Source organism: Sphingobium sp. B7D2B (genome assembly GCF_025961895.1).
In the GTDB taxonomy this organism is placed as follows: domain Bacteria; phylum Pseudomonadota; class Alphaproteobacteria; order Sphingomonadales; family Sphingomonadaceae; genus Sphingobium.
The window spans coordinates 689,989-804,940 of the sequence record NZ_JAOQOM010000001.1; the positions used below are offsets into that span (position 1 = coordinate 689,989).

98 protein-coding genes, 1 tRNA gene, 2 pseudogenes and 1 riboswitch (2 of these 102 running past the window's edge) are annotated in these 114,952 nt (G+C 65.0%); of the genes and pseudogenes, 69 read left to right on the top strand and 32 right to left on the bottom strand.

Features of this window, described 5'->3' with window-relative positions:
* The 4 genes in view from M2341_RS03025 to uxaC are tightly spaced (at most 54 nt apart) and all read right to left on the bottom strand, a layout consistent with a single transcriptional unit that may run on beyond the window.
* Positions 1-1,032, bottom strand: the 5' portion of a protein-coding gene (locus M2341_RS03025) for a sulfatase-like hydrolase/transferase (protein WP_264584178.1). 840 nt of this gene lie to the left of the window's left edge; only the first 1,032 of its 1,872 coding nucleotides appear in the window; its start codon is at positions 1,030-1,032; its stop codon lies off the left edge, out of view.
* A 17-nt stretch (positions 1,033-1,049) separates the two neighbouring features.
* Positions 1,050-2,309, bottom strand: coding sequence for an MFS transporter (locus M2341_RS03030; RefSeq protein WP_264585975.1), 1,260 nt, complete (start codon positions 2,307-2,309; stop codon positions 1,050-1,052).
* Positions 2,310-2,363: 54 nt separating this feature from the next.
* Positions 2,364-3,770, bottom strand: coding sequence for a mannitol dehydrogenase family protein (locus M2341_RS03035; RefSeq protein WP_264584179.1), 1,407 nt, complete (start codon positions 3,768-3,770; stop codon positions 2,364-2,366).
* A complete protein-coding gene (gene uxaC / locus M2341_RS03040) occupies positions 3,767-5,176 on the bottom strand; it encodes a glucuronate isomerase (RefSeq protein ID WP_264584180.1) in 1,410 nt (469 codons plus the stop codon). Before uxaC ends, M2341_RS03035 begins: the two co-directional genes overlap by 4 nt.
* Positions 5,177-5,286: 110 nt before the next feature.
* Between uxaC and manD the strand changes: the two genes are divergently transcribed.
* From manD to M2341_RS03055, 3 genes are read left to right on the top strand one after another with little or no spacing between them, the layout of a single operon-like run.
* The gene (gene manD, locus M2341_RS03045) at positions 5,287-6,495 is read left to right on the top strand and encodes a D-mannonate dehydratase ManD (RefSeq protein WP_181558590.1); all 1,209 of its coding nucleotides are present in this window, start codon (positions 5,287-5,289) and stop codon (positions 6,493-6,495) included.
* Positions 6,495-7,424, top strand: coding sequence for a sugar kinase (locus tag M2341_RS03050; RefSeq protein ID WP_264584181.1), 930 nt, complete (start codon positions 6,495-6,497; stop codon positions 7,422-7,424). The genes manD and M2341_RS03050 overlap by 1 nt, the downstream gene beginning before the upstream one ends.
* A gap of 22 nt (positions 7,425-7,446) precedes the next feature.
* Positions 7,447-9,825: a glycoside hydrolase family 3 protein gene (locus M2341_RS03055; RefSeq protein WP_264584182.1), complete on the top strand. Its 2,379-nt coding sequence runs from the start codon at positions 7,447-7,449 to the stop codon at positions 9,823-9,825.
* A gap of 31 nt (positions 9,826-9,856) precedes the next feature.
* Here M2341_RS03055 and M2341_RS03060 read toward each other — a convergent pair whose 3' ends face one another.
* A complete protein-coding gene (locus M2341_RS03060; RefSeq protein ID WP_181558593.1) occupies positions 9,857-10,615 on the bottom strand; it encodes a FadR/GntR family transcriptional regulator in 759 nt (252 codons plus the stop codon).
* Positions 10,616-10,880: 265 nt separating this feature from the next.
* Between M2341_RS03060 and M2341_RS03065 the strand changes: the two genes are divergently transcribed.
* The 20 genes and pseudogenes from M2341_RS03065 (at position 10,881) to M2341_RS03160 (ending at position 37,177) form a co-directional block, all read left to right on the top strand.
* Complete coding sequence (locus tag M2341_RS03065) at positions 10,881-13,145, top strand: TonB-dependent receptor (RefSeq protein WP_264584183.1); 2,265 nt, start codon at positions 10,881-10,883, stop codon at positions 13,143-13,145.
* Between the two features lie 50 nt (positions 13,146-13,195).
* A complete protein-coding gene (locus tag M2341_RS03070) occupies positions 13,196-14,845 on the top strand; it encodes a carboxylesterase/lipase family protein (protein WP_264584184.1) in 1,650 nt (549 codons plus the stop codon).
* 55 nt (positions 14,846-14,900) lie between these two features.
* The gene (locus M2341_RS03075) at positions 14,901-17,606 is read left to right on the top strand and encodes a glycoside hydrolase family 2 TIM barrel-domain containing protein (RefSeq protein ID WP_264584185.1); all 2,706 of its coding nucleotides are present in this window, start codon (positions 14,901-14,903) and stop codon (positions 17,604-17,606) included.
* Positions 17,607-17,649: 43 nt separating this feature from the next.
* Entirely contained in the window at positions 17,650-18,510 is an 861-nt protein-coding gene (locus M2341_RS03080; RefSeq protein WP_264584186.1) for a sugar phosphate isomerase/epimerase family protein, read from the top strand.
* 176 nt (positions 18,511-18,686) lie between these two features.
* Positions 18,687-19,952: a neutral/alkaline non-lysosomal ceramidase N-terminal domain-containing protein gene (locus tag M2341_RS03085; protein ID WP_264585976.1), complete on the top strand. Its 1,266-nt coding sequence runs from the start codon at positions 18,687-18,689 to the stop codon at positions 19,950-19,952.
* A gap of 259 nt (positions 19,953-20,211) precedes the next feature.
* Positions 20,212-23,139: a TonB-dependent receptor plug domain-containing protein gene (locus M2341_RS03090; protein WP_264584187.1), complete on the top strand. Its 2,928-nt coding sequence runs from the start codon at positions 20,212-20,214 to the stop codon at positions 23,137-23,139.
* Positions 23,140-23,174: 35 nt separating this feature from the next.
* Positions 23,175-24,737: a carboxylesterase/lipase family protein gene (locus M2341_RS03095; RefSeq protein WP_264584188.1), complete on the top strand. Its 1,563-nt coding sequence runs from the start codon at positions 23,175-23,177 to the stop codon at positions 24,735-24,737.
* A 27-nt stretch (positions 24,738-24,764) separates the two neighbouring features.
* Entirely contained in the window at positions 24,765-25,748 is a 984-nt protein-coding gene (locus tag M2341_RS03100; protein WP_264574348.1) for a creatininase family protein, read from the top strand.
* A gap of 121 nt (positions 25,749-25,869) precedes the next feature.
* Positions 25,870-26,775 carry a LysR family transcriptional regulator gene (locus tag M2341_RS03105; protein ID WP_264584189.1) on the top strand — a complete coding sequence of 302 codons (906 nt, stop codon included), beginning with the start codon at positions 25,870-25,872 and terminating at the stop codon, positions 26,773-26,775.
* A 191-nt stretch (positions 26,776-26,966) separates the two neighbouring features.
* Positions 26,967-28,082, top strand: coding sequence for an FAD-dependent oxidoreductase (locus M2341_RS03110; RefSeq protein WP_264584190.1), 1,116 nt, complete (start codon positions 26,967-26,969; stop codon positions 28,080-28,082).
* Between the two features lie 12 nt (positions 28,083-28,094).
* Complete coding sequence (locus M2341_RS03115; protein ID WP_264584191.1) at positions 28,095-28,997, top strand: VOC family protein; 903 nt, start codon at positions 28,095-28,097, stop codon at positions 28,995-28,997.
* 3 nt (positions 28,998-29,000) lie between these two features.
* Positions 29,001-30,161, top strand: coding sequence for an alpha/beta hydrolase family protein (locus M2341_RS03120; protein WP_264584192.1), 1,161 nt, complete (start codon positions 29,001-29,003; stop codon positions 30,159-30,161).
* Between the two features lie 286 nt (positions 30,162-30,447).
* Positions 30,448-30,585, top strand: a complete 138-nt coding sequence (locus tag M2341_RS03125) for a hypothetical protein (protein ID WP_264584193.1) — start codon at positions 30,448-30,450, stop codon at positions 30,583-30,585.
* A gap of 178 nt (positions 30,586-30,763) precedes the next feature.
* Positions 30,764-31,027: pseudogene (locus M2341_RS03130) on the top strand (DksA/TraR family C4-type zinc finger protein).
* A gap of 312 nt (positions 31,028-31,339) precedes the next feature.
* Positions 31,340-32,458, top strand: a complete 1,119-nt coding sequence (locus M2341_RS03135; RefSeq protein WP_264584194.1) for a helix-turn-helix transcriptional regulator — start codon at positions 31,340-31,342, stop codon at positions 32,456-32,458.
* Positions 32,459-32,698: 240 nt separating this feature from the next.
* On the top strand, positions 32,699-33,967 hold the full coding sequence (locus M2341_RS03140) for a hypothetical protein (protein WP_264576803.1): 1,269 nt from the start codon (positions 32,699-32,701) through the stop codon (positions 33,965-33,967).
* Positions 33,968-34,034: 67 nt separating this feature from the next.
* Positions 34,035-34,382, top strand: coding sequence for a hypothetical protein (locus M2341_RS03145; protein WP_264584195.1), 348 nt, complete (start codon positions 34,035-34,037; stop codon positions 34,380-34,382).
* A gap of 8 nt (positions 34,383-34,390) precedes the next feature.
* Positions 34,391-35,077: a C39 family peptidase gene (locus M2341_RS03150; RefSeq protein WP_264584196.1), complete on the top strand. Its 687-nt coding sequence runs from the start codon at positions 34,391-34,393 to the stop codon at positions 35,075-35,077.
* 2 nt (positions 35,078-35,079) lie between these two features.
* Positions 35,080-35,820, top strand: a complete 741-nt coding sequence (locus tag M2341_RS03155; RefSeq protein ID WP_264584197.1) for a hypothetical protein — start codon at positions 35,080-35,082, stop codon at positions 35,818-35,820.
* A gap of 49 nt (positions 35,821-35,869) precedes the next feature.
* Positions 35,870-37,177 carry a transporter gene (locus M2341_RS03160; protein WP_264584198.1) on the top strand — a complete coding sequence of 436 codons (1,308 nt, stop codon included), beginning with the start codon at positions 35,870-35,872 and terminating at the stop codon, positions 37,175-37,177.
* Positions 37,178-37,206: 29 nt separating this feature from the next.
* On the opposite strand, the pseudogene M2341_RS03165 reads toward M2341_RS03160, so the two are convergent.
* Positions 37,207-37,482, bottom strand: a pseudogene (locus M2341_RS03165) (integrase); the annotation flags it as partial.
* A gap of 342 nt (positions 37,483-37,824) precedes the next feature.
* Here M2341_RS03165 and M2341_RS03170 point away from each other — a divergent pair.
* Positions 37,825-38,475 (top strand): recombinase family protein, encoded by a 651-nt coding sequence (locus tag M2341_RS03170; protein WP_264584199.1) that lies wholly within the window; start codon positions 37,825-37,827, stop codon positions 38,473-38,475.
* A gap of 23 nt (positions 38,476-38,498) precedes the next feature.
* Positions 38,499-39,209: a hypothetical protein gene (locus tag M2341_RS03175; protein WP_264584200.1), complete on the top strand. Its 711-nt coding sequence runs from the start codon at positions 38,499-38,501 to the stop codon at positions 39,207-39,209.
* Between the two features lie 284 nt (positions 39,210-39,493).
* On the opposite strand, the gene M2341_RS03180 is transcribed toward M2341_RS03175, so the two are convergent.
* Positions 39,494-39,580: transfer RNA gene (locus tag M2341_RS03180), tRNA-Leu, on the bottom strand.
* A gap of 154 nt (positions 39,581-39,734) precedes the next feature.
* Positions 39,735-41,489, bottom strand: a complete 1,755-nt coding sequence (locus tag M2341_RS03185) for a PAS domain-containing protein (protein WP_264584201.1) — start codon at positions 41,487-41,489, stop codon at positions 39,735-39,737.
* A 213-nt stretch (positions 41,490-41,702) separates the two neighbouring features.
* Between M2341_RS03185 and M2341_RS03190 the strand changes: the two genes are divergently transcribed.
* On the top strand, positions 41,703-43,268 hold the full coding sequence (locus M2341_RS03190) for a carbon-nitrogen hydrolase family protein (RefSeq protein ID WP_264574361.1): 1,566 nt from the start codon (positions 41,703-41,705) through the stop codon (positions 43,266-43,268).
* Positions 43,269-43,292: 24 nt separating this feature from the next.
* Here the strand turns inward: M2341_RS03190 and M2341_RS03195 are convergent, their stop codons facing one another.
* From M2341_RS03195 to M2341_RS03215, 5 genes are all read right to left on the bottom strand, one after another.
* A complete protein-coding gene (locus M2341_RS03195; RefSeq protein WP_264584202.1) occupies positions 43,293-44,894 on the bottom strand; it encodes a GMC family oxidoreductase in 1,602 nt (533 codons plus the stop codon).
* Between the two features lie 28 nt (positions 44,895-44,922).
* Entirely contained in the window at positions 44,923-45,435 is a 513-nt protein-coding gene (locus M2341_RS03200; protein ID WP_181558620.1) for a nuclear transport factor 2 family protein, read from the bottom strand.
* Between the two features lie 3 nt (positions 45,436-45,438).
* Complete coding sequence (locus M2341_RS03205) at positions 45,439-45,909, bottom strand: DUF3237 family protein (protein ID WP_264584203.1); 471 nt, start codon at positions 45,907-45,909, stop codon at positions 45,439-45,441.
* A gap of 114 nt (positions 45,910-46,023) precedes the next feature.
* Entirely contained in the window at positions 46,024-47,628 is a 1,605-nt protein-coding gene (locus tag M2341_RS03210) for a ShlB/FhaC/HecB family hemolysin secretion/activation protein (protein ID WP_264584204.1), read from the bottom strand.
* A gap of 110 nt (positions 47,629-47,738) precedes the next feature.
* Complete coding sequence (locus M2341_RS03215; RefSeq protein ID WP_264584205.1) at positions 47,739-48,938, bottom strand: hypothetical protein; 1,200 nt, start codon at positions 48,936-48,938, stop codon at positions 47,739-47,741.
* 140 nt (positions 48,939-49,078) lie between these two features.
* Positions 49,079-49,156, bottom strand: a riboswitch (cyclic di-GMP riboswitch).
* Between the two features lie 171 nt (positions 49,157-49,327).
* Between M2341_RS03215 and M2341_RS03220 the strand changes: the two genes are divergently transcribed.
* The 6 genes from M2341_RS03220 (at position 49,328) to M2341_RS03245 (ending at position 57,999) form a co-directional block, all read left to right on the top strand.
* Positions 49,328-49,930 carry a TetR/AcrR family transcriptional regulator gene (locus M2341_RS03220; protein WP_264574370.1) on the top strand — a complete coding sequence of 201 codons (603 nt, stop codon included), beginning with the start codon at positions 49,328-49,330 and terminating at the stop codon, positions 49,928-49,930.
* Between the two features lie 325 nt (positions 49,931-50,255).
* Positions 50,256-50,660, top strand: a complete 405-nt coding sequence (locus M2341_RS03225) for a hypothetical protein (protein ID WP_181558624.1) — start codon at positions 50,256-50,258, stop codon at positions 50,658-50,660.
* Positions 50,657-51,916, top strand: a complete 1,260-nt coding sequence (locus M2341_RS03230; protein WP_413715194.1) for an efflux RND transporter periplasmic adaptor subunit — start codon at positions 50,657-50,659, stop codon at positions 51,914-51,916. The genes M2341_RS03225 and M2341_RS03230 overlap by 4 nt, the downstream gene beginning before the upstream one ends.
* A gap of 126 nt (positions 51,917-52,042) precedes the next feature.
* On the top strand, positions 52,043-55,219 hold the full coding sequence (locus M2341_RS03235; RefSeq protein ID WP_264576631.1) for an efflux RND transporter permease subunit: 3,177 nt from the start codon (positions 52,043-52,045) through the stop codon (positions 55,217-55,219).
* A gap of 17 nt (positions 55,220-55,236) precedes the next feature.
* Positions 55,237-56,643, top strand: coding sequence for an efflux transporter outer membrane subunit (locus M2341_RS03240; RefSeq protein WP_264584206.1), 1,407 nt, complete (start codon positions 55,237-55,239; stop codon positions 56,641-56,643).
* A 117-nt stretch (positions 56,644-56,760) separates the two neighbouring features.
* A complete protein-coding gene (locus M2341_RS03245) occupies positions 56,761-57,999 on the top strand; it encodes a GGDEF domain-containing protein (RefSeq protein WP_264584207.1) in 1,239 nt (412 codons plus the stop codon).
* 58 nt (positions 58,000-58,057) lie between these two features.
* Here the strand turns inward: M2341_RS03245 and M2341_RS03250 are convergent, their stop codons facing one another.
* A complete protein-coding gene (locus tag M2341_RS03250) occupies positions 58,058-60,295 on the bottom strand; it encodes a TonB-dependent receptor (protein ID WP_264584208.1) in 2,238 nt (745 codons plus the stop codon).
* Positions 60,296-60,714: 419 nt separating this feature from the next.
* Here M2341_RS03250 and M2341_RS03255 point away from each other — a divergent pair, with 419 nt between their 5' ends.
* Positions 60,715-62,493 (top strand): tannase/feruloyl esterase family alpha/beta hydrolase, encoded by a 1,779-nt coding sequence (locus M2341_RS03255; protein WP_264584209.1) that lies wholly within the window; start codon positions 60,715-60,717, stop codon positions 62,491-62,493.
* A 561-nt stretch (positions 62,494-63,054) separates the two neighbouring features.
* Entirely contained in the window at positions 63,055-63,435 is a 381-nt protein-coding gene (locus M2341_RS03260; RefSeq protein WP_264571954.1) for a hypothetical protein, read from the top strand.
* A gap of 125 nt (positions 63,436-63,560) precedes the next feature.
* Here M2341_RS03260 and M2341_RS03265 read toward each other — a convergent pair whose 3' ends face one another.
* From M2341_RS03265 to M2341_RS03280, 4 genes are all read right to left on the bottom strand, one after another.
* Complete coding sequence (locus M2341_RS03265) at positions 63,561-64,031, bottom strand: DUF4126 domain-containing protein (protein ID WP_264584210.1); 471 nt, start codon at positions 64,029-64,031, stop codon at positions 63,561-63,563.
* Positions 64,032-64,139: 108 nt separating this feature from the next.
* Positions 64,140-64,958, bottom strand: coding sequence for a hypothetical protein (locus tag M2341_RS03270; RefSeq protein WP_264584211.1), 819 nt, complete (start codon positions 64,956-64,958; stop codon positions 64,140-64,142).
* Entirely contained in the window at positions 64,958-67,573 is a 2,616-nt protein-coding gene (locus tag M2341_RS03275) for a TonB-dependent receptor (protein WP_264584212.1), read from the bottom strand. Before M2341_RS03275 ends, M2341_RS03270 begins: the two co-directional genes overlap by 1 nt.
* Positions 67,574-67,728: 155 nt before the next feature.
* The gene (locus tag M2341_RS03280; RefSeq protein ID WP_264584213.1) at positions 67,729-68,196 is read right to left on the bottom strand and encodes an SRPBCC family protein; all 468 of its coding nucleotides are present in this window, start codon (positions 68,194-68,196) and stop codon (positions 67,729-67,731) included.
* 70 nt (positions 68,197-68,266) lie between these two features.
* Between M2341_RS03280 and M2341_RS03285 the strand changes: the two genes are divergently transcribed.
* From M2341_RS03285 to M2341_RS03335, 11 genes are all read left to right on the top strand, one after another.
* Positions 68,267-68,608, top strand: coding sequence for an ArsR/SmtB family transcription factor (locus M2341_RS03285; protein WP_264584214.1), 342 nt, complete (start codon positions 68,267-68,269; stop codon positions 68,606-68,608).
* A 281-nt stretch (positions 68,609-68,889) separates the two neighbouring features.
* The gene (thrS, locus tag M2341_RS03290) at positions 68,890-70,896 is read left to right on the top strand and encodes a threonine--tRNA ligase (protein WP_264584215.1); all 2,007 of its coding nucleotides are present in this window, start codon (positions 68,890-68,892) and stop codon (positions 70,894-70,896) included.
* Positions 70,897-70,936: 40 nt separating this feature from the next.
* Positions 70,937-71,380, top strand: a complete 444-nt coding sequence (locus M2341_RS03295) for an acetyltransferase (protein ID WP_264584216.1) — start codon at positions 70,937-70,939, stop codon at positions 71,378-71,380.
* Positions 71,381-71,603: 223 nt separating this feature from the next.
* Entirely contained in the window at positions 71,604-72,140 is a 537-nt protein-coding gene (gene infC, locus M2341_RS03300) for a translation initiation factor IF-3 (protein ID WP_181558636.1), read from the top strand.
* A gap of 124 nt (positions 72,141-72,264) precedes the next feature.
* Positions 72,265-73,740 (top strand): cysteine--tRNA ligase, encoded by a 1,476-nt coding sequence (cysS, locus tag M2341_RS03305; protein ID WP_264584217.1) that lies wholly within the window; start codon positions 72,265-72,267, stop codon positions 73,738-73,740.
* Entirely contained in the window at positions 73,730-74,695 is a 966-nt protein-coding gene (locus M2341_RS03310; RefSeq protein ID WP_264584218.1) for a D-2-hydroxyacid dehydrogenase, read from the top strand. The genes cysS and M2341_RS03310 overlap by 11 nt, the downstream gene beginning before the upstream one ends.
* 9 nt (positions 74,696-74,704) lie before the next feature.
* Positions 74,705-75,343, top strand: coding sequence for a YoaK family protein (locus M2341_RS03315; RefSeq protein WP_264584219.1), 639 nt, complete (start codon positions 74,705-74,707; stop codon positions 75,341-75,343).
* Between the two features lie 110 nt (positions 75,344-75,453).
* A complete protein-coding gene (locus M2341_RS03320; protein ID WP_181558640.1) occupies positions 75,454-76,827 on the top strand; it encodes a class II 3-deoxy-7-phosphoheptulonate synthase in 1,374 nt (457 codons plus the stop codon).
* Between the two features lie 120 nt (positions 76,828-76,947).
* Complete coding sequence (locus M2341_RS03325) at positions 76,948-77,382, top strand: RrF2 family transcriptional regulator (protein WP_181558641.1); 435 nt, start codon at positions 76,948-76,950, stop codon at positions 77,380-77,382.
* 32 nt (positions 77,383-77,414) lie between these two features.
* Positions 77,415-77,765: an arsenate reductase gene (locus tag M2341_RS03330; protein WP_264584220.1), complete on the top strand. Its 351-nt coding sequence runs from the start codon at positions 77,415-77,417 to the stop codon at positions 77,763-77,765.
* Positions 77,766-77,845: 80 nt separating this feature from the next.
* A complete protein-coding gene (locus tag M2341_RS03335; RefSeq protein WP_181558643.1) occupies positions 77,846-78,034 on the top strand; it encodes a YMGG-like glycine zipper-containing protein in 189 nt (62 codons plus the stop codon).
* Positions 78,035-78,052: 18 nt separating this feature from the next.
* On the opposite strand, the gene M2341_RS03340 is transcribed toward M2341_RS03335, so the two are convergent.
* Positions 78,053-78,850: an inositol monophosphatase family protein gene (locus M2341_RS03340; RefSeq protein ID WP_264584221.1), complete on the bottom strand. Its 798-nt coding sequence runs from the start codon at positions 78,848-78,850 to the stop codon at positions 78,053-78,055.
* 114 nt (positions 78,851-78,964) lie between these two features.
* Here M2341_RS03340 and M2341_RS03345 point away from each other — a divergent pair, with 114 nt between their 5' ends.
* The 4 genes from M2341_RS03345 (at position 78,965) to M2341_RS03360 (ending at position 82,409) form a co-directional block, all read left to right on the top strand.
* The gene (locus M2341_RS03345) at positions 78,965-79,225 is read left to right on the top strand and encodes a hypothetical protein (protein WP_264584222.1); all 261 of its coding nucleotides are present in this window, start codon (positions 78,965-78,967) and stop codon (positions 79,223-79,225) included.
* A gap of 42 nt (positions 79,226-79,267) precedes the next feature.
* Positions 79,268-80,077 carry a bifunctional DNA-formamidopyrimidine glycosylase/DNA-(apurinic or apyrimidinic site) lyase gene (mutM, locus tag M2341_RS03350; protein ID WP_264584223.1) on the top strand — a complete coding sequence of 270 codons (810 nt, stop codon included), beginning with the start codon at positions 79,268-79,270 and terminating at the stop codon, positions 80,075-80,077.
* Between the two features lie 35 nt (positions 80,078-80,112).
* On the top strand, positions 80,113-80,706 hold the full coding sequence (locus tag M2341_RS03355; RefSeq protein ID WP_264584224.1) for a Pr6Pr family membrane protein: 594 nt from the start codon (positions 80,113-80,115) through the stop codon (positions 80,704-80,706).
* 197 nt (positions 80,707-80,903) lie between these two features.
* A complete protein-coding gene (locus M2341_RS03360; RefSeq protein ID WP_264584225.1) occupies positions 80,904-82,409 on the top strand; it encodes a PAS domain-containing protein in 1,506 nt (501 codons plus the stop codon).
* An 8-nt stretch (positions 82,410-82,417) separates the two neighbouring features.
* On the opposite strand, the gene M2341_RS03365 is transcribed toward M2341_RS03360, so the two are convergent.
* Entirely contained in the window at positions 82,418-84,208 is a 1,791-nt protein-coding gene (locus M2341_RS03365; protein ID WP_264584226.1) for an aminopeptidase P family protein, read from the bottom strand.
* Positions 84,209-84,376: 168 nt separating this feature from the next.
* On the opposite strand from M2341_RS03365, the gene M2341_RS03370 reads away from it, so the two are divergent.
* The 4 genes from M2341_RS03370 (at position 84,377) to M2341_RS03385 (ending at position 89,214) form a co-directional block, all read left to right on the top strand.
* Positions 84,377-84,823, top strand: coding sequence for a PAS domain-containing protein (locus M2341_RS03370; RefSeq protein ID WP_181558649.1), 447 nt, complete (start codon positions 84,377-84,379; stop codon positions 84,821-84,823).
* Between the two features lie 90 nt (positions 84,824-84,913).
* Positions 84,914-86,686, top strand: coding sequence for an SLC13 family permease (locus tag M2341_RS03375; protein ID WP_264584227.1), 1,773 nt, complete (start codon positions 84,914-84,916; stop codon positions 86,684-86,686).
* Positions 86,687-86,726: 40 nt separating this feature from the next.
* Positions 86,727-88,826: a S9 family peptidase gene (locus tag M2341_RS03380; RefSeq protein WP_264584228.1), complete on the top strand. Its 2,100-nt coding sequence runs from the start codon at positions 86,727-86,729 to the stop codon at positions 88,824-88,826.
* Complete coding sequence (locus tag M2341_RS03385; RefSeq protein ID WP_264584229.1) at positions 88,819-89,214, top strand: acyl-CoA thioesterase; 396 nt, start codon at positions 88,819-88,821, stop codon at positions 89,212-89,214. Before M2341_RS03380 ends, M2341_RS03385 begins: the two co-directional genes overlap by 8 nt.
* Positions 89,215-89,229: 15 nt before the next feature.
* Here the strand turns inward: M2341_RS03385 and M2341_RS03390 are convergent, their stop codons facing one another.
* The 3 genes from M2341_RS03390 to hemC are packed head-to-tail and all read right to left on the bottom strand — an operon-like array spanning position 89,230 to position 91,786.
* The gene (locus M2341_RS03390; RefSeq protein ID WP_264584230.1) at positions 89,230-90,150 is read right to left on the bottom strand and encodes a hypothetical protein; all 921 of its coding nucleotides are present in this window, start codon (positions 90,148-90,150) and stop codon (positions 89,230-89,232) included.
* 17 nt (positions 90,151-90,167) lie between these two features.
* Entirely contained in the window at positions 90,168-90,851 is a 684-nt protein-coding gene (locus tag M2341_RS03395) for a uroporphyrinogen-III synthase (RefSeq protein ID WP_264584231.1), read from the bottom strand.
* Positions 90,848-91,786, bottom strand: coding sequence for a hydroxymethylbilane synthase (hemC, locus tag M2341_RS03400; RefSeq protein ID WP_264585978.1), 939 nt, complete (start codon positions 91,784-91,786; stop codon positions 90,848-90,850). The genes M2341_RS03395 and hemC overlap by 4 nt, the downstream gene beginning before the upstream one ends.
* A gap of 52 nt (positions 91,787-91,838) precedes the next feature.
* Here hemC and tsaD point away from each other — a divergent pair, with 52 nt between their 5' ends.
* The 3 genes from tsaD (at position 91,839) to M2341_RS03415 (ending at position 95,471) form a co-directional block, all read left to right on the top strand.
* Complete coding sequence (gene tsaD, locus M2341_RS03405; RefSeq protein WP_264584232.1) at positions 91,839-92,876, top strand: tRNA (adenosine(37)-N6)-threonylcarbamoyltransferase complex transferase subunit TsaD; 1,038 nt, start codon at positions 91,839-91,841, stop codon at positions 92,874-92,876.
* Complete coding sequence (locus M2341_RS03410; RefSeq protein ID WP_264584233.1) at positions 92,873-93,859, top strand: NAD(P)H-dependent glycerol-3-phosphate dehydrogenase; 987 nt, start codon at positions 92,873-92,875, stop codon at positions 93,857-93,859. Before tsaD ends, M2341_RS03410 begins: the two co-directional genes overlap by 4 nt.
* Before the next feature lie 85 nt (positions 93,860-93,944).
* Complete coding sequence (locus M2341_RS03415; protein ID WP_264584234.1) at positions 93,945-95,471, top strand: lipopolysaccharide biosynthesis protein; 1,527 nt, start codon at positions 93,945-93,947, stop codon at positions 95,469-95,471.
* A 67-nt stretch (positions 95,472-95,538) separates the two neighbouring features.
* Here the strand turns inward: M2341_RS03415 and M2341_RS03420 are convergent, their stop codons facing one another.
* The 4 genes from M2341_RS03420 to secB all read right to left on the bottom strand — a co-directional run bounded on the left by M2341_RS03420 (position 95,539) and on the right by secB (position 99,646).
* Positions 95,539-96,183: a DUF4136 domain-containing protein gene (locus M2341_RS03420; protein ID WP_181558658.1), complete on the bottom strand. Its 645-nt coding sequence runs from the start codon at positions 96,181-96,183 to the stop codon at positions 95,539-95,541.
* A 139-nt stretch (positions 96,184-96,322) separates the two neighbouring features.
* Positions 96,323-97,327, bottom strand: a complete 1,005-nt coding sequence (trpS, locus tag M2341_RS03425; RefSeq protein ID WP_264584235.1) for a tryptophan--tRNA ligase — start codon at positions 97,325-97,327, stop codon at positions 96,323-96,325.
* Positions 97,328-97,415: 88 nt separating this feature from the next.
* Positions 97,416-98,996, bottom strand: a complete 1,581-nt coding sequence (gene murJ, locus M2341_RS03430) for a murein biosynthesis integral membrane protein MurJ (RefSeq protein WP_264584236.1) — start codon at positions 98,994-98,996, stop codon at positions 97,416-97,418.
* 158 nt (positions 98,997-99,154) lie between these two features.
* Positions 99,155-99,646 (bottom strand): protein-export chaperone SecB, encoded by a 492-nt coding sequence (secB, locus tag M2341_RS03435; protein WP_181558661.1) that lies wholly within the window; start codon positions 99,644-99,646, stop codon positions 99,155-99,157.
* A gap of 354 nt (positions 99,647-100,000) precedes the next feature.
* Here secB and M2341_RS03440 point away from each other — a divergent pair, with 354 nt between their 5' ends.
* The 4 genes from M2341_RS03440 (at position 100,001) to M2341_RS03455 (ending at position 103,363) form a co-directional block, all read left to right on the top strand.
* Positions 100,001-100,651 carry a Tim44/TimA family putative adaptor protein gene (locus M2341_RS03440; protein ID WP_264584237.1) on the top strand — a complete coding sequence of 217 codons (651 nt, stop codon included), beginning with the start codon at positions 100,001-100,003 and terminating at the stop codon, positions 100,649-100,651.
* Positions 100,652-100,750: 99 nt separating this feature from the next.
* On the top strand, positions 100,751-101,953 hold the full coding sequence (locus M2341_RS03445; protein WP_264585979.1) for a murein transglycosylase A: 1,203 nt from the start codon (positions 100,751-100,753) through the stop codon (positions 101,951-101,953).
* A gap of 2 nt (positions 101,954-101,955) precedes the next feature.
* Positions 101,956-102,519 (top strand): Smr/MutS family protein, encoded by a 564-nt coding sequence (locus M2341_RS03450; protein WP_264584238.1) that lies wholly within the window; start codon positions 101,956-101,958, stop codon positions 102,517-102,519.
* Positions 102,520-102,724: 205 nt separating this feature from the next.
* A complete protein-coding gene (locus M2341_RS03455) occupies positions 102,725-103,363 on the top strand; it encodes a PEPxxWA-CTERM sorting domain-containing protein (RefSeq protein WP_264571982.1) in 639 nt (212 codons plus the stop codon).
* A gap of 133 nt (positions 103,364-103,496) precedes the next feature.
* On the opposite strand, the gene dapE is transcribed toward M2341_RS03455, so the two are convergent.
* Positions 103,497-104,651, bottom strand: a complete 1,155-nt coding sequence (gene dapE / locus M2341_RS03460; RefSeq protein ID WP_264584239.1) for a succinyl-diaminopimelate desuccinylase — start codon at positions 104,649-104,651, stop codon at positions 103,497-103,499.
* 119 nt (positions 104,652-104,770) lie between these two features.
* Here dapE and M2341_RS03465 point away from each other — a divergent pair, with 119 nt between their 5' ends.
* Positions 104,771-105,235, top strand: coding sequence for a cupin domain-containing protein (locus M2341_RS03465; RefSeq protein ID WP_264571984.1), 465 nt, complete (start codon positions 104,771-104,773; stop codon positions 105,233-105,235).
* A gap of 188 nt (positions 105,236-105,423) precedes the next feature.
* Here the strand turns inward: M2341_RS03465 and M2341_RS03470 are convergent, their stop codons facing one another.
* Both M2341_RS03470 and M2341_RS03475 read right to left on the bottom strand, forming a co-directional pair.
* Positions 105,424-106,092 (bottom strand): glutathione S-transferase family protein, encoded by a 669-nt coding sequence (locus M2341_RS03470; protein WP_264584240.1) that lies wholly within the window; start codon positions 106,090-106,092, stop codon positions 105,424-105,426.
* A 22-nt stretch (positions 106,093-106,114) separates the two neighbouring features.
* Positions 106,115-107,347, bottom strand: coding sequence for a NupC/NupG family nucleoside CNT transporter (locus tag M2341_RS03475; RefSeq protein WP_181558667.1), 1,233 nt, complete (start codon positions 107,345-107,347; stop codon positions 106,115-106,117).
* A gap of 182 nt (positions 107,348-107,529) precedes the next feature.
* Here M2341_RS03475 and M2341_RS03480 point away from each other — a divergent pair, with 182 nt between their 5' ends.
* The 7 genes from M2341_RS03480 to M2341_RS03510 all read left to right on the top strand — a co-directional run bounded on the left by M2341_RS03480 (position 107,530) and on the right by M2341_RS03510 (position 112,233).
* A complete protein-coding gene (locus tag M2341_RS03480) occupies positions 107,530-108,213 on the top strand; it encodes a queuosine precursor transporter (RefSeq protein WP_264578132.1) in 684 nt (227 codons plus the stop codon).
* Positions 108,214-108,363: 150 nt separating this feature from the next.
* Positions 108,364-109,278 carry an acetylglutamate kinase gene (argB, locus tag M2341_RS03485; RefSeq protein ID WP_181558669.1) on the top strand — a complete coding sequence of 305 codons (915 nt, stop codon included), beginning with the start codon at positions 108,364-108,366 and terminating at the stop codon, positions 109,276-109,278.
* 110 nt (positions 109,279-109,388) lie between these two features.
* Positions 109,389-109,682: a YggT family protein gene (locus M2341_RS03490; RefSeq protein ID WP_181558670.1), complete on the top strand. Its 294-nt coding sequence runs from the start codon at positions 109,389-109,391 to the stop codon at positions 109,680-109,682.
* Between the two features lie 13 nt (positions 109,683-109,695).
* Positions 109,696-110,019 carry a DUF167 domain-containing protein gene (locus tag M2341_RS03495; RefSeq protein WP_264584241.1) on the top strand — a complete coding sequence of 108 codons (324 nt, stop codon included), beginning with the start codon at positions 109,696-109,698 and terminating at the stop codon, positions 110,017-110,019.
* Positions 110,016-110,912, top strand: coding sequence for a bifunctional methylenetetrahydrofolate dehydrogenase/methenyltetrahydrofolate cyclohydrolase FolD (gene folD / locus M2341_RS03500; RefSeq protein ID WP_264584242.1), 897 nt, complete (start codon positions 110,016-110,018; stop codon positions 110,910-110,912). The genes M2341_RS03495 and folD overlap by 4 nt, the downstream gene beginning before the upstream one ends.
* Positions 110,909-111,616, top strand: a complete 708-nt coding sequence (locus tag M2341_RS03505) for a hypothetical protein (RefSeq protein ID WP_264584243.1) — start codon at positions 110,909-110,911, stop codon at positions 111,614-111,616. The genes folD and M2341_RS03505 overlap by 4 nt, the downstream gene beginning before the upstream one ends.
* Complete coding sequence (locus tag M2341_RS03510) at positions 111,613-112,233, top strand: MarC family protein (RefSeq protein ID WP_264574413.1); 621 nt, start codon at positions 111,613-111,615, stop codon at positions 112,231-112,233. Before M2341_RS03505 ends, M2341_RS03510 begins: the two co-directional genes overlap by 4 nt.
* A gap of 54 nt (positions 112,234-112,287) precedes the next feature.
* Here the strand turns inward: M2341_RS03510 and M2341_RS03515 are convergent, their stop codons facing one another.
* Complete coding sequence (locus tag M2341_RS03515; protein ID WP_264584244.1) at positions 112,288-112,962, bottom strand: OmpA family protein; 675 nt, start codon at positions 112,960-112,962, stop codon at positions 112,288-112,290.
* A gap of 203 nt (positions 112,963-113,165) precedes the next feature.
* Here M2341_RS03515 and M2341_RS03520 point away from each other — a divergent pair, with 203 nt between their 5' ends.
* Positions 113,166-114,461, top strand: a complete 1,296-nt coding sequence (locus M2341_RS03520; protein WP_264584245.1) for a hemolysin family protein — start codon at positions 113,166-113,168, stop codon at positions 114,459-114,461.
* 29 nt (positions 114,462-114,490) lie between these two features.
* On the opposite strand, the gene M2341_RS03525 is transcribed toward M2341_RS03520, so the two are convergent.
* Positions 114,491-114,952, bottom strand: the 3' portion of a protein-coding gene (locus tag M2341_RS03525) for a glutathione S-transferase family protein (protein ID WP_264584246.1). Its footprint extends 156 nt past the window's final position; the window shows 462 of its 618 coding nt (coding positions 157-618); its start codon lies beyond the right edge, outside the window — the gene reads right to left on this strand; the stop codon is at positions 114,491-114,493.

Consider the following 114,952-nt stretch of genomic DNA (forward strand, 5'->3'; position numbering starts at 1 on the left):
GGTGCGGACGAAGTCGTAACGCTCATCCATGCGATTGCGCATGCCAAAGGCATAGGATTTGGGTTTTGCGATCTTCCGGCCAAGGAAGGCCGTGCCCGGCATGGTCGGAGGCTGGGGAATGCCGGCGATGGACAGCAGCGTGGGCGCGAAATCGATGAAGCTGACCGGCGCCGCGATCTCGCCGCCCATCGCGGCCGGCGCATAGTCCGCCCATTTGTCGGGCACATGGACCACCAGCGCGCAACGCAGCCCTTCCTCATGGCAATGCCGTTTGGAGCGGGGCATGCAGCCGCCATTGTCCGAAAAGTAGAAGATAATTGTGTCCTCGGCCAGCCCGGCATCTTCCAACTCGGCCAGCTTTTCGCCGACCTGTGCGTCCATCCGCTCCATGAGGTTATAATAGCTGGCGAAATCCTGCCGTACGGCGGGGCTGTCGGGGAGATAGGGCGGGACGCGGACCTGTTCGGGCTTCACCTTGCCTTCGGTGATGCCGAACAGCCGCGATTCATGCGTGGTTTCAAAGTTGAAGACAGCCATGAATGGCGTGTTCTCAGGCCGGTTGCGGTAATGCGCCTTGGCGCTCGATTCATCCCAGATCGACGCTGGATTGACGGCGGCATTGTAATCGGTTTTCTCATTGTTCGTGCAGTAATAGCCCGCCGCGCGCAGGAGTTGCGGATAGGTCTTGAGGAAATCAGGCAGGCTTGCGTCGGCGCGCATGTGGTTCGCCGGCGCATTCGATTCTGGATAGATGCCGGTCAGAAGGCAGAAGCGCGCCGGGGCGCAGACCGGCGCGTTCGCGTAGATCTTCCGGTAGAGCAGCCCCCGGCGCGCCAGCGTGTCGATATGTGGCGTATGGGCAATCGGGTCGCCATAGGCGCCAATGAAGGGATTATTGTCTTCGCTCACCAGCCACAGAATATTGGGCCTGCCTCTCGGGTCGGGCCGGCTTGTCTGCGCAGTTGTCGTGCAGCCGGTCGCGACGCTGGCCGCAGCCAGGCTCCCGAGCATATCCCTGCGACTGATCGCCATGTTCGCGCATCCTTATCTTAATTGAGGGCGGCCTTTGCCTTCCCGGACCGAAGCAATCCCCACAGCACCAGCGCGCCGATCAGGTCGAAGGCGGCGAGCATGACGAACAGCGGATTGTACCCCACAATCTCCGCGAGCCCGCCGACGATCAGCGTGAAGATGGCGCCGCCGATCCATCCGATCGATCCAGCCATGCCGGTCGCTGTGCCGACTGCCCGCTTGTCGAACAGATCGGCCGAGAGGGTCAGCAGGGCGCCGGAAAGCATCTGGTGTGCGAAACCACCGACACAGAAAAGCGCGATGGCCATAGCCGGTGAGGTGGCGAGGCCGATGCAGGCCGGGCCGATCATCAGCGTTGCGCCCAGTGTGACGGTCAGCTTGCGCGAGGTGAGCAGGTCAACGCCGAACCAGCGGATGAGCGCCGGAGCGGTGAGGCCGCCCAGCATGGAGCCCGCGTCCGCTGCCAGAAATGGCAGCCAGGCCCACAGAGCGAGATCTTTCAGATTAAAGTCCCACACCGTGACCAGATAGAGCGGGATGAAGAAATTGAAGGTCTGCCACGCCGGCTCCGCGAAGAAGCGCGGGATGGCGATGGACCAGAAGCCCTTGGTGCGGATCACCTCGCGCCAGTGCGCCGGGCGCGCGATGACCCCGGCATCGTCACCGGCGGTCTGGATATGGGCGAGTTCCGCTTGCGTCAGTCGCTTGCTCTGCTCGGGGCTGCGATAAACGAAATACCACAGCAGGGCGAAGAGCAGGCTCAGGCCGCCGGTGATGAGGAAGGCCGACTGCCAGCCGAAATACAGGATGCAGAACGCGACGAGCGCGGGGGCGATCATGTTTCCGATGGAGGCGCCCATGTTGAACACGCCGGTTGCAACGGTGCGCTCGCGCGGCGGAAACCATTCGGAAACGACCTTGAGGCCGCCGGGAATGGCGGCGGCTTCAAAGCTGCCCAGCAGCCCGCGCCAGAAGGCGAGGCTGAACCAGCCGGTGGCAAAGGCGTGGCACATATTGGCAAAGCCCCAACCCACCACGAAGATGGCGAAGCCCAGGCGGGTGCCGAGCCAGTCCAGAATGGCGCCGCTGAACGTCTGCATCACCGTGTAGGTGGCCTGGAAGGAGAAGACCACCCAGCTATATTGCTGGGTGCTCATGCCAAAGACCTCCATGAGCGTGGGCGCCGCGACGGAGAGCGATGAGCGCGCCAGATAGTTGAGGATGGTGCCGAGCGTGACAAGGCTGATGATCCACCATCTCAGGCCCATCAGGGGCATGCGCCGCTTGTCATCCACCGTCATTCTCTCCCGAAACCCGTTTTAATAGGCAAGTCAGCCCGCCATCGTCTCCAGATGACGGGACAGGACGGCCAGTTCGTCCCTCGCCGGCTTCCACACAGAGGCGATCAATCCGCCGTCTCCGAAAAGCGCGGCGGCGATCCCGTTCCGCCCGGCCTGTTTCCAAGCCAGCGCCAGCGTTTCCGCACGAGGATCGCTGACATGGGGATTGTCCCCCCGAACATGGGCGATCCATGCCGCGAGGGCCTGCAAAATCGCCGGCGAGGCCTTCCCCTGCGCCTGCCGGTCGGCGAGCGTCGCCAGCCAGCGTTGCGGAATCTTCTGCGATCCATCCATGGCGATCTGCGCGAGCCGGTGTGGCAAAGCGGGGTTGGCGAAGCGCGCTTCGAGCGAGGCCGCATAAGCCTGCAGGTCTTGCCCTGCCGCCGGCTGGAAACTGTCGGCGGCTTCGTCGCGCATCAGGCTGCGGACCAACCCGCCAATGTCTGGGTCGGCCATGGCCTGGCTGACCAGCTCATGCCCCTTGGCAAGGCCGAGATAGGCGAGCGCCGAGTGCGCGCCGTTGAGCATCCGCAGCTTGGCCGTTTCATAGGGGCGCACGTCCGCCACGATCTCGGCGCCAGCAGCTTCCCATGGGGGGCGGGGGCCGGCGAACCGATCCTCGATCACCCATTGGCGGAAAGGCTCGGTGAACACTGCAGCCTCGTCCCGCAGACCGATCATGCTTTCCAGCCGGTCGGTGTCATCGGGCTGCGTCGCCGGGACGATCCGATCGACCATGGAACAGGGGAAGGTGCAGTTATCCGCGCACCATTGCGCCAATTGCGGGTCGGTGCCGGTCAGCACCTTGAGGAGCATGGCGCGCAAGCGGGTGCCATTGTCCGCGAGATTGTCGCAGCTCAGGATCGTGAGGCCGGGCAGGCCCTGGTCTCGGCGCTGCTTCAGGCCTTGTGCGAGATAGCCGTAGATGGTGCGCGGCGCCGGGCTTGCGGGGTCATCCTGCAGCAGCGGGTCGAGCGCTTCGTCCTGCCTGCCGGAAAGGTGATAGCCTTTCTCGGTCACGGTCAGCGTCACGATATGGGTTTTGGGATCGGCGATGGCGGACACCACACGGGCCGGGTCTTCCGGGGCGACGATGATATCGCTCAGGCAGCGCACCAGCCGCGTCGCAGGCGCGCCTTCGCCCTTGGTGGTCACGGTGAACAGGCAATCCTGCGGCGCAAGCTGATCGCGCACCGTGGCGCTGCGCATCGACACGCCGAGGATGCGCCAGACCTCGCCCGACGCCGCAATGGCATCTTCGGTAAACACCGCCTGATGCGCCCGCGTGAAGGCGCCCAGGCCGAGATGGACGATCTGTTTGCTGCCGGCGGCGCGATCGTAAGGCACCTGAATAACGCGCGCATCGAGCGACGCGAGGGTCTGCTCGGAGAGCCTCATAGTTTGTAAGCTGCCTTGGCGAAATTATAGGCGAGATCCTGCGCGAGTTCGGCAGCTTCCCAGTCCTCCAGCCGATGCTCGGCGACCAGCCGCGCGAGAAAGGCGCAATCGACCCGGCGCGCGACATCGTGGCGCGCGGGAATGGACATGAAGGCGCGCGTATCGTCGTTGAAGCCAACCGTATTGTAGAAGCCCGCTGTCTCCGTAACATTCTCCCGGAAGCGCCACATGCCTTCCGGGCTATCGTGGAACCACCAGGCCGGGCCGAGCTTGAGTGCCGGATAGTGGCCGGCAAGCGGAGCCAGTTCCCGGCTGTAGGTCGTTTCATCCAGCGTGAAGACGATGAGGGACAGGCGCGGATCGCGGCCATATTTGGCGAGCAGTGGCCGCAGCGCGTGGACATATTCGGTGCGCACAGGAATGTCCGCGCCCTTGTCCCGCCCGAAATGCTTAAACAGCCAGGGATTGTGATTGCGGAAACAGCCAGGGTGGATTTGCATGACCAATCCATCCTCGATGCTCATGCCGGCCATGACCGTCAGCATGTGCGCGCGGAACAGTTCGGCATCCGCGGCGCTCACGTCCGGGGCAATGACGCGCGCGAAAAGAGCGCGGGCCTGCGCGTCGTCAAGGTCCGCCGTCGCAGCGGTTGGGTGGCCGTGATCGGTTGAAGTTGCGCCCATCCGGGCGAAAAACGCTCGGCGGTTGCGGTGCGCGGCGAGATAGCCCCCATAGGTGAAGCAATCTTCGCCGGCCAACTCGCCAAAGCGCACCAGATTGTCGCGAAATCCCTCGAATTCGGGATCGACCACCGGGTCCGGGCGATAAGCCGTAATCACCCGGCCGGACCATCCGCTGGCGGCAATCGTGCGGTGATGGTCGAGACTGTCGAGGGGAGACTCGGTGGTGGCAATCACCTCGATATTGAAGCGCTCGAACAGCGCGCGAGGGCGGAAAGCCTCCCGCGCGAGCTGCTCCGCGATGGCATCGTAATATGCGTCGGCGCTGTCCGCATCCAGCCGCTCCGTGAGGCCGAACACTTCGGCGAACACCCAATCCAGCCAGAGCCGGGAAGGGGTGCCACGGAAAAGATGATAATGGGCTGCGAAGATGCGCCATGCCTCTCGCGGCGCCGTCTCCGCCGCTTCGCCGCGCCGCCGCACGCCCAGCTTCTCCATGGGAATGCCCTGGCTGTAGAGCATCCGCAGGAGATAATGGTCGGGGATCAGCAGCAGGTCTGCGGCATTGGTGAATGCCTGATTGTCCGCAAACCAGCGCGGGTCGGTATGGCCATGGGGGCTGACGATCGGCAGTTGCGCAACCTGCGCATAAAGGTCGCGAGCGATTGCGCGCGTGGTGGAGTCCGCAGGAAACAGCCGATCAGGATGCAGTTTCAGTGGACTCATGACCTTCTCCCTGGCGACCGGAAATGACCCCTTGCCATACAATGCCTGACCAATCTAGTATTGATTGTCAGGCGAAAATGCTTGGACACTCATCGGGAGCTTTGCCTGCAATGAAGATAACTGCCGCTCGGGTCATCGTCACCTGTCCCGGACGCAATTTCGTGACGCTCAAGATCGAGACCGATCAGGGCGTTTATGGAATCGGCGATGCCACGCTCAACGGGCGGGAGCTTTCGGTCGTGTCCTATTTGCAGGACCATGTGGCGCCCTGCCTCATAGGCATGGACCCACGGCGGATCGAGGATATTTGGCAATATCTCTATCGCGGGGCCTATTGGCGGCGCGGGCCGGTGACCATGCGGGCCATCGCGGCGGTCGATGTCGCGCTGTGGGATATCAAGGCCAAGATGGCCAATATGCCCCTGTACCAGCTTCTGGGTGGCCGCAGCCGCGATGGCGTGATGGTCTACGGCCATGCCAATGGCTCGGATATCGAAGAAACCGTCGATGCCGTGGGCGAATATATCGACATGGGCTATCAGGCGATCCGCGCGCAGACGGGTATTCCCAATGTGAAGGACGCCTATGGCGTCGGGCGCGGCAAGCTCTATTATGAGCCGGCCGATGCCGCGCTGCCCTCTGTCACCGGCTGGGATACGCGCAAGGCGCTCAACCATGTGCCCAAGCTGTTCGACAAGCTGCGCCTGACCTACGGGTTCGACCATCATCTGCTGCATGATGGCCACCATCGCTACACGCCGCAGGAAGCCGCCAATCTCGGCAAGATGCTCGAGCCCTATCAGCTTTTCTGGCTGGAAGACGTCACGCCTGCGGAGAATCAGGAAGCCTTCAAGCTGGTCCGCCAGCACACGGTCACCCCGCTGGCCGTCGGCGAGATCTTCAACACCATCTGGGATGCCAAGGATCTCATCCAGAACCAGCTGATCGACTATATCCGCACGACCATTGTGGGCGCGGGCGGCGTTTCGCATCTGCGGCGCATCGCCGATCTGGCCTCGCTCTATCAGGTCCGCACGGGCTGCCACGGCGCGACCGATCTCTCGCCGGTGACGATGGGCACGGCCCTGCATTTCGATACCTGGGTGCCGAATTTCGGCATTCAGGAATATATGCGCCACACCGAGGAGACGGACGCCGTCTTCCCCCATGATTACCATTTCGAGCGCGGCTTTCTCTACTGCGGCGAAACGCCTGGTCATGGCGTCGACATCGATGAAACTCTGGCCGCCAAATATCCCTACAAGCCGGCCTATCTGCCGGTCGCGCGGCTGTCCGACGGCAGCATGTGGAACTGGTGATGCGCGTTCTCGCGATCGGCGAGGGCATGGTCGAGTTCCGGCGGGAGGATGCGTGCTGGCGGCAGGCCCATGGCGGCGATGTGGTCAACACGGCCATTCATCTGGCGCGCTTCGGTATCGCGACCGGCCTTGCGACGGCCATCGGGCGCGATGGGTTCAGCGATTTTCTCGCGGCACAGTGGCAGGGCGAGGGGCTGGACCTTTCATGCGTGGCGCGCAGTCCGGCGCATGAGTGCGGCATCTATTTCATCGCGACCGACGAACGGGGCGAGCGCTCCTTCACCTATCGGCGCAGCGACAGCGCCGCTCGGCGGCTGGTGCCGCTCATTGGCAAGGATCGGCTCGCGGCGGCGGCACAGGCTGCGCAACTCATTTACACCTCGCTGGTGACGCTCGCGATCCTCCCGGATCAGGACCGGTCGAGCCTGCTGGACATTTTGCAGAACTGTCGCGAGGCGGGGGGGCAGGTCGCCTTCGACAGCAATTATCGGCCTGCGCTATGGGAATCCCCAGAGACTGCAAGGCGCTGGCATGAGGCGGCACTGGGCGTCGCAACGATTGGTCTGCCGACGCTGGAGGACGAAGCTGCGCTGACCGGCGTCGATCGTTGCGAGGATGTCGCGGCGCATTGGCGCGTGCGGGGCGTGGCGGAAGTCGCCGTCAAGATGGGGGCGGCTGGGGCGATGATCGCCGGCGCTATGGTGCCGCCGCAGGTCGTCGTCAGCCGCCCGCTCGATACCTCGGGCGCCGGGGACGCCTTCAACGGCGCCTATCTCGCGCATCGGCTAGCAGGAGCATCGGCAGCAGAAGCCGCAGCAGCGGGCAATCGCCTCGCCGGATGGGTGGTCCAGCGGCGGGGCGCTATTCCCGCAGCGGAAGCGGAACCCTATGGTCGGACACAGCCGGACCGGGCTGGTTCGATCCTCTAAGAAACGATGTGGGAGTAAGGCGATGGGCGGGTCCGGAATCATGCTGCGTTCGGCATCTTTATGTGCACTCGCTGTCATGATGAGCGGCTGTACCGGTTTGCAAGCGGCGGTCGGTTCATCGTCGGCAAGCACGACGGCGCAACCGGATATCGCAGCGCGAACCAAGCCGATCCTGACCCTCAACGGCCTGCGGTTCAAGGATCTGAACGGGTCCGGCACGCTGGAGCCCTATGAGGACTGGCGCCTGCCCGCCAACATGCGTGCCAACGATCTGGTCAAGCGCATGACGCTGGCCGAGAAGGCCGGCACCATGCTCATCGCGACCCAGAATCCGGATTGCGACGGGTCGATCACGGCGGATGGCCGCGCGCTCATCCAGCAGGAGCATATGAGCCGGTTCATCCTGCGCGCCACGGTGGCGACAGAGCCGGCCGATTGCTCCGTCCGCCTGACCGGTTTTCGCCTGCGGGGCGGCTATCGGCAGACGCCGCTGCAGATGGCGCGGTTCACCAATGCGGTGCAGGAAATGCGTGAGGCAAGCCGGCTCGGCATCCCCGCGCTGTTCAAGGATAATGCGCGGAATCATGTCGAGGTCAGCCCGACGTTCGGCATTGGTCAGGGCGCCGGCGCTTTCACAGAGTTTCCGAAAGAGGCGGGGCTGGCGGCCGCAGCGCTCGGTGCCGCGGCGCCGCTCAGTGCGGCCGATGGCGCTCCGCCCGCCAATCTGCGGGGCGACATGTCCGTCATCGCCGGATTTACGCGTTTCATGGGCCAGGAGTGGCGGGCCATCGGCTTGCGCGGCATGTATGGCTATATGGCGGATCTCGGCACGGAGCCGCGCTGGTCACGCTTCCATGAGACGTTCAGCGAGGATGCCGATCTGGTCGGCGATATCGTGACGGCGCTCGTCAAAGGGCTGCAGGGCGAGAAAGGGCAGGGCGGCCTTGCGCTCTCACCAGCCACCGCAGTCAGCATGACGCTCAAGCACTTCCCCGGCGGTGGGCCGCAGCAGCTCGGGCTGGATGCGCATTACACATTCGGCAAGGACCAGTTCTACACCGATCCGAGCGGACGGTATGGGTTCGATTATCATCTGCGCCCCTTCCAGCGAGCCATCGACGTCGGCGTGGGTTCGATCATGCCTTATTATGGCGTGCCGGTGGATGCGCATCATGGCGGGCGGGCGGTCGAAAGTCTGGGCATGGCGTTCTCGCGGCATATCGTCACGGGTATTCTGCGGGATGAGCTGGGCTTTCGCGGCTATGTGAACTCGGACAGCGGCATCATCGAAGAGCGCGGATGGGGTCTGGAAGACAGTCGCACAAATCCGGCGACTGGTAAGGGGTACACCGTCGCGGATCGCACCGCGCTCGCCATTCGCGCTGGCACGGATATTCTCTCCGAGTTCCGCAGCAAGAGCACGATCGTCGATCTGGTTGCCCAGGGCGCGCTCAGTGAAGCAGGCGATATCGATCCGGCGGTCAAGCGGCTGCTGACCGAACAATTCGCGCTGGGCCTGTTTGAAAATCCCTATGTCGACGCCGAGGCAGCGCCGGAGATGATCGGCACGGCCGAGCATCGCGCGCTGGGGCTGGACATTCAGCGGCGGTCGCTCGTGCTGCTGCACAATCAGAAGGTGTACGGCTCGGCTGTGTTGCCGCTCCGCCCGGGCAGTCGCATCTACACCATGGGCTTTGCCGGTGCTGATTTCGCCGCGCGGGGATTTGCCGCCACTGACGGCAATTATGACGTTAAAAAGGGGCAGGCCCGTCCGGCCGTGCCGGCGGGCACGGACTATGCCGTCATCAATGTCCGCGTGAGCATGGACGGGGCGCGGCGCTATTCCAGCAAGTCAACCGAAGCCGGCGGGCGCGCGGTCGATCCGGCTATCAGCATCGCCAACCGCGTGACGGGCAAGCGGCAGGCAAGCTGGGGTGAGCAGGACCCCTGCACGGCGCCCGGTGTCAGCAAGGACGTCACCTGCGTGGACGACAATCTGATTTTCGGCGGCGCGTTTCCCTGGGAAGCAGGGATGCTGTCCTTTTCCGCCATGGCGAAGGCGCAGAGCTGGTCGGTCTATCCATCGCTGGCGGACATTCAGGCGGTCATGCGCGAAATCGGCGATCCGCGCCGCGTGATCCTCAATATCTATTTCCGCCAGCCTTACGTGCTGGATGAAGCCAGCGGCCTGCGCAATGCCGGGGCGATCATCGCCAGCTTCGGGGCGAGCGATGCGGCCCAGATCGATGTGCTGACCGGCAAGCAGGCCCCGGCCGGGCGCCTGCCATTTGCCTTGCCTGCCTCACTCGATGCTGTCGACCGGCAGCATTCCGACGCGCCCGGCTATGCCGAGACGCCGGGCGGCACGCTCTATCCGTTCGGCTTTGGCCTGACCTACTGAGTGGGCATGCCGGGGGCGCCCGGCGCGTTGCTCAGGCAATCGCCCTTTCATAGCGGGCGCGCTTCGATGCCGATGCCTTGCGCGCTTCCTCGATTGCCTTTTCCTCGGTCGCGAAGAGCAGACTGTCCAGAACCGCGGTCAGATGCGCGCGCATGGCGGCGCGGGCCTTGGCGGGGTCGCGCGTCCGCAGCGCATCGAGAATGACCTGATGCTCGTCGATGACAGGTTTGACATTGGCCGATCGCGCCTTGGCATAGAGGAGCGCGGTCTCGGGGGATTTGGCGCGCAACGACCAGAGATTGTCGATGAGGTTCACGATCGCCGAATTGCGCGTCGCCCGCGCGATGGTCAGGTGGAACTGGTGGTCCGCGTCTTCCGTGCCGGCGTTGCGTTCATTCTCCGTCGCGATCTCGTCGATCAGCTGCGCCAGCGTGGCGAGCTCCTCGTCGGTGATCTGCGCCGCCGCAAGCGCGGCCGCCTCGCCTTCCAGCAGCAAGCGCGCTTCGGTCAGTTCGAAGGCGCTGACATTGAATGCCGCAGGATCGCCCGCGCTGGGCAGGCCTTTGAGATAGGCGCCGGAGCCGACGCGGACTTCGACGATGCCCTGAACCTCCAGCGCGATGATCGCCTCGCGGATGGTCGGGCGGCTGACATTATACTGGATCGCGAGTTCCCGCTCCGTGGGTAGCCGGTCGCCAGGCTTGTAGCGCCCGCTCCCGAACACCTCCAGCAACTGGTGCGCGATTGCCTGATAAAGTCGGTCTCTGCCGCTGATCGGTTCGGATGCCATGACCACCTGTTCTATGTCGACCCTCTGCCAGAGGAAAGCGGCGATGCTATCGCGGATTGAGCGGATTGGCCAGACACCTTTGCGCGGTTTCTTTACAACAGTCGAATGTGAAAGTGGCGGCTGAAATTAGCCGTTTTCGTTCAGCGTGCTGATTTTTCCCGTCACAACCATTTATATTCTGCCTACAATGTGGCATGACCAATTATCCGCAGTGACTTGGCCAAGTCCGGTTCGGTTCCGAGTTTTGGTAAGAGGATCTCCCTAAATGCGTTCTTTCCTACGTTTTTCCGTTGCGTCTGCTGCGTTGGCGGCGGCCTGTGCGGTCGCAACGCCTGGCTTCGCCCAGAGCGCCGCGCCCGAAGCCGGTGCAGGGTCTGAGCCGGAAGCGATCATCGTGACCGCCCAGAAGCGGGAGCAGGACATTCTTGAAGTTCCGGCGGCGGTAAGCGTGATCAACTCGGCGGTGCTGAACACCGCGCAGGTCACCCAGTTTTCCGACATCACCCGCGTGTCGCCCTCACTGACAGTGAACGAGCAGGGCAATTCGGCGTCGTCGTCCGTCTCGATCCGCGGCATCGGCACCTTCTCCTTTTCGACCAGCACCGAGCCGGCCGTCTCGATCGTCGTGGACGGTGTGGCACTGCTTCAGCAGGGCCAGGCGTTCGGTGGCGGGTTGAATGACATCGCGCAGGTCGAAGTTCTGCGTGGGCCGCAGGATTCCCTGTTCGGCAAGAACGCGTCTGCCGGCGTGGTCAACATCACGACCAAGAATCCGACGCGTGACCTGAGCGGTTATGTCGAAGGTGTCCTGACCAATGACGACGAGACGCGGGTATCCGCCATGCTCTCCGGTCCCATCGGCCAGAATGCCGGCTTCCGGCTGAACGGCTTCTATTCGGACCGTGAAGGCTATATCAACAACCTGACCAACGGTCATCGCCTCAATGGCGCGGAAAGCTACGGTTTTGGCGGCAAGTTCACTTACGGTGCCGGCAACCTCGATCTCACGTTGTCCGGCAATTACAGCAACACCAAGTCGAACGGCAACGCGCCGACCTATTATTATGTGACCCCTGGTGCGACCCAGAACGGCGCGGCGATTGACGTGCGCGGAATTCGGCCGGGCGTCGGCAACGACAATGTCCGCTTCGACGGCGATCCGCGCGCTGACAGCTTCCAGTATCTGCTGTCGGCCAAGGCCGATCTCGATCTGGGCTTTGCGACGCTGACATCGGTTTCCGCCTATCAGCGCTGGAAGCTGGAATCCGGCCAGGATCTCGACTTCTCTGCCGCGCCGACCCTCTATCAGGGCGGCCCCTATGATGCGACGATGTTCAGCCAGGAGCTGCGCCTGACCTCGCGGGGCGCCAGCCCGTTCGAGTATATGGTCGGCCTGTTCTATGCCGATGGCAATACCGACCGCCGCTTCATCCGCTCCGCGCCGTCTTTCCTGTCGTTCCTCCGTCAGGACTGGGATTCGACGGCATCGACGGAGAGCTACGCCGCCTTCGGTCAGCTCGGCTATAATTTCACACCGACGACCAAGCTTACGCTCGGCGGCCGCGTCAATCGCGAGACCGTCGGCGTGTTCTATCGCGATAATCGGCCGGCAACGCCTGTCGTCTACGAAGATCAGCGGAGCGACACGGCTGTTACCGGCAAGGCCTCACTGCAGCAGTTCGTGAGCGACGAAGTGATGGTCTATGCCGCCATCGCCAAGGGCTATAAGGGGCAGGCCTACGACATCTCGTCGGGCTTCAACCAGTCGCGGATCGACAATCTCGTCAAGCCCGAGCATTCCGTATCCTACGAAGTCGGTATGAAGGGTCGCTTCTGGGGCAACCGTGGATCGTTCGCGATCACCGGCTTCTGGACCGACTATGACGACTTCCAGGCGCAGAGCGCGGAATTCATCGCCGGTGCGCCGCAATTCATTCTCAAGAATGTCGGCAAGCTGCGCACCAAGGGTATCGAGTTCGAGGGCTCCATCCGGGCGACTCCGAACCTCAATCTCTATGGTTCGGCCGCTTACGTCGACGCGAAGATCCGCGAATTCCCGGGCGCGAGCTGCTATCCTGGTCAGACGGTCGCGCAGGGCTGCGTCGCCATTCCGGGCACGACCACGTTCGTGCAGGATCTGGCTGGCGTTGGTCTCGCCAATTCGCCGGACTTCAAGTTCAACGTCGGTGGCGTGTACGAGGCGCCCATTCAGGGCACCGAGATCAACGCCTATATGAGCGCGAACTATGCCTGGCAGGATGATGTCAACTTCTCGCTGGATCGCAACCCGCTCACCAAGTTCGATGCCTATGGCATCGCCAATGCCAGCATTGGCCTGCGCAGCACGGGCGCTGTGAACTGGGATCTGTCGTTCTTCGTCAACAACCTGTTTAACAAGGCGTATCTGACGTCCATCACCGATTATACGGGCAATGGATACTCGGCCCCGACGCTGATCCAGCAGGTTCCGCGCAACTATCAGCGCTATGTCGGCGTCCGCCTCCGGGTCGGTTTTGGAGCGAGCAACTAAAACCGTTCCGATCAACGGAACAAAGCAGAACTGAAAGAGAGGACAGTACCATGACGATTGCCCGTTTGAGAGGGTTCATTCAGCAATGGTGTGGTCCTGGCCTCTTTTTCCTCGGCGCGTTATCTGCGGCCCCTCCGGCATTGGCTGGGGAGGCCGTTGGCACATCCGAGCTGCGGGTGACGACGCAGGCGGGGGCGATTGAGGGACGGATGCTGCCCTCCGGCGTTCGCGCGTTTCTGGGCGTGCCTTATGCCGCACCGCCGGTACGGGATTTGCGCTGGCGGGCGCCCCAGCCGGTGGCGGCCTGGAAGGGCATCTATCATGCCGACCGGTTCGGCCCGCAATGCATGCAGCAGCAGCGCGGCATCCTGACCAACCAGTATTCCGGCGCGGAAGTCACCAGCGAAGACTGCCTTTATCTCAACATCTGGGCCAAGCCGGGACTCAACAAGGCGCCCGTGATCATCTTCCTGCATGGGGGCGGCTTCTTCATTGGGGCGGGCAGCATGGCGCTGTACGGTGGAGAGACTGTCGCCACGCGGGACATTGTCTTCGTCAATCTCAATTATCGCGTCGGCCCGCTTGGCTTTTTCGCGCATCCCGAACTGACCTCTGAATCGGGGCATAAAGCATCGGGCAATTATGGATTCCTGGACCAGATCGCCGCGCTGCGCTGGGTGCAGGAGAACATCGCGCAATTTGGCGGCGATCCTTCCAATGTGACCATTGCTGGTCAGTCGGCCGGGTCGATGTCGGTTCTCGCTTTGCAGGCCAGCCCGCTTGCCAAGGGTCTTTTCCAGCGCGCCGTGGGCATGAGCGGTGCGCTCATCGGCTCGGCGGGGCCGGGTGCCATGCGTCCCCTGGCGCAGGCCGAGCAAGATGGCGTGCGGCTGCAGGCCATCTGGAAGGGCAGCAACCTCGCTGATCTTCGCGCCATGCCCGCCGACCGGCTGGTCGTGCCGCGCGTGCCCGGATCTCCGCCGGTCGGCCCGATCGAAGATGGCTATGTGCTGCCTTATCCCATCGATGAGGCTTTCAACCGGTCTGCCCAGAGCGATGTCCCGCTCATGCTCGGCTTCACGCGCGATGAATCGCTCGGTGGCCTCGGCCCTATGCAGACGCTGGCTGACTACAAGGCGCGGGCTGCGGCCGTCTTCGGTGATCGTGCCGACGCCTTCCTGAAGCTCTACCCCGCGGCGACCGATGCTGAAGCGAAAGCGCAGGCGCGGGTTGCGGACCGGGACGGGACGATGGCGGCGGCGATGGATGCCTGGGCGCGGGCGCAGGTCGCGAAAGGCAAGGCCCCGGTTTACAGCTATATGTTCGCCCGCCCGCATTCCTACCCGGCCGGGGTGCACATCCCCGACCTCGATCCCGCGACGGCGGGCGCCTACCACACCTCGGAAGTGCCGTTCTGGCTCTCCACGATCGACAGCTTCAATCGCTTCCGCCCCATGCGGGACTGGTCCCAGGCCGACCGCGCGTTCAGCAGCGCGATGACGGATTCGCTGGTCGCCTTTGCCCGCTCGGGGAAGCCGGACACGCAGCAACTGAAATGGGTGACGTTCGACCCGGCCCGTCCGCGCCTGCTCGAACTCGGGGCCGATGCACATATCGCTGCCTGGCCGGACGAGCGCAGGCTGGCGTTCTTCCGCGCCGCGCCCGCCCAGCGTCCCGCAGGTGGCGCGGCGCGCGACTGACCGGCGAACGCCTGCCTGAAGACGCGCACTAGGATATGAAGAAGGCGAGATAAATATGCGGATGATGACATCGATGGCGCTGGTTCTGGCGCTGGCTGCAACGAGCCATGCCTCCCCATCGCTTGCCCGCGACGCGGTGTCGCCCAGCGATCAGGCCAGCGAGCACGTGCGCACCAGAATGGCGCTGGCCGACGGCTGGCAGTTCAATCTGGTCGGCCAAGCCGGTCCCGCCGCGCATGACCCGAAGCCGGAGAACTGGAAGCCGGTCTCGGTGCCGCACAGCTGGAATCGCGTCGGCTATTATCTCTCCGACCCGGAAACACATGTGAACTCGGCGGAGACAGTCAACAAGACCCAGGGCGTCGGCTGGTATCAGCTGACCTTCACGCCCGCCGCGGCGAATGCGGGCAAGCGTGCCTTTCTGGAATTCGATGCAGCCAGCCGGACCGCCGAGGTGTGGCTGAATGGCGTGCGCTTGGGCGAGCATCGCAATCCGTTTGGTCGCTTCCGCCTGGATGCCAGCAGCGTGATCCGCTTCGGCGAGCCCAATTCGCTCTACGTGAAAGTCGACAACACCCAGCCGCGTCTGGGGAACAGCACTGAGGACGTGCTGCCGATGACCGGCGATTTCTTTGTGCGGGGCGGGCTGTATCGGCCGGTCAGTCTCGTCATGACCAATCCGGTCCATATCGACATGCTCGATCATGGCGGGCCGGGCATCTACGCCGCGACCCGCAGCGTTGAGAGCGGCCGGGCGACTATCGATCTGCTCGCGCGGCTCAGAAACGACAGCGCCTCCGCGCAGCCGGTGACGATCGACGCGCAATTGCTCGATCATCGCGGCAAGGCGGTCGCGACATGGCGCGAGACGGCGCAGCTGGCCGCTGGCGCGGTCAGGGAGATGCGCGGCGCGCTGGTCGTCGCCAATCCGCATCTGTGGAACGGCACGGCCGATCCCTATCTCCACACGCTGCGCTTCGAGATGCGGTCTGCCACCGGCGAACTGCTCGATGCACTGGACCAGCCCTTCGGCATCCGCACGCTGAGGCTCGACCCGAAGGAGGGCTTTTTCCTCAACGGCAAGCGCACGCCGCTCGTCGGCGTGGGGCTGCATCAGGACAATGAAGCTGCCGACTGGGCCGTGACGCCCAACGATGTGGCGGAGACGGTGGACATCATGCGCGATATGGGCGCCAATTCCCTGCGCCTCGCCCATTATCAGCACGGCCAGCCGATCCACGACCTCGCAGACCGCTATGGCCTCATCCTGTGGGACGAGATCGCGCTGGTGACGGCTTGGACCAATGCGCGCGACCAGACCGAAGCGCCGGCGGGCATCCGCGAGAATGCGCGGATGCAATTGCAGGATCTCATCAAGCAGAATTACAATCACGCCTCGGTTGCGGTGTGGGGCATCGCCAATGAAGTAGACTTCGGCCCGGGCCGACCGGACTTTCTTGGCCGCCCACCGGAGGTGCTGGCCGATCCCCGTCCGCTGCTCGATGAGCTGAACGCGCTGGCCAAGTCGGTCGATCCGCTACGGCCGGTCGTGCTGGCGCAATGCTGTGAAGGGCGAGGCATGCCCGACGTGCCGCCCGTTGCGGAGTCGGTCGATGCCGTCGGCGCCAACCGTTATTATGGCTGGTATTATGGCGAGCCGGATCAGCTTGGCGCGCATCTCGATGAACTGCGCGCCAAGCGACCCGATCAGCCGATTTCGATCAGCGAGATCGGGGCTGGCGGCGCGGCCAATATGGCATCGGACAATCCGCTGGGCGGCCCGATTGAATCTGCTGGGCGGACCCAGCCGGAAGCCTTCTTCTCCTGGTATCATGAGCAGAGCTGGAAGGTGCTCAAGGATCGGCGCGATCTTTGGGGCATCTGGCTGTGGAACGGCTTCGATTTCGGCTCGACGGTGCGGCGCGAGGGCGATGCGCAGGACATCAATACCAAGGGCATCGTCACCTATGATCGCAAAATCAGAAAGGACATTTTCTACTTCTATCGCGCGAACTGGTCCGACAAGCCGACCGTCCACATCAACGGCCGTCGCTATGTGGACCGCGCCTATCCCGTCACCGACATTCGCGTTTACAGCAATGCCCCGGAGACCCTGCTCACGGTGAATGGCCGCACGCTGGGCGGTCTGAAGGATTGCCCCGACAGTGTATGCGTATGGCCGGCCGTGCGCCTGAAGCAGGGCGGCAATGTCATCGAAGCCCGTGGCGTGTTCCCGTCCGGCCCGGTCATGGATCGGATCGACTGGACCGTCGCGCCGGCGCAGGCCCGCAGCTTCCGCATCGACAGCGGCGCGCTCGTCGCCGCGCGCGCGGACGTGAAGTTCGGCTCGGATGAATTCTTCGTCGGCGGTACGGCAGGCACGACCGATCAGCCCGGCGGACGCGGCCGCCAGGCCGTCCTCGCCGAGATTAGCGGAACGGATCGGCGCGATGTGGTCGCGAGTTTTCGGCAGGGGAAGGCGTTCCAATACCGAATCCCCGCCGCCGATGGCCGTTACCGCGTCACGCTGAGCTTTGTGGAGCCAGACAAGGGCGTCGGCGAGCGGCGGTTCAGCGTCACCGCCAATGGCAGGCCGGTCCTGCAAGCCTATGACATTCGCGCCCAGGCTGGCGCCGTCCGCGCGGCCGTGCGTGAGACGTTCGACGTCGATGTGACGGGCCAGATGCTGACGCTGCAGTTCAAGGCTTCCGTTGGCGAGGCGGTGGTTTCCGCCATTGAGGTCGAACCGGTTGGTAACTGAGCCGGATTCTGGCGTTGCCCGTCGCGCTGTAGTGGCGGGCGCGGTGTCTGCGTTCGCAGCAGGATGCACGCCTTCGCTGGTTCGGCCCGCGGCAGAAGCGAGGCCGCTCGGACTGGCGAGCATCACCGTCGCGCAGGCGCTCCAGCGCGACTATGCGGGGACCCTCAAGGCCGCCAAAGCGATGGGGTACACCCATTTCGGTTTCCCGCTCGCCGCGCTCTCCCCCCGCCAGCCGCCGGCGCCCGATCCGGTCGAGGTCGCCGCGATGGTGCGGGATGCCGGTCTGTCGGTCGGCGTCGTGCGGCTGGGTTACGGCGTGGCGCCGGCAATGCAGATGGCCACAGCGCGCAAGATCGGCGCAACGATTGTCGCGCAATCGGCCGCGCCGGTGTTCTTCGAGGGCGCGGTCCCCGGCAAGACGACGCGCGCGGCGTTCGAGGCGTGGCTGCCGCGACTAAACGATCTTGCGCGCGCGGCACATGAAGAAGGCCTGCGTCTGGTTTTCCACAATCACGGCTGGGACCATGTTCCGCTCGAGGGAAAGACCCCGCTCGCGTTGATCGCGGAGCGGTTTGCGCCCGGCGAGGTGGATTTCGAGATCGATCTGGCATGGGCCGCCTTGGGCGGCGCCGAGCCTCTGAGGCTCGTCCGCGCGCTGGGGCCGCGCGTCCTCGCCATGCATTTCAAGGATGTCGATCCATCGCGCGGGCCATCGGAGCATGACCGGCTGGTCCCGCCGGGCGATGGCATCTTGAACTATGCGCGGCTGATCCCGCTGCTCGATGAGATGACCAACGCGATCGGCTATGTCGAAGTCGATGCGCCGGCGGACGAGATTGCAGCCGCCGGCCGGGGCGCGGCGTTCGTGCAGCGCGTGCGGCGAGGCTCGGTCTCGGACCGCTGATAGCCGACACATTCAGGGGAGGGGTCTGTGATGAAAATTCTGGTTCGCGCGGCTTTGCTTGGCGCCACTGCTTTGTCGCATGGGGGGCGGCGGCCGCTCAGGATAGCGCATGGAAGGCGGGGGCGGCGAAAGTCGAGATTACACCGGATGCGTCTACGCTCAGCCCCGGCGACATCATTCGTGATCCCCTCTACGTCCGCGCCCTTGTCATCGCCAATGACAAGAACTGCGCAGTCCTTGTCGGGGCCGATCTGATCGGCATCCCCGACGCGGTCGCGGGGCAGGCGATCGCCCAAGCGGCAAAGATCACGGGGTACCCGCAAGAGAATTTCGTCGTGTCGGCCACTCATACGCATAGCGCATCCGGCTCGTCGCGCTTGCGCGCGGGTGCGGGGCCGGACGCGGCCTTGGCCATCGTCAAGGCGGTGACAACGGCCAAGGCCGCGTTGCGGCCTGCCACAATCGGCTTTGGCACGACGCAGGTGGACCTCAACATCAATCGCGACCTGTTGCGGGACAACCGCTGGACACAGGGGCCCAATCCTGACGGACCATCCGACAAGACACTGGCAATTCTTGAAGCGCTGGGGGAGGATGGCCTACCGATCGGCGTCTATCTCAACTACGCCATGCACCCGATCAATTTCTACATGTCGGGCGTGGTGAGCGCGGACGTGCCGGGCGAAGCCTCGCGCTATATCGAGCGGCGCTATGGCGACGCCACGGTGGCAATTTTCGCGCAAGGCGCTTCCGGCGACCAGAACCCCAGATTCACGCGGGCGCAGAATAGATTGAGTCGCGTGCGCACGGGCGTGCCCGGCGCGTCGGACATGCGCGTTCTCGCGCGACTGGCAGAGGGCCAGCCGAGCGCTGGAGTGTCGATGGCAGACCGTATGGCCGCGTTGGGCAGCCCTGTGCCAGCACAAAGGCAGGCGGACTATCTTGCTGCGGTCGAGGACGTCAGCCAGATCGTCGCGGCAGGGGGAGCGCTTCTCGGGGAGAGCGCCATTGATCTCATGCATTTCGGCAAGTTGGCGCGTAGCCGGCAGGGGGTGATTGCGGGCGCGGTCAGGCAGTTGCAATGTCCGGGGCGAGACCGGCTGGACCGGGACAATCCCGTCCGGGAAGGCGCCGCTCCGCCTTATGCCGACGGGGAACCGGTGACGATCCGCGCGGGCATGCTGAAGATCGGCCCGGTCTATATCAGCGCGATCAATGGCGAGGTCTACAGCGAGATCGGCACGCGTCTCAAGCGTTCCACCCCTGGCTTGCAATTGATGATGACCTCGCTGGCCAACGGATCGGCCAATTCCGGCTATATTTATTCCGACGCTGCGCGCTCGCGTTTGACCTTTCAGGTCATTGGGTCTCGCCTGCAGCCGGGCTGCGCCGAAGACGCCATCGTGAGATCCGCACTCGAGATGATCGACGAATTGAAATGATGGGGTGGGCGAGTCGGCGTTCATTGAACCCGATTTATTGGTCAGGCAAATGTCGGTCGGTATCCCGTTGGCCGTGCCGTTCCACCGGTCCTGCAATAAAATCCGAGTAGAATCTGATATTTGGAAAGGTTTTGGTCCTACAGTTCTCGGCTGCGCAGTCATCATTTCTCTGTCTGGCATGCTGACCAAAATGTCATTGCAATTGCTATATTGTCGTGCAAACTGGTAAAACCAATAAGGGCAAACAGGGAGAGGGAATGTGCGCCTTAAAGCATGGATGCTTGCCGGTGGCAGCGCGATAATCATCGCCACGCCCATGGGGGCAATAGCTCAGTCTCAAACATCATCTACGGCTGCGCCGCAGTCTTCGGCATCGTCGCAAGAAGAAGGTGGTGTCGAGCAGATCATCGTCAGCGCTTCGCGCATCGATCGTGCAGGGTTTATTGCGCCCAGTCCGACCGTCGTCATCGGCGCGGAGCTGCTGCAGGACAGGGCCGCCGTCAACGTGGCCGACGTCATCAACGAGGTTCCGTCCTTCCGGCGCAGTCAGGCCCCGGAAAGCGGCGGCATCGGCAATTCCGGCGCGAACAATGCCGATTTGCGTGGCCTGGGCGCGGTGCGCACGCTTGTCCTCCTGGACCGGATGCGCTTGCCAGCCGTCAATGTGCCCGGCTCGGCGGTGGCCGGCGCGACCGATCTCAATCTCATTCCCTCGGCCCTGATCCAGCGCATCGACGTGGTGACGGGCGGCGCGTCTGCGGCTTATGGCTCGGATGCCGTTGCTGGCGTGCTCAACCTGCAGCTCAACACCCGGCTGGATGGCATCAAGGGTTCGGTGCAATGGGGGCAGACCAAATATGGCGACGCCGATGACATGTTCGCCTCGCTTGCATTCGGAACGCAGTTCGCGGGCGGTCGCGGGCGTTTCGTCATTGGCGGCGAATATGGCAGCAATGACGGCACCGATCTTTTCAATGACAAGCGGCCCTGGGGAAGGCGCAACGTCAGCAGCGTCACGCTGCCGAACAATCGCGCCGCCGGACTGCCGGCCAACCTGATTACCGACGATGTGATTTTCGGCATGCTGACGACGGGCGGCCTGATCAGCCCGACCGCTGCCGGTAATCCAGCGGCGCTGCGTAATCTGCAGTTCGTCGTCGGGCCGAACGGAACCGTGACGACTGCGCCCTTCAAAGCCGGGCTCTATCAGGGCCAGATCGGCACCAACATGGTCGGCGGAACCAATGTGTCGCCCTATCAGGTGCTCCGCGCCAACACGCAGCGCTACAATCTCGCCGCGCACGCCGAATATGATCTCTCCGACAGCCTGACGCTATGGGCGCGCGGACTCTACTCCAACACCGAGGCGCAGAATATCAGCGCCCAGATCCGAGCAGCGACGGGCGGGACGACCGGTTTCCTCTCGCTCAGCCGCAACAATCCCTATCTGCAGCAGGCGCTGACGCCAGCCCAGCTCGCGCTCATCCCCGCCAACGGGTCGCTAACGGTCGGCTATCTCGGCAATGATTTCGGCCCGCCGATCCTGCGCAACGCCAGCAAGACATACAGCCTGTCCAGCGGCTTGCGCGGCGAACTGGGTGGTTCCTGGCGGTGGGATGCGGCCGTTCAATATGGCCGTAACAGAAGCTCGCTGGACCAGGCCAATACGCCCATCACCGCGAATTTCCTGAACGCGGTCAATGCCGTAACCTTGAACGGGCAGATCGTCTGCGCAAATGCCGCGGCGCGCGCGGCCGGCTGTCAGCCGATCAACATTCTCGGGCGTGCCAGCTATTCGCCGGCAGCCTACAATTACGCGTTCGGCACGACCCACGCAGTGGCGGAAACAACCTTGTTCGAGACGAATGCCAACCTCAATGGGGATCTGTTTGCGCTGTGGGCGGGGCCGGTTTCGGCAGGCATCGGCGCTTCCTACCGGCGTGAAACCTTCGTCACCGACGCGGACGATCTGAGCCAGGCCGGTGCCTTCATGGCGCGCGCACCCCGCGATTTTCCGAAGGCGAGCCAGTCGGTCAAGGAGGCCTATCTCGAGACGATCATTCCGCTGTTGAGTGCGGACTGGGTCACGGGCTCGCTTGAATTCAACGGTGCCATCCGCCTGACGGACTATAGCGTCTCAGGCGAGGTGACGACGTGGAAAGCGGGTCTGGTCTGGAAACCGATCCCCGACATTCTGTTCCGGGGCACGCTCTCGCGGGATATTCGCGCACCCAGCCTGACGGAACTGTTCACGGCGGCGGTGGCGACTGTGCCCCGCCCGATCTATGCCGATCCCCGCGCCGGGTTCGCCGGGCAGCCCTCTTATGCGTATGACGTCGTCACGGGCGGCAATGCCGGCCTGACCCCGGAAATCGCCAAGACGTTTAGCGTAGGCGCTGTGTTCAACCCGCAATTCCTGTCGCGGCTGAACATCTCGGCGGACTATTTCCAGATCAAGATCCAGGACGCCATCGGCGCAACCGGAGCGGGCACGTCGCTGACCAACTGTCTGGGCACGGGCACGGCGGATTTGAGCAGCCCCTATTGCTCGCTGATCACCTTCGCCAATAACGATCCTGCGAACGGCGCTGTGCTCTCGGTGTTGGCGCAGAACGCCAACTTTGCCGAATTCAAGACCCGCGGCATCGACATGGCGTTGTCCTACATGCAGCCGGTCGATGAGATATTCGCCGGTGCGCAGGGCCGCATCACGCTCAGCGCACAAGCCACCCGCACGCTGGAATATCGCTCGACCTTCGACGTTTCGCTGGCCTACCCCAATGGTGTGAACCGTGCCGGGCAGACCGGTGCGATCTTCGGCGGGACAGCTGGCGTGCCGAAGTGGGTGGTGAACACCTCTCTCGCCTATCGCGGCACGCGGTTCGAAACGAGCGTCAACTTTCGCTGGATCAGCCGGAGCAAGTTCAACAACGCCTTCATCGGGCCGGACGAGCCGGGCTACAGCCCGACGCTGATCAACAGCATCAACAACAACATCGTCCCGGCGCGCGGCTATGTAAACCTGAGCGTGGCCTACAATGTGGGTTCGCAAGACCGGAAGGTGCAGATCTATGGCACGGTCAACAATCTGTTGAACCAGGAGCCGCCGCTCCCCGCCGTCAATAACAACGCCTGGTACGATCTGCTGGGCCAGAGCTTCAGGGTCGGGGTCCGCTTCGATCTCTAGAGGTTCTGAAAACTGACTGCAGTGGGGAGGGGCAGATGCGCGCATTGGCAGGGATGAAACGGCTCGGCACGAGCCTGACAATTCTGGGTCTGGAGCTCTCATCTGCCTCCCTCCTTCACGCTCAGGTGCCCGGGCCGGCGGCATTGCATGTCGCGACGGCACAGGGGCAAATTCAGGGCGTCGCCACCGAAACCGGGGCAGCCTATCTGGGCGTGCCCTATGCTGCGCCGCCAGTCGGAGAGCTGCGGTGGCGATCACCGGCCCCGCCGCGCGCCTGGGCCGGCGTGAAGCAGGCCGACCATTATGGTCCACCCTGTGCTCAGGCGCCGCTGCGCGGGCAAACCGCGGTATCCAGCATCAGCAGCGAAGATTGCCTGACCCTCAACATTTGGGTGCCACATGTGTCGGCGGATCCAAAGCTGCCGGTCATGGTCTGGGTCCATGGCGGCGGTTTTCAGAACGGCATGGGCAGCAGCCCGACCTATGATGGCGTTGCCCTCTCCCGGCACGGGGTCATCGTGGTCACGCTCAACTATCGGCTCGGCGCGTTCGGCTTCTTCGCGCATCCACAGCTGACAGCAGACTCGCTCCATAAATCCTCCGGCAATTTCGGATTGGAAGACCAGATCGCCGCGCTGCGATGGGTTGCGGCGAACATCGCGCAATTCGGCGGCGATCCGGCCAATGTCACTATTTTTGGCCAGTCGGCCGGCGGCGCCAGCGTTCTTGATCTGATGACATCCGATGTGACGGACGGGCTGTTCGCGCGTGCCATCATCCAGAGCGGCGCGGCGCGTAGCAGCATTGCGCCCATCAATCTGGCTGATGCGGAGCGGGAGGGCGAGAGCTTCGCCAACGGCTTCCCGCTATCGGCCTTGCGTGGCCTGGATACGGCGGCAGTCATCCAGATGGCGCAGGCGGCTGGCCGATCCGGCGCGCGCTTCTCGCCAGTGCAGGATGGCTACATCATCACCCGCGCCGCCACGGACGCCATCTCTGACCAGCGGCGCAAGCCCATCCCGCTGCTGATCGGCAGCAACGCGCGGGAAGGGCTGGCGGTTCTGCCGCCGGACAAGCTCGATGCTGCGATGGCCAGCGCGTTCGGTGCGAATGCGGCTGCGGCCCGCGCGGCTTATGGCTTGTCCGCCGCGATGCCGCCGGCGCCCGACCGCCTAATGGGGACGGTGGCGGAGCAATTCTCGACCGACAGCAGCTTTCGCTGCGGCGCCGTGCAGATCGCAGCGGCATCGGCAAGAGCGGGAGGGCCGGTCTGGCACTATCAGTTCGAGCAGTTCGTGCCCGGCCGTGAGGCGCGGGGCGCTGCGCATTCGTTCGAGGTGCCCTATGTGTTCGGCAATCTGCTGACCACGGGGTTTTCGGCTGCCGATTACAAGGCGGCCGACCGCCGTCTCTCTGATCTGATGGTCGAATATTGGACCAATTTCGCCAAGACCGGAAATCCAAATGGCGCAAAGCTGCCCGTTTGGCCGGCCTACCAGAAGGATCGCCGCGCCTATGCGCGGTTCTCCTCGGATCACCCCGGCGCGGTGGAACTCGGGACGGATCTGCGCGGCGAGATCTGCCGGCTTTTCCCCTGATCGATATCAACGAGGAGCAAGGATGTTATGAAGAGACCATTTGAGCCTGCCGTAAGAGCGCTGTCCCTGGCCGGTCTGGCCGCGCTGCTTTTCTCGGGAGCCGCGCCTGCGCTGGCCCAGAGCCAGGCCGGCGCGCAGCAGACAGCAGCAAAGCCGGCACCCAAGATGCGCTCGCGTTTGATGACGACGCTGACCGGGTGGGAAGTGGAAGACTATCTCAAGCGCAACGATGTCATTTTCGTGCCAGTTGGCCCGGTTGAGCAGAATGGCGGCAATCCGACGGATGTCGAATATGTCATCCCCCTCGCTTATGCGCAGGAACTGGCCGAGAAAGCGGACGGGCTCGTGATGCCCTACCTCGCTTATTTCTATCCCGGCGGGACGACGACCAGTCGGGGCACGGTGTATGTCTCGACATCCGACAGTCTGCCCTACCTCAAAGCGTTGACCCGCTCGCTCATTCGTCAGGGGTTCCGTCGCATTATTTTCCTTACCTCGCACGGCCCGTCCCAGCAGACCATGCTGCCGCTGGTCCGCGAAATTTTCGATGAAGAGCATGTTCCGGTGCTGTGGATGGGGACGGACATGGTCCGCAAGTCGGAGCCGGGTCAGCCGCGCCCCGGCTTCGGTGACGGTCCGCCCAATGGCCGCAATCTGGTGAGCTATGGCGCCTATCAGTTGGTCGGCCGTCTCAACGATATGCCGGTCGGCCTCAGCCAACCTGAGCATGAGATCGAGCGCGATCCCAGTGCCGTGTCGCGCTATGTCCCTCCGTTCAGCGGCACGCCTGCCGGCAGTTTTTATCCCGATGCGGTGCTGCACGGGGGCTTCGTCAAGCCGGTGACCGAACAGGAGCGGGCGCAATGGGGGCGAGAGGGGGCCGACCTTATTCGCTCCCAGGTCGCCTCTTTCGACGTGAACGGCCTGCTCACCGAATTGCGCAAGCGCGACGAGTTCACCAAGAAGCTCGAGAAGAAATATGGGGATCTTTTGCCCGGCAGGGGTCGCTAAAGGCGGACGGCACGCCCCGCCCGGGAACGGCGGGGCGATCTCCACAATCAAAGGCGCGCTGTCCAACAATTGGCAGGGATTGCGCTGGCCAGCGCGCTGCCGACATGAGATGGGTCCGGCCATGCGGTTCAAGGGTCTTGATCTCAACCTGCTCTACGCGCTCAGCGTATTGCTCGATGAACGCAGCGTCTCGCGTGCTGCGGCGCGGGTCAATATCAGCCAGCCGGCCATGAGCGCGGCGCTGACCCGTCTGCGCGAACATTTTGCGGATGACTTGCTGGTCCAGGTCGGCCGGCGCATGGTCCCAACCGCTTATGCCGAGAGCCTCCAGCCGCTGGTCTCGCAGCTGATCGAACAGGCGGACCAGATCCTGTCGACCTCCAGCACGTTCGATCCGGCCATTTCTAACCGTCGGTTCCGCATCAGCGTGTCGGATTATATGATGACTGTGCTGATCGGCCCGCTGATGCGCAGCCTGGGGACGATCGCGCCGGGTATCCGCATTGATGTCTACCCGACAGGGCCTGACGCGACGAGCTTTCTCGAGAAGGGTGAGGTCGATCTGATCATATGCCCCGAGCAATATCTCTCCCCCGCGCACCCCAGCGAGATGCTGCTGGAAGATGAGCATGTCGTCATCGGCTGGGCGGACAATCCGGCGCTGGCGGGGCCGCTGGATCGCGAGACGCTGTTTTCGCTGGGTCATGTCGCCGTTCGCTTCGGCCAATCGCGCGAGAGCACGTTTGCGGAGCAGCAGGTTTTTCCGCAGCAGGACAAGCAGCGCACGGAACTCACGACGAACAGCTTTTCCAGCGTACCCAGCCTGATCGTGGGGACGATGCGCGTGTCCTTCCTACAGAAGCGGCTCGCAGATGCCTTTATCGATCAATTGCCTATCGTCGTGCGCCCGGACCCCCTTGGCCTGCCGCCGCTTCGGGAAATGGTCCAATACCATGCCGCCCGTGCGAATGACGCCGGGATCCTCTGGCTGGTGCGGCAGATGCACCATATCCTCCACACTGAATGATCTATCCATAATCTGGATGGAACTGTATCTGAACAATTCATTTTTCAGATTTTCTACGCGGCGATAGAACAGGCTCAAGGCCCGCTTCAGGGCTGCCATGCGCGCGGAGAGGGAGGTCGAAAGCTGCCGCACATGCTGTGCCTGCATCCGCGCTTCGCCCCTCTCATCAACATAATCATCGGACATAGACCATGCAGAGCCAGAACATTCTCGTCATCGGCGGCGGCATTGGTGGCCTGACCTCGGCCATCGCGCTGCGCAAGCAGGGGTTCTCCGTAACGGTGATCGAGCGTGATCCCAGCTGGAGCGTCTATGGGGTCGGCATCATCCAGCAGGGCAATGTCCTCCGCGCGGCGCACATGCTGGGCATATTGGACGACTATGCCGCGGCCGGCGTCGGTTTCGATGCCGTCGAGGTGTTCGCGCCCAACGGCGTCCAGGTGGCGCGGGTGCCATCGCCGCGCCTGCTGCCGGATTATCCCGCCAATCTGGGCGTCGGCCGCAGGCAGCTCCAGAAGGTGCTGGGCGCTGCGGCACAAAGCGCCGGCGCCGAGATTCGCCTGGGCGTGACGGCGCAAGCGATCAGCGACGGGGATGACGCCGTCGAGGTGGCGTTCTCAGACGGCAGCGCAGGCCGTTTCGATCTGGTGATCGGCGCGGATGGCGTCTTTTCCAAGACGCGTGAGATGATCCTGCCGGACGCGGAAAAGCCGCAGTTCACAGGGCAGGCCGTGTGGCGCTATAATCTCCCGCGCCCGGCCGATCTCGATGCGCTGCAGGTCTATAACGGGCCGATTGGCGCCGGTCTCGTGCCGATCAGCCCGGACCTCATGTATCTGTATGTCACCACGCCGGAGCCGGGCAATCCCTGGTATCCGCGCGAGGGCCTGGCTGCAGCGATGCGCGCCAAGCTCGCCGGCTGCGCCCCGGCCTTGCAGGCGCTGGCCGAGCAGATCGTCGATGACGAGGAGGTCGTCTATCGTCCGCTGGAAGGCATGCTGGTCGAAGGCCCGTGGAGCAAGGGGCGGGTGGTGCTGATCGGCGACGCCGTCCACGCCACCACGCCGCATTTGGGGCAGGGCGCCGGCATGGCGATCGAAGACAGTATCGTGCTCGCCGAGGAACTGGCCCGTCACGCCTCCGTCGAAGAAGCGTTCGCGGCTTATCATGATCGCCGCTTCGAGCGCTGTGCCTACATCGTGCGCGCCAGCCTAGCCATTTGCATGGGCCAGATCGGAAAAGGCCCGCCCGTCGACAACGCCAAGGCCACCGCCGAAATGTTCGCGCGCACGGCCGAGCCGATTTGAAAGGAACTGAAGATGAGCCGCGTCACTGAAATTCGCTATGTCGGCTATGGCGTCACCGATTTTGCCACCGAGTCCAGCTTCTATGAGGGCCAATGGGGCCTTGAGCGCGTGCCCAGCGACGATGGCATGGCGTGGTTCAAGACGCAGGGGCATGACGAGCATCATGTCGTCCGCCTGCGGCCGAGCGAAGAGAACCGTGTCGATGTGATCGCCCTGGCTGCCGACAGCCGCGCCGATGTCGATGCGCTGTGCGAAAGGGTGCGGGCCTCGGCGGCCAAGCTGGTGAGCGAGCCGCAGGATTTGACCACGCCCGGCGGCGGCTATGGCTTCCGCTTCTTCACGCCCGATGGCCTGCTGATAGAGGTCTCGTCCGATGTCGCGCGTGGCGAGGCGCGCGAGATCACGCGCTGGGAAGGCCTGCCGGTCAAGATCAGCCACATCGTGCTGCATTCGCCGGATCATCAGGCGGCCGTGCGCTTCTTCTGCGATGTGCTGGGCTTCAAGGTTTCCGACTGGCTTGGCGACTTCATGTGCTTCCTGCGCTGCAACAGCGCGCATCACCGCATCGCGCTGCTGCCTGGGCCGCCCTGCCTCAATCACGTTGCTTACGACATGACCGATGTCGACGGCATGATGGCGGGCATCAGCCGCCTCAAGCAGAACAAGACCGATATTCGCTGGGGGCCGGGGCGCCATACGGCCGGCGACAATACCTTCTCCTACTTTGTCACGCCCTCGGGCTTCGCGGTTGAATATACGGCTGAACTGGAAGACGTGGACTTCGAAACGCATGAGCCCAAAGTCCATGTGCCCGCGCCGCGCGTGATGGATCAGTGGGGGATCGGCGTCGGCGGTCCGCAGACCATGCCCCATCCGGAGGCCAATCCCGGCCTGTTCGTGGCAGTGGAGGCCTGATCGGTGGCGTTGTTCGAATATTTCCCCAATTACATCTGGAACCTCTCGGTCGCCATCGCGCTGGAGAGCGGCGGGCGCATCGGCGAAATCGTGGATATGTGCCAGCCGATCAAGGATGCCGCCGCCAGCGGCGCTGACGCCGGTACGCCGCAGTTCATGGCGCAATGGGTACGCGTGGCGGATACGCTGGTCAGCCTTGCCGATGAGGACATCGCAAAGGGCCGGGCCATCTCGGCATCCGAGAAGCTGGAGCGGGCTGCGCTCTACCTGCTCGTCGCGGAGCGGATGCAGGGCCATGGTTCCCCGGGGCGCGAGGAAACCTACGCCCGGGCGCTGTCGATCTTCGCCCAGTCGACCGATCTCGGCAAGATCAACCGCGAACGGGTGGAGATCCCGCTCGGCGATGGCAGCATGATGTCGGCGCTCTACACGCGGGCGCCCGGCGAGGGGCCGCGGCCGGTGGTCGTCTACTGCAATGGCCTCGATAGCTGCAAGGAACTGCTCTACTGGTCGCGCCTGCCCGAGGCGCTGGCCCGACGCGGTGTCTCCACGCTCTGCGTCGATCAGCCCGGCACCGGCGAGGCGCTGCGGCTGCACAATCTGCCGGTCGATCCGCATAGCGAAAACTGGGCATCGAAAGCGGTCGACTGGCTGGAGACCCAGCCGGATGCCGACCCCAAGCGCATCGGCATGACGGGCATCTCGCTCGGCGGCCACTTCGCGCCGCGCGCCGTCGCCTTCGAGCCGCGCTTCGCCAGCGGTGCCTGCTGGGGCGCCAACCACAATTGGCGGGAAGTGCAGGACAAGCGCATCCGCCGCGAAGGCGAGAACCCCGTACCGCACTACTGGGCGCATGTGTTCTGGGCATTCGGTGCGACAGACATGGAGGATTTCCTCGCTAAATCCGAGGACATGAACCTCAATGGCCGCATGGATGGCGTGCGCGTGCCCTTCCTGGTCACCCACGGCGCACATGACCGGCAGATCAGCGTTCAATATGCCCATGACTGCTACGCGCAACTGGTCAACAGCCCCCGGCGCGAACTCAAGATCTTCACCGAGCGCGAAGGCGGGGTCGAGCATGTCGGCGCTGACAATATGTCTTACGGGCGCGATTATATTGCTGACTGGTTCGCCGAGACGCTGGGTGGCCATACCGATTGATCGAAAAAGACCTTCGACGGGTGCTGACGTCGCTTCCCGCCGCCCGTCGTTTTCGCAAGTCGCCATACCTCTTATTAGAATGTCTTGTTTCCGCATCCAGCAGGTTGGGAGCGTGATAAGGGGACTAAGTTCTGCGAGGTACGGCGGGTCGGTCTATTGTCGGTGCAAATCGTTTAAGGTTCTAGAGCGGACCGGCGCAGGCTCGCCTCCTTTCGGCACGGCCGAGAGTCAGGAAGACATCGAACGCATTTTATCCAGGGTTTCCATTGCGGATGCATCCCACAATATGAGGACGATCGAGCGCGCGCTGAATGTTTTGCGTGACGCAACGGCCGCGACGGGCAAGGTAGAGACCCGTGGGGTCGCGCTCGCGCTGTGGGTGCTGCGCGAGCGCTGCCCGGACGGATGGCTGGGCGCTTTATGAAGTGGGAGGATCCGACCATGAGATTGCGCGCAATCAGGGATTGCACGCTGCCTATAATGGCATTGTGAGACAGCTGAGCACCAGGGGAGGTCTGTTCGAAGACGCTGCGAGGATGAAATGAGGCCGCTGCATTCCAATAACGGTCCCTCAACCTCCAATTGCGCAGGAACGAGTACGCATGGCCAATGGCTGGGCACTCGAGGGCGCTGTTGAGGACCAAATCGAAGACAGCGTGAAAGATGCGCTGGCACCAGAGCGTGCTCGTATGCCGGCAGGTTCTGGTCGCGCCGATTGTGAGGAATGTGGATAGCTAATCCCGCAGGCACGCCGCGAAGCTCTGCCCGGTGCCCGGACATGCGTGGCCTGCCAGTCTGGCCGCGACAAGCACCGGGCTTTTTCCTGCATCAACCGGCGCGACAGTAAGGATAGCCAACTGCGCTGATGGTGAGCGGTCAAAATCTCACGCCATCGGGGCACTGCTGGCCGCAGTCGCCAACTTAGCAAACATTTAGCTTACAAATGCTGGAGTTCAGAAGCGGCCGTTCATTAATAACGTAAATGTCGTTTCGCCAGAATTGTAGCGTCCCCATTACCGGATGATCGGTTATTGATGGGTATTGCCGGCATGAAATCCTCAAATTTCAGATATGTACCAAATCGGGGCAGTCTCAATCCCGCGATAGCGGAGCCAAATCAGCCCCCCACGCATTGTGGTTAACGCGCATGCCATACCATGGTGGGTTGAGGGGGAGGAATGGTCACGATATCGAAGACCGAGGTGGCCGCAGACCGCATATTTGCAGAGCCGGACGGTGGGCGCCCGATCGATCAGGACGGACAATCTGACCGGGTTGCAGACGATCTGGACTGGATACTGAGCAAGTTCGCCGGTCGCGTCTTTGCGGATGAGGCGGTTCTTTCCCTTCATCGCGACGATAATAGCCCAGAGCTGCTTGCGCGAGTGAGCCCCAACCGCGCCTTGCTCTCCGATCCGCACTTGGCGGTTGCGATCGCATGTCAAGATACCGACGCGCTTCATTATACCGGTCAAGGTGCGCGTGTTGCTTGGCACGAACTGACGCAGGTCGAGGAAGCGAAGCGTGCGATGACCTTGGCCGTGGCACAACATGATGGGCTGCGCCTGATCCTCACGGCGCTTTACCGTCATGCCAACGTGGTCCAGCGGCTCGCCGCCGAGCAGATGGCCAAGAAGCTGCAGCCCGTGCTGGCGGGCTATTTTCGTCTCTGGCTGCATGCGCGAAGCCAGCAACGGGCTTTGATCGCCTATAAGTCGGCGCTCGACCTGAGCGACGTGGCGATTATCATTCTTGACGGCCATGGAGCGGTGATCGGCGAGAATGCCGTCGCCACGCTGATGTTTCAGAAGCGGGATGTGGTGCACAAGTCGCGCTATTCCCTTGTTGCCGTCAATCGCGGCGAGACCACGAAGCTGCACGCGGCCATGGACCATGCGTCGCACGATGGCGAAGCGGTGCTGATCAGCCTGAGCCGGAAGAATTATCGCCGGCCTCTCATGGCCCTTTTATCGCCGACATTCACGCGCCCGGAAATTTCCGCGGATCCTTCTTTCGTCCTGTGCATTTATGATTCGGACACGGACGTAACCCTGGCGCTCCAGCGCTGTTGCGACGCCTATCGGCTCACCAAGACCGAGGGTCAGCTGGTCCAACATCTGGTTTGCGGCCTCGCGCTGAGTGATGCTGCGGCCAAGATGAAAATAGCGGAAGCAACCGCCCGAAGTTATTTGAAACAAATCTTCGGAAAAACGGCCACAAACCGGCAATCTGATCTTATCAGAGTGATGTTATCGAGTATTGCCCGAACATCATTGGGTCATTTCTCGACGCTCTGATTTACATACAGATTCCCCTATAACTATTGTTAGGATTTCGGTCGTCTTCACAATTATCACATTCACCCCCAAATGAGGGTTACTCATACAGCGCTATGAGGGGGGAAGAGATAGTTTGGTGGGGGTGAAGGTTAATTCGCTGTTAACCTATTCAGGGTGGGTCTCCGCGGAGGCGGAGTCGATGCGTCGATCGGGGAAAGCCCCGAGGGCGGCGTGGGAACCCTGAAAGGACGACAATCGATGAAAACTCTACTGATCACGGCCTCGGCCGCCGCGCTTATCGCGGCATCGCCCGCGCTGGCGCAGGACGGCAACACCGTCAGCGATAGCGGCAACAACAGCTGGATGGCCGAATCCACCACCACCACCAGCGACAGCGGCAACAGCGCCTGGACCGCAAACACGTCCACGAACGTGGCCACCAACACGGATAACAGCGTTGCCGACAGTGGTAACGATATGTCGAACAACTCGGTCAACACCGCCGACAGCGGCAACACGATGACGTCCGACAGCGGCAATTCTGCCTGGACGGCCAACACCACCACGAACACGGACAACAGTGTGGCGGACAGTGGCAACAGCGCCACCACCACCACCACCAGCGACAGTGGTAATTCGGCATGGACCTCCAATGCCACCACCAACACCGACAACAGCGTCGATGTGGCAGACAGCGGCAACGACATGTCGAATAACTCGGTGAACACCGCTGACAGTGGTAACACCACAACCACGACGAGCGACAGCGGCAACTCGGCCTGGACGTCCAACGCCACGACCAACACCGACAATAGCGTCGATATTGCCGACAGTGGCAATGACATGTCCGACAACAGCCTCACTGTCTCCGACAGCGGCAATGATATGTCGAACAACTCGGTGAACACCGCCGACAGCGGTAACACCAGCACGAGCGACAGCGGCAACAGCGCCTGGACGTCGAACACCACCACGAACACGTCCACGGACAACAGCGTCGCCGATAGCGGCAACGACATGTCCAATAATTCGGTGAACACGGCCGACAGCGGCAATGACTCGTCCACGCACGACATGTCGGACAACAGCTCCGCTTCGGGCGCGCAGGTTGCGGCCAACAATGGCGGCACGGCAACCGACAGCCGCGACATGTCCTCTCAGGATGACAGCTCGACCAACACCGTGGCCAGCAACAACAGCTGGGAAGACAATTCGGACAATTCCGATCACAGCTGGGCCTTCAGCGGCGGTGATACCGCAGCCGGTTCCGCCAAGTCGGATTCCGTCTTCGGTGACAGCGCCCTGGTCGCCAGCGCCAACCTCTCAAGCTATGTCACGGGCGTGAGCGTCAGCTTCGACGGTCGTGGCGGCGAGTCCCCGGTGGCTGATAACAGCATCCGCACGGGTGGCAGCGCATTCCAGAACTTTGCTGGCATGCAGGCGGTCAACCAGAACACCGGCGTTGGCGCATCGCAGAACGCGTCGGTGAGCGTGGCGGTCTCCGCGGGCGACATCACGCTTCGCTAAGCCTCTCCAACTGGCCGGCGATCTCCACCGCCGGCCAGTCTTTTCACATCATAAAGGGAGAGGATGCATGAACCGATTTCTATTCCGCCGGGCATGGCTTGTGACCTTGTCGGGCAGTTTTGCCTCGGCTGCCCTTGCGCAACCGCCATTTGAGGGCGCGGCGCCGCCCGTCGACGTCGCCACGCTCGAGCAGGTGACAGGCCGCGCGGATCTCAACCAGATCGCCCAGTCCGAGCATGTTGCCGCCGTATCGGACAGCAGCGTGAGCGGCAATTCCGTGACCGGGGCGGTGGCTATCGATGGGAACGCATTCCAGAACCTTTCCGGCCTGTCGATCATCAATGCCAATTCCGGCAACAACGTCGCGATCAATGCTTCGATGAACGTCAACATCGCCCTGCTGCCCGCACAATAATGGCGCGCATGCTCCTTGCCGCACTCATGCTGCTCTCCGGCTGCAGTGCGCAGGTGAGCGGAGGGCCAACGTTCCAACTCGGAGCGGCGGGTCTTGGCGATGTCGCGACGCCTGTCACATCGTTCGAGGACCGGCGATTTTTAACGGTCGTTCGGCAGCAATATGATTTCAGTTGCGGTTCGGCTGCCCTCGCCACGTTGCTGACTTATCATTATCGCCGGAGCAGGGCGGAAGCCGACGTGTTCAACGGCATGTGGCGCGTGGGAGACCGCGCGCAGATTACCCGGCTCGGCTTTTCGTTGCTCGACATGAAGCGCTACCTTGCCAATGCCGGCCTCAGCGCGGACGGATACAAGGTCTCGCTCGACCAAGTCGCTGCGGCAGGCGTGCCCGGCATCGCGTTGATCGAGGCGAACGGCTATCGCCATTTCGTCGTGGTCAAAGGCATCAGCGCGGAGGAGCTGCTGATCGGAGATCCGGCGCTCGGTCTGCGCACCATGTCGCGACCCGCGTTCCAGCGCGCTTGGAACGGCATTTATTTCGTGATCGGCGAGGATACTGCGGTGGGGCGCAGCGCCTTTAATGGGGATCGGCAGTGGGCGGCCTTCTCCCGCGCACCGGTCGGCGCCGCATTCGTTCAGCCGCTCAGCCAGCAAGCACTGGCTTTGACTGCGCCCTTCATGAGGGACTTCTAGCCATGAACCGCCATCTCATCTCGGCCGTTGCAGCAGTTGTCCTCTGCAACCCCGTCTTCGCGCAACCGCCGGTCGAGGGACACGAGCCGGTGCCGGAGGATGTTCTGGCCGAAAGCCGCGGCAAATTCCTCCTCCCCAACGGTGTGGAAGTCGCCATGGCCGTACAGACCGATACGAGCGTCGACGGGCAATTGCTCCTGCGCAGTGTCTTCACCGTCGATCAGGGCGCGCCGCGCCTTGCCATCTACGCGCCACAGTCGACAAGGCAGCCCGATGCGCCAGGCACCAGCGGCCCCTCGCAACACGCGGGCAACCCGGGTGATGTCTGGGTCAGTTTCGACCGCGAGAGCGGTGTCTCGCTCGTCGAGCGGAGCTATCGTCCGAGCGTCGGCGCCGTCACCGTGAGTACGGGCGAGCAGGCGGAGATCGGCCTCAGCCCCGATGGATCGACACCACTCCCGCTAGGCCCGGGCGATCGCGCGCAGACCCAGAACGGCACGGTCGGGCTCGACCGGCTAGGCAGCGGTTTCAAGGTGACCTTGTCGAAGCAGGATCTGGAGGTCAGCCACGTGTTTGGGCAGGCCTTGGGCAGTGTGCTCCTCAACAGCGGTAACAACCGTGCGATCGAGACCAGCACGACGATCAACCTCGATCTGATGAACGCCACGCCCGCGACCGTCGGCTCGGCCATGCCGAGGATCGACAGCATGGCGCTTGACGCGACGCGGGATCTTATTCGTTGAAGGAAGGACACAAATGACCAGAATAGGTCGGCTCCTGGGGGGAGTGGCAATGCTTGGCGGCGCACTGGCTGCATCACCGGCATGGGCCCAGCCAACGGGCACCGCGCTGCCACAGTCGAGCAATGCTAGCCCCGAACTGAAGCAGGCGCTCAGCCTCATCGCCCGGCAGCAACAGCAGTTGGAAGCGCAGGAGGCGCGCATTCGTGCGCTGGAGCAGCGCCTTGCCATGGATGCGCAACCAAGTGGCGCAACGGCGGCGCCATCGGCAGCAAATCCGCCGCAAACTGTTCAGTCCGCCAGCAACGCTGTCCCGCCGCCGCGCGCGCCCAATGGTGCGCCCCAGGCCCCGGCTGGCCCCGTGGGGGAAGCGCCACCCGATATCGATCGCCCGCCCGAGGTCGCGGTGCTGGGAGAGCAAGGCAGCGTCGTGACCCGGCGCGGTCAGCTCACCGCCGAGCTTCAGCTCGATTATGCGCGGGCCGACCGCAACCGTGCGCTTTTCCGCGGCATCGAAGTGGTGGAGTCCGTGCTCGTTGGCGTGTTCGACATCAACGAGAGCCGGCAGGACGTGCTCACGGCATCCGCCGGCCTGCGTTATGGGCTCCTCGGCAATGTCGAGATCGGCGCCCGTCTTCCGTTCGTCTATCGCAATGACAAGTCGGTGCTGGCCCCGATTCAGGGCACGACGGGCGATCCCGATGCGGCGACCATCGATAGCAGCACCAGTGGCCGGGGGATTGGCGACCTTGAGTTGTCGGCGCGCTATCAGCTGAGCTCTGCGCGGGGCGGCTGGCCGTTCCTGATCGGCAATTTGCAGGTTGTGGTGCCCACCGGCACCGACCCCTTCGACATCTCTCGGGATACGCTGGGCCGCGCGACCCGCGCCGCCACGGGGTCCGGCTTTTGGGGCGTGACGCCGAGCCTGACCGCAATTCTGCCCAGTGACCCAGCCGTCCTGTTCGGCTCCATTGGTTACACCCGCAATTTCGGTCACGGGGTCGACACGGTCATCCCGCCGGTGCGTATCACCTATGTGAAGCCGGGAGACGCGATCTCCGTCAGCATGGGGATCGGCGTATCATTGAACCAACGCACCTCGTTCAACCTGGGTTATGCGCACAGCTGGTCCTTCGGCACGCGCACCACGCAGCGCCTGCTGATGCCCACGATGGACTGGGGCGACCCGCAGGTGCAGACGGCGCGCGATCTCCAGATCGGCCGCCTGCTGTTCGGCGTAAGCTACCGCGCGACGGACCGCACGACGCTGAACTGGTCCGTCGAGATGGGGGCGACCGAAGATGCCACCGATCTGCGCACGGTGCTGCGCATCCCGTTCGTGTTGTCGAGGGGCAGGTGACGCCGCGGAACGTAGTCGTTCCAGCGCGCCTTGCCTGTTTTCTGCTGCCTTACAATGGCCCGCGTTCGGATCTGCCCGCTGCTGACTAGGTCGCCAAATCTTCATTTGCACCTGATCGCAGCCGCGGAGTTTGCTGTTCGATCGCTAGATCGAACAGCGCTCGATCTCATAACCGGCGTCGCTGATCGAGGTAGAAGCGAATCTCCCAAATTTGTTTCGGCTTCAGGGCACGCCTTCACGCCGACTGTCCTTCCTGCATTCTAGGTCCGATGCTTGGTGTTGGGTTCTGTTTCAGGCATCTCCATGATCATTCTCCAATGGCCAGAATCGCCATCTGGAGAATGCTCGACCTATTGAGGGGATGAATTCAGCAGGGCACCTGGCGACCAGTGTCGGTCGTTCCCATCAGCCAGGATGAATGACCGCTCGCGGCAAAACCTGCTGTTAGTGTGAATCTCAGAGGCCAAGCAAGATTCGCCCTTATACCGGCCGTTAAGACACCAGACCGCGCTTCCTAAGACCAGCCATTTATTTGCTGAAACAGGGGAGCCCACCGCCTCGGCCAACAGTAAGATCGAGGTGACACGCTAGGCTGTGAGGGGCAGCTCCGGATCATTTGGAATGATGATGTCGGGCTGCTGGCAGATGTGGAAGCCGGGAAGATCGACGTGATCGTGGTCTACAAGGTTGACCGCTTGACCAGAGCCCTCTCGGACTTTGCCCGCATCGTCGAGATCCTCGATGCCCGGGGCGCCAGCTTCGTCTCAGTCACGCAGGCGTTCAACACCACCAGCAGCATGGGGCGGCTCACCCTCAATGTGCTGCTCTCCTTTGCCCAGTTCGAGCGCGAGGTGACTGGTGAGCGCATCCGCGACAAGATCGCCGCCTCGAAGAAGAAGGGCATGTGCATGGGCGGTAACCCCCCGCTTGGCTATGATGTGAAGGACAGGGCGCTGGTCATCAACCAGGCCGAGGCGAGCCAGGTCCGCCATATCATGACCCGCTACCTTGCGCTGGGCTCCCTGCAGGCCCTGGTCGAAGAGTTGTTGCGGGATGGCTATCGCACCAGGCAGCTTCACGGCCGGGGCGGCATCGCGTTCAGCCGCGGCGCGCTCTCTCACCTGCTTGGCAGTGCCATCTATCGCGGCAAGGTCGTGCATGAGGGCACGATCTATGACGGCCAGCAAGAAGCGATCGTCGATGAGGTACTTTGGGATGCGGTTCAGCGTCAGCTGGAACAGGGACGCACCCCCCCCCGGCCAAGCGGTCTCCCAGGCGCAGCTTGCTCACCGGCCTGATCCACGATGGGGAAGGCCGAAAGATGTCGCCCAGCCACACGGCCAAGGCGGGCAAGCGCTATCGTTATTATGTAACCCATCCCAATACGCTCATCGGCAGCAGCGAAAAACCATGGCGGGTCAGCGCGCCGGAGATCGAGCGCATCGGCACGGATCGCCCGAAGGGCTGGCTCACGGATCATCGGGCTCTCGTCGAGTTCGTCGGCGCCCAACGTGCCATAGGTGCGCTGACCAGAGCATCCCAGGTTGCAGCCGATCTGCACAAGGCATCAAAGCGTCCGGCGATGCTGACGATGCTCCTCGGTCGGATCGACATGGCAGAGGAGAGCATCACTCTCACACTCCACCGTAACAAGCTGCTGGCCCTCCTGGGTCTGGATCAGCTTGCCCATGACCGTCCGGTGCAACTGGCCAGCCGCGCGATCCGCATCCGGCAAGGCAAGGATGTCCGTATGATCGTCAGCGACTCGCAGGATCGGTCAGCGGATACGATCAACAAGCCACTCGTCGCACTGATCGCAGAAGCGCGAGCGCTGCATCAAGCGCTGCTCGGCGCCCCCGAGCACAGTCTGGCATCGCTTGCTGATGCGCAGGGCAAGTGCCGCAAGCGGTCCGCGCAGTTGATGCGGATCGCGACGCTTGCGCCTGACATTGTGGCGCAATGCATCGAGGGCATCCAGCCGGTTTCGCTCACGACCAAAGGTCAGCATCGATCTGCCGATCAGCTGGAGTGAGCAGCGGGCTTTGCTCGGCTGCAGGTAACTTCCGTCACCCATCTAGGGAAAGCGTCGGCCGGATGTCCTCCGGCCGTTTTTTGTTCGATGCCGCGCAGCGTTGACCCGCAGTGAGGTCTGGAAAGTGACCACTGAGATAAAGGGGCAGAAATGGCTGACGGTGCCCGCGTGCTTGGTCTGCAGACCTCAACTGGCGGAATGAGAGCGCCAAAACGGCGCAGTTCTGCACCAGTTTTGCTATGGCCATACCACCGCTCACGAATCTCGGGGAATTACGGACTATCTGGTGCGGGCGGTCGGACTCGAACCGACAAATCCTTGCGGATGGCGGATTTTGAGTCCGCTGCGTCTACCAATTCCACCACGCCCGCACGGCGCGAACCCCTTGATGCAGCGCGCTGCGGGGATGGCTGGCGCGCCTATATCTCACCTTTTTAGGAAACGCCAGATGCTCGGTGGCGTTCATGGGCCGTGCGTGAGAATAGATCGTCTCACGCCCGCGCCCTGGTCAGCCGGCCTGCGCGATCAGGCTTCCGCGTGGCCGTAATCGGAGCGGTGCCGGCGGGCATCGCCGGCGGTGGGCCGGTTCTTGAGCGCCTGCTCGACCCTGTTGAGCAGTTCGGCCGGGCGATAGGGCTTGCCGATCACATCTTGCGATATGGTCTGCGGGCCATCGGAGACGAGCTGCTCATTATAGCCGGTGGTCATAAGGATCGCGATGCCGGGCGCCAGCTTCACGGCTTCCTCAGCCAGCAAAATGCCATTCAGGCTGCCGGGCATGACGAGATCGGTGAAGAGAAGATCGACGGGGTCTGCCTCCATCAGGGTCTGCAGCGCCTTGAGACCCTCATCGCCGGAGATGGCGGTCGAGACGCGATAGCCAGCGCTTTCGAGGATCTCGCGGGACAGAGCCATGACTTCAGGGCTGTCTTCCACCACCAGAATATGGGCCTTGCCGGAGGGGCCATCGGCGGGCGCGGCCGCGGTGATGGGGGCGGGGTTGCCGGCGCGGTCATCCTCGTCATTCTGCACGGAGACCGGGAAAAGCAGGCGGATCGTACTGCCGACGCCCTGTTCGCTTTCAATTTCCAGCCGGCCCCGCGACTGCTGCAGGAAGCCGCTGGCCATGGCGAGGCCGAGGCCCGTGCCCTGGCCGGTGGGCTTGGTGGTGAAGAAGGGCTCCGTCGCGCGCTGGGCGACATGGGCGGGCATGCCTTCCCCCTCATCCGTCACCTCAAGGCTGATATAGTCGCCGGGCGGAAGCTGGCGGGCGGCGGCATCGCCATTGAGATGCAGCTTGCCGGTCGTGATGGTCACCAGCCCGCCGGCGTCGCGCATCGCGTCCTTGGCGTTCATCACGATGTTGAGCACCGCCATCTCGAACTGGTCGGGATCCACATGGATGCGCGGCAAGCCCCGCCGCAGGCTGAGGTGCAGCTCGATATCGCTGCCGAGCGCGCTCTCCAGCACCTGCACGAAGCTCTGCACGCAATCGCTCACGTCCACTGATCGGGGCGTGAGGCGCGTCTTGCGGGCGAAAGCGAGCAGCTGTCCGGTTAGCTTGGCGCCGCGCGCGGCGGCGTGCTGGGCATTCTCGATATGCCGCCCGGCCCGCTCGTCGTCGATGCGGTTCGAGGCCAGTTCCAGGCTGCCGCCGATGACCTGCAGCAGATTGTTGAAGTCATGGGCAAGGCCAGCGGTCAGTTGCCCGATCGCTTCCATCTTCTGCGCCTGGCGCAGCACCTGCTCGGTTTCGCGCCGCTTGGTGACGTCCAGCTGGCTGGCGAAAAAGTAGAGCAGCTTGCCGGAGACGTCATAGACCGGGCCGATGAACACCGCGTTCCAGAACGGCGTGCCGTCGCGCCGGTAGTTGAGGATTTCGAGCGCGATGGACTCGTGCCGCGCCACGGCATCGCGCAGCTCGGCGATCCGCTCGCGGTCCGTCTCGGCGCCTTGCAGGAACCGGCAGTTGCGCCCGATGATTTCGCTCTCTTCGTAAAGCGTGAGGTCCAGAAACGCCTTGTTGGCAAAGACGATGGGATTGTCCGGCAGATTGGGATCGGTGAGGATCATCGGCATCCGCGTCATTTCGATCGCGGCGAAAAACACGTTGCCCCGTTCGCTCAGGCCCGGCGCGGTGATGGTACGCTCACGCCAGTGATCCTTGCCGCGCACGGTCACCCGGCCTTCGGCTGCTTCAGTGCCCTGATTGTCGTCCGAAGCGGCGGTATCCCCGTTTTCAGCCGCGAAGTCGTTGTGATCGCCCGATTCTATCGCCAAGGTCGCATTCCCTGTGGTTGCCCGCTCCAGCCGTCCGCGACTTTGAAGCCAGCATGATAAACGCTTCAGGACCGAGCGGTTCCCGAAAACCGCCCAGAATGCCCTTGCGTACAGGGCGTGGCTAGTCGTCCGATTGTCGGGGTGCAAGACGATGTGGGGGCAGCCGGACTGCACGAACATGGACGCTGGGCGCGATCGCGCTATATCGCCTGCATGGCTCATACACAGGCAAAGCTCATCGTCCGTCCCGCGCTCGCCAAGGATGCGCGCGCGATCGCCCGGCTCTCCACCAAGGTCTATGGCAAGGCCGAGGCCATGACCGCCGCGCAAATTCGCGGCCAGATCAATAACTTCCCCGAAGGGCAATTCGTCGCCGATTATGAGGGCACCATCGTCGGCCACTGCGCCACGCTCATCGTCTCGCAGGAGATTGCCTTCGCGCCGCACAGCTGGGGCGAGATCACCGGCGATGGCTTCGGTACGCGCCATGACCCGGAAGGGGACGTTTTGTACGGCATGGAAGTCTGCGTCGATCCCGATTTCCGGCGTCTGCGTATCGGCCAGCGCTTCTATCGTAAGCGGCAGGAACTGTGCCAATATTTCGAGCTGAAGGGCATCGCCTTTGGCGGCCGCCTGCCGGGCTATGCGCGGCGGCGCCGGGATTATCCCGATCCGCAGGCCTATCTCGATGCCGCGATCGAGCGCAAGCTGCGCGATCCGGTGATCAATTTCCAGCTGGGGCAGGGCTTCCAGGCCAAGGGCATCCTGCCGGATTATCTGCCGGGCGACCGGGACAGCGCCGGCAATGCCGTACTCATGTTCTGGCCCAATCCGCTGGCGCCCGAGGAGGGGACAGGGCGCGCCCACCATGGCACCCTCAAGCTGCCGTCATCGGTGCGGGTTGCCACGGTGCAGTTCCAGATGCGCGGCATCACGCGGATCGAGCAGTTCGAGGAGCAGGTGGAGTATTTCGTCGACGTCGCGGCGGATTACCGCGCCGACTTCGTGGTGTTTCCCGAGCTCTACACGCTGGAACTGCTCTCCATCTCGCGCGCCAAGCTGGCGCCCAGCGAGGCCATCGGCAAGATCGCGGAATATACCGAGCGTTATTGCGCGTTCATGGAGAAGCTGGCGGTCAGCTACAATATCAACATCATCGGCGGCTCCCACCCCACGCGGGTCGAGAATGGCGATATCCGCAACATCAGCTATGTCTTCCTGCGCGATGGGGCGATGTACACGCAGGAGAAGCTGCACCCCACGCCATCCGAGCGGCGCTGGTGGAACATCAAGGGCGGCTTCGGCGCCGATGCCATTCCCACCGATTGCGGGCCGATCGGTGTGATGATCTGTTATGATTCCGAATTCCCGGAGCTGGCGCGGCACCTCGTCAATCAGGGCGCGCTGCTGCTGTTCGTGCCTTTTTGCACCGATGAGCGGCGGGGCTATCTGCGCGTGCGCTATTGCTGTCAGGCGCGGGCGGTGGAGAACCAGTGCTATGTCGTGACGTCCGGCGTTGTCGGCAATCTGCCGAACGTCGAGAATATGGACATTCACTATGCCGAGAGCGCGATCCTGACGCCCTCGGACTTCCCCTTCGCGCGCGATGGCGTGGCCGCCGACACCGCGCCCAATACCGAGACGATCGCCATTGCCGACCTCTCGCTGGATGACCTGCTGACCAGCCGGCAGAGCGGCGCCGTGCAGAACCTGCGCGACCGCCGCTTCGACCTCTACGGCGTGCAGTGGAAGGAGCCGCGCACCAAGCGGGCGCGCTGAGGCAAGCCGGGGACGGGGACGGCTCTAGCCCGCCTTCACCAGATCGGCGCCTTTCTCGCCGATCATGATCACGGTCGCATTGGTGTTGGCGCCGGGCACGGTCGGCATGACCGACGCGTCGATGACGCGCAGGCCGGTGACGCCCTTCACGCGCAGCGCGGGGTCGACCACGGCGTCCGGCCCGGTGCCCATGGTGCAGGAGCCGACGGCGTGCTGGCCGATCTCGACCACCTGGCGCACCCAGTCTTCCATCTCGTCATCGCTCTGCACCTGCTCGCCCGGCAGCAGTTCGGTGCCGGTGAGCGCGGCTTGCGGGGCGGTGCGGTAGATGCGGCGGGCCTCGCGGATGCCGCGGATCATGGTCTGCATGTCCCAGCGGTCGTCCATCAGGTTGAGGGTGATCGCCGGGCGGTCGTTCGGGTCGGTGGAGCGGAGCGTCATCCAGCCGCGGCTGCGCTGGTTGAGCACCACCACGCCGCAGGCCAGCTTGTGCGCCGGTGCGGGGCGGAAGGGCGGCATCCAAAGCCGCGCGCCGAAGGTCACCGGATTGCACATCAGCTGAATGTCCGGCTGCGCCAGCGCGGGGTCAGTGCGGATGATGACGTTGCAACTGTTGAGCTGCGTCGCGAACTTGCCGGTGCCGAGCATCAGCCACTGGACAAAATGGCGCGCGGCCCGGTCGAGCCGCAGTTCCTTGACGAAGGTGACCGGCTTGGTCGCCGCGAACTCCATCATGCAGCAGGGATGTTCGGAGATGTTGCGGCCGACGCCGGGCACATCGGCCTTCACCGCAATGCCCATCTCGGCAAGCTGTGCGGCTGGCCCCACGCCGGAGAGCAGAAGCAGCTGAGGGCTGTTATAAACGCCGCCGCTCAGAATGATCTCGCGGCGCGCGCGCACCTGGCGGGTCTGGCCGTCCACCGAATATTCGATGCCGACCGCCCGATTGCCGTCGAACAGGATGCGGTGGGCGAGCGCCTTCAGCCGCACATCCAGGTTCTCGCGGCCAAGGGCAGGGCGGATATAGGCTGCCGCAGCGCTGGCCCGTCGCCCGCGCTTGTCGATGGTGACCTCGCCCAGTGCGGGGCCTTCCGCATCCGCGCCATTGATGTCGTCGGTCGCCGGATAGCCGGCCGCCAGCGTCGCCTGCCGCAGCGGCTCGTGGAGCAGATGCCCGGTCTGGATCGGCGCGACGTGCAGCGGGCCGCCCACGCCATGATAGGCGCTTTCGCCCCGCCAGCTATCCTCCATGCGCCGGAAATAGGGCAGCACATCGTCATAGCTCCAGCCGCGCGCGCCCATTTGCGCCCAGGTGTCGAAATCATTGGGGTGGCCGCGCATGTAGAACATGCCGTTGATCGAGGAGGAGCCGCCGAGCACCTTGCCGCGCGGAATCCAGATCCGCCGGCCATTGAGATGCGGCTCCGGCTCGCCCATGTCGCCCCAGCTCAATTTGGGGTCGGCGATGGTCTTGAGGAAGGCGAGCGGCATGGCGATGTCCAGCCGCTTGTCGCTGCCGCCTGCTTCCAGCAGCAGAACCGACGTGCCGGGGTCTTCGCTCAGCCGCGATGCGACCACGCACCCGGCCGATCCCGCGCCCACCACGATATAGTCGAATTCATCCATCTCGTTTGGTCCGCCTGCCTGAATTGCTTCAATCCTGCCTGTCGTACAGCAGGCCCTTGAGCGGGGGTGGCAGCGGCCGACCTTCCCGCGCACCCGTCTGCCCCGCAAAGCCCGCGAGGATCGGGCCTGACCAGTCGCGGATCGTGCGCTGCGCCATGCGCCACACGCCATCCTCCTGCCGGAAGATGTCCTCATAATAGCCCATCACGTGCAGGGCGTGCGGGCCATCGCCCTGGCGCAGGGCCACGGCGCCATAGGAGATCGCCCGCGCGCCGCCTTCGCAGGGCGTGACGATGATGTTGGTGACATGATGCTGCCGCCCCGCCGAAGCGGGCTGATCGCGAATGAAGGTCGCGAAATGGCGGATGGCGTCGGCGCCCTGCCAGCGCAGCGGCGTCTCGAACGCATCCCAGATCAGCAGACCGTCGCGGGTGAAGCAGCCCACGAAAGCTTCGACATTGCCGGTATCCAGTGCCCAGGCATAATGCGCGATGGCATCGCGGATGCCGAACTGATCGTCGGCGGAAAGGCGGGTGGTCATGCTTCAGGTCACCGCATAATAATCGAAGAAGGTCGAATTGCCCCGCCGCTCGGCAATGCCGACGAAGACGGTGCGGTTGAGCCAGCCGTGCCGCCCTTCCGGCGCCTCGAAGCGCGGTGTGATGCGGCAATAATTGTCCTGGGGGTCGACCTGCTCGCCGGCCTCGATCCGTGCCGTCATCTCCGGATTGGCATAGGCGATGCCGCGATTGTGGATGTAGATCATGGCGCCGTCATCGGCTTCCAGCATGTAATGCGCCTCGAATTCGACAAGGCCGCTGGACCAGAGCCGGGGCCAGTCCCCGCCCGAATAGGGCACGACATGGCCGGAAAGACGCGGGCCGCTCACCACCCCGCCGGCGAGCGCGACGAAGCCGCGCGTGTAGCTTTGCAAGGCCGGCTGGAACCGCGTGCGCGGCCCTTCGCCGAAATCGAGGCGAACGTGGAAAGCCAGGTCGAGCGCCGGAACGTGCACATCATCCTCCCCCGCGAGCGTTCATGCCGCTCGTCAGATTGATTTTGTCTGCACGCTTGTGCCGGAACCCGCCTGCGAATGCCAAGGCAAAAAAAGCGGGAGCGGCGCGTTCGCTTATCGCCGCAATTTCAGGAACCAGCCGATGTTGAAGCGCCAGCCGTCCCCGGCGTTGGGAAAGGGCGCCTCGATGACGCGCGCGGCTTCCAGCGAGAGCGAGGCGCGGGTGGTATAGTTGAGGCGCAGCCCACCGCCGGCCGAGGCCATGGAATAGCTGGCTGCCGGGAGGCCGGTGCGGGCGTTGAGACGCACGCGGGCGCCGTCGACAAAGCCATAGACTTCCGACCCCTGCAGGCGCGTGGGCAGCTTGGGACGCAGGGCCAGTTCGAACAGACCGGCCATGCCCTTGTCGCCGCTCAGAAGGGCCGTCTCGAATGCCCGCCCAATCTCCGGCCCGCCCACCGAGAAGCGCTCGTTGCCGCCGAGCCGGTCGCCGCTATACTGGCCGCTCAGCCGCAGCCGTCCAACAAGGCGCTTGCCGATCATCCGATCATAATTGGCGCGCCCGGCAATCTTGGTGAAGTCGATATCGGTAAAGCCCGGCACCCCGCGCGCGCCGAGCATATCGAGGCCTCGGCTGCCGGTGATGGCAAGGCTCAAGGCGCTCTTGTCCGCCATGATCGAGTAGCCGGCGGCCGCGCGCACGGCCCGGATGCGGTCGGAGGAAATGACCGATCCGAGATAGGCCGCATCGCTGTTCAGCCCGTCGATGCCGGCGCTGACGGTGAGATTGCGTTTATATCCGCGAATGACGGGGTAGGAGAGGCTGAGCCCGAGCGTCTGCGCCTCGCCAACGATCGCGGGCGCCTGCAGCCGCGTATCCAGCCAGGAGGCCGAGAGGCCGAGAGTGAGGCCGTCCGTGCCGAGCGGCGTCTGGTGGCTGAACCCGGCATAGCGATAGCGCTTCAAATCGGCGGCGCCGAGAAGGGTCAGGTCGCTGCGGTCGCCATCGCGCAGCAGGCTGTAGAATTTGGCCGATGCGCGCCACTGGCCGCTGCCCAGCCCGCTCTGGGTGCGGTTATCGAAGCCGAAGGAGAAATCGCTATACTCCCGCTCCGGCGTAATCGCGAGGCGAACGCCGCCGGCCTGCGCGCCGCGCAACATATTGGCGTCGATCTTCGCCCCGGGAATGTCGCGCATCAGCGAGAGGCTGCGTTCCAGCGTGCGGCGGCTGAGCGGGTGCTCGCGCGCCAGCGGGGCTGCATAGGCCTGGATGAGCGGCGAGGCGCCCTTGGGATAAGCGATATCCTCGATAAACCCCTCGGCCAGCAGTACGCGGACATGGCCCTCGGCCAGATCCTGCTGCGGAATGGCGACCGTATAGAGCGCGATGCCGGTCTTGGCATAGGCATCGGAAATCCTCTTGGCGAGGGCGCCCAGAGTCTCACGCGTGGCCGGCTGGCCGACGAAGGCCCGGGCAGCTTCGGCGACCGGCGCCGGCGCGTCGACGCCGGAAAAGGTCACGCTGCGGATCGGCGCGGCGGTGGCCTGCGCCTCGACGGCGACTTGGCCTGTCGGATCATCCGCAGGCGGCCGCTCCTGTGCGGGCAGTACCGGGGTGGGGCCGGGCTGGCTTTGATCGATGAGGGGCGGTGTCAGGCCGCTGCCCGTGGGCTGGGCGATGGCGATCAGCGCAATGGCTGCAGGCAGGAGCGCGACCATATGGACCTTTCGGAATGGGAGCGGTGAGTGCGCGGCGGGTCTTGAGACCGCCCGCCGCGCACCGGAGGGAAGGTTGCGCCGAGGTTGGCGACTTGAGGCGGGGTGGCTGTTTAGCGGCCCAGTCCCAAAGAAGTGCCGACCGTGTTCAGCGTGCCGGTTACCGGCGCCAGCAAGCCGCCATTGGTCGTCGTGCCGGCCCCTGCGCCTGCACCGGCTTCGACGCTGCCGCCAACGCCTAGCGCACCGCCGACCGAGCCGACCGTGGCACCGACCGTGCCGAGCACGCCGCCATTTACGTCGCCGCCCGTGGCTGTTCCACCGCCAAGCACGCCGCCGCCTGACACGTCACCGCCCACGCCCACGGCGCCGCCGACAGACCCGACGGTCGAACTCACGGCGCCGAGCACGCCGCCCACGGCCCCCGTGCCCCCGCCGGGCAGGGACGCGCCGTTCGGGAGGACATTGGCGTTGACCAGCGCCGGATCGCCGCTCCCCAGCAGCTGATTGCCGCCGAGCGCGACGTTCAGCAGGTTGTCGGAAATGCCGCCGGTGGGTGCCGTAATGTTGGTCACCCGTACATCGGCGATGCCGTTCACGGTGGCCAGCGCGGTATTGCCTGCGTTCAGCACGCCGGCGGATGCGAGCGTACCCGTCGGCTGGGTGTCGCCAAGCACGCCAACGCCGATCGCGCCCGCTGTGCCATCAAGACCGTTGGTCACGGTGCGACCGCCAACATCGATGGACACCACATCGCCGACCACGCCTTGCGCGCCCTGCAGCAGCAGCGTGCGGCCCTCGCCGGCATCGACCAGCACCGTCCCGGTATCCTGCAGCACCCGCGTGATCGTGCCGGTCACGGGCTGCGTGACTGGCAAGGCAGCGGCGATGGGGGTGGTCACGCCTTGCTGGCCATCCGCCACGCCGAGCACGGCATTGCCGGCCGTCGCCAGAACCGGGGAGACCTGCGTGACGACGCCCCCAGCCAGACCGCCGCCGGTGCTACCGCCGCCATCGGCCGAACCGCCGCCGCCGGTATTCCCGCCGCCAGTATTTCCACCGCCCGTGTTCCCACCGCCAGTGTTTCCACCGCCGGTGTCAGTCCCGCCCCCGCCATTGTTGCTGCCGCCATCGCTGCCGCCACCCGACCCGGGCGCCGGCGAGCCGACATTGGCGTAGCGGGAATAACCGCTAGTCTCGCAAGCGCTCAGCAGCATGGCCAGCGCAGAGCAGGCAGCTATGGCGGGCATGGCCCGGCGTAGTCGTGACGTTCTGTTGGATCGGAATGTTGTCGTGGAAAGAACCTGAGCCATTGCGTCATCTCCTGTCAGGCTTGCAGCCGGGCTGGAGACGGGAGCTATCCGATGGCGAGCGAATGTGGCGCGGAGCGGTGTGGAGCGATCATAGCCAGAGCGAGGCGTAGACACGCACACACAGCTCCGACCTCGGCTCCTTCGGCAACCCCGCTACCTTGAACCCAAGGCCGGAAGCTTTGCGTCACGGCGTTACCACCGCTTTGCCATTATCGGGATCGGAGTGATCCTGCGCTTAAAATGTCAAGCTCTGGAAAAGGTTCATGGAAAAGAGTCTGAACTTAACTTTTATCATGCCTGGGAGAACGTGCCGCTCGAGCGGGACCGTCCTGGCTCCCTTCGTCGCACCGGACTCGACAAGCCCGGCGAGGAATTCTATACCGCCCGATATGGAACAGACCGCCATCAGGGGTCGGCCCCGCGAATTCTGCTGCGAGCAGGCGCTTGCGGCCGCGTTGCGTGTGTTTTGGACCAAGGGTTATGAGGGCGCGTCGCTCAGCGAACTGACGGACGCGATGGGGATCACCCGCCCGAGTCTCTATGCCGCGTTCGGCAACAAGGAGGCCTTGTTCCGCCAGGCGCTCGATCTCTACGAGCGGGAAAAGCTGGCCTATATCGGTCCGGCGCTGGATATGCCCACCGCGCGCGGTGTGGCGCAGCATCTGCTCGATGGCGCGCTCTCCACGATTGCCGGCAATGGCCAGCCCACCGGCTGCCTCAGCGTGATCAGCGTCACCGCCTGTGGCGCGGAAGCGCAATCGATCCGTGAGGAAGTGCTCAAGCGCGGCGAGACCGTGAAGCGGGCATTGGTGGCCCGGATGCAGCGCGCCATCGACGAGGGCGAGTTTGTCGGGCCCGCCGATGCGGAAGCGATCACGAAATATCTCATCGCCGTTTTGCAGGGCATGGCGGTTTTGGCCGGCTCCGGCACCACACGGGAGGAGCTGGAGCGCGTTGCCGAGACGACTATGGGGATGTGGCCTAGCCGCTGAAGCGCCTGGGGACCCAAGACCGATTTTGCGCGCTGCAAAATAAAATATCGGTCGGTACAAAAAACCGGGTTGACGCCTGAATATCCGATTAATATACCAGTCAGTACAGAAGGCATGGGGGTGCGTGCGGCTTGGCCGGGCGCGTTCTGCTTGCCCGACTTGATTTGACAGCAATTTCATAGGTTCTGGTTTCGGGACGGACGCGCCGGTCGCGCACCGTCTTTCCCGGATCGGTCCCTGGCATCCGCGATGCGCGCGCCCGGCAGCACTGGCTGTCCGGGGCTGCCCCGTCGTGCCTGCCGGGGAAGCAGGAGGAGACACGGTGATGGCATATCTGGATCTGAGAGATGGCGGGGCACGGGCGATGGTCCCGGGTGTCACTGCATCGGAGGCTGCAAGCCTTCAGGTGCAGGATGGCCACCTCCTTCCGGTCGAGTGGACGATTGTCCGCCTTGCGCGGGAAGACGGGTTGTCTTCGCTGCGCGAGGAGAGCCGCCTGGGCCGCCTGCTGCGCCTCGTTTTCGGCTTCCGCCGGGCCATGCCGCTGGCGAGCGCGCGCCTCGAAGCGCTGCGGCGCATCGCGGTGCTGAGCTGGCACCATGGCTACAACATCGCCCCGTCCGAGCTCGGTCGCTTTTACGAGGCCGGCTATACGACCCATCAATATGAGACGCTGCTCCGCCACATCGGCGCCCTGCGTCTGTCGATCAAGCGGAGGAACCGCGCATGAACATGCTCAAGAAACTCAGCCCGGCGGAAGCCACGCCCATCGAGGCCGGCGCCACGCGGCGCCGCTCGCTGACCCGCGCCGCCTGGGTGGCGCTGCCGGTGCTCGCCATTGCCGGGGGCTATGCGCTGATGCGCCCGTCGCCCCCGGCCCAGGCCGCGATGGCGGCACCCACCGTCACCGTCTCTGCGCCGCTCGCACGCGAGATCATGCTGTGGGACGATTATGTCGGCCGGTTCGAGCCGAGCCGTGCGGTCGAGGTGCGTCCGCGCATTTCCGGCCAGATCACGGCCGTGCATTTCACGGACGGGCAGATGGTCCGCGCTGGCCAGCCGCTCTTCACCATCGATCCGCGCCCCTTCCAGGCTGCGCTGGCCGAGGCGCGCGCTGGTGTCGCCACGGCCCAGAGCGATCTCGCGCTGGCCCGCAGCGATCTTGAGCGCGCCGAACGGCTGGTGGCGGTAGAAGCCGTTTCCAAGAGCGAAGTCGACCGGCTCCGCGCCCGCGTCTCGGCAGCATCGGCTGCGCTGGCCGGTGCGCAGGCCCGTGCCCGCAGCCGCGCGCTGGACCTAGAGTTCACCACCGTACGCGCGCCCATTGGCGGCCGCATCTCGGATCGGCGGATCGACCCCGGCAACCTCGCCTCATCGGGAGAGGGCGCATCCGGCACGTTGCTCACCACCATCAACGCGCTCGATCCGATCTACTTCACCTTCGAGGGGTCGGAGGCGCTGTTCCTCAAGACTAAGCGCGATGCCGATGCCGATGCCACCCCGGTCGAGATCAAGCTGCAGGACGAGAATGCCTATCGCTGGAAGGGCAAGCTCGACTTTACCGATAACGGCCTGGATCCGCGCTCGGGCACCATTCGCGCCCGCGCCGTGCTGCCCAATCCCGATCTGTTCCTGACGCCCGGCATGTTCGGCAATATGCGGCTCTCCACCGGCTCTGCCACTCGCGCGCTGTTGGTGCCGGACACCGCCGTGCAGACCGATCAGGCGCGCAAGACGCTGCTCGTCGTCGGCAAGGATGGCACCGTCGCCGCCAAGCCGATCGAGCTTGGGCCGGTTGTCGATGGCCTGCGCGTCGTGCGGGCCGGGCTGGATCCCGCGGATCAGGTGGTGATCGTTGGCACCCAGCTCGCCATGCCCGGCGGCAAGGTGCAGGTCCGCAAAGGCCGCATTGCGCCTGAGACGCAGCCGGCGACGCCTGCCGCCGCCACCGCGCTGATGTCCGGCCAGGCCACGTTTACGCGCTAGGTCGTGATCGGCTTCGCCTGAAGCCCATCCTGATCCGGTCCCTTTTGCTTTCCGCATGTCCGAGCCGTCAGGTGAAGCCGCCTGACCCGGACATGCTCTGAGCGCTGCCCCCGAGGAGATCTCCTCATGCGTCTGTCCCGTTTCTTCATCGACCGGCCGATCTTCGCGGCCGTCATCGCCGTCATCATCACGATCATCGGCGCGATCAGCTATTTCTTCCTGCCCGTTTCGCAATATCCCGAGGTGGTGCCGCCGACGGTGACCGTCTCGGCCATGTATCCCGGCGCCTCTGCCGAGACCGTGGCGGAGACCGTTGCCAGCCCCATCGAGCAGGAGATCAACGGCGTCGAGAACATGCTCTATCTCTCGTCGCAATCGACGGGGGACGGGCGCGTGGTCGTCACCGTCACCTTCAAGCAGGGCACGGACCTCGATGAGGCGCAGGTTCTGGTGCAGAACCGCGTCGCCATTGCCGAGCCGCGCCTGCCGCAGGAGGTGCAGCGCCTCGGCATCGTTACCAAGAAGACCTCGCCGGACTTCCTGCTGGTGGTGAACCTCATTTCGCCTGATGGCTCGCTCAATCGCGAGTATATTTCCAATTACGCGCAGACCCGCATCAAGGACCGGCTGGCCCGCATCGAGGGCGTGGGCGACGTGCAGCTGTTCGGCTCGCGCGATCTCTCCATGCGCGTGTGGATCGATCCGCGCCGTGCGGCGGCGCTGGGTCTGACGGCCGGCGACATCGTCTCCGCGCTGCGCCAGCAGAATGTGCAGGTCGCTGCCGGCACGCTCGGCCAGCCCCCCTCGGGCGGATCGGCCTTCCAGCTCAATGTCGAGACGCAGGGTCGCTTCACCGATCCGCAGCAGTTCGCAAATGTCGTCATCCGCACCGACGATCAGGGCCGGCAGGTCCGCGTCTCCGATGTCGCCCGCGTTGAGCTGGGCGCCGAGGATTACGGCACGTCGGCCTATCTCGGCGACAAGGACAGCGTCATCATCCCCGTCTTCCAGATGCCGGGATCGAACGCGCTGGCCGCTGCCGAGGCGATCAAGGCCGAGATGAACGTCTTGGCCAAGGACTTTCCGCAGGGCCTTGAATATCGCATCGTCTACAACCCCACCGAGTTCATCCAGAAGTCCATCGACGAGGTCGTGAAGACGCTGGTCGAGGCGGTGATCCTCGTCGTGCTCGTCATCATCGTCTTCCTGCAGAAATGGCGGGCGGCGCTGATCCCGGTGCTGGCGATCCCGGTCTCGCTCATCGGCACCTTCGCGGTGCTGGCGGGCATGGGCTATTCCATCAACAACCTGTCGCTGTTCGGCCTCGTGCTCGCCATCGGCATCGTCGTCGATGACGCCATCGTCGTGGTCGAGAATGTCGAGCGCAATCTGGAGAACGGGATGACCCCGCTCCAGGCCGCGCGCACCTCTATGGACGAGGTGGGCGGTGCGCTCATCGCCATCGTGCTGGTGCTCTGCGCCGTGTTCGTGCCGACGCTGTTCATCGGCGGCATGTCGGGTGCGTTCTACCAGCAGTTCGCGATCACCATCTCGGCCGCGACGATCATCTCGCTGGTCCTCTCGCTCACTTTGTCGCCGGCCTTCGCAGCGCTGCTGCTGCGGCACCGCCATGCCTTGCCGGAGGGTGCGCCGCGCTGGCGCCAACTCACCGAGCGGGCAGGCGATGCGTTCAATCGCGGGTTCGACCGGTTCAGTGCCCGTTATGCGACCCTGACCGCGCGGCTGGTCCGCCAACCCAAGAAGATCATGGCAGCCTATGTCGGGCTCATCGCGGTGACCGTCGCTGCGCTGGTCTACACGCCGTCGGGCTTCATCCCGGCGCAGGATCAGGGCTATTTCTTCACGATCATTCAGTTGCCACCGGGCTCCTCCACCGCGCGCACCGATGCGGCGATGAAGAAGGTCGCCGAGCGGATGCTGCCCATTCCGGGCATCACCAACGCTGTCATGCTCTCGGGCTTCGACGGCGCCTCGGAGACGCGCAACGCCAGCTCATCAGCGGCATACTGGGTGCTCGATGATTTCGACGAGCGGGCCGCCAAGGGCCAGACCATCGACAAGCTAATGGAGGAAGCCCGCAAGGCGACCGCCGACATCAGCGAGGCGCGTCTGATGATCGTCAAGCCGCCGCTCATCCGCGGCATCGGCTCGGCGGGCGGCTTCCGCCTGATGGTGCAGGATCGAGAGGGCGCCGGCTACAAGGCGCTCGAGCAGGCAGCCTACAGTGTGATCGGCCCGGCCAATCAGACGCCCGGCCTGTCCTTCGTCTACACTTTCTTCGACACTGCGACGCCGCGCATCTTCGCAGATATCGACCGCGAGAAGGCGCAGATGCTGGGCGTGCCCCCGGAGCGGGTGTTCGAGACGCTGCAGATCTATCTGGGCTCGGCCTTCGTCAATGACTTCAACCTGCTTGGCCGCACCTATCGGGTGACCGCGCAGGCGGACGAAGCCTTCCGGCGCACCACGGCGGACATCGCCAGCTTGCAGACGCGCTCGGACTATAACCAGATGGTGCCGATCGGCTCGATCGCCACCTTCCGGGATACGACCGGGCCGTATCGGGTGCAGCGCTACAATCTGGCGCCCGCTGTCGCCATCGATGGCGATACCGCGCCCGGCGCATCCTCGGGTCAGGCGCTGGATGCCATGGAGCAACTCGCCAATGCCAATCTGCCGCGTGGCTTCAGCCATGAGTGGACCGGCATTGCCTATCAGCAGAAGACAGCCGGCAACACCGCGGGACTCGTCTTCGGTCTGGCCGTGCTGCTCGTCTTCCTGGTGCTGGCGGCGCAATATGAGAGCCTTGTCATGCCGCTTGCGATCATCCTGATCGTGCCGATGTCGGTGCTGGCGGCTCTGGTGGGCGTCAACCTGCGCGGCATGGACAATAACGTGCTCACGCAGATCGGCATGATCGTGCTCGTGGCGCTGGCTGCCAAGAATGCGATCCTCATCGTCGAGTTCGCCCGGCAGGGCGAGCAGAACGGCATGACCACGCTGGATGCCGCCGTCCACGCTGCCGGGCAGCGCCTGCGGCCGATCCTGATGACCAGCTTTGCGTTCATCCTGGGTGCGGTGCCGCTGGTGCTGGCCACCGGAGCAGGCGCGGAGCTGCGGCAGGCGCTCGGCACGGCGGTTTTCTTCGGCATGGCCGGAGTCACCATCTTCGGCCTCATCTTCACGCCCACTTTCTACGTCGTGAGCCGCGCGCTCGGCGACCGGATTGCACGCCTGCGCGGGCGGTCCGGCGGCGATGCCGTGCCGGCGCCCGCCGAGTGAGTGAGGAGGACCCTATCATGACTGCTCATCGCATCTTCGCACCTCTTGTTTCCGCGCTGGCGCTTTCAGCGTGCGCGGTGGGGCCGGACTACGTCGCCCCCACGCCCCCCTCGGCGTCCTCCGGCCCCTTTCTTTCCGCCGCGGCCCCGGCCTTTGCGCCGGCCCCGGTCCAGCCGGACTGGTGGCGGCTCTACAATGACCTCGTGCTGGACGGGCTGGTCACCGACGCGCTCGCCGCCAATACGGATGTGCGCATCGCGCTCGCCCGGCTGGAAAAGGCCCGCGCCGGACTGCGCGGTGCCCGGGCGGATCGCCTGCCGCGCACCGATCTCTCGGCCAGTGGCGATTATGGCCGCCTGCCCGCGAGCCAGCGCGCGCCGGGAGCGCCGCGTGAGGATTGGGCGCTCGATGCCGGACTGTCGGTCTCCTATGAGGTCGATCTGTTCGGGCGTGTGAGCCGGGGCGTGGAAGCCGCGCGCGGCGATGCCGATGCGGCCGCCGCCGATGCCGACGCCGTGCGCGTCGCCGTCGTCGCCGATACCACGCGGGCTTATGCCGATGCCGCCTCGGGCGCGGCGCAACTGGCCGTCAATCGCGAGATCGTGGGACTGCTCGACCGGTTGCTGGACCTGACCGGCAAGCGGCGCGAGGCGGGCCTCGCGACCACGCTCGATGTCTCGCGGATCGCCGCCTTGCGCGACCAGCGCGCCGCCGACATTCCGCTCATCGAGGCGCAGCGTCAGGCCGCGCTCTTCCGCCTCGCCACGCTCACCGGCCGGACTCCGAACGCCTTGCCGGAGATTGCCGGCCAGCGCAGCATCGGGCTGGAAATCCGGCAGGCCCTTCCGGTCGGGGATGGGGCGGCCTTGCTTGCCCGCCGCCCGGATGTGCGCGCGGCCGAGCGCCGTCTCGCCGCTGATACCGCGCGCATCGGCGTCGCCACGGCGGACCTTTATCCGCGCATCAGCCTTGGCGGTTCGGGTGGATCGACCGGCAATGATATCGGTGCGATGTTCGGCGGTGGCCCACTGCGCTGGCTGCTGGGGGGACTCATCAGCTGGTCCTTCCCCAATCAGGAGGCGGCCCGCGCGCGCATCGCCGGCGCAAGGGCGGACAGCGATGCCGCGCTCGCCGCCTTCGACGGCGCAGTGCTCAACGCGCTGGAGGAAACCGAGACGGCGCTCTCGACCTACGGCCACGCGCTAGAGCGCCGCCAACGCCTGCAGGCCGCCCGCGATTCCGCCGGCGCCGCCGCGCGCATCACCCGTGCCCAGCAGCGCGAGGGGGCCATCGACTCCCTCCAGCTGCTCGACACCGAGCGCACCTTTGCAGAGGCAGAAGCCGCGCTCGCCGCACAGGATGCCGAGGTCGCGCGCGCGCAGATCGATGTGTTCCGGGCGCTGGGCGGGAGCTGGGCGAACTGAGCGCGGCTCAATGGTCCCCGGACTTGCGATGAGTCGCGCGACCGACGCTGAAATGCTAATGGCATCTTAACATCCGCACCATAGCCCGTGCGGCTGAGAAGCTGTTGTGAGTCAGCAATGGACGAAGGTCAGGTTTCCAGTGAGCGGATCGACGCAATCGAACGCGCATTGTCGCGGCCTGTTGGCCAGATCGCTCTGGAGCCGTCCCTCGAAACCGCCTATCTCGACCGCACTGACCTGAAAAGGCGCACAACCATTGCCAGCTGGCACATCGGGGCGCTGATTGCCAATCTGGCGTGCCTGCCTCTGGATTATATCGTCGGTCAGCTGCAGCTGGGGCTGGCATTGCGGTTGGGTATCACGACTCCGGCCTATCTGCTGGCCATGGTGATCATGATCCGGGGCCCGAAGCGGTTGCAGAACGCCGCCATCATCCTGCCCATGGTGATCTTTGTCGCGACCGTGACCTATCTCGGGCTTCAGGTGGGGCAACCGCATAGCGATCGCTATTTGATGGCCGCGGCTCTGCTGCTGATCTTTAAAAATCTCGCAATCCCTACCTCGGTGCGGCAGGCGCTGGCGACCACGACGCTGTCGATCCTCTCCATGTTCGGTCTGGCCTTTCTACTGCGCGGCCCGAACATCGAATCCCTTACCCTCTGCGGATTCATTACCCTCGCGTCGTTCCTGCCGCTCGTTATGCGCTGTCAGGCAGAGCGCTCTGCGCGAAATGCGTTTCTCATCGAACTGAGGGACGAACTCAAATCCGCCCAGCTTGTTGCCTTGACCCAGGCGTTGGCGGAGCTTGCCGAGACGGACCCGCTGACCGGCATGCGCAACCGGCGGAGCCTTTCGGAGACGCTGAACGGCAAATGGGCGGCGGCAAGCGTGGACAACGCCTGGTTCGGTATCCTCATGATCGATATCGACCGCTTCAAGCTGTTCAATGATACCGCAGGGCATGATGCCGGCGACCGCTGCCTGGAGCGGGTGGCCTTGGCGTTGCAGAGCGAGGTTCACCGGCAGGGACATTATATCGCGCGCTTCGGCGGCGAAGAGTTCACCGCGATCACTTATGGCCTTGCGCCCGAACCGGCCCTCGCCTTTGCCGAGACGCTCCGGCGCGCGGTGCTCGATCTCGCCATTCCACATCCCGGCTGCGAGGATGTCGCGCCGGTCACGGTCAGCATTGGTGTGGCGGTGTTGCAGCCTTCGGCTCAGGACTCCGTGGAGGATGTCATCGGCGCGGCGGACGGCGCGCTTTACAAGGCCAAGGCAAACGGACGGAACTGCGTTGTCGGCTCGGCGGGCATGTCTGGCTACATTGCGCGCACGCTCATGAAAGACGCTGGCTAGGGTCTGCCAGGAGAGAAGCGGGGCTGGCCACGGCGGGTGAACCAGCCCCATCTCTCAGTCAGAACTCGTACCGGACCCGCACGCCATATTCGCGCGGCGCGCCGTAGAACTCATTGTCGCCGAACTGGCCGGAGACATAGGTCTCGTCGGTCAGGTTAGTGCCATAGGCTTCGACCAGCAGATCACCATTCTGCACGCCAAGCCGGGCGCCGAGCAGTCCCCGTGAGGGCAGCCGGTCGCTGATCGGCGAGTAGCCGATATAGGTCCATTGCGGGCCGACATAGGCGTAGCTCACGCTTGGCGTGATCTTCACATCGCCCACCCACAGGTCGTAGCGCGCACCCAGATTATAGGTCCATTTGGGTGAGTAGAGATTGGAGCCGCCGCCCGTGGTGCGCAGAAACGGGGTATAGTCGATGCAGGTCGGCGGATTGGATGCCTGGCCTGTTGGGCACTGCACGGCCGGGGTTACGCCCGGGAATGCGCGGGCGTAAGCGCGCGTGTCCACGAAGGTCACGTCGCCCAGCTCGGAATCCACAAAGGCCACGCCCGCATCGAAGGTGAAGCCGGAGACCCGCGCCTGCACCTGCGCCTCAATGCCCTTCACCTTGGCATCGGTGAGGTTGGTCACCGCCGTCTGTCCGGTCGCCGGGTCGAGAGCGTCGAACTGGAAGGCATTATAGTCATAATAGAAGGCGCCAAGCTGGGTGCGCACTGCACCGCCCAGCATCGTCGCTTTCCAGCCGATTTCATAATCGATCACCGTTTCCGGATCGAACTCGGAGACCAGCGAGTTAGAACCGCCCGGTTTGTAACCACGCGCGACGAAGGCATAGAACAGGTTGTTCTCGTCCGGTGTCCAGTTAAGCGAGACCTTGCCAGTCATGCGTCCGTCCTTATGATCGCCGCTCAGATCCGCCACCTGCAAGCCGTTTGGCGGGAAGGTGGGGATGCCCCGACCGATCGAGACGCTGCCGCCGCCGGTCACCGAGAAGTGCGAGTAGCGCGCGCCCACGTCCAGCGCGAGTTGCGGCGTGATCTTGTACGTCACTTGGCCGAAGACGCCGGTGGTGGTCTTGTCATTGTCGATCAGAATGTCCGTCGGGAAGCCATTCGAGCGGTTCTCGATGATCACGTCGATCCGGTTGCGCTGATAATAGCCACCGACGATCCACGAAAGATCCTGATCGGTCGGCGAGATGATGTTGAACTCCTGCGTCCACACCCGCTCGCGCACGAACTGTTGCTGCGTCGAAACCGCGAGGCGCGTCGAATCCGCCAGGCTATAGCGCGCGGCATTGGTCGCATCGCTGTCGTAGAGGTTGAAGATGCGCTTGTTCTGGTAGCCGCTGAGCGAGCGCAGGGTAATGCCCGATCCCAGCTCGTAGCGCAGTTCCAGCGAGGCCTGGATCGCCTTCTCGTCATTCTGCGTCGGCGTGTCATAGTCGATCAGGCGCGGGTCGCTGGTGCGATAGGCTGCATAGGCGGTGCCGGTAATGGGGCGGTAGGCATAGCCGCCGGTTTCCTTGTCCGCGGCTTCCAGCTTGAACAGCGCCTGGAAGCTCTCGGTCGGCTTCCACAACGCACCGAAGCGGCCGGATAGCTCATCGAGCCGACCGGCCGAGCTGCCGGCGGAGCCGATGTCGGTGTAGAAGGAATCGCGCGTGCGCCATTTGCCGGCGCCGCGAATGGCCAGCGTGCGGGAGAGCGGCAGGTTGAGCACCGCTTCCACGCTGCGGGCGTCATAATTGCCGATCGAGCCCTCGATGGAGCCTTCCACGCCCGCAAGACTGGGGTTGCGGGTGTTGATGAAGATCGCGCCGCCGGTCGAGTTGGAGCCGACGAACGTGCCCTGCGGCCCGCGCAGCACTTCCACCGTGGCAATGTCGTAGAAGCTGGAGGTGGTGACGATGGGCGGCTGAAAGATGCCGTCCACATAGGTCGCCACGCCGTTTGCCACTGCGGGCGATCCGCTGGCGAGGCCGATGCCGCGAATGTTGACGTTCTGCGTCAGCCCGGCGTCTGTAACGGAGAGCGAGGGCACCACGGTCTGTAGCTCGTCCACTCGGGTGACGCCCTTCTCCACCAGGCCCTGGCCTGAGAGCGCGGTGGCGGCAACGGCGACCTTCTGGAGATTTTCCTCGCGCCGTTGCGCGGTGACGATGATCTCTTCCAGACCCTCGCCTTGCTGCGGGTTTTGCTGCGCCAGTGCGGGTGCCATCGCAACCACGCATGTCGTTGACGAAAGCAACGTCAGCAGTGCGCGGACGGCATAAACCTGTCGATTGGCTTTCATAACCTCCCTCTCCCTTGTCTATTTCCCCGGCCTCCTTTGGCTATTGTGCCTTCAGGTGCGTGCGAGGCTTCTCATTTTCATTTTCAGTCCGCCGACTGCGCCTTTGCCTCATCCATTTTTGGCGGCTTCCATGAGCCTGGCAGAGGATCGCGACGTGCTGTGCTATTGGTCTATGAGGTTTCGTTTGTTTCGGCGACTCCTTTCATTTATATGAAAAAGAAAATAGTCTGCCTGTGGCGCGCGGCCCACAGTTGCCGCTGAGCGAGAATGGGGAGGGGCGTGCAATAGAAATCAACATCGCGGCCACACCCCGACAGTTCCCGGACAGAGTCATTCTGCACGAAATTTGTAATCGATTGCTGATTCGCTGTCACGCGTTTACTGTGAGGGCGCCTTGTGGAGAGGAACGGAAGACCGTCATGACCATGCATCGCCTCATGTTTGCGCCGCTCGCGGCGACTCTTACGCTTCTTCCTCATCAGCTCCGGGCGGCCGAATCCCCGCCGTCCGGCACGACCTCAACGCTACTCGCCGCGACCATCGCGGACGCCACCGCCCGATGCGCCGCGCTCGGGGCAAGGATGGCGGGTCATTGGCCGGATGCCTCCACCCGGCTGCTCAGCGCGAGCTTCAATCCCGCCGGCCCCGCGCCGGTGCCGCCCGGCCCTCCCGGCATGACACCGCCGCCGGTCGAACTGCCGGCCCATTGCGCCATCGTCGGCGCGACGCGCGCGCATACCGGCGTCGATGGCCAGGCCTATGCGATCAGGTTCCATCTGCGCCTGCCGGTGGCATGGAACGGGCGGTTCTTCTTTTCGGGCGGGGGCGGCACCAATGGCGAGCTGGGCGACGCTATTGGCCGGCTGACCGCCGCAGCGCCGGCCCTGATGCAGGGCTATGCCGTGCTCTCGCAGGATAGCGGGCACGATAATGCGACCAATAGCGATCCCGCCCGCGGCGGCGCGAGCGCCTTCGGCTTCGATCCGCAGGCGCGCGCCGATTATGGCGGCACCTCGCTGCCGGTCGTCACCCATGCGGCAAAGACGGCGATCCGCCAGTTCTACGGCAGCGATCCCCGCCAGAGCTATTTCGTCGGCTGCTCCAAGGGCGGGCAGGAGGGCATGATGCTCGCCCAGCGCTACCCGGATCTGTTCGACGGGATTGTCGCGGCCGCGCCCGGCTTCTCGCTGCCCAAGGCCGCGATCGCCGAGGTGTGGAACACGCAGGCCTTCGCCTCCGTCGTGCAGGCATCGGGCAAGCTGGTCACGCTCGCCAATCTGCGCGCGAGTTTCAGCATGGGCGATCTCGCGCTGGTCGGGCAGGCCGTGCGCACCGCCTGCGACGCGCTTGACGGCACGACCGATGGCCTGATCGGCGCGGTCGGCCAGTGCACCTCCGCCAGGGTGCTGCCGCAGTTGCGCGCCAGCCTGTGCAAGGGCGACAAGGCCGAGGGCTGCCTCTCCCAGCCACAGCTCGACGCGCTGGTGCGCATTCACGAGGGCGCGCGGGACAGCAAGGGCGCGCAAATCTATCCTGGTTTCCCGTGGGATGCCGGCTGGGCGGACATGGGCTGGCGTATCTGGATGCTGGGCACGCCCGATGGCAGCGTGCCGCCGATCAATGTCGCCATGGGTCTGCCTTCGCTTGCCGCCGTCTTCATGACGCCGCCGACGCTGGCCGGCGCCACGCCCGACGAATTGCTGGCCTGGGCCATGCGCCTCGACATGGATCGCGCCCGCGCCGGCGTCGAGGCGGTTGTGCCGCCATTCACGCGCTCGGCCTGGCAGGATATCGGCGCGCGGTCGAGCGACCTCGATGCGTTTCGCGCGCGGGGCGGCAAGCTCATCGTGCCGCATGGCATGTCGGACCCGGTCTTCTCGGTGAACGACACGCTGGCCTGGTGGGGCGAGGTCGATACCCGGTACAAGGGCGCCGCGCGCGAGTTCGTGCGCGTCTTCCCGGTGCCCGGCATGGGCCACTGCGCCGGCGGCCCGGCGACGGATCAATATGATGCCTTCGCTGCCCTCGTCGCGTGGGTGGAGCAGGGCAAGCGGCCCGATCAGCTGAGCGCAACCGCCGGGCCGATGTCCGGCCTTAACGGCATCCAGCGCCCTATCTGCGCGGCGCCCGCCATCGCCCGGCGGACGGGCGACACATCGGATCAGTCTGCGGCGCAAATCAGCTGCACGCAGCCCTGAGCACCGACGGTCGCGCTGTCTCCCCCGTCCGGGCGCGGCCGTCGTTGCAAGGGGAGGCGCGACGTCCGTCTGCCAGACCGTCGCGGCGCGCACCTGCCATGTCGGATGAGGGGCAGCGCCTCCCATCCCGCGTCCGTCGGCATTTTGAGGAAATGGCCCGCGGTCGTGTGGACAATTTTCATTTGTGACGAAACTCCGCTTAGGAGCGGCAAGGATCGCTCGGTCTGCGTCGAAATGCGGTCCTTACCGTTTTCCCCGTTCGTGCTGAGTAGCGCCGCAGGCGAGTATCGAAGGCCCGTATCGAAGCATTGCAGCGCACGGCTGGTCCTTCGATACGCCGCTTCGACAAGCTCAGCAGCTACTCAGGACGAACGGAGGGAATGCCGGCAATGGCGTCGCGCCTGATCAGTCCGCATTCAACACCATGGTCGGACCACAGCCATTGCCGCTTTGGAGAGGTGACGAAGGATGGATGAGCGGCCAGTTTGGCGTGGGGAGCGGACATCCCGATTGTGGTCTTCTGGCTTGAACCGCAGATGAGAGCGGCGGTAGCATCACGATATGACCATCGCTTCGTTTAAGCATCATCTTCAAACAGCGATGCCTTTTGGCTGTCTGCCTAGCGCCCTTCTCTTTGTCGGGATGGGATTCGCTGTGTTTGTTGGCAACATCATGGGCGATTGTGAAGCTGGATCGGGTTGCCACGATAACGATGGCTTTCACATCCTGAACGGGGTCATGTGGACGCTAGTCATCGCGATGTCGATTGGAGTAGGGACCTGGCTGGCGTCGGCGGTTTTGAAAATGGCCTTGCGACCTTTGATTGGCTCGGTCGCGACCAATCTTCTTCTAGTAATTATGTCGCTGCTTGTCGTGTGGCTTTGCTTCAATCCGGCAATGGACTTCGTCCTCAAAACCACAACCCTCGCCGGTAATCTGTAAGGCGCCTTCAGGACATTCCAGCGCTAAGAGAATGTCCGCAAAGTCGTCGTACCGGGAATGGCAGCTCACCAATCGAAATATCGGACAACGGCCACCCAGCGCAGCAACTGACCTTTCCCGCGCCGCTAGGTCGCTCGTTCAGCCCCAGCCACGCTGGGGCTCGCAATCGCAAGGCCGCTGCCGAGCACGAGCGCGTCTTCGACGAAGCCGGTCGCGGTCTGCCCATAACGCCGCATCGCTGCGCAGCGCAGGCGCCAGCCGATGTAGGATGAGGCCAGCGCCGTCCCGACCGCGACGGCCGCGCCCAGCCCACGGCGGCCGCGTGGCGCCAGCGCTGCGCCGGCATAAGCCGCTGTCACACTGCGCACGGCGAGGCCGATCGGTACGATCCGGTCGGGTGCGCTCTTCATCTTGTCGCCGGCCATCTCCGCCGCCGCCAGCGACGCCGTGCCCGCCGCGATCAGCGGATTGCGCAACAAGCCCTGCAAGGGCAGCACCACCGGAATATCCCCCTTGCGCGTGCCTGTCGCCACTGCCGCCAAGGGCGTCAAGCCACGCTGCCCGGCCACCAGGCCGATGAGGAAGGATCGGATCATGTCGGGTTCTCCGTAGATGGGTTCGTCTGGAGAACCGACGCGATGCGGGGATCGTTCCGGGGCGTGAGTATTCTTGGGCGGCATTGCGCGAGGGGCGTCGTCGCCGTCCTATTTCTGCAGCGGCGGCACGCGCATCTCCAGCATGGCGCGGGTCTTGCGGCTGATGCCCCACAGGATGCCCGGCCGGTTCTCGTCCCAATCGATCGCCTGGCCTTCGGCCTCCATGGGCACGGTGGCGATATGGTCCAGCGTGGCGCCACCCTTGGGTAACTGCGTCACGTAGAGCTCGGGATTGTCATGGCCGGAGAGCCACAGCCGTCCGTCGGGGCCGAAACCGCCGCCCGAGATGCTCATCGGCGCGATCCGCTCGAGGATCGTGGCGGGCAGCGCCCAGCTTTGCGTGCGGCGCCAGTCCGTATCGAACTGGACGAGGGTGGTGTGGCGGTGGTCGCGCGGTGCCTCGCCGCCCTTGCCGTCATAATTGGCGAACAGCCCCCACCAGTGTCCGTCATGCCAGTCGACCCAGGTCAGCGAGCCGGTGCCAAGGCCGAGCGAGACGGTGCGCTTGTGGGCGAGGGTGACGGGATCGAAGATCTCGACCGAACTGGCCTGTGGCACGCTGGGGAAGTTGGAGGCCGCGCACACCAGCTCGGCCTTGATGAGCGCGCAGCTGTTGATGTGCGGGTAGCGCGCCGGCTCGCCGGTCCAGACTGCCCGCCGCGCGCCGGTCTTGCGATCGTAGCGCGCGATGGTCCAGTTGGCGACGGCATAGACATCGTTCGGGCCGACCGCCACGCCCTGCCGCGCTTCCTCGGCAGGGATGCGGCGCAGCGTTTCGGCCGGCTGGCCCTGGGGCGGGGCGGCAGCGGGTGTCCCCGCCGCCGCCGCCGTGGCGGCACTGGCCGCCAGAGCGAGAAGCAGGCCCATCAGAAATTCGCCGCCACGCCGAACCAGAAGGTCCGGCCATATTCGGCGGATTCCTGCAGGTAGGTGCGCCCGGGCCCGACCAGCTCGCGCCGGCCCTGATTGTTGAGGTTCTGCCCCTCGGCATACAGCGTGATATTGGAGGTGACGCGATAGCTGATATTGGCATCCAGCGTGCCACGGCTCTTCCAATATTGGTCGGCATTGGGGATGGTGTCGTTGATCGTCTCCAGGAAGCCGCCGATATAGTTGTAAGACAGGCGCCCCTCGAACTTGCCCTTCTGATAATAGACCGAGGCGTTCCACACCGTGTCCGGCTGGAGGAACAGGCCGGTCACGCGCGGGCCGGCCGTGGTGAGGAAGGTGAAGCGCGTATCGAGGAAGGTCGCGTTGGCGCTCACGCCCAGCCCGTCGAACGGATCGGGCAGGAAGGTCAGCGCCTGCTGAAGGTTCAGCTCCAGGCCCTTGATGGTCGCCGTTTCGGCATTGCGCGGTTCAGAGACGAGTACGCTCTCCGGGCCCCGGCCGACATCGATCGTCTCCACATTGGAGAGGGTGAAGATCTCGTTCTTGATCTTCTTGTGGAACAAAGCGGCGGAGATCACGCCATCCTTCGGGTAGAACTCGAAGGAGAGATCGAAGCCCCGGCTCTCGCGCGGTTTGAGGCCCGGATTGCCGCGCGATAACGTCGGCTGGCTGCCATCGAAGCTGAGCGTCTCGCTGGCCGCGATGGAGGAATAATCCGGCCGGCCGATGGTGTTGGTATAGGCGCCGCGCACCACGACGCGGTCGGTCACATCCCAGCGGATGTGCGCGCTGGGCAGCCAGTTGCCATAGCTGCCGTCCGTCGTGATCTGGGTGAGCGTGCTGCCGAGCGTGCGATAGGCATCCGAGGAGACTTCCGTGCGCTCATAGCGCAGGCCGCCGAGCAGCGTGACATTGCCGATCCGGGTGCTGCCCTGCACATAGCCGGCATAGACGTCCTCGTTGACCTTATAGTCGCCCGCTTTCGAGGCGACGGTGGTGGTGAAGCGGCTCTGATTGGCCTGGTAGAAGGCAGGGAAGGCCTGCGCATCGATGCGGATCGGAATGTAGAATTTGTCGCGAATCGCTTCGCTCGGCCCGGCGGTCACCACCTTGTCGAGCGTGTAGGTGAAGCCGCTGGCGGCCTTATAGTCGGTCCGCTCGACTTCGTTCTTGCGGCTGGTCAGGCGCAGCACGGCGCCGGTCTTGAGCTTGATGCCACCATCGATGCTGTCATCGCCATAAGTGAAGTTCAGGCGGAACTGGCCGCTCTTCTCCAGCGACTTCTCCAGATTGCTACGCTGCTGCTGCAGGTAGAAGTTCTGCGGGTTCACCGCCGCGGCGGCGTTGGTCGGCGTGAACACGGGGTAGAAGTCCGACGTGTCATAGCTGAACGCATAGCGGGTCGCGTCGGCATCGCGGGTGCGGAACTCGATGCTCTCATTGGGCACGCGCATCCGCCCGAGCGAGAACACCGCATCGCCGTCCAGCTTCCATTGCTCGCCGCCATCCCAGGCGAAGGCGGTGCGGCCGAGCGCGACGAGGCGCCGCGTAATCGGCTGGTTGAGCTGCACGATGATCCGCCCGCGCGCGAACTGGCCGCTCGTCTGCGTCTGGTTCGCGACATTGCCGATCGGCTCCATGCGATATTCGATGCGTTCCTCATCGTCCTCGGTGCGGGCGACGACGCCGGACAGCTCCCAGCGGAACGTGTCGGAGGGGCGCCATTCCAGCTTCACATTACCGCCGGTGCGCTGCTTGGTGTTGTTGTACCAGAAGAGGCGGTGCTGGGTCGGCACCTGGATGCCGTTACCGGTTGCCGCTCCGCTGTCCACCGGGCCGCCGGCGGCGGTATATTCGCGCACGGAGGGGCTGGCGACCTCGATCTGCGGAATGTCGTAATCGAGCTGCTCCTGGCTCGCGCCGATCACGATGCCCCATTCGTCGTCCGCACCGAAGGTGGTGCCGGCGGCAAAGGCCAGCCGGTAGGAGGGCTTGCTGTTGCGCACCTCGCCATGCTGCTCATAAATGCCATAAGAGGCGATGCCGTTGAAGAACGGCCGGCCGGCATCGAAGGCGCTGCGGGTAGTGATGTTGATGATGCCGCCGACGGCATTGGCGTCATTCTCCGGCGTCACCGTCTTGATGACCTCGATCCGCCCCGCCATCACCGAGGGCACGATGTCCAGCGGCACCGTGCGCCCGCCCGAATCCACGCCCGCCACCAGCGCGCCGTCCACCGTCGTGCGGTTGTAGGTGGATTGCAGGCCACGCAGCACCGGGAAGCGCGGCTCGCCCTGATCCTCCTGCACGGAAAGGCCCGGAATGCGCCGCAGCGCCGCCGCCGTATTATGGTCCGGCAGCTTTCCGATATCGTCAGCGGAGATCGCATCCATCACAGCGAACGCGTCGCGCTTCTCCGCCGTCGCCTCATATTGCGCGCGGCGCTGGCCGGTGACGACAATCGTATCGCCGTCCACACCGGCCTCGCTCTCGGCCTCCGGCACGGGCGCGGATTGTGCGAGGGCAGGCGTGGCAAGCAGAATGGCCGAGCACAGCAAAGCGGCCCGGAAAGTCGGGTAAAGCGGTTTCATTGTGGTGAGTCCCCAAAAGCAGGTTTTGTTCTGGGGGCGGCAGATAGGGAGGCGTTGCGTCAGGTCGGTGACGGAACGGCGTCACGCACATGAAGGGAGGATGACGGATTGGTGACGGGTGGGGTCTCGTCAGGTCAGTGGGCAGGCACAGCCCATCACTTATAAAAGCCGTCTCGCAGATTTACCCCATGCTCAAGCCACATGCGCATGGCGCAGAGCATGCCGGTCCAGCCTTCGCAATTTCCGTAGGACGCCTTGAGGCCCGCTGCATTGTCGCGCCAGCCTTCTTCGCTGATCTGCACATGGGTTCGTCCGTCGTCCAGCGCGGCGAAGGTCATGGTCACGGTGGTGAGCGCGCGGCCCTGCGCGTCCGGCGTCACGGCGTCGTCCGCACCGGCCCAGCGCAGCACGATGCGGGTATTCTGCTCCACCTCGACCACCTCGACGGGGAATGCGCCGGGAAAATCATGAAAGTCCCAGGTCACCGTTGCGCCGGGTTCCAGTCGCCCTTGCGCCCCGCCCGTGGTGAAGAATTGGGAGAGGTGGGCCGGGTTCACCACGGCCTCAAATACCTCATGCACCCGCTTGGCGATCCGCCCGCCGACCGTGAACTTCAGCTCCATGCTCCATCCTCTCGCAAAGGAAGCACCACCGACTCTTGATAGAGCGACTCATATGTTATAAAAACATAACATGTCAACGCAGACTGAAATCGAAAAGCCCGAGACGGACAATGAGGATGGCGCCGACGCGCTGTTCAAGGCGCTGGGCCACCGCGCCCGCCGCCGGATGCTCGATGCGCTCAAGGGCGGCCCTCAGACCACCGGCATGCTGTGCGCGCTCCTGCCGGAGCTGGATCGCTGCACGGTCATGCAGCATCTTGGCGTGCTGGAGAGCGCCGGGCTGGTGATTGCCGAGAAGCGCGGGCGCGAGCGCTGGAATCACCTCGACGCACTACCCATCCACGCGATCCACGAGCGCTGGATCGGCCCTTATGCGGCCTATGCGGCGTCGATGCTCGCTCGGCTGCGCTGAATCGACGACGCTGTAAGGGATGCCTGCCAGCAGGTGACAAACCTCCGCGCTCCCCTTATGAAAGCCGCCATGCCTCGTCTGCGCTTCACAGCCGCGACTACGCCCACCACCCGGACTAGCACCGGGGTCGTCGGCACGCGCCTCATCGATTGAAGCGCGCAGGACCGAAGGCCCCATCCCAGCAGCGGATCGGGGCGGTCATGCGCATCCGGCCCGTTCCGCCTCTTCCCAAGTCTTCCGCACTTGCCTAAGCGGCAAGCCGCACAGCAGGAACCAGACCGATGACGCAACAGGTGACAATCACGCTCCCCGATGGCTCGCAGCGCGAGGTTGCGCGCGGCACCACGCCGGCGGAGATCGCCGCCGCGATCGGCCCCGGCCTCGCCAAGGCGGCGCTGGCCGCGCGGGTGGATGGCGAGCTGGTCGACATCACCCGCCCGCTGGAGGCAGATGCGCAGCTGGCGCTGGTGACGGCCAGGGACGAGGCGGACGCGTTGGAGCTGGTCCGCCACGATTATGCGCATATCCTCGCCGAGGCGGTACAGGCGCTGTTCCCGGGCACGCAGATCACCTTCGGCCCGTCCACGGACGATGGCTTCTATTATGACGTCGCGGCGCCGGCGGATCGCGGGCCGTTCACCGAGGAAGACCTGCCCGCCATCGAGGCGAAGATGCGCGAGATCATCGCTGCCGACAAGCCACTGCGCCGCGAGGTCTGGACCCGCGAGCAGCTGGTCGAGCGCTGGACGGGGCAGGGCGAGCGCTTCAAAGCCGAGTGGGCGGCCGAACTGCCCGGCGACGAGGATCTGACCGTCTACTGGTCCGGCAGTGACTGGCTGGACATGTGTCGCGGGCCGCATCTCGCTTCCACCGGCAAGGTCGATCCGCAGGCCTTCAAGCTCACGCGCGTCTCCGGCGCTTATTGGCGCGGCGACCAGAAGAACGCGATGCTCTCGCGCATCTACGGCACCGGCTGGCTCAACAAGAAGCAGCTCGATGCCCATCTGCTACGGCTGGAGGAAGCCGCCAAGCGCGATCACCGCAAGATCGGGCAGGAGATGGACCTGTTCCACCTCCAGCAGGAAGCGCATGGCAGCGTGTTCTGGCATCCGCAGGGCTTCGTCATCTGGCGGCAGCTGGAAGCCTATATGCGCCGCGCGATCGATGATGCGGGCTACAACGAGGTGAAGACCCCGCAGGTGATGGACGCGCGCCAGTGGGAGCAGTCGGGCCACTGGGGCAAATATCGCGAGAATATGTTCGTCATCCCCGACGAGGTGCCGAACGTCGAGGATGAAGGCCCGCTCGTGTCGAACGATGCGCAGTGGATGGCGCTCAAGCCGATGAACTGCCCGGCGCATGTCCTCATCTTCCGCCAGGGCATCAAGAGCTATCGCGATCTGCCGTTGCGCATCTACGAGAATGGCTGCTGCCACCGCAACGAGCCGCATGGCGCGCTGCACGGCCTGATGCGCGTGCGCCAGTTCACGCAGGACGATGCGCACATCTTCTGCCGCGAGGACCAGATCGTCGATGAAGTCCGTGCCTTCTGCGCGCTGGCCGACCGCATCTACAAGGACTTCGGCTTTACCTATTCGATCAAGCTCGCGCTGCGCCCGGAAAAGCGCTTCGGCTCGGATGAGACGTGGGATCTGGCCGAGACGGAATTGCGCAATGCCGTCATCGCGGCCGGCCTTGCAACGGACGAGTATGGCTGGGAGGAACTGCCCGGCGAAGGCGCCTTCTATGCGCCCAAGCTGGAATGGCACCTGACCGACGCCATCGGCCGCACCTGGCAGGTCGGCACCATCCAGTCCGACCGCGTGTTGCCCGAGCGGCTGGATGCGAGCTATGTCGGTGAGGATGGCGCCCGCCACCGCCCGGTGATGCTCCACCGTGCAATCTTCGGCAGCTATGAGCGCTTCATCGGCATCCTCATCGAGCATTATGCTGGCAAGTTCCCGCTGTGGCTGGCGCCGGTGCAGGCAGTGGTCGCGACCATCGTCTCGGATGCGGACGGCTATGCGACCGAGGTGGTCGAGAAGCTGCGCGCCGCCGGCATCCGCGCCGAGACCGATCTGCGCAACGAGAAGATCAACTACAAGGTGCGCGAGCACAGCCTCGGGCGCGTGCCCAATCTTCTGGTCGTCGGCCGTCGCGAGGCGGAGGAGGGCACCGTCGCTCTGCGCCGCCTCGGCAGCGACGAGCATCAGAAGGTGCTGAGCGTGGAGGAGGTCATCGCGCAACTAGTGGCGGAAGCCACGCCGCCGGATTTGGCCAAACCTTAGCCCCTCCCCTGAAGAGGAGGAGCTGGACGATGAGAAGCCGATGAGCATCCACATCCGCAAGGCGACTCGGGCCGATCTGCCGCGCGCGCTGGCGATCTGGCGGGCAGCGGTCGACGCGACGCATGGCTTTCTCACGCCGGAGGACCGGGTTGAGATCGACCGGATGGTTGAACACGAGCATCTTCCCTCGGTCGACCTGTGGGTCGCGACGGATGCGGCCGGCACCGTCCAGGCCTTTCTCGGCATGGGGAAGGACGAGATCGATTCGCTGTTCGTCGATCCGGCCGTGCATGGTCAGGGCTATGGCAGCGCTCTTGTCGCGCACGCTCTCGCGCTGGTGCCCGGCGCAAAGGTGGACGCCAGCGAGCAGGCGCCTCAGGCCATCGCGTTTTACGAAGCGCGCGGCTTCGTGCGCACGGGGCGCTCAGAGACCGATCCGGCAGGGCGGCCCTATCCGCTCATTCATTTCCGCCATCCGGGCTGAGGGATGCCGCAAGGCCGAGCTCGTTCATCATCGGCCTCGCTGATGATGGCCCTTGCCGTGAGCGGCTTGCGATCCTAAATGCACGGTGCACGCAACTGTGGCCTTCGCGCCGCAGTTCGCCTCGTGTCGCGCTACGGCCTCTTTCCGTTCTCATGGAAAACCGGTAAGGTGCGCATCTCGCATATGTGAATTGGCAACAGGAGAAACTGCTATACGTCCCCCGATGATGCGCCGCCCGATGGCGCCACAGCCCGCGAACGGCCCCCGCTACAATGAATTCATCAGTGTGCCCAAGGTGCGCGTCATTGATGAAGAGGGCGAAAATCTGGGCGTGATGTTCACGCGCGAGGCGATCGAGCAGGCAGCGGACGTCGGTCTGGACCTGGTAGAGGTCTCTCCCAATGCAGACCCGCCGGTCTGCAAGTTCCTGGACATCGGCAAGTATAAGTACGAGGCCCAGAAAAAGGCGAATATCGCCCGCAAGACCCAGAAGACGCAGGAGATCAAGGAGATCAAGATGCGTCCGAACATCGACGATCATGATTATGATACGAAGATGAAGAAGGTCGTCGATTTCATCGGCGAGGGCGACAAGGTCAAGGTCACGCTGCGCTTCCGCGGCCGTGAAATGGCGCATCAGCAGCTCGGCATGCAGCTGCTCCAGCGCGTTGCCGAGAACACGGCCGAGATCGCCAAGGTCGAATCCTATCCGCGCCTCGAAGGCCGGCAGATGCTCATGGTGCTCGCGCCCAAGGGCTGAGGCTTGCGGTCAGGGGGCGGTGCCTGCGCCGCCCTCGACCATTGCTATGGCTTTCCCCGTCAGCGCATCACGGCCTTTCGTGCCCTGTTGACCCGCGCGCTGGCTGCGCTCACATGGGCGCGCCATGATCCAAGCCCCGTCTCTCAAGCTCTTCAACAGTCTTACGCGCCAGCTCGAGCCGTTCGATCCCGTTCACCCCGGCGAGGCGCGGGTCTATAGCTGTGGGCCGACGGTCTATAATTATCCGCACATCGGCAACATGCGCGCTTATGTGTTCGCAGATACGCTCGGGCGCACGCTGAGCTTCAAGGGCTTCAAACTCACTCACGTCATCAACATCACCGATGTCGGCCATCTGACCGACGATGGCGATGCCGGCGAGGACAAGATGGAAAAGATGGCCGCGCAGCAGGCGCAGTCGATCTGGGACATCGCCAAGCATTATACGCAAGCCTATTGGGCGGACGTGGCGGCGCTGAACATCCGCCAGCCGGCGCACTGGTCGATTGCCACGGATTTCGTGCCGCAGATGATCGAGTTCGCCAAGAGTATTGCCGACCAGCACTGCTATGAACTGCCGACCGGCCTCTATTTCGATACCAGCACCGTTGCCGATTATGGCCGCCTTGCCCGCGCCGCGACGGACGAGGGCGAGAGCCGCATCGATCCGGTCGAGGGCAAGCGCCACGCCGCCGATTTCGCGATCTGGCGTAGAACGCCGCCGGGTGAGACGCGCCAGATGGAATGGGACTCGCCCTGGGGCAAGGGCGCCCCGGGCTGGCATCTGGAATGCTCGGTGATGAGCCGCGCGCTGCTGGGGCTGCCGTTCGACATCCACACCGGCGGCATCGACCATCGCGAGATCCATCACCCCAATGAAATCGCCCAGAATCAGGCGATCCAGGGCTATGATGCCGATCACGGCCATCTCGATTGCGCGGCCCATTCCGGCGCGCGGCTGTGGATGCACAATAATTTCCTGATCGACCGCACCGGCAAGATGAGCAAATCATCGGGCGAGTTCCTGCGGCTGCAATTGCTCATCGACCGGGGCTATCATCCGCTCGCCTATCGGATGATGTGCCTGCAGGCGCATTATCGCTCGGAGCTGGAGTTCAGCTGGGACAATCTCGGCGCGGCGCTGACCCGGCTCAAGCGGATGCTGATGAGCGCGGCACCCCTGCGCGATGTGGCTGCGGCTGACGCGGTGGCGCATTCCAAGCTGACGCCCTTGCTGGGGCGCTTCGATGCCGCGATCAGCGATGATCTCAACACGCCGGTCGCGCTCACCGTGCTGGACGAGGCGCTGGCGATGAAGAAGGTGCCGGCCGAGGAGAAGCGCGCGCTGGTCGAGGCGATGGAAGCCGTGCTCGGCCTCGGGCTATTCACGCTCGAGCGAGAAGCACTGCGCCTGCGTCCGAAGGCGGCTGCCATCGATGAAGGCGCGATCGCGGCGCTGATGGACCGGCGCAAGGCTGCGCGGGCCGACAAGGACTTCGCGGCCTCGGACGCCCTGCGCGACGAACTGCTCGCCGCCGGCGTCGAGGTCATGGACGGCGATCCGCTCGGCTGGGAATGGAGGCTCGATCATGGCGCATAAACCGCTCATCGTTTTGCCGGAGGCGCAGCGGGAGAGGCTGGAAGCCATGCTGGGCGCCGAGCTCACCGGGCGCGTCATATTGCGCGGCTTCTCCACGGCCGAAGAGGCGATGGCCCTGGCGCCGGAGGCGGAGATTGGCTGGTTCGACGAGTTCGCCGGCAATGTCTACGCCAAGGGTCCGCGCGCGGCGGTGAACGCCAAGTGGATCCACACGGTGATCGTGGGCTTCGATGCGTTCCCGATCGAGGACATGCGCGCGCGCGGCCAGATCTTCACCAATGGCGCCGGCCTGATGCCGGACGTGATCGCCGATTATGCCGTCATGGGCGCGCTGGTGCTCGCCAAGCGACTGGACGAGGTCGTGCGCGCCCATGACCAGCAGAACTGGCTGACGCGGCCGCCAGGCAATTTCGAGCTGCTGGGCGCGCGGGCGCTGGTGATCGGCTATGGCGCCATCGGCCGGGAGATCGGTACCCGCCTGCGCGCCTTCGGCGTTCAGGTGACCGGCGTGCGCCGCTCGGCAGACAGCACCAATGCGGTGATCGGTCCGGATGACTGGCGCCCGCGCCTCGCGGAGTTCGATTTCGTCATCATCGCCGCGCCCAACACCAGCGAGACGCGGGCGATGATCGGCGCTGAGGAACTGGCAGCCATGAAGCCGGGTGCGCGCCTCATCAACATCGCGCGCGGCGATCTGATCGATCAGCCGGCGCTCATCGCCGCGCTGGAATCCGGGCATCTGGGCAGCGCGTTTCTCGATGTCGCGACGCCCGAGCCCCTGCCGCCCGAACACCCGCTGTGGCGCGCGCCGAATGTGCTCGTCACCATGCATCTGGCGGGGCCGAGCCAGACCAGCGCCTTCCAGCGCGGCGCCGAGCGGTTCGCGCGGAACATCCGCCACTATCTGGCCGGCGAGCCCTTGGAGCATGTCGCCGACCTCAATCGGGATTATTAGGCGTTAGCGATGCTGAGGTCCGACGCCCGCCTGCTCAACCTCGCCATCGCGCTCTCCGCGCTGGCCGGTTTCGTGGATGCGCTCGGATTCCTCACTGCGGGCGGCTTTTTCGTCTCGTTCATGAGCGGTAATTCGACGCGGTTGGCGGTGGGGATCAGCGAGGGCTCCAGCGCCGCGCTGACCGCCGCGGGCCTCATTGCCGGGTTCGTTACGGGCGTCGTGCTGGGCGGACTGGTGGGGCATCGCGCGGGCCCACATCGCCGTCCCGCCGTGCTCGGTCTGGTGACGGCGCTGCTGTTAGTGGCCGCGCTCGCCGCACCGATTTCGCCGACTTTTGCACTCGCCGCGATGGTCATGGCCATGGGCGCCGAAAATGCCGCGCTCGCCGATAATGGCGAGGTGAAGGTCGGGCTCACCTACATGACCGGCGCGCTTGTCCGGTTGGGGCAGGCGCTTGCTAACCGTCTCACCGGGAAGGATGCGAGCCACTGGCGCGTCGACCTCGGCCTGTGGAGCGGGCTGATGACCGGCGCGATTGCCGGGGCTTTCGCTTATGCAAGGCTGGGCTCTTCAGCGCTGTGGGTTGCGGCGGCGCTGGCGATGGTTCTCACGGTTCTGGCCGCGCGGTTCGTCCCGGCGCCGCGTTAAGGGCGCCCTGCCCATTCGCCTTGCCTCAAAGCCCTCAAACGCGTAGGGGCTTGCCCCTTGTCCGCCACACCCCATGTTGTGGCGCGAACACGCTTGGAGTCTGGAATATCATGACGGCGAAATGGTCGCCCGCAAGCTGGCGGGATCATGAAGGGTTGCAAATGCCGATCTATCGCGATGCTGCGGCACTCGCGGCAGCCGAGGCGCAGCTTGGGACCTTCCCGCCGCTCGTCTTTGCAGGCGAGGCCCGCAACCTGACGGCCGATCTGGCCAAGGTCGCCAATGGCGAGGCGTTCCTGCTGCAGGGCGGGGACTGCGCCGAATCCTTCGCCGAATTCCACCCCAATAACATCCGCGACACGTTCCGCGTGCTGCTGCAGATGGCGGTGGTGCTCACCTTCGCCAGCAAGCTGCCGGTGGTGAAGGTCGGTCGCATGGCCGGCCAGTTCGCCAAGCCGCGTTCGGCCGGGACCGAGACGATCGATGGCGTCGAGCTGCCGAGCTATCGCGGGGATAATGTGAACGACATCGCGTTCACGGCGGACGGCCGCGAGCCCGATCCGGCGCGCATGATCCGCTCCTACAATCAGTCGGCCGCCACGCTTAACCTGCTGCGCGCCTTCTCGACCGGCGGCTATGCCAGCCTCGACAAGGTGCATGGCTGGATGCTGGATTTCATGGGCCGCAGCCCCTGGGCCCAGAAGTTCAGCGAAATGGCCGATCGCATCGGCGAAGCTCTGGATTTCATGAAGGCCTGCGGTCTCTCGCCGGACACGGTGCCCCAGCTTGGCGGCACCAGCTTCTACACCAGCCACGAGGCGCTGCTGCTGCCTTATGAGCAGGCCCTGACCCGTCAGGATTCGCTCACCGGCCAGTGGTACGACACCAGCGCGCACATGCTGTGGATCGGCGACCGGACGCGCTTCGAAGGCTCGGCCCATGTCGAGTATCTGCGCGGCATCGGCAATCCCATCGGCATGAAGGTCGGGCCGAGCCTGCAGCCCGATGTGCTGCTGCGCCTGCTCGATGCGCTGAACCCGCGCCGCGAGGCAGGGCGGATCACGCTCATCACGCGCTATGGCCATGACAAGATTGAGGGCGCGCTGCCCCCGCTCGTGCGTGCCGTGATGCGCGAAGGGCATCCGGTGGTGTGGTCGTGCGACCCGATGCACGGCAATGTCATCAAGGCGGCCAATGGCTACAAGACGCGCCCGTTCGAGCGCATCCTCGCCGAGGTGCGCGGCTTCTTCGCCGTGCACCGCGCCGAGGGCAGCTTCGGCGGCGGCATCCATGCCGAGATGACCGGCCAGAACGTCACCGAATGCACCGGCGGCGCGATCGACATCACCGAGCAGAGCCTCGCGGATCGCTACCACACGCATTGCGACCCGCGCCTCAACGCGGCGCAGAGCCTGGAGCTGGCTTTCCTGCTGGCCGAAATGCTTAACGACGAGCTGGCAGAGCGGCGCAAGCAGGCCGCTTAACAATCGGAAGGGCCGTGGCGAGCGTCACGGCCCGTTCCCTAGATTGAAAAAGAACCGCTATCGAGCGATTGCACGGGCTTGCCCCTTGCGCGGACGGCATTCTCTGCCAAATAGGTTGGTATGCTTTCGCAACGCACGCGATATTCCATCCGCGCTCTCCAGCACCTCGCGCGGCATTATGGTGAGGGGCCGATCCAGCTCACCGATATTGCGGTCGCGCAGAATATTCCCGCCAAATTTCTGACCGTGATCCTGTCCGAACTCAGCCGTGCGGGCCTCGTGGCGACGCGGCGCGGGCGGGAAGGCGGCTATTGGCTGGCATTGCCGCCGATCGACATCCGCTATGGCGACATCTTCCGCCTCACGGATGGCGCGCTGGCGCTCGTGCCCTGTGCCAGCCGCTACGCGCACCAGCCCTGCAAAAACTGCCTGCCGGAAGATGAGTGCGAGCTGCGGCGCATCATGCTCAAGGTCCGCGACGAGACCGCCGCCATCCTCGACCGCCTGACGCTGGCCGACAAATTCGAGGATGCCGAAGTCGGCGCGCCGGCCTGATTGCGGCTGTTCTGTATTTCAAGGAGAGAGCATTGTCCCTGACCCTGCACGGCATCCCCAATTGCGACACGGTGAAGAAGGCCCGCAAATGGCTGGATGATCAGGGCATCGCGCATGATTTCCGCGATTATAAAAAGACGCCGCCAACGTCGGCAGAGCTGGCCGATTGGTCAGAGCAGGCGGGATGGGACGTGCTGCTCAACCGCGCCGGTACGACGTTCCGCAAACTGCCGGATGACGCCAGGACCGGAATCGATGAGGCCAAGGCCATCGCGCTGATGGTCGAGCATCCCTCGATGATCAAGCGCCCAGTGATGACGGGGGCGAGCGCCTTGCTGGTCGGTTTCAAGCCTGATCAGTGGCAGGCGGTTCTTAAGGCCTAGGGAGAGGTGCCGCAGCGGTCGGGAACGACGCGGAGGCATTGCGCATTTGTTCAGCAGGAATTTGCTGGAAGGAATGCATCATGAAACTCGTTCTGATCGGTCTGATCACGGCCAGTGCGTTGGCTGTTTCGGGTTGTTCGACCCTCAAAGGCGCAGGCATCGGCGCGGCTGCGGGCGCCGGTACGGCTGCCGTGACCGGCAATGACGTCGGTAAGGGTGCCGCTGTCGGTGGCGCAGCTGGCGCCGTGGTCGGGACGGTCGTCGACTAAAATCGCGGCCCTGGCCCGTCAGTCGTGATGATGGGACAGGGCGCCGATGACATCTTCGAGGCGGGCGGGGTCGCCGATCGCGATCACATCACCGGCGCTGGCTTCATGAAGCGGCTCACCTGACCAGTCGCACATGTGTCCGCCGGCGCCTTCGACCACGGGGACGAGCGCCGCGAAGTCGTGGAGCTTGAGGCCGGTCTCGCACACGATGTCGACATGGCCGCTCGCCAGCAGGCCGTAATTATAGCAGTCGCCGCCATAGATCGGGCCCTGACCCAGTCGGTCGCCGGCAACGGCTGCGGCGAGCGCGAGATAATGTTCGCCATCGTGCGCGTTGAACAGATGGGGGCTGGTGGTCGCCAGTTGCGCGCCTTCCAAAGCCCGACATCGCCGCGTGCGGGCGGGTTTGCCGTTGAACAATGTCGGCTGACCCATGGCGCCGACCCAGCGCTCTCCACTGATCGGTTGATCGATGATGCCCAGGATCGGCCAGCCGTCCTGCATCAAGGCAATCAGCGTCCCGAAGATCGGGCGGCCCGCGATGAAGCTGCGCGTGCCATCGATGGGGTCGAGCACCCACTGGCGTGACGCGCCTTCGCGGACGGTGCCGAATTCCTCGCCGATGATGCCATCCGCCGGGCGCTGCGTCTCCAACAGGCCGCGCATCGCCAATTCCGCCGCGCGATCGGCTTCCGTTACCGGCGAGGCGTCGGCCTTGGCTTCAATGTCATAAGGCGCGCGGAAAAAGGGGCGGATCGCGGCGCCCGCTGCATCGGCAAGGGCGTTGGCGAGGGTGATGTCATCGGGAAGAGCCATGGCGTTTCGCTAAGGAGAAAGCCGCCGAAGAGCCAGCGGTTTTCGCGCACGTTCCTCGCTAAAGAGACGGCGCGTCGATCCGTTTTTTGAGGGCATGAGCAAAGAGCCCCGACCATGCGCCTGCTGATGTGGGTCCTGACCCTCGGCTTTGCCTTTGGCGCGATGGGGCTGTGGCTGGACGGCGCTTTTCTGGGGGCTCGGCTGGTAGCTCTGGGGCTGGGCGCGCTGGCTGTCCTCGCCTGCCCGTTCCTGTGGGCGCGGCCCGATGGGTTGGTGCCCGATGAACTGGCGGTGCCCGGCAAGGCGCGGCTGATGCTGGCGCTGGCGCTGCTCTTCTGCGGGCCGCTGCTCCTGCCCTGGCAACTTTGGCTCTGATGCCTGTTGGCGCCGGCCGCGCCTCGGCCTATGCCTGCAGGAATGCCTGAACTTCCCGAAGTCGAAACCACCGTTGCCGGCCTGCGTCAGGTGCTCGACGGGGCGCAACTCACGCTGGTCGAGCCGCGCCGGGCGGACCTGCGCTTTCCCTTCCCGGTCGATCTGCGCCAGCGGCTCACCGGGGCGCGAATCACCGGGCTAGGCCGGCGCGCCAAATATGGCCTGATCGATACCGATCGTGGCGACACGATGATCTTCCACCTCGGCATGTCCGGGCGCTGGCGGATCGACCCGAGCGAGGTGGGCAAGCACGATCATCTGCTGCTGGAGACCGCCAGCCACCGCCTCGCCCTCAATGACCCGCGCCGGTTCGGGTTCGTGCACCTGACACCAAGCGATGCGCTGGGCGCTTATCCGCCCTTCGCGGCGCTTGGCCCCGAGCCGCTGGGCGATGCGCTGACGGCCGACTATCTGGTGCAGGCGCTGGAGGGGCGGGCGGCACCGATCAAGGCGATGCTGCTGGACCAGCGGATCATCGCCGGGCTGGGCAATATCTATGTGTGCGAGGCGCTGAACATCGCCCGCATATCGCCGACGCGCGCGGCCGGGCGGATTTCGCGGGCGCGGCTCGCGCGGCTGGTCGAGGCCATTCGTGCGGTGCTGGTGGCCGCCATTGCCGCCGGCGGCTCCACGCTGCGCGATTATGCGCGGCCGGATGGGGAGCTTGGCTATTTCGCCAAGGACTGGCGCGTCTATGGGCGGGAAGGACTGGCCTGCCCCTGCGGCGGCACGGTGAAGCGCCGGGTAGATTCAGGCCGCTCCACCTTTTACTGCCCCACTTGCCAGAGCTAGGCCGAGAGATGCGCTCACCCACCAAGACGCTGTCCATGTCCGCGCGCATCGCGGCGCTGCTTGTCGGCCTCATCGCCTTCGCCGGACTCTCGATCCGCTTTGCCGTCTCTCTGGAGACGACGGGCTCACCCCAGGCCGCCGCGTGGACGATGCTGCGCTTCTTCACGGTGATCGGCAATCTGCTCAGCTGCGTGGTGCTGTTCGGCGTGGCGCTGGGGGCGAAGGCACCGAGTCATCCCCGCCGGCTGGCAGGCGTGATGCTGGCCATGGGGCTGATCGGCATCGTCTATGCAGTGCTGCTGCGCGCGACGGAAAGCCTCAGCGGCCCCGCCGAGACCTCGAACCTCCTGCTCCATTACATCGCCCCGCCTGCAGTGGCGCTCTACTGGCTCGTGTTCGTGCCCAAGGGACGGCTGGTCTATGCCGATACGCTGCGCTGGGCGCTGCTGCCGTTGGCTTATCTGGCCTATGCCATCGGGCGCGCGCAGCTCGATGGGCGCTACCCCTATCCCTTCCTCGATGTCTCCCGCCATGGCTGGGCGCAGGTTGGCGTGACCGTGGGCCTCATCGCTTTGGGCTTCATGCTTGTCGGAGCCGTGGTGGTGTGGATCGACCGCCGGTTGGGGTGAATCCGCCGCAGAGATCGCGAAACGACTGATTGAGAGACACTCTCTGCGACGAAATCACGCAGATACGCAAAAGTCCGCATGGACTTCCGCCTTTGCGTTCCTACATGGGTGTCTCCCCATGACGATCTTGCTCCTCACATATTGGCCCTCTTCACGCGCGCAGCCTTACGTCTGCCGAGGCCGGATTGTGAGCGCCCATGGCGAGCGCTGAGAGTAACCGCGACGCTGTTTCGCCCGAAGAGCGCATCACGCTCGAGGCCTATGAGATCAATGGGCTGTTCGGCGACGAGGAACTGACCCGCATCGTCGAGTTTGCCGGCCAGCTTTGCGATTGCCCCATCGCACTGGTCAGTCTGGTCGAGGAGCATCGCCAGAGGTTCGTGGCGAAGACCGGGATCGACGCCACCGAGACGCCCAGGAGCATGTCTTTCTGCGCGCACGCGATGCTCGGCCATGATGTCATGGACGTAGGCGACGCGACGCAGGACGCTCGTTTTCAGGATAATCCGCTCGTCACCGGCGAACCCCATATTCGCTTTTATGCCGGGGCGCCGCTTGTGTCCAAGAGTGGCGAGGCGCTGGGGTCGCTGTGTGTCATTTCGCCCGAACCGCGCGCCGGGCTGACCGACATTCAACGTCAGGGCCTCACCGTCTTGGCGGAAGCCACGATGCGGCGGCTAGAGGCCCGACGGGTCATGCTCGCGCATCGGGCTTGGGAGAATGCCGCCGAAGCCGATCTGGCGGCGAGCGAGGAGCGCTTCCGGGTGCTGGCCGACGCCATGCCCCAGATGGTCTGGTCCACGCGGGCCGATGGCTATCATGATTATTACAATGCGCGTTGGTACGAATTTACCGGTGCGCAGCTCGGCCGGACCGACGGGACCGGCTGGAACGGCCAGTTCCATCCAGACGATCAGGCCAAGGCGTGGGAGGTGTGGAGCCATTCGCTGGCCACCGGCGATCCCTATGAAATCGAATATCGCCTGCGCCGGTTCGATGGCGAGTATCGCTGGACGCTCGGGCGCGCATTGCCGATCAGGGATGATGCCGGCAACATCGTGCGCTGGTTCGGCACCTGCACGGATATTCACGATCAGCGGATCATGCGCGAGCAGAAGGAGCTTCTCTCGCGCGAGCTGGTCCATCGCATCAAGAACATCTTCACGGTCATCGGCTCGCTGCTCTACCTCTCCAGTCGCGGCGTTCCCGAACTCAAGGGCTTCAGCTCGAAGATGAGCGACCAGATTGCCGCGCTGGGGCGGGCCTATGATTATGTGCAGCCGCGCGAGGGCGCGCAGACGCTGACGTTGCAGGGGCTGCTCGGCGAATTGTTCGCCGCCTATAATCTGGAGGGCATCGAGCGCATCCGCATTCGCGGCGACGATGTGCTGCTCGCCGAAACCTACATGACCCCCATCGCCCTCGTATTTCACGAGCTGGCGACCAACGCCGTCAAATATGGTTCGCTCTCCTCGCCGGAAGGGTTTGTGGACCTGATGATCTCAGGATCTTCGGAACAGCTCCGGCTGGAGTGGCAGGAGAGCAAGGGCGACAGCGCGCCGCCCGGCGATCATCAGGGCTTCGGGTCCGATCTCATCCGGCTGAGCATCGAGCGCCAGTTGCGCGGCACCTTCGTGCGGGAATGGTTGCCGCGCGGCCTCAAGGTCACGACGACCATCCCCTATCGCCTGCAGGCGGCCTGACTCCCCTGTCAGTCAGCAGTCAGTGGCGCGCAGGCAGCCTGCAGCCATGCCAGCTCCTCGCCATCCAGCTGCGGCCCGATGATCTCCCGTGTGCGTGCGTGATAGGCGTCCACCCAGGCCCGTTCAGCCGGGGTCAGCCCGTCGACGGCGATGAGGGCGCGGTCGATCGGCGTATGGCTCAGCGTCTCGAAGGCATAGAAGGGCCGGTCGTTTTCGCCGGTGCCGCTCTCCACCACCAGCACCAGATTCTCGATGCGGATGCCATATTCGCCGGTCTTGTAATAGCCCGGCTCGTTGGAGAGGATCATGCCGGGTTGCAGCGGTTCATCCCCGCCGCCGAACGTCGCAATGCGCTGCGGGCCTTCATGCACCGAGAGGAAGCTGCCGACGCCGTGTCCGGTGCCATGGGCATAATCCAGCCCTTCGGCCCACAGGAATTGACGGGCGAGCACGTCGAGCTGGCTGCCGCGCGTGCCGGCAGGAAAGCGCGCGCAGGCGAGCGCGATATGGCCCTTGAGCACCAAGGTGAAGCGGTGGCACATCTCCTGCGTGGGCGTGCCGATGGCCATGGTGCGGGTGATATCGGTCGTCCCGTCCCGATATTGCCCGCCTGAATCGACCAGCAGCAGCGAGCCCGCCTCAACCGGCCGGTTCGTCGCCTCGCTCGCCTTGTAATGGACGATGGCGCCATTTGGGCCTGAGCCGGAAATCGTGTCGAAGCTGAGGTCCACGAGTGCGCCGGTTTCTTCACGGAACGCCTGCAACCGGTCCGACACGCTGATTTCGGTCTGCCCGCCCTTGGGGCCTTCGATGGACAGCCAGTGGAGGAACTTGGCCATGGCCGCGCCGTCCCGCGCCTGCGCAGACTTGTGGCCGGCAATCTCGGTCTGGTTCTTCACGGCCTTGGGCAGAACAGCGGGATCGCGCAGCGGCTTGATCAGGGCGCCGGCCTTGTCCAGCGCTTCGAAGATCGCGGAGACGGCGCGGTCGGGGTCGACAGCGACGGCCTTGCCGGCAAGCCCTGCCAGCGCATCGGTGAAGGCAGTGCGATCCAGAATGTCGACCGAATTGCCGAGATGCGCGCGCACATCGGCATCGATCTTGGCGGGGTCGACGAAGAGCTGCGCCTTGCCGTCCGCATGGAGCAGGGCATAAGCCAGGGCGACCGGCGTATGCGTCACGTCCGCGCCGCGAATGTTGAAGGTCCAAGCGATGGAATCGAGCGCGGTGAGGACGGTGGCGTCCACGTCCTGCGCTTTCATCCAGTCCGCCATATCGGCGCGCTTGGCGGCGCTGCTCTGCCCGGCATAGCGGTCTTCATGCGGCACGAGGCGGGCCTTGCTGGGATCGGGCCGATCATCCCACACGGCATCGACGGGATTATGGTCGACCGGCACGAGCGTGGCGCCCTTGCTGGCAAGCGCACGCGTCGCCTCCTCGACCCAGCGGCGGGTGTGAAGCCAAGGATCATAGCCAATCCGTCCGCCAGCCGGGGCATGGACCCCGAGCCAGGTGGCGACGCTCGTTTGCGGCACGCTCTCGAACTGCCAGTGCGCGCCATCCACCTGATCGCGCACCTGCAAGGTATAGCGCCCATCCGTGAAGATCGCGGCTTCCTCCGGCAGGACCACCGCGCTGCCCGCCGAGCCCAGAAAACCGGTGAGCCAGGCGAGCCGCTGCGCATAGCCGCCGACATATTCGGACAGATGCTCATCGGTGAGCGGCACGACGAATCCGTCGAGCGACTGGCGGGACAACTGAGCGCGCAGCGCGCGCAGGCGATCTTCATGCGTAGACATGGACAAGCGTTCCTGTTCGCGCCCGCATTCGTTCATTTTTAAGGGGCGCTCGTTAATCTCTGCCGGACAGCATAAGCGTTTCCAGACGGCTTGCCAGCATTTGCCGCCACTGCTGGCAAACAAGACCGGGAACGCTCATGCGATCAGGACCAGAGCAAAGATCACCCTATGACCACCGGGCAAACGCCTTTTCTCACGCATAGCTGGCCGGTTTACGAGGCAAGCTGGCGCCTGCCGATCATGCCCATGGTGAATCGGGAGGAGAGCGCGCTGGACAATCAGGGCATTGGCCTGTGGAGCTGCCGGCTGACCGACGAAAGCCTGACATGGTCCAGAGCCGTCTACGATCTGTTCGGCATCCCCGTGGAAGAGAAGCTGACACGGTCGCTGGCGACATCGATCTATCTGGCGGACTCGCGGGCGGCGATGGAGTCGCTGCGGGCCTATGCGATTCGCCATCGTCGCGGGTTCACCATGGATGCGCGGCTGCGCCGGCCGGATGGCGCCTTGCGCTGGATGCGGCTGACGGCCGTGCCGGTGCTGTGCGAACGGCGTGTCGTGCGGCTCACCGGCACCAAGCAGGATGTCACGGCGGAGTATGAGACGCAGATGTGACGGCGGCGCGCCGCTCGTCTCGACAGCCTGACATTGCCATAGCCGACGGGGCTGCTCGACGCGGTCCGACAGGGGCGTTAGGGGAGGGTGATGTTTGAGTGGCTCTCCGCGATCATCGACGCCAACCGGGCGCTTGTCGGCCTCGTTATCCTTGTGGGACTTTTCGTGGCGTTCGTGCGGGAGCGCTATCCGGCGACGGTGATTGCCGTGCTGGGCGTCTGCGCCTTCCTCGTCACGGGCTTGCTGGACAGCGCATCACTGCTGCGCGCCTTTGCCAATCCCGCGCCGATCACCATTGCCTCCATGTTCGTGCTCTCGGCCGCGTTGACCCGCACCGGCATTCTGGATGTGATCGGCAACTGGATCGTGGCCCGCGCCAAGGCGCATCCGATCCGCGCGATGATCGAACTGGTCGTTGGCTTGCTCGCGGCGGCTGCATTCATGAACAACACGCCGGTCGTGGTCATCATGATCCCCATCGTGTTGCGGCTGGCCTCGGCGATCAACGTTTCCGCCAAAAAGCTGCTCATTCCTTTGTCCTACATCTCCATGCTGGCCGGAACCCTGACGCTGGTGGGCACGTCGACCAATCTTCTGGTCGATGGCGTCGCGCGCGATCTGGGCGTCGCGCCATTCAGCGTTTTCGAGATCACGCCGGTGGGCATCATCGTGGCCGCCGCCGGGACTGTCGCCCTTGCGGTGCTGGGGCGCTTCCTGCTCCCGGATGGTGACGGCGCCCCCTATCACAGCGACGCAGACCGGGTGTTCCTGAGCGAGATCAGGATCGTGCGGGATAGCGGCCTGATCGGCAAAAACCTTTCCGAAAGCGGTCTCCTCAAGCGGGTTCGACTGGTGAGCATCCAGCGGGGCAGCCAGCTGATCGAGGCTATGGACGAGCCGTTCATGGCGGGCGACCGCCTCGTGGTGCGCGCCAAGCTGGCCGATCTGATGACCCTGCGCACGAACAAGGACATCGAGCTTGGCATCGCGACGGTCGGCAACACCAAAGCCGACGCGCCGCTGGTGGTGGAGGCGATCATTTCACCCGGTCACCCGAGCATCGGTAACCGGATGGTCGAAATCCCGTTTCTCAACGTGCTGCCGGTGCGGCTGCTGGGGATTACCCGGCATCGCCATGACGCCGGGCCGACCCTGGCCGATAGCCGCGTGCGCGCTGCCGATACGGTGCTGGTCACCGGGTCAGAGGCGGCCATCAATGCGCTGCGCGAGAACCAGAACCTCATCGGGGTGGAAGAGACCGAAGGCGTGGCTTTCCGCCCGACCAAGGCGCCAATTGCGGTCGCCGCGCTGGCGGGCACCATCGTCTTTTCCGCCTTGGGTCTCGTCCCGATCATGGTCGCAGGACTGATCGCCGTCGGCATCGTCCTCGCCGCGCGCTGCATCGATGGCGATGAAGCCTGGGGCTCGATCAATGGCGATGTGCTGGTGCTGATCTACGGCATGCTGTGCGTCGGCACGGCGCTCGATCAGGCGGGGAGCATTACCCTGCTGGTCAACGCGATGCGACCGCTGCTGGAGGGGGCCAGTCCCCTGGTGCTGCTCTTCATCGTCTATTTTGCGTCGAGCGCGCTGACCGAAGCCGTCAGCAACAACGCGGTGGCGGTGATCATGACGCCGATTGCCATCGGCCTGGCGACGACCCTCGGTACCGATCCGCGCCCCTTGCTGATCGCGGTGATGTTTGCGGCCTCGGCGAGTTTCGCGACGCCGATCAGCTATCAGACCAACACTATGGTCTATGCGGCCGGCAATTATCGGTTCGCCGATTTCCTGCGGATCGGCCTGCCGATGAACGTCGTGGTCGGAGTCACGACCTGCCTCGCACTGGCGGCGCTTTATTGACGGCATTGAGCGCGGCCCTTCGAGCGCCTATCTGGCGGGGATGACCGATACGCTCCAGCCGCCCCGCGCGGCGCAACGCCCCCACCGCTCCGTCCACCACAATCGCACGCTGGACGACCCCTGGGCCTGGCTGCGCGATCCCGGTTATCCCGAGGTGACGGATCGCGACGTGCTCGACTATCTGACGGCCGAGAACACTTACTTCCAGGCGCATATGGCGGCGCGCAAGAGCCAGGTCGATGCGCTGTTCGCGGAGATGAAGGGCCGCATCAAGGAGGAGGACGGCTCCGTTCCGCAGAAGGATGGCGCCTATGTCTATTGGAGTACCTTCGAGGCGGGCGAGCAATATCGCCGCCACTGGCGCCGCAAAGTCGGCGCGGCAGTGGATGGATCGGCGGACGAACTGATCGTCGATGAGCCGGCGCTGGCAGCGGGGAAGGATTATTTCCGGCTCGGTAGCGTGGCGATTTCCAATGACGACCGCCTGCTGGCCTATGCCATCGATGACAATGGGTCGGAGCGCTACACGGTGCGCATCCGCAATCTGGAAACCGGCGAGATGCTGCCGGATGTCATTCCGGACGTGCTCTCGGCGCTGGTCTGGACCCGCGACGATCGCGCGCTCATCTATGCCCCGGCCAATGCCCAGTGGCGCACGGATCGCGCGATGCTGCACCGCCTCGGCAGCGACATGGCGCAGGATGTCATGCTGTATCACGAGGCGGACGAGGGATTCCGTGTCTCTGTGGGCCTCACCTGCGCGGAAAACTGGATCGTCATCGCCACCGGCGATCATGTGACGAGCGAGGTGCGGCTGGTCCCGGCCGGCGACCCGACCGCCGCGCCGATCCTCGTTTCCGCCCGCGTGCCCGAACGCGAATATGACGTGGATGAGCATGAGGGCTGGCTCTATATCCGCGCCAACGACACCCACCCCAATTTCCGCTTGGCCCGCGCGCGCATCGAGACGCCGGACCAGTGGGAAGAGGTTCTGCCTGCGTCGGACGCATTTTACCTGACCGATTTCAGCCTGTTCAAACGCTTCTACGTGACCGAAGGACGCGAGAATGGCCTCGATCAGGTCGAGATCCGCGATTACGCCACCAACACGCCCAAGCGCCTCGATTTCCCCGAGGCGAGCTATGTCGCCGGGCTGGACGACAATCCCGAATATGATGTCGATACGTTGCGGCTGAGCTATGAATCGATGGTCACGCCAGAGACGATCTTCGACTATCGCCTGGCCGACGGACATCGCGAAACCCTCAAGGTGCGGGAGATTCCGTCCGGCTTCGATCCGGCGCTGTACGCCACGCAGCGCCTCACGATCACTGCACGGGACGGCACGCCGATCCCCGTCTCCGTGCTGCACCGGCGCGATTATCTGCTCGATGGCTCCCGGCCGCTCTACCTTTATGGCTATGGTGCTTATGGCATAGCCATAGAGCCGGGCTTCGGCACCACGCGGCTCAGCCTTGTCGACCGCGGTTTCGCCTTCGCTATCGCGCATATCCGCGGCGGCGATGACCTTGGCCAGCAATGGTACAAGGACGGCAAGCTGGAGAAGCGCACCAACACGTTCAACGATTTCGTCGATGTGGCGAAGGGGCTGATCGCCCTTGGCTACACCTCGGCGGGCAAGATCGCGACGTCAGGTGGCTCGGCTGGCGGCGAACTCATGGGTGCCATCGTCAATTCCGATCCCGATCTGTGGGGCGCCGTGGTCGCGCATGTGCCGTTCGTCGATGTGCTCAACACGATGCTCGATGAGACGCTGCCGCTGACGCCGGGCGAGTGGCCGGAATGGGGCAACCCCATCGAGGATGCCGCCGCCTACGACCTGATCGCCAGCTATTCGCCCTACGACAATGTGAAGGCGCAGGCCTATCCCCCGATGCTGGTGACGGCGGGCCTCAACGATCCGCGCGTGACTTATTGGGAGCCGGCAAAATGGGTCGCGAAGCTGCGCGAGCTCAAGACCGACGACAATGTGCTGTTGCTCAAGACCAATATGGAAGCCGGCCATGGCGGCAAGTCCGGCCGCTGGGAATCGCTCCGGGAAACAGCAGAGGAATTTGCCTTCATCCTGTGGCAGCTTGGCATGGAAGAAGCCGGGCAGGGCGCGGGCGGCCATGGGTAAGGCATTCGAGCAGCACTTCACGGCCGGCCCGGAAGACATCGACATCATGGGCCATGTGAACAACGCCGTCTGGGTGCGGTGGATGGAACAGCTTGCCACCGCCCATTGGGAATCGCTGGCGCCGCCCGACGCGCAGGCCCGCTATGTGTGGGTCGTGACGCGGCATGAGATCGATTATCGCGGCAATGTGACCGAAGGTGAGACGGTGCTCGCGCGGACCTGGATCGAGGAGCCGCCGCGCGGCGCCCGGTTCGATCGGCTGATCGCCTTCACCGGAGCCGATGGCGCGCCCAAGGTGAATGCGCGGACGACCTGGGCGATGATCGACAAGGAGACGGGCCGGCTGGCGCGGGTGCCCGCCGATCTCGCGACAATCTTTCTGGCTTAACGAAGCACTGCGCGGTCAGGGCTGCGGACTTGCTTCAGTCTCGGTGGGCAGCGGGGCGGGCGCTACGATGGGCGCGGCGCGCGGCTCCAGAATAGCGGCGGCTTCGATGACATCGAGCGCGCGCCGGGCTTCCTTGTAGCGGCGGGCTTGCTCCAGCCACAGCTCGGCCTCCGGCTGGGCCGGGAGCGCCGCGATTTCATCGATGGCGGCTTCCATCTGTCCGGATTCGGTGAACATGCGTGCGCGCGTGATGCGCTCGTCCAGCTCGGGGGAGGGATCGCCGACGTGGCGGATCACGGCCAGACCCCGCAACTCCCGCATCGCTGCCGACCACCAGCCCTGATTCGGGTCACCGCGCTGCGCGGTGCTGCGGACCTGCTCCAGCCCCTGGCGCAGCGTGGTGAGCGTCACCGGCTGCGCTGCGGCGTTGACGATGGTGGCGACGGCCTTGGGCTGCGCATCGCCGAACAGTAGCCGGAGCTGGCCCTCGATATAGCCGAGCGGCTGGCCCGCATCGAGCGCGCGCCGGGCGGCAAAGGCGATCATCATCGCCTCGGCCCGGTTGGCATGGCCAGAGGCCGCAATGGCAGCAAGCGAGATGCGGTTGAGGCGCTCCTCAAGCGTTAGCACGCGATCTTCGGGGCGTTCGGTGACGTCGGAGAGACCGCGCGACCGCGTGGCATCCGGCGCCTGCCCATTCGCCCCGCTCTCGGCGCCGTTCTGGGCTGCGTTCATATCGTCTGTGAGTGCCGCCGGATCGCCGCCGGGGCCGAAGGACAGCCGATCCCAATTGGTCATGATCCAGGCCATCGCACCGAGACCGAGCAGGAAGGCGATCAGCGAGCAGGCGACGATCAGCCGCAATCGGCTCCGGCGCGGCGGTTGCGCTCGGTCCGTCATCTCACCGACACCGTTTTCCGGTGCGTTGCCGTCCATCTGTTCTGCCCGATCCCTCAAGAGGCGCCTATACATAGCGAGGTTGCGAGGCGCAGCAAGGCGCTATCGTTCGGCTCCTGCGCGACGCTCACCCGGCGCCAGCCCGATCCGGTGGCGTCTGCCGCGGCCTGGCTGATCGCGATGAGGAAATGGTTGCGGCAGGCAGGCGGCATCAGCGCGTTGAGGCGGCGCCCGGCAGCGGGCGAATGCACGGCGATGACGGAGGGGGGCATGGTCACCAGCATCTTGGTGTGGCGCCGCATGTCCCGCGCCTCGGTGCGGTAGCAGATATGGCGCGTGATGCTGAGATCGAGCGGGTTGAAGGGACGCGTCTCTTCCCCGCACACATGCAGAATGCGCCGGTGGCCGGCCCCGACGATCATGGGGACGGTGGAGGCCGCATCGCCGCCGCCGATGATGACATTGGGGTGGCCAGCCTCGCGCACGGCGTCCGCGCTGGCGTCGCCCACCACATACACCGGCAGGTCCGGGAAGCGCGCCAGCGCGTCACCGCCGTAGCGTGCGCCATTGGCGCTGGTGACGAGCAGGGCGTCGAACGGGCCTCGCGGGAGCGGTTCTTCCTGGACCGGTACCACCTCGAAGAAGGGCAACTGCACCACCTCTAGGCCGAGTGCGGTTGCCTTGGCGGCGGACGCATCATTGCCCGGCTGTGGGCGCAGGATGAGATAGGGGCGGTTCACGGCGTGAACAGGCTCCGCAGGGCCGGGGAGGCGCCCTCGAGCAATTGCGCTGCCAGCGCGGCGGCGCCGGCTGTATCGCCTGTGGGCAACATGATCTCGCCGGAGACCTGCTCGCTGCCGTCCTCCAGCAGAATCTGCCCGCGCAGATGCACGCCGGCGCCGGCCAGCTGCGCCAGCGCGCCGATGGGCGAGTGGCAACTGCCGCCTAGTGCGAGCAGCAGCGCGCGTTCGGCCAGAACACAGGTTTGCGTCGGCGCATCGCTGATCGCGGCGAGCAGGCGGCGCATCCGCTCGTCATCGGTGCGGCATTCGATGCCGACCGCGCCCTGCGCGACGGCGGGCAGCATCACCTCGGCGGGGACGGTGGCACCGACATCTTCCATGCCCAGCCGGTTGAGGCCCGCCGCCGCGAGCAGCGTCGCATCGATCTCGCCGGCCTCCACGCTGGCGAGGCGCCGCGCGACATTGCCGCGCAGCAGCGTCGTGCGCAGGTCTGGCCGGAGCGCCCGCAGCTGGGCGGCGCGGCGGGGCGAGGCGGTGCCGATGAGGGCGCCCTGCGGCAGGGCATCGATGCTCGGCGCGCCGAGCAGCCGGTCCTCCACTGCCGCGCGGGGCAGCATGGCGGCGATGTGGATGCTCTCCGGGCGGATCGTTTCCACATCCTTCATCGAATGCACGGCGCAGTCGATCTCGCCCGCCAGCAGCGCGCGGTCGAGTTCCTTGGTCCACAGTGCCTTGCCCCCCAGTTCGGCCAGCGCGCGGTCCTGAATGCGGTCGCCACTGGTGGTGACGACAACGATCTCCAGCGCCTCGCGGGGCAGGCCGTGGGCGAGCGCAAGCGCGGCCAGCGTCATTTCTGCCTGGGCCAGGGCAAGGGGGGAGCCGCGTGTGCCGAGGCGCAGCGGGGCGGTGGGCGAGGGAAACTGCTCGGGCATGATGGCGAATGCCGATAGACCCTGCGCGCGCACGTCTCTAGAGGAAAGTGCCATGCCCATCATCCTCGGTCTGGAATCAAGCTGCGACGAAACGGCGGCTGCGCTGGTCGCCAGCGATCGCACAATCCTTGCCCACCGTCTCGCGGGGCAGGAAGCCGCGCACGGTCCCTATGGCGGTGTGGTGCCGGAAATCGCGGCGCGCGCGCATGTCGAGGCGCTGATTCCGCTGGTGGAAGCGGCGTTGGCCGATGCCAAGCTCAGCCTCGCCGATGTCGATGCCATTGCCGCGACCGCAGGGCCGGGGCTGATCGGCGGGGTGATGGTCGGCCTCGTCACCGGCAAGGCGCTGGCCCATGCGGCAGGCAAGCCGCTGATTGCCGTTAATCATCTGGAGGGCCACGCGCTCTCGCCGCGTCTGGCCGATCCATCGCTGGAATTCCCCTATCTGCTGCTGCTGGTCTCGGGCGGGCATTGCCAGTTGCTCGAAGTGCGCGGCGTTGGCGATTATCGCCGGCTTGCCACGACCATCGACGATGCCGCGGGCGAGGCATTCGACAAGACCGCCAAGCTGCTCGGCCTCGGCATCCCCGGCGGGCCGAAGGTGGAGGCGCTGGCGGCGCAAGGCGATCCGCGCGCGGTGCCGCTGCCGCGCCCGCTGGTGGGCAGCGGCGAGCCGCATTTCTCCTTCGCCGGCCTCAAGAGCGCGGTGATGCGCGCAGTCGAGAGCGGGCGGTGGGCGGATGCCGACATCGCGGCGAGCTTCCAGCAGGCAGTGATCGATTGTCTGGTCGACCGCACCAAGCGCGCTCTGAATGCCATGACGGACCGGCCGACGGCGCTGGTCGTGGCCGGCGGTGTCGCTGCCAATGCGGGTGTGCGCGGCGCACTGGAGGGGCTAGCCGCTCAGCACGAATTGCGATTCGTCGCCCCGCCGCTCTGGCTGTGCACGGACAATGCCGCGATGATCGGCTGGGCTGGGGCGGAGCGGTTCGCGCTCGGCCTGGTGGATGATCTCGCCGTGGCGGCGCGGCCGCGCTGGCCGCTGGACCCGAGCGCCGAGACGGTGCGCGGCGCGGGGGTGAAGGCATGAACGCGGCAGGGCCAATCGGCGTGCTCGGTGGTGGTGCCTGGGGCACGGCGCTGGCGCAGGTGCTGGCGGAAGGGGGCAGCGACGTGCTGCTCTGGGCGCGCAATGGCGCGGTGGTGGACGCCATCAACACGCGCCGCCAGAATGAGACCTATCTGCCCGGCCAGCCCCTCTCGCCGCGCATTCGGGCGACGCAGGCGCCGGGCGATCTCGCCGGCGCCGGGGCGTTGCTGGTGGTGACGCCCTCCCAATCAATGCGCGCCGTCCTCTCCCAGTTCGCGCCGCAGGGCCAGTCGCTGATTCTCTGCTCGAAAGGAATCGAGGCCGGGTCGCACTTGCTGATGCATGAAGTCGCCCGCGAGGTGATGCCCGGCTCGCCGGTGGCGGTGCTCTCGGGCCCGACCTTCGCGCATGAGGTCGCCGCCGGCCTGCCGACGGCTGTCACGCTCGCTGCTGAGGAAGAAGCGCTGGCGCGGCTGCTGGCCGATGTGATCGCGCGACCGACCTTCCGGCCCTATGTCTCCGACGATGTGGTCGGTGCCGAGATCGGCGGCGCGGTCAAGAATGTCCTCGCCATTGCCTGCGGCGTGGTCGAGGGCGCGGGACTGGGGCAGAATGCCCGTGCGGCCCTGATTGCGCGCGGTTTTGCCGAAATGACCCGCTTCGGCCTCGCGCGGGGCGGGCGGCCGGAGACGATGGCCGGCCTGTCGGGCTTGGGCGATCTGGTGCTGACCTGTTCCTCGACCCGGTCCCGCAATTATGCGCTGGGCTATGGGCTGGGGCAGGGGCAATCCCCCGATGCACTGCTGGCCCATCGCCATACGGTGGCCGAAGGCGCCTCGACGGCACCGGTGCTGCACGAAGCGGCGCGCGCACAGGGCATCGACATGCCCGTGACCGAAGCCGTCTGTGCGCTTCTTTCCGGCGCGTCGCGCGTTGACGATGTGATCGCCGCGCTGCTGGCTCGGCCGTTACGCGCGGAATGAGGGACCAAGAGACTTTGCGCACATCGATCGCAACGCCTATGGCTGGCTGGCGCGGCGCAACGGCCCGCGCCGGGGAGCGCCTTGCATGACCATAGCGCGTGGGGAGGCCGAGCAGGCCGAACGCGATGACATCTCGGCGCTGGCGCGGGGCGGCAGAGCCAATGTGCTGGGCTTTGTGCTGCGGCTGGCGGCGCGCATTCCTTTCCTGTTCATTGCCGGGCGGCTCTATGGCGCGGCGACGCTCGGGCGCTTCGCTTATGCCGTGCTGGTCATCGAATTTGCCGCCCAACTCGCGACCATGGGCCTCAAGCGCGGTCTGGCCGAGCAATTGGCGAAGGACAGCCGCCCGCAGGCCCATGTCGTTGCCGATGCCATGTGGCTGTGCATCCTCGTCAGCGCGGTGGCAGCGGGCCTGCTCATCATCTTCCCTGAGGCGATGTTCCCCAATAGCGGCCTCAACGGGCTGGACCGGCTGCTGCCGCTGATCGTCATCGCCATTGCGACGACCGAGGTGGCGCTGGCAGCCTGCGCCTATCAGTACAACATCGCCGCGACAGTGCGGGCACGCGCCATTGTCGAGCCGTGGACAATCAGCATCGCGGCGCTGGCGCTCTATTTCTATTCGCCGCGCGACGGGCTGATCCTGGCCTATGTCGCCTCAATGGCGGCCGCGATGCTGGCGGCGTTCTGGCCGCTGATGCGCCATTATGGCCTGCCGCGCGGCTGGCGACCGCATCCGGGGCGGATCTGGCATCTGGCCATGCGCAATCTGCCGCTGGCCGGTGCAGACGCCATCGAATGGGGCACGCGGCGTCTCGATCTCGCCATTCTGGGCCTGTTCGCGTCCCCGGCGATCGTCGGCATCTATTATGTCGCGCAGCAGGTCGCCTCCCTGCCGCAGAAGCTCAAGACCAGCTTCGAGCCGATTCTCGGCCCGGTCATCACCCGCAACATCGCGCTCGGCAATCATGAGGCGATCGGGCGCCAGGTGAGCCAGGTCGGCTTCTGGATCGTCGCGGCGCAGCTTGGGGTCGCCGTGGCGCTGGCGATGCCGGGCGAGGCGGTGATGGGGCTGGTCGGGCCGACCTTCGTGATCGGTGCCGCCGCGCTTGGCGGCCTGCTGGCGGCGGAAGTGCTCGCGAGCCCGGCGGTGGTGAGCGAGGCGGCGCTGGTCTATCTGGCTCGCCTGCGCAATCTTTATCTCTCGCTCGCCACCGTGGGCCTGCAGGCGATGCTGACGGTGGGCCTGCTCATCGTGGCGCGGCGTTATGAGTTGGCGGATGGTTATGTCGCCGCGATGCCGGCGCTGGCGCTGGCGATTGCGCTCGGCTGCGGCGCCATCGCCAAATCCCGGTTGCTCGGCGGGCTGCTGGGGATGCGCCTGCCGATCTGGCGGTCGAGCCTTGTGCTCTGCGGTGTCGTGGCCGGACTTGTCGGCTTTGGCTTCACGCTGCTCCCGCGCCGGCTCGAATGGATCGAGCTGGTGGTTGGCCTGCCGCTCACGTTGGCTGTCTATTGCGTGCTGATGTGGAAGGTCGCGTTCGGCGAGGCCGACCGCACGCTGTTCCGCAAGCAGAAGCTCGGCGCCAGCGGGAGCGATACGCCCGCCTGACGAGCCCCAAGAAAAAGGCCGGCGCCCATCGGGAGGACACCGGCCTGTTCGATAATCTGCCGAAAACTTACTTCTTCGGTTCGGGCGCGACCGTCACCCGGACCTCTTCGCCATTCTGCCCCGGGAAGCCCGTGAACAGCGCGTCGATGAGGTTCGGCACCAGATAGGTCAGCTTGTTGCTGAGCGACTGGGCGCGGGCGGTGCCCTCGAACAGCGGCTCGCCACCGACCCGGTTGATCCGCATGTGCAGATCGCTCTGGTAGACCATGTAGCTCTCGATATCCGTATAGCCCGGTCCCCACATGAAGGGATCGTTCCAGCCCATCACATAGCGGCCGCGCCAGCCACGGTAGTAGCCGGGATAATAGAAGGGATCGTAGAAGGGCGAGCGGGCAAAGCCGGTCGAGCGGACGCGCTGCGTGCCGCGATCCACCCCATAATCCAGCTCGACGACGAGCTGCGCGCTCGCCGGATCGGCCGCACGGGTATAGCCCTGATCGACCAGACGCTGGGCGACCAGATCCGCATAATGCTGGAATTCGAGGCTGCCGGCGAGATCCTGTTCGCCGGGCATGATCGTGAAGCTCTGGCCCTGCGCGGGCGGAAGCTGCTGGAAGCGGGCCACATCCGCCTTGAAGGGCGAGGCGCAGCCTGCGAGGCCAAGCGCAAGGAGCGAGGCCGCTGCAGTGACGAGGAGACGCTTGCTGTTCATAAGACGGTTCCGTTTCTCGGGCGAATACACCCTCTAGGACGTAGTGTACGCCTTGATACCTTAGGTCAAATGAACTGGCGTTGAATGCGGTTCCTGCAATCGGCGTGCCGTGTGTCGAAACGGCGCAGCGGCCTTCCGCTCAGCGCATCAGTCCCATCGCCTCATAGGCGCCGCGCAGGGTGGGCTCGGCTGCCTTTGCGGCCGCCGCCGCACCCTTTTCCAATATGGCATCGAGCGCGGCATGGTCTTCCTGCAGCGCAATGAACCGCTCCCGGATCGGCGCGAGGTGTGCCACCAGAAGATCGGCCAGCGCGGGCTTGAAGGCGCCAAAGCCCTGCCCGGCGAACTGCGCGCACACCGCATCGGGCGTGGTGCCCGAAAGGGTGGCGTAGATGCCGATCAGATTGAGCGCCTCGGCCCGCCCGGCCAGACCAGCCGCCTCGGCGGGCAGCGGCTCGGCGTCCGTCTTGGCCTTGCGCACCTTCTGCACGATGGTGTCGCTGTCGTCCGTCAGGTTGATCCGGCTCATGTCGCTGGGGTCGGATTTGGACATCTTGGCCGTGCCATCGCGCAGGCTCATGATCCGCGCCGTCTCCTTGGGGATGATCGGATCGGGCAGGGTGAACAGCTCCACGCCGAAATCGGTGTTGAACTTGACCGCAATGTCGCGGGTCAGCTCCAGATGCTGCTTCTGGTCCTCGCCTACGGGCACGTGGGTGGCCTGATACAGCAGCACGTCGGCGGCCTGCAGAACCGGGTAGACGAACAGGCCGACGCTGGCGCCCTCGCGATTCTTGCCCGCCTTGTCCTTGAACTGGGTCATGCGGTTCAGCCAGCCGATCCGCGCCGTGCCGTTCAGCAACCAGCACAGCTCGGCATGAGCCGGCACCCGCGCCTGATTGAACAGCACCGAGCGATCCGGGTCGATGCCGCACGCGACCAGCGCGGCGGCCATGTCCCGCACATTGGCCAGCCTTTGCTCGCGCGTCTCGTGGACGGTGATCGAGTGCATGTCCGCCAGGAAGAAGAAGCAGTGCGACTCCGCATCCATCTCATCCTGCATCCGCACCCAGTTGCGGATCGCGCCAAGATAATTGCCCAGATGGAGATTACCGGTCGGCTGGATGCCGGAGAGCACGCGCATGAGGAAAGTCCTGCTTTATAAGAAGAGCCCCGCTCTGTCGCCCGTGAGGCGTGGCGTCAAGCCGGGCGAACAATCGGGAGGGGGCGCCTCAGCGCGGTCTGCGCCGCAACTGCGCCTTCAGTTCGGCGATGCGATAGGCGCCGAAGCCGATGGCGGCGACGGCATAGACCAGCCCGCCGCCGCCGCAGAGCAGGCCGAGCGCGATGAGGCGGCGCCAGAAGCCGGCGGCCATATGCGCGTCGAGAAGCTGGTTGCCCGCCCAAAGTGCGGCGCCCATCAGCGCGCCGGCCGCGACGATGCGCAGCGCCTTGGCGCGGAAGCGCGCGTCGAGGGTGAGATGCTCCTTGCGGCTGAGCGTCCAGTAGAGCAGCGCGACGTTCACCCATGCCGAGAGGGCCGTGGAAGCCGCGATGCCGGCGGCGCCGAACCGCCAGATCAGCGTGAGATTGCCGACCAGATTGACCAGCATGGCAATGAAGGCGATGCGCACGGGCGTTTTCGTGTCGGCGCGGGCGTAGAAGCCGGGGGTCAACACCTTGATGAGCACATAGGCGGGGACGCCCGGTGCGAAGGCGGCGAGCACGGCGGCCGCGCCGAGCGTGTCTTCCGCCGTGAAGGCGCCATGCTGAAAGACGCCGCGGATGATCGGCACGGCCGAGACGAACAGGGCGATCGCGGCGGGCAAGGCGAGGAACAGCGCCAGCTCCAGCGCGCGGTTCTGCGTCTCATTGGCGGCGCGGGTGTCGCCGGCGCCGATCTGGCGCGAGATGAGCGGCAGCATCGCCGTGCCGACGCCGATGCCGATCAGGCCGAGCGGCAGCTGGTTCAGCCGGTCGGCATAATAGATCCAGCTCACCGAGCCCTGCGGCAGGAAGCGCGCTGCGAGCGAGGTGGAAATGAGCAGGTTGATTTGGATAGCGCCCTGGCCGATGGCGGCCGGCGCGATCAGCAGCAGCATCGCCTTCACCTGTGGCGAGAGGCGCGGGACCGATAGCTTCAGGGCCACGCCGATCCGGCGGCAGGACCAGATCAGCCAGAGCAATTGCATCGCGCCGGAGACCGTGACGGCAATCGCTTGAGTGACGGCCGTCTCGATCTCCGTGTCGCCGCGGAAGAACAGCAGCGCCCCGATCATGCACAGGTTGAGCAGGGACGGCGCTGCGGCATTGACCCAGAAGCGGTTGAAGCTGTTGAGAATGCCGCCGAGCAGCGAGGTGAGCGAGATCAGCCCGAGATAGGGGAAGGTAATGATGGTGAGATGGCGCGCGAGCGCGAACTTCTCAGGACCACCATCCGGGAAGCCGCCGGTCATCGCCCACACGACCGGTCCGGCGGCAAGCATCATGACGATGGTGAGCGCGACGAGGATGGGGAAGAGGACCGAGAGCACCTGACCGGCAAAGCGAATCGCTGCCGCGCGTCCGGCCTCCGGATCATCGGCGCCCTCCTTGCCCATGATGCGGTTGAACATCGGCACGAAGGCGGCGGAGAAGGCGCCCTCGGCGAATAGCGCGCGGAACAGGTTGGGCAGGCGCCAGGCGATCAGGAAGGCGTCCGACGCGAAACCGGCGCCGACATAGCGCGCCATCAGCATGTCCCGCACCATGCCGAGGACGCGGCTGACCAGGGTGAGGGCGCCGATGGTGCCGGTGGAGCGCAGCAGGCTCATGGCTGTTCCGACAGTATCGGCGTCGACAATATCCGGGCCGACCGAAACGGCACCGCCCGGCAGCGCTGGGGGGCGGCCGGGCGGTGAAGGGCTGCAGTCAGGCGAGGAAAGGCAAGGCGCATGGGCATGACCCTTCCTCTATGCCGACTGGATGATGATCAGGCGTGGCCGGCGGGCTCGCCCTGCGCGGCGGCCTCGATCTGGGCCTGCTGCTGGACGTACAGGGCGCCGAAATCGATGGGGTCGAGCATGAGCGGCGGGAAGCCGCCATCCTGCACGGCATCGGCCAGCACGCGGCGGGCGAAGGGGAAGAGCAGGCGGGGCGCCTCGGCATAGAGGAACGGGCGCATCTGGTCCTCGGGCACGTTGCGGATGCCGAAGAGGCCGGCGAACACCAGTTCGACGGCGAAGGCGGTGCCCTGCTCGGCGACGGCCTTAGCACTCACCTTCAGCGCGACTTCGTACACATCATCGGCAATCTGGTTGTTGCTGATGTTGAAGTTGATGTCGATCTGCGGCTGCTCCTGCCATTGATAGACGGCCGGGGCGTTCGGGTTCTCGAACGAGAGATCCTTCACATATTGCGCGATCAGGCCGATCTGGGGCTGGGTGTCGGCGCCATTGGCGACGGTGTCGGTCGTGTCGGTCATGCGTGAATCCTGTTCCTCGATGGTCGCTGCCATGCCGCCGGCGCAGGACCGCCGCGACCTAGAAGCTGGAAAGTCGCCGGACACCGAGCGTGCCGGGCAAAACCGCGCTCCTTGTCCATGGGCGCGCCGCTTAGCAGGCACGCAAGGCGGGGGCAATGGGGTGGCGCTTCCCGGGTGCGCGGAACGCATGCGGGGCCGACGAAAATCGGGGTGGGGAGGCCGGGCGCCTGCGTTGGCGGCTTTTTTACCCAATGTCGGTATCGTTCCGGCGATCTGGCGCGTTGTCCGTTTGAAGTTTTGCGCGAACGTGCCTATGTCTTGCGGGTTGTATTTTGAAGGAAGGGTGTTGACCTCGTGACCGTCATCGTCGTGCTGGCCATGATCTTCGCACTGCTGGCGTTGCGGCTTTACTCTGTGCTCGGCAAGCGCACGGGTCATGAGCAGCGGCAGCTTCCCACGCCGGCCGACGATCGTCAGGCCGCGCCCATGCCGTCCTCCGGGCAGGTCGACAATCGCACGCCCGCTCAGCGCGCGGCCGACAATGCGGTGGCAGTGCCAGCCCAGCCCGGTCTGCGCGCGATCATCGCGACCGACCGCAACTTCGATGTCGCGCAGTTTCTGGGTGGCGCCAAGGCGGCCTATGGCATGATCCTCGAAGCCTATTGGAAGGGCGACCGCGAGACGCTGCGCACCTATTGCGCGGACGATGTGTATGACGCGTTCAGCGCCGCCATCGACCAGCGCGAGGCCGATGGGCTGACCATGGACAACAAGCTCGTCCGCATCGAGGACGCGCGGATCGACGCTGCGCGCGTCGAAAGCGGCACCGCGTTCATCGCGATCCACTTCGAAGCCGATCTGTCCGCTGTCACGCGCGACCGGGACGGCCATGTCGTGGCCGGATCGCTGGACGATGCCATCTCCACGGCGGAAACCTGGACGTTCAGCCGCAATCTCTCCAGCCGCGATCCCAATTGGGAACTGGTGGAGACGGACGAAGGCTGAGCGGCGCGCAGGCGGATCGCCGTGCCGGCTCGCTTTCAGACCCGTTTCAAGCAGCTTTCCGCTCTGGCAAGCGCGCTGGCTCTGGCGGCGTGCGGCAGCATGATCCCGCCGGGTGGGCCTGGTCAGCGACCCGTCCCCTCCCGGCCTTCTTCGCCCGCCACGCCGCCGCAACCGGCAACACCCCGGCCGCCGCTTACCCCAACCCCTGCGCCTACTCCTGCGCCCGATCAGGCTGAGCTCGCGCCCGCCGTGGCCGCCGGCCTGACGCCGGGGCCAGCGATCGACACGGTTCTGCCGGCCGCATCCGAGCGGATGGGGCAAGCCTTGCGGGCTTTCCGCCTCTCCTGCCCCTCGCTGCTGCGTCGGCGCGACCAGAGCGGCCTCACCGGCAATGCCGACTGGCAAACGGCCTGCGCGGCGGCGGCAAGCTGGAGCGAGGCGAATGCGCGCGAATTCTTCCGTCGCTATTTCGAAGCCGTGCAGGTCGGTGACGGCAAGGCCTTCGCGACCGGCTATTACGAACCGGAAATCGCTGGCTGCCGCACGCGCGCCACGGGCTGCGAGACGCCTATCTATCGCAAGCCGGACGATCTGATCGAGGTCGATCTCGGCCTGTTCAGCGAGAGCCTCAAGGGTCGGCGCATCAGGGGTAAAGTGCAGGGCTCCAGCTTCGTGCCCTATGATGACCGGGCGGCGATCACGGCAGGCGGCGTGCTGGCTGGGCGTGGCCTGGAGCTGGCCTATGCCGTCGATCCGGTCGAGTTGTTCTTCCTCGAGGTGCAGGGAAGCGGGCGGTTGCGCCTGCCCGATGGCGGAATCATGCGCATCGGCTATGCCGGGCAGAATGGGCGCGATTATACCGGCATCGGCCGGCTGATGCGGGACCGGGGGCTGATCCAGATCGGCTCGATGCAGGACATCATGAGCTGGCTGCGCGCCAATCCGGCGCAGGGCCAGTCGATCATGAACGAGAATAAAAGCTACGTCTTCTTCCAGGAGCTGACCGGTCCCGGGCCGCTGGGTGCGCTGGGCGTGCCGGTGACGGCGGAGGTGAGCGTCGCGGCCGATCCGACCTTCGTGCCGCTCGGTGCGCCGGTGCTGCTGTCGCTCGACCGGGCCGAGCCCAACGGGCTCTGGATCGCACAGGATACCGGCGGCGCCATCAAGGGCAGCAACCGCTTCGATACCTTCTGGGGTGCCGGTGAGCGTGCCCGCGGCATCGCCGGTGGCATGTCGGCCCGTGGGAGCGCGCTGCTGCTGCTGCCGATCGGCACCTATGCCCGCCTGACCGCTGGCCGCTGAGCATGGCCCGGCGGGTTCTCACGCCCGATGAGCGCGCGCTCTGGGGCAAGCTGACCCGTACGGTGACACCCCTGCGGCGGGTCCGTCCGCTTCCACCGGTGGAGCCGGTCTCGGCAGCGGCTTTTGCTGCGGCGCTGGATGCGCCCAAGCCGGTGAAGGGCCGAATTCCACCGAGTCGTCCTATGGCGCCGCCGCCATCCCCGCCGCCGCCCGTCGCCGTGCCCGTGCTGGACGGCAGCTGGGAGAAGCGCATTCGCTCCGGGCGGATTATTCCCGATCATGCGATCGATCTGCACGGCCTCAATCTGGCCGCTGCGCATATCCGGCTGGAACGGGCCATCGGCGATGCCCTCGCGCAGGGCTGGCGGGTGCTGCTGGTGGTGACCGGCAAGCCGCGGCCCGCCCCGGCGCCCGGCGAAACCCGGCGACGTGGCGCGATTCGCGCGGAAATCGGTGACTGGCTGGCGAGGAGCGCACATGCCCACCGCATTGCCAGTGTGCGCCAGGCCCACCCGCGCCATGGTGGGGATGGCGCGCTCTACGTGATTTTGCGCCGCAGCAATTAGGCAGCGCCGCGTGGCTTGGAATAGCTATGCGCACGAGGGAGTCCGCACTGATATGTCGCCAGCAGGCGGGCAGGAAACCGCCACTTGTTCTCGTTCATATTCGCGCTCCGAAATGAGACAGAAATTTACCGCGTTTCTGCGAAATCCCATTGGACGGAGGGTTAAGAATCGATTAACAATTGCCCCTCTTATGTGGGAGTTGAACATGAACATGAACCTCTTTGCCAAGGCGTCTGCGATCGCCCTCGGCCTTGCCGCGGTTACCCCGGCGCAGGCCGTGACCTTCCTGTACTTCCCCGGCACGTCCGCACCGACGGCAGGCTACAATGTGATCAACCAGTTCGACACGACGGCTGGCATCACCGGCTCGAACTTCCAGATCAACACGCCGCCGTCCAACTCGACCGGCGCGCCGCCGGCCTATGCGACGTTCGGTTCGTCTTCCTATCTGTCGGTTCTCGCCAACGGTTCCGCGACGATCAACTTCGGCGCTGCCAGCGCGGTGGAGTTCGACTGGGGTTCGATCGACGCCTACAACACGCTGACCGTTCTGCTGGACGGTGGCTCCAGCTTCGTCATCACGCCGGGCGGCAACTTCACCAATGACGCCGACGGCAACCAGATCCTGGCGAACACCAATGGCCTGTTCCAGATCTTCGCTGAGGGTAACGAGAAGATCGTTGGCCTGACGCTGGAATCGAGCCGCAACTCGTTCGAGATCGACAATCTCGCGACCGTTCCGGTTCCGGAGCCCGCCACCTGGGCGATGATGATCGCCGGCCTCGGCCTGGTCGGTGGCGTGATGCGTCGCCGCGCTGGCGCCACGAGCGTCACCTTCGCCTGATTTTCAATCAGTCGACAGATTTGGGAAACGCCGTCGGTTGGGAGACCGGCGGCGTTTTCTTTTGGTTTTGGGATCGGCGGTTTAGCAGGTGAGGCGCAAGGTTGCCTGAGCGGTTCGCCCTAGAGCCGCCGGGTCAACCGAGCGTTGGGGCTGCGCTCAGGATCCGCTTGTAGATGCGCGTGAGGCTTTCGATGTCGGCCAGCGACACCGCCTCATCCAGCTTGTGCATCGTCGCATTCAGCAGACCGAACTCCACGACCGGGCAAAGCGCCGAGAGGAACCGGGCATCCGAGGTGCCGCCGCTGGTGGACAGCTCCGGTGTGAGGCCGGTTTCGGCGGCGATCGCCTCGCTGATCAGACTGGAAAACGGACCCGGCTGGGTGAGGAACGACTCGCCGCTGATCATGGCGCGCAGCGTGCCGCCTTCGGCCTCCACCAGGGTGCGGATTCGGGCAACGAGATCCTCACCGCGATGCAAATCGTTGAAGCGGATCGAGATACGGGCCGTGGCCTTTGCGGGAATGACATTGGTTGCCGGATTGCCGACATGCAGGTCGGTAATTTCGATATTGCTCGGCTGGAACCAGTCGGTGCCCTGATCCAGTTCGATCGCCTCAATGGCGGACAAAATGCGCACCAGCGGCGAAATCGGGTTTTTCGCCAGATGCGGATAGGCGACATGGCCCTGCACGCCCTCGACGCTGATCCACATGTTCACCGAGCCGCGCCGGCCGATCTTGATCATGTCGCCAAGGCGCTGGACCGAGGTTGGCTCGCCCACGAGGCAGACATCGGGCGTCACGCCGCGCTCGGCCATGTGGCGCATCAGCGCGCGCGTGCCGTAGACGGCGTCGCCCTCTTCATCGCCGGTGATGAGCAGGCTGATCGTGCCGGGCAGCGAGGTGCCCTCGGCATCGGCCCGCGCGATGGCCGCGACGAACACCGCGATGGAACTCTTCATGTCCACAGCGCCGCGCCCGTAGAGCAACTCGCCGCGCCGCTCGGGCTGGAAGGCGTCGCTCGTCCAGCCTTCGCCGGGGGGCACCACGTCCAGATGGCCGGCAAAGGCGACATGCGGGCCATCGCCCGTCCGGCGGACCGCCAGCAGATTTTCCACCGGCCCGTGCGGCGGCTCGCCATCGATGAAGCGCTCGACGGTAAAGCCGAGCGGGGTGAGCATCGCTTCCAGCACATCGAACACCGCGCCGCTCGCCGGTGTGACGGACGGGCAGGCAATCAGCGCTTCGGCAAGCGCGACAGGATCGGTGAGGGACGGGGCGTTGCTCATGGCGCCTGCGTTAGCCAAGCTTGCGCGCCAAGGGAAGCGAGGTCCGCGCCCTGCGCTCCCTCTGGCGTTGATGGGGCCCCTGCGGTAGCGAGGAGGGGCGCAACACAGGAGGAGCCGACATGCCCAAGATCGAGATCGAGCAGGTGGAGCAGAGCAACAGCACGGGCTATCCGCCGCCGTTCAACGAGCCTGTGGCCGGGCGCTGGCACCGGCGGCTGGGGCGCCATGCCGGCCTGACGCATCTGGGCGCCAGCCATGTCGTGCTGGAGCCGGGCGCCTGGTCCTCGCAGCGGCACTGGCATCTGGGCGAGGATGAGTTTCTGATCATGCTATCCGGGCAGGCGGTGCTGATCGAGGACGAAGGCGAGACCATCCTGCACCCCGGCGATTGCGTGGCCTGGGCCGCGGGCGTCGCCAATGGCCACCATCTCGTCAATCGCAGCGATACGAATTGCACCTTCATCTGCCTGAGCGCGGGAGATCGCGATGCTGGCGGGCGCTATTCAGATATCGACATGATCTTCACGGCCGGCGGATATCAGCATCGCGATGGCACGCCTTATGGGACTGAGCGATTGCCTTGATAACGGGATGCGGACTGCGGCGCCCTCGGCTCCTGCCTTCCCAGGAGCTTTGGTTCTCAGGCACGCTTGCAGGCTCATGCATCAGTTTACTCCACAAGCCTCCCGTTCGTGTCGAGCGAAGTCGAGACACTACGCACTGCACTCACGTGTCTCGACTTCGCTCGACACGAACGGCAAGGTGGTGGGTCTTAAACCCCGCCCGCTGGCTCCAGCCGCGGAATGACCCAGCTTTCCCGCGCGGCATCGTGCAGCCATTCGCGCATCCATGGGTGGGCGAGGATGGCGTCCATATAGGCGCGCGCTGCCGGCGGCACGGCGATGGAATAGGTGACGAAGCGCGAGACGACCGGCGCGAAAAAGATGTCCACGGCGCCGAAGGGGCCGAAGAGAAACTCGCCCTCTGCCCCGAACCGCGTGCGGGCCTGTTCCCACACGTCCACGATGCGCGCCACATTGGCGGCGACATCGGGGCCGAGATTGCGCGGGGGGAGGATGTGGCGGGTGTTCATGCCGCAGGTCTGGCGCAGCGGCTGGTAACCGGAGTGCATTTCCGCCGCCATCGAGCGGGCGAGCGCCAGCGCTGCCTTGTCCTGCGGCCAAAAGCGAGCGCCGCCGGAGAGCGCATCGAGATAATCGATGATGGCAAGACTATCCCACACAGCGATGTCGCCATCCCACAACGTCGGCACCTTGCCATTGGAGACTGCGAGATCCGGCTGCGCCTTGCGGGCTTCCCACGCCGCGTCAAAAAGCGGGACCAGCACCGTCTCGAACGGCAGGCCGGATTGCTTGGCGGCCAGCCAACCGCGCAGCGACCAGCTCGAATAGACCTTGTTGCCGATGATGAGCTTCAGCATCCGCACATCTCCCCTTGTTCGATCAGAGGCTCAGCATCAGCCCGGCCAGCGCCGCGCTCATCAGATTGGCGAGGCTACCGGCGATCAGCGCCTTGATGCCGAGCCGGGCGATCATCGGCCGCTGATTGGGGGCAAGGCTGCCGGTCACCGCCATCTGGATGGCAATGGACGAGAAATTGGCAAAGCCGCACAGCGCGAAGGTGGTGATCGCCACCGTGGCGGGCGATAGCGTGGCCTGCACCTGCCCCAGCTCGATGAAGGCGACGAACTCGTTGAGCACGACCTTGGTGCCGAACAGGCCGCCCGCGACCTGCGCCTCGTTCCACGGAATGTTGAGCAGCAGCATCACCGGCGCGAACAGCTTGCCGATCAGCATCTGGAAGCTGAGATCGGGATAGCCGAACCAGTTGCCGACCCCGCCGAGCAGGCCATTGGCCAGCGCGACCAGCGCCACGAAGGCAAGCACCATCGCGCCGACCGCGACGGCCAGCTTCACGCCGGTCTGCGCGCCTTGCGCGGCCGCCATGATGAGATTGGCGGGCTTCTCCTCCTCATGCGTGGCATCGGGCAGGATGACCGGCTCGATCTCGGCATCGTCGGGATTATCCGGCATGATGATCTTGGCCATCAAGATGCCACCCGGCGCGGCCATGAAGGCGGCGGCGAGCAGATAGTCGATCTGGATGCCCATCGAGGCATAGGCGGCGAGGATCGTGCCGGCGACGCCAGCCATGCCGCTCGTCATCACGGTGAACAGCTGGGCCGGTGTGAGGCTGGCGAGGTAGGGCCGGATGACCAACGGGCTTTCGCTCTGGCCGACGAACACATTGGCTGCGCAGCACAGGCTCTCCACGCGGGAGATGCCGGTCACCTTCTGGATAGCACCGCCGACCCAGCGGATGACGAACTGCATGATGCCAAGATAGTAAAGGATCGAGACGAGGCTCGCGAAGAAGATGATGACGGGCAGGGCGGCGATGGCAAAGCTGGTGCCGCCGACCTCCGGCCGGGCGAGCGGCCCGAAGATGAAGTTCGTACCGGCCTGCGCATAGCCGAGCAGATTGCCGACGCCATGCGACATGGCGGCGATGGCGGCCTTGCCGGCGGGCACATAGAGAACCAGCAGGGCGATGCCGGCTTGCAAGGCGAAGGCGGCAGCGACGACGCGCAGGCGAATGGCGCGCCGGTTGCCGGAGAGCAGCACGGCGATGGCAAGAATCGCGACGATGCCAACGAGGCCGATGAGGATGGGCATGGAGTGGCGGCTGTCCCCTGTTCGCATGGCCCGCCAAAGGGCCATCAGCGCGAATCGCTTATACAGGCGCGCTGCAGCGCGGCAATCGGCTGCGCGGCGGCGGGTGTCGTTGCACGGCGGCGCGTGGCATGTCGCGCACAGGGTCTCTTCCCGCCTCGCTGCAAAGGCATTAAGCGACGGGGATGACCGCACCCGCTCAGGCCTCGTCGGCACCCATCGCCCGCTCTCTGTTCGTCCTGTCCGTCTTCTATGGGGGCATGGTGTGCATCGCCGGTGTTCTCGGCAACAAACAGGTTTCGCTCGGGCCGCTCGGCGCAATCGGCTCGGCGCTCGGTTTGGGGGACTTGGCGGTGGAAGCCGGCATCTTCGCCTTCCTCCTGCTGGTCGTCGTCTCGAGCGCAGTGGCGGAACTGCATGGCCGGGCCGTTGCCAACCGGCTGGTGTTGCTGGGCTTCGTCCCGCTGATCGTCTCGATCCTGCTCTCCGTGGTCGTGCTGGCCCTACCCGCCGCGCACGAAATGGCGCCGGAGCGGCAGGCAGCCTTTGCCATGATCATGTCCGGCACGCCGCGCATCTGGGCGGGCGGCATCGTCGCTTACGGTATTTCGCAGATCCTCAACGTCACCATCTTCGCTGCGCTCAAGGGGCAGGCGGGGAGCCGGCTGCTGTGGCTGCGCGCCGGTACGGCGAGCGTGCTCTCGCAGATCGTCGATACGCTGCTGTTCGTCACCATCGCCTTTTACGGCGTCTTTCCCATCGGGGCGCTGCTGGTGGGGCAGATGCTCGCCAAGGTTCTGCTCTCGGCGTTGCTGGTGCCGCCGGTCATCTATGCGTTCGTGGCATTGGGGCGCCGGCTCGACCGGTAATGTATCCGTTCGGGCTGAGCTTGTCGAAGCCTCGCTCGTCTTCCTGATGGAGGGAAAGAAGTAGCACGGCCCTTCGACAAACTCAGGGTGAAGGGCGAGGTGAGGGATTCCAGACCCCCTCCTTTCTTGCAGCGCGGGCCGCAAAGCCTTATGCGCCCGCGCATGACCGATCACGCACCCGATCCCGCCCTGCTGGCCAAGGCCGAGACCCTTACCGAGGCGCTGCCCTATATGCAGCGCTATGCCGGCGAGACGTTCGTCGTGAAATATGGCGGCCATGCCATGGGCGACCCGGAGGCCGCGCGCGATTTCGCCGAGGATGTCGTGCTGATGAAGATGGTCGGCATCAATGTTGTGGTCGTCCATGGCGGCGGGCCGCAGATCGGCGCGATGCTCAAGAAACTGGGCGTCGAGAGCAAGTTCGTGAACGGCCTGCGCGTGACCGATGAGGAAACCGCGAAGATCGCCGAGATGGTCCTCGCCGGATCGATCAACAAGGAGATCGTCGGCTGGATCGCCCAGGCAGGTGGCCGCGCGGTCGGCATTTCCGGCAAGGATGGCGGTCTGGTGCTGTGCGAGAAGGTCGGCGGCAAGCGCGAGCCGGACCCGAACAGCGGCATCGAGCGCAATGTGGATCTGGGCTTCGTCGGTGACCCCGTGAAGGTGGACCGGCGCATTCTCGACAGCCTCTCGCGCGACGGCATCATCCCCGTGGTCGCGCCGGTCGGCATTGGCGCCGACGGGCACACCTACAATGTAAACGCCGATACCATGGCGGGCGCAATCGCCGCTGAACTCGGCGCCAAGCGCTTCTTCCTGCTCACCGACGTGGCGGGCGTGCTGAACAAGGACAAGGATCTGCTGAGCGATCTGACCCCAGCAAAGATCGGCGGTCTGGTCGAGGATGGCACGATTTCCGGCGGCATGATTCCTAAGGTGGAAACCTGCGTGAAGGCTGTCGAAGGCGGCGTGGAAGCGGCCGTCATTCTGGATGGGCGCATTCCGCATGTCATGCTGCTGGAGGTGTTCACTCGCCAGGGCGCCGGCACGTTGGTGCATCTGTAACGCGCGGCGCGCTGGGGCTATGGCGGTAGAAAATCACCGCCCTCAAGCAACTTGCAGCCGCTAGGCCCGCTGGGCTAGACTCTTCTCAACCTTCCACCACAGGACGAACCATGGCCGTTGCCCTTATCCAGACCTTGGCGATCCTGCTGAATGTCGCCTGGTGGATCATCATCGTTCAGGCAATCTTGAGCTGGCTGATCGCGTTCAACGTGATCAACACCAGCAATGATATCGTGCGCAGCATCTGGGTCGCGCTCGACCGGCTGACCGAGCCGCTCTATCGGCCGATCCGCCGGATCATGCCGGATCTGGGCGCGCTCGATCTCTCGCCGATGGTCGTGCTCATCATCATCATCATCCTGCAGGGGCCGGGCCTGACCGCGCTGGCAAGCCTGCTGCTCTGAGCGGACGTGCGCCGTGCCGCTTCGTCGTGACGGCGCAGACCTGCTGCTGGCGATTCGCCTGACGCCCAAGGCTGGGCGTGCCCGCCTTGGCGGAACGTTCACGGATGTCGCCGGCCAGCGCTGGTTGCAGGCCAGCGTCACCGCGCCGCCGGACAAGGGCAAGGCCAATGCCGCCCTGCTGACGCTGCTCGCCCGACATCTGCGCGTGCCCGGATCGTCGATTTTGCTGGAGACAGGGGATACCAACCGGCTAAAGCGCCTGCGCATTGCGGGTGCTGATCCGCACACGGAACAGTCTTTGAGAGAGATCGCTGAGAAGGAGCGAAGCGCGACATGAGTTTGGGCAAGGAAATCGACGGCAAGGCATTCGCGGCGAAGCTGCGCGGGCGGATGGCCGAGGCAGTCCCCGGTTTCGTGGAGAAGACCGGGCGCAAGCCGGGCCTCGCGGTGGTGCTGGTCGGTGAAGACCCGGCGAGCAGCGTCTATGTCCGCTCCAAGGGCAAGGCGACGGTCGAAATCGGCATGAACAGCCTTGAGTTCAAGCGCCCCGCCACGATCAGCCAGGAAGAGCTGATCGAGCTGGTCGAAGAGCTGAATGCGGACGACAGCGTGGACGGCATTCTCGTCCAGCTGCCGCTGCCTGCCCATCTCGATGACAAGGCGGTGATCGCCACCATCGATCCCGCCAAGGATGTCGATGGCTTCCATGTCGTCAATGCCGGCAAGCTGGCGGTGGGCGATCCTACCGCGCTGGTGCCCTGCACGCCGCTTGGCTGCCTGATGCTGCTCAAGGACGAGCTGGGCGACCTTTCCGGCAAGGAAGCGGTTGTCATCGGCCGCTCGAACATCGTCGGCAAGCCGATGATGCAGCTGCTGCTGGCGGAAAGCTGCACGGTGACCGTGGCGCACAGCCGCACGCACGATCTGGCCGGCGTGGTCCACCGCGCGGACATCGTGGTCGCGGCGGTCGGCCGGCCGGAAATGGTCAAGGGCAGCTGGATCAAGCCGGGCGCCGTGGTCATCGACGTGGGCATCAATCGCGTGAAGGGCGATGAGGACGGCAAGAGCAAGATCGTCGGTGACGTCGCCACCGCCGAGGCGATCAACCACGTCGCGGCGATCACGCCCGTGCCGGGTGGCGTCGGTCCGATGACCATCGCGGTGCTGTTGCGCAACACGCTGGTCGCCGCGCACGTTCGCGCGGGTCTGCCCGCACCCAAGGGCCTTTGATCCGCAGCGCTGCCTTTGCCTTGCTCGCCACGCTCTCTCTGGGCGTGGCGGCTGGTCCTGCGCAAAGTCAGCGCCAGATGACGCCAAGCGTCGGCGTCGGCACCGCCAATCCGAGCGCCATCGTCGCCGCCGAACTGGGCATGGCCCGGCAGGCGCGCGAGGAGGGGCAATGGACGGCGCTGCGCAAGCTGGCCGACAAGGACGCCGTGATCTTCGCGCCCGGCCCGCTCAATGCGCAGGCCTGGCTCAAGCAGCAATCGGACCCCGCCCGGCCGGTGCGCTGGAGCCCCCAGCAGATTTTCATCGCTTGCGATGGCAGCTATGCCGCCGCGACCGGGTCGCTGGAGCGCGCAAACGGGCAAGCGGCGCGGTTCGTCACCCTTTGGCGCCTGCAGCGCAAGGGTGATTATAAATGGGTGATGACGGCCACCAGCGACACGCCATGGAGCGGCGAGGCGGACGGCATGATCAAGGCCTCCGTTGCCGATTGCGCGCGGCGGGGTGAGCGGCCGGAGCGGCGCGATCGCGATATCGTGCGCCTGCCGGACCCGCCGCCGGCCAGCGGGTCAGCGCAGTCCGAGGACGGGTCGCTGCGCTGGACATGGACGGTGAGCGGCGATGCGCGGACGCTGGAGGTCTTCCTGCGTCGCGGTGCCGGTGAGGAGCGGGTTATTCAGGAGACGGTGGCGGAGGGCGCGCGATGATGGAGCTGTTCCTCGCGGCGTTCATCACGCTGTTCGTCGTCATCGACCCGCCTGGCACGGCGCCGATCTTCAGCAGTCTCACCATGGGCGCGAGCGGCGCCCAGCGTCGCAGCATGGCGGTGCGGGCGGTGATCGTGGCGGCCTGCATCCTGCTGGCCTTCGCGCTGGCGGGGGAGGCGTTCCTGCGCACCCTCGGCATCACGCTCGAGGCATTCCGCATCGCGGGTGGCATCATGCTGTTCTTCATCGCCATGGACATGGTGTTCGAGACGCGGACGCGGCGGCGCGAAGACCGCGCGCAGAAGATTAAGGAAACGCCGGAAATCGAGGATGTCGCCATCTTCCCGATGGCGATGCCGATGATTGCGGGACCGGGGTCGATCGCGACGATCATGCTGTTGATGGCGCGGGCGACGGGTCCGCAGGAGACGGCGATCGTGCTCTTCGCGCTTGCGGCCAATCTGTTGCTGATGCTGGCGGCGCTCCTGGCGGTCGGCCCGATCATGCGGGTTTTTGGCGGTCAGGTGGAGGCGGTCATTACCCGTTTGCTGGGTGTGATTCTCGCGGCCCTTGCGGTCCAGTTCGTGATCGACGGTTTGCGCCAGAGCATTCTCTGATTTGAAAGCGAAGGGCCGGAGAGACACGCTCCCCGACCCTTCCCATCATGCCGTTCAGCTCGCGACGGCGGGCACGATCTTGATTTCCACGCGGCGGTTCTGCGCCTTGCCGTCAGCGGTTTCGTTACTGGCGACCGGGCGCGTCTCGCCATAGCCCATCGTCGCCATGCGGACCGGATCGACGCCGCGACGTCCGAGATAATTGGCGACGGCCTGCGCGCGACGCTCGGAGAGTGCCTGATTATAGGCCTCGCTGCCGTCGGAATCGGTGTGACCCAGCACGTCGATCATCGTCTTGGGATATTCCGCAAGGGTCGAGGCCACCTGATCCAGCGTGGACTGTGCCTGCGGCTGCACCGTGGCTTGATCGGTCGCGAAGGTGATGCCCGACGGCATGCGCAGCAGCAATTCGTCGCCCTGACGGACGACATCGACGCCCGTGCCGGCGGTCTGCTGGCGCAGTTTCCTCTCCTGCGCATCCATATAAGCGCCGACCCCCGCGCCGGCCACGGCACCAATGCCCGCGCCGACGATCTTCTCCGTGCGGTCGTTGCGGCCGCCCAAAATGTCGCCGAGCAGATAGCCGCCGAGCGCGCCGCCGACGCCGCCGATGGCGGCCTTCGAAATGGTCCGATTGCCGGTTTCGGGATCGGTCACACAGCCGGAGAGGGCCAGGGCCGCCAAAGCGGTACCGGCAAGGGCGAAGGGGGATTGGCTGCGAAGGCTCATGATTATCTCCTCAAGTCTGGCCTCCCACGCTGTTACGCGGGAACCCCGCCATTAACGGCGCGGGAACCTGATTAGTTCCTGAACGAGGGAACTCTTGCCGACCTGCGATGTTGCCCCGCGATGTTGCCCAGCGATGTTGTATAGTGGCTTTCCGTAGCGAAAGCCGCTAAGCTTTCAGCCAACAACCCCCTTTAGAAGAGACCATGCCGCCTTTTCCCTGGCTCGATGCCGCCATCGTCCTCGCGCTGATTGCGCTCAACGGCGTCTTTGCCATGTCCGAACTGGCCATTGTCTCGGCACGCCGGCCACGGCTGGAGGCCATGACCCGCAATGGTAAGCATGGGGCTCGGGCGGCGCTGGGCCTGAGTGCTGAGCCGGGTCGCTTCCTGTCTACCGTCCAGATCGGCATCACGCTCATCGGCATTCTCGCCGGTGCCTATTCGGGCGATAAGCTCGGCGGCCCGCTTGGGGCGATCTTCGCCTATCTCGGCATGTCCGCCAATCTGGCTCAGAACACCGGTTTTGGCGTTGCGATCGTCGCGACGACCTATGTCTCGCTGATCATCGGCGAGCTGGTGCCCAAGCAGCTTGCGCTGCGCAATCCCGAGCCGCTGGCCTGCGTCGTCGCGCCCCTGATGATCATGCTCGCGCGGGTTGCCGCACCGATCGTCTGGGTGCTGGATCAGTCCAGCGAGGTCATCTTCAAGCTGATGCGCCTCAAGCGCGAAGGCTCGGACCATGTGACGGCGGAGGAACTGCAGCTCATCGTGGCGGAAGCGAGCCGACACGGCGTGATCGAGGAAAGCGAGCGCGCGATCATTTCCGGCGTGGTGCGGCTGGCCGACCGGCCGGTGCGCGAAGTGATGACGCCGCGCCGCGATGTCGACTGGCTGGATGCCGATGCCAGCGCCGAGCAATTGCGCGAGAAGCTGCTCGCCACCCCGCACACCCGCCTGCCGGTGGCCCAGGGCAGTGTCGAGGACATTATCGGCGTCGTGCAGGCGCGTGACGTGATGGCGGCGCTGTTCCGGGGTGAGGCGCTCGACTTGCGGGTGCTGATGCGCCCCGTCTCCATCGTGCCCGATCAGGTGGATGCCATGGACGCCCTCAATCGCCTGCGGGAGGCCGACGCCCCCATGGTGATGGTGCATGACGAATATGGCCATTTCGAAGGCATTGTGACGCCGGCCGATCTCATGTCCGCCATCGCCGGCGAGTTTGCATCGGACAGCGATCTCTACACCCAGCCGATGGTCGTCGAGCGCGAGGATGGCAGCCTGCTCGTCTCCGGCCAGATGGCCATCGACGCGCTGGCCGAGCGCATCGACCTCGATCTCTCCGAAGACCGCGACTACGCGACCGTTGCCGGCTTTGCGCTGGCCGTGCTGCGCCACCTGCCCGAAGAGGGCGAGCATTTCAGCGAACAGGGCTGGCGGTTCGAGATCGTCGATATGGACGGGCGCAAGATCGACAAGCTGCTGGTCAGCGCGGAGGACTGACCGGCGCGCACGCGCCCGCGCCCGTTCGATCAGGCATAGGCATAAGGCCCGCCCGCCTCCAGCGCGCGCTGATAGGCAGGCCGTGACTGCACCCGGTCCAGCCAGGCGATGGTCGCGGGACGGCTCTCGTCCAGCCCGCCCCGGCTCCGCGCGGCCTCAAGCGGAAAGCTCATCATCACATCGGCCCCGCTGATCTGGTTGCCGGCAAACCACGGACGCCGACTCAGCTCGGCTTCGACATAATCGAGATGCACGTCGATCATCGGCTGGATGCGCTTGATGGCGACCTTGCCGACCAGCGGAATGCGGGCGAGGACGAGCTTGAGCAGCAGCGGCGGCATCATCGATCCCTCCGCATAATGCAGGAACATGCGGTATTGCAGCTTCCCGTCAGAGTCATCGGGCGGCCCGAACTGGCCGGATTTCTCCACCAGATACTCCACGATCGCGCCGCTCTCGATCAGCGTGCGGCCCTCGTCTTCCAGCACCGG

Bases quoted from the DNA above. Each gene is read 5' to 3' on its own strand.
- M2341_RS03030 (WP_264585975.1), bottom strand. From the start codon at position 2,309: ATGCCCCTGATGGGCCTGAGATGGTGGATCATCAGCCTTGTCACGCTC.
- M2341_RS03035 (WP_264584179.1), bottom strand. From the start codon at position 3,770: ATGAGGCTCTCCGAGCAGACCCTCGCGTCGCTCGATGCGCGCGTTATT.
- uxaC (WP_264584180.1), bottom strand. From the start codon at position 5,176: ATGAGTCCACTGAAACTGCATCCTGATCGGCTGTTTCCTGCGGACTCC.
- manD (WP_181558590.1), top strand. From the start codon at position 5,287: ATGAAGATAACTGCCGCTCGGGTCATCGTCACCTGTCCCGGACGCAAT.
- M2341_RS03050 (WP_264584181.1), top strand. From the start codon at position 6,495: ATGCGCGTTCTCGCGATCGGCGAGGGCATGGTCGAGTTCCGGCGGGAG.
- M2341_RS03055 (WP_264584182.1), top strand. From the start codon at position 7,447: ATGGGCGGGTCCGGAATCATGCTGCGTTCGGCATCTTTATGTGCACTC.
- M2341_RS03060 (WP_181558593.1), bottom strand. From the start codon at position 10,615: ATGGCATCCGAACCGATCAGCGGCAGAGACCGACTTTATCAGGCAATC.
- M2341_RS03065 (WP_264584183.1), top strand. From the start codon at position 10,881: ATGCGTTCTTTCCTACGTTTTTCCGTTGCGTCTGCTGCGTTGGCGGCG.
- M2341_RS03070 (WP_264584184.1), top strand. From the start codon at position 13,196: ATGACGATTGCCCGTTTGAGAGGGTTCATTCAGCAATGGTGTGGTCCT.
- M2341_RS03075 (WP_264584185.1), top strand. From the start codon at position 14,901: ATGCGGATGATGACATCGATGGCGCTGGTTCTGGCGCTGGCTGCAACG.
- M2341_RS03095 (WP_264584188.1), top strand. From the start codon at position 23,175: ATGCGCGCATTGGCAGGGATGAAACGGCTCGGCACGAGCCTGACAATT.
- M2341_RS03100 (WP_264574348.1), top strand. From the start codon at position 24,765: ATGAAGAGACCATTTGAGCCTGCCGTAAGAGCGCTGTCCCTGGCCGGT.
- M2341_RS03105 (WP_264584189.1), top strand. From the start codon at position 25,870: ATGCGGTTCAAGGGTCTTGATCTCAACCTGCTCTACGCGCTCAGCGTA.
- M2341_RS03110 (WP_264584190.1), top strand. From the start codon at position 26,967: ATGCAGAGCCAGAACATTCTCGTCATCGGCGGCGGCATTGGTGGCCTG.
- M2341_RS03115 (WP_264584191.1), top strand. From the start codon at position 28,095: ATGAGCCGCGTCACTGAAATTCGCTATGTCGGCTATGGCGTCACCGAT.
- M2341_RS03125 (WP_264584193.1), top strand. From the start codon at position 30,448: ATGAGGACGATCGAGCGCGCGCTGAATGTTTTGCGTGACGCAACGGCC.
- M2341_RS03135 (WP_264584194.1), top strand. From the start codon at position 31,340: ATGGTCACGATATCGAAGACCGAGGTGGCCGCAGACCGCATATTTGCA.
- M2341_RS03140 (WP_264576803.1), top strand. From the start codon at position 32,699: ATGAAAACTCTACTGATCACGGCCTCGGCCGCCGCGCTTATCGCGGCA.
- M2341_RS03145 (WP_264584195.1), top strand. From the start codon at position 34,035: ATGAACCGATTTCTATTCCGCCGGGCATGGCTTGTGACCTTGTCGGGC.
- M2341_RS03150 (WP_264584196.1), top strand. From the start codon at position 34,391: ATGCTCCTTGCCGCACTCATGCTGCTCTCCGGCTGCAGTGCGCAGGTG.
- M2341_RS03155 (WP_264584197.1), top strand. From the start codon at position 35,080: ATGAACCGCCATCTCATCTCGGCCGTTGCAGCAGTTGTCCTCTGCAAC.
- M2341_RS03160 (WP_264584198.1), top strand. From the start codon at position 35,870: ATGCTTGGCGGCGCACTGGCTGCATCACCGGCATGGGCCCAGCCAACG.
- M2341_RS03175 (WP_264584200.1), top strand. From the start codon at position 38,499: ATGTCGCCCAGCCACACGGCCAAGGCGGGCAAGCGCTATCGTTATTAT.
- M2341_RS03190 (WP_264574361.1), top strand. From the start codon at position 41,703: ATGGCTCATACACAGGCAAAGCTCATCGTCCGTCCCGCGCTCGCCAAG.
- M2341_RS03195 (WP_264584202.1), bottom strand. From the start codon at position 44,894: ATGGATGAATTCGACTATATCGTGGTGGGCGCGGGATCGGCCGGGTGC.
- M2341_RS03200 (WP_181558620.1), bottom strand. From the start codon at position 45,435: ATGACCACCCGCCTTTCCGCCGACGATCAGTTCGGCATCCGCGATGCC.
- M2341_RS03210 (WP_264584204.1), bottom strand. From the start codon at position 47,628: ATGGTCGCGCTCCTGCCTGCAGCCATTGCGCTGATCGCCATCGCCCAG.
- M2341_RS03215 (WP_264584205.1), bottom strand. From the start codon at position 48,938: ATGGCTCAGGTTCTTTCCACGACAACATTCCGATCCAACAGAACGTCA.
- M2341_RS03220 (WP_264574370.1), top strand. From the start codon at position 49,328: ATGGAACAGACCGCCATCAGGGGTCGGCCCCGCGAATTCTGCTGCGAG.
- M2341_RS03225 (WP_181558624.1), top strand. From the start codon at position 50,256: ATGGCATATCTGGATCTGAGAGATGGCGGGGCACGGGCGATGGTCCCG.
- M2341_RS03230 (WP_413715194.1), top strand. From the start codon at position 50,657: ATGAACATGCTCAAGAAACTCAGCCCGGCGGAAGCCACGCCCATCGAG.
- M2341_RS03235 (WP_264576631.1), top strand. From the start codon at position 52,043: ATGCGTCTGTCCCGTTTCTTCATCGACCGGCCGATCTTCGCGGCCGTC.
- M2341_RS03240 (WP_264584206.1), top strand. From the start codon at position 55,237: ATGACTGCTCATCGCATCTTCGCACCTCTTGTTTCCGCGCTGGCGCTT.
- M2341_RS03245 (WP_264584207.1), top strand. From the start codon at position 56,761: ATGGACGAAGGTCAGGTTTCCAGTGAGCGGATCGACGCAATCGAACGC.
- M2341_RS03250 (WP_264584208.1), bottom strand. From the start codon at position 60,295: ATGAAAGCCAATCGACAGGTTTATGCCGTCCGCGCACTGCTGACGTTG.
- M2341_RS03255 (WP_264584209.1), top strand. From the start codon at position 60,715: ATGACCATGCATCGCCTCATGTTTGCGCCGCTCGCGGCGACTCTTACG.
- M2341_RS03260 (WP_264571954.1), top strand. From the start codon at position 63,055: ATGACCATCGCTTCGTTTAAGCATCATCTTCAAACAGCGATGCCTTTT.
- M2341_RS03265 (WP_264584210.1), bottom strand. From the start codon at position 64,031: ATGATCCGATCCTTCCTCATCGGCCTGGTGGCCGGGCAGCGTGGCTTG.
- M2341_RS03270 (WP_264584211.1), bottom strand. From the start codon at position 64,958: ATGGGCCTGCTTCTCGCTCTGGCGGCCAGTGCCGCCACGGCGGCGGCG.
- M2341_RS03275 (WP_264584212.1), bottom strand. From the start codon at position 67,573: ATGAAACCGCTTTACCCGACTTTCCGGGCCGCTTTGCTGTGCTCGGCC.
- M2341_RS03280 (WP_264584213.1), bottom strand. From the start codon at position 68,196: ATGGAGCTGAAGTTCACGGTCGGCGGGCGGATCGCCAAGCGGGTGCAT.
- M2341_RS03285 (WP_264584214.1), top strand. From the start codon at position 68,267: ATGTCAACGCAGACTGAAATCGAAAAGCCCGAGACGGACAATGAGGAT.
- thrS (WP_264584215.1), top strand. From the start codon at position 68,890: ATGACGCAACAGGTGACAATCACGCTCCCCGATGGCTCGCAGCGCGAG.
- M2341_RS03295 (WP_264584216.1), top strand. From the start codon at position 70,937: ATGAGCATCCACATCCGCAAGGCGACTCGGGCCGATCTGCCGCGCGCG.
- infC (WP_181558636.1), top strand. From the start codon at position 71,604: ATGATGCGCCGCCCGATGGCGCCACAGCCCGCGAACGGCCCCCGCTAC.
- cysS (WP_264584217.1), top strand. From the start codon at position 72,265: ATGATCCAAGCCCCGTCTCTCAAGCTCTTCAACAGTCTTACGCGCCAG.
- M2341_RS03310 (WP_264584218.1), top strand. From the start codon at position 73,730: ATGGCGCATAAACCGCTCATCGTTTTGCCGGAGGCGCAGCGGGAGAGG.
- M2341_RS03315 (WP_264584219.1), top strand. From the start codon at position 74,705: ATGCTGAGGTCCGACGCCCGCCTGCTCAACCTCGCCATCGCGCTCTCC.
- M2341_RS03320 (WP_181558640.1), top strand. From the start codon at position 75,454: ATGACGGCGAAATGGTCGCCCGCAAGCTGGCGGGATCATGAAGGGTTG.
- M2341_RS03325 (WP_181558641.1), top strand. From the start codon at position 76,948: ATGCTTTCGCAACGCACGCGATATTCCATCCGCGCTCTCCAGCACCTC.
- M2341_RS03335 (WP_181558643.1), top strand. From the start codon at position 77,846: ATGAAACTCGTTCTGATCGGTCTGATCACGGCCAGTGCGTTGGCTGTT.
- M2341_RS03340 (WP_264584221.1), bottom strand. From the start codon at position 78,850: ATGGCTCTTCCCGATGACATCACCCTCGCCAACGCCCTTGCCGATGCA.
- M2341_RS03345 (WP_264584222.1), top strand. From the start codon at position 78,965: ATGCGCCTGCTGATGTGGGTCCTGACCCTCGGCTTTGCCTTTGGCGCG.
- mutM (WP_264584223.1), top strand. From the start codon at position 79,268: ATGCCTGAACTTCCCGAAGTCGAAACCACCGTTGCCGGCCTGCGTCAG.
- M2341_RS03355 (WP_264584224.1), top strand. From the start codon at position 80,113: ATGTCCGCGCGCATCGCGGCGCTGCTTGTCGGCCTCATCGCCTTCGCC.
- M2341_RS03360 (WP_264584225.1), top strand. From the start codon at position 80,904: ATGGCGAGCGCTGAGAGTAACCGCGACGCTGTTTCGCCCGAAGAGCGC.
- M2341_RS03365 (WP_264584226.1), bottom strand. From the start codon at position 84,208: ATGTCTACGCATGAAGATCGCCTGCGCGCGCTGCGCGCTCAGTTGTCC.
- M2341_RS03370 (WP_181558649.1), top strand. From the start codon at position 84,377: ATGACCACCGGGCAAACGCCTTTTCTCACGCATAGCTGGCCGGTTTAC.
- M2341_RS03375 (WP_264584227.1), top strand. From the start codon at position 84,914: ATGTTTGAGTGGCTCTCCGCGATCATCGACGCCAACCGGGCGCTTGTC.
- M2341_RS03380 (WP_264584228.1), top strand. From the start codon at position 86,727: ATGACCGATACGCTCCAGCCGCCCCGCGCGGCGCAACGCCCCCACCGC.
- M2341_RS03385 (WP_264584229.1), top strand. From the start codon at position 88,819: ATGGGTAAGGCATTCGAGCAGCACTTCACGGCCGGCCCGGAAGACATC.
- M2341_RS03390 (WP_264584230.1), bottom strand. From the start codon at position 90,150: ATGGACGGCAACGCACCGGAAAACGGTGTCGGTGAGATGACGGACCGA.
- hemC (WP_264585978.1), bottom strand. From the start codon at position 91,786: ATGCCCGAGCAGTTTCCCTCGCCCACCGCCCCGCTGCGCCTCGGCACA.
- tsaD (WP_264584232.1), top strand. From the start codon at position 91,839: ATGCCCATCATCCTCGGTCTGGAATCAAGCTGCGACGAAACGGCGGCT.
- M2341_RS03410 (WP_264584233.1), top strand. From the start codon at position 92,873: ATGAACGCGGCAGGGCCAATCGGCGTGCTCGGTGGTGGTGCCTGGGGC.
- M2341_RS03415 (WP_264584234.1), top strand. From the start codon at position 93,945: ATGACCATAGCGCGTGGGGAGGCCGAGCAGGCCGAACGCGATGACATC.
- M2341_RS03420 (WP_181558658.1), bottom strand. From the start codon at position 96,183: ATGAACAGCAAGCGTCTCCTCGTCACTGCAGCGGCCTCGCTCCTTGCG.
- trpS (WP_264584235.1), bottom strand. From the start codon at position 97,327: ATGCGCGTGCTCTCCGGCATCCAGCCGACCGGTAATCTCCATCTGGGC.
- murJ (WP_264584236.1), bottom strand. From the start codon at position 98,996: ATGAGCCTGCTGCGCTCCACCGGCACCATCGGCGCCCTCACCCTGGTC.
- secB (WP_181558661.1), bottom strand. From the start codon at position 99,646: ATGACCGACACGACCGACACCGTCGCCAATGGCGCCGACACCCAGCCC.
- M2341_RS03445 (WP_264585979.1), top strand. From the start codon at position 100,751: ATGATCCCGCCGGGTGGGCCTGGTCAGCGACCCGTCCCCTCCCGGCCT.
- M2341_RS03450 (WP_264584238.1), top strand. From the start codon at position 101,956: ATGGCCCGGCGGGTTCTCACGCCCGATGAGCGCGCGCTCTGGGGCAAG.
- M2341_RS03455 (WP_264571982.1), top strand. From the start codon at position 102,725: ATGAACATGAACCTCTTTGCCAAGGCGTCTGCGATCGCCCTCGGCCTT.
- dapE (WP_264584239.1), bottom strand. From the start codon at position 104,651: ATGAGCAACGCCCCGTCCCTCACCGATCCTGTCGCGCTTGCCGAAGCG.
- M2341_RS03465 (WP_264571984.1), top strand. From the start codon at position 104,771: ATGCCCAAGATCGAGATCGAGCAGGTGGAGCAGAGCAACAGCACGGGC.
- M2341_RS03470 (WP_264584240.1), bottom strand. From the start codon at position 106,092: ATGCTGAAGCTCATCATCGGCAACAAGGTCTATTCGAGCTGGTCGCTG.
- M2341_RS03475 (WP_181558667.1), bottom strand. From the start codon at position 107,347: ATGCCCATCCTCATCGGCCTCGTTGGCATCGTCGCGATTCTTGCCATC.
- M2341_RS03480 (WP_264578132.1), top strand. From the start codon at position 107,530: ATGACCGCACCCGCTCAGGCCTCGTCGGCACCCATCGCCCGCTCTCTG.
- argB (WP_181558669.1), top strand. From the start codon at position 108,364: ATGCGCCCGCGCATGACCGATCACGCACCCGATCCCGCCCTGCTGGCC.
- M2341_RS03490 (WP_181558670.1), top strand. From the start codon at position 109,389: ATGGCCGTTGCCCTTATCCAGACCTTGGCGATCCTGCTGAATGTCGCC.
- folD (WP_264584242.1), top strand. From the start codon at position 110,016: ATGAGTTTGGGCAAGGAAATCGACGGCAAGGCATTCGCGGCGAAGCTG.
- M2341_RS03510 (WP_264574413.1), top strand. From the start codon at position 111,613: ATGATGGAGCTGTTCCTCGCGGCGTTCATCACGCTGTTCGTCGTCATC.
- M2341_RS03515 (WP_264584244.1), bottom strand. From the start codon at position 112,962: ATGAGCCTTCGCAGCCAATCCCCCTTCGCCCTTGCCGGTACCGCTTTG.
- M2341_RS03520 (WP_264584245.1), top strand. From the start codon at position 113,166: ATGCCGCCTTTTCCCTGGCTCGATGCCGCCATCGTCCTCGCGCTGATT.